Annotated in this window: 109 protein-coding genes and 1 pseudogene (2 of these 110 only partly in view); 61 read left to right on the plus strand and 49 right to left on the minus strand. The window is 67.1% G+C overall.

Annotation, left to right across the window (positions count from 1 at the left end; translation table 11 throughout):
* The 3 genes from AC5P67_RS09515 to AC5P67_RS09525 all read left to right on the plus strand — a co-directional run.
* Positions 1-187, plus strand: partial view of a GDSL-type esterase/lipase family protein gene (locus tag AC5P67_RS09515; RefSeq protein ID WP_495214621.1) — the 3' end only. The gene continues 1,001 nt to the left of window position 1, outside the view; only the last 187 of its 1,188 coding nucleotides appear in the window; the start codon falls outside the window, past its left edge; the stop codon is at positions 185-187.
* Positions 188-197: 10 nt separating this feature from the next.
* Positions 198-1,217, plus strand: a complete 1,020-nt coding sequence (locus AC5P67_RS09520) for a sugar kinase (protein WP_111118055.1) — start codon at positions 198-200, stop codon at positions 1,215-1,217.
* 62 nt (positions 1,218-1,279) lie between these two features.
* A complete protein-coding gene (locus tag AC5P67_RS09525) occupies positions 1,280-2,209 on the plus strand; it encodes a DUF6708 domain-containing protein (protein ID WP_111118056.1) in 930 nt (309 codons plus the stop codon).
* 58 nt (positions 2,210-2,267) lie between these two features.
* Here the strand turns inward: AC5P67_RS09525 and AC5P67_RS09530 are convergent, their stop codons facing one another.
* Entirely contained in the window at positions 2,268-3,719 is a 1,452-nt protein-coding gene (locus AC5P67_RS09530) for a S41 family peptidase (protein WP_111118057.1), read from the minus strand.
* A gap of 87 nt (positions 3,720-3,806) precedes the next feature.
* Entirely contained in the window at positions 3,807-5,381 is a 1,575-nt protein-coding gene (locus AC5P67_RS09535; RefSeq protein WP_111118058.1) for a S15 peptidase family protein, read from the minus strand.
* Between the two features lie 143 nt (positions 5,382-5,524).
* Here AC5P67_RS09535 and AC5P67_RS09540 point away from each other — a divergent pair, with 143 nt between their 5' ends.
* The 3 genes from AC5P67_RS09540 to AC5P67_RS09550 all read left to right on the plus strand — a co-directional run bounded on the left by AC5P67_RS09540 (position 5,525) and on the right by AC5P67_RS09550 (position 8,671).
* Positions 5,525-6,838 carry a hypothetical protein gene (locus AC5P67_RS09540; RefSeq protein WP_049395978.1) on the plus strand — a complete coding sequence of 438 codons (1,314 nt, stop codon included), beginning with the start codon at positions 5,525-5,527 and terminating at the stop codon, positions 6,836-6,838.
* Between the two features lie 292 nt (positions 6,839-7,130).
* Positions 7,131-7,871 carry a DNA/RNA non-specific endonuclease gene (locus tag AC5P67_RS09545; protein ID WP_212561272.1) on the plus strand — a complete coding sequence of 247 codons (741 nt, stop codon included), beginning with the start codon at positions 7,131-7,133 and terminating at the stop codon, positions 7,869-7,871.
* Between the two features lie 104 nt (positions 7,872-7,975).
* Positions 7,976-8,671, plus strand: coding sequence for an HAD family hydrolase (locus AC5P67_RS09550; protein ID WP_111118061.1), 696 nt, complete (start codon positions 7,976-7,978; stop codon positions 8,669-8,671).
* A gap of 6 nt (positions 8,672-8,677) precedes the next feature.
* Here AC5P67_RS09550 and AC5P67_RS09555 read toward each other — a convergent pair whose 3' ends face one another.
* The 4 genes from AC5P67_RS09555 to AC5P67_RS09570 are packed head-to-tail and all read right to left on the minus strand — an operon-like array spanning position 8,678 to position 10,725.
* Positions 8,678-8,908 carry a hypothetical protein gene (locus tag AC5P67_RS09555; protein WP_033834252.1) on the minus strand — a complete coding sequence of 77 codons (231 nt, stop codon included), beginning with the start codon at positions 8,906-8,908 and terminating at the stop codon, positions 8,678-8,680.
* Entirely contained in the window at positions 8,905-9,330 is a 426-nt protein-coding gene (locus tag AC5P67_RS09560) for a VOC family protein (protein ID WP_049395976.1), read from the minus strand. The genes AC5P67_RS09555 and AC5P67_RS09560 overlap by 4 nt, the downstream gene beginning before the upstream one ends.
* A 10-nt stretch (positions 9,331-9,340) precedes the next feature.
* A complete protein-coding gene (locus AC5P67_RS09565; RefSeq protein WP_329754352.1) occupies positions 9,341-9,802 on the minus strand; it encodes an AraC family transcriptional regulator in 462 nt (153 codons plus the stop codon).
* A complete protein-coding gene (locus AC5P67_RS09570) occupies positions 9,799-10,725 on the minus strand; it encodes a LysR substrate-binding domain-containing protein (protein ID WP_111118062.1) in 927 nt (308 codons plus the stop codon). Before AC5P67_RS09570 ends, AC5P67_RS09565 begins: the two co-directional genes overlap by 4 nt.
* 91 nt (positions 10,726-10,816) lie before the next feature.
* On the opposite strand from AC5P67_RS09570, the gene AC5P67_RS09575 reads away from it, so the two are divergent.
* From AC5P67_RS09575 to AC5P67_RS09590, 4 genes are all read left to right on the plus strand, one after another.
* Positions 10,817-11,857 carry a hypothetical protein gene (locus AC5P67_RS09575; protein WP_111118063.1) on the plus strand — a complete coding sequence of 347 codons (1,041 nt, stop codon included), beginning with the start codon at positions 10,817-10,819 and terminating at the stop codon, positions 11,855-11,857.
* Positions 11,854-12,735 carry a TolB family protein gene (locus AC5P67_RS09580; protein ID WP_111118064.1) on the plus strand — a complete coding sequence of 294 codons (882 nt, stop codon included), beginning with the start codon at positions 11,854-11,856 and terminating at the stop codon, positions 12,733-12,735. The genes AC5P67_RS09575 and AC5P67_RS09580 overlap by 4 nt, the downstream gene beginning before the upstream one ends.
* Before the next feature lie 67 nt (positions 12,736-12,802).
* On the plus strand, positions 12,803-13,339 hold the full coding sequence (locus AC5P67_RS09585; RefSeq protein ID WP_111118065.1) for a GFA family protein: 537 nt from the start codon (positions 12,803-12,805) through the stop codon (positions 13,337-13,339).
* Entirely contained in the window at positions 13,332-13,640 is a 309-nt protein-coding gene (locus tag AC5P67_RS09590) for a DUF6958 family protein (RefSeq protein ID WP_005413537.1), read from the plus strand. Before AC5P67_RS09585 ends, AC5P67_RS09590 begins: the two co-directional genes overlap by 8 nt.
* Here AC5P67_RS09590 and AC5P67_RS09595 read toward each other — a convergent pair whose 3' ends face one another.
* The gene (locus AC5P67_RS09595) at positions 13,641-14,996 is read right to left on the minus strand and encodes a sigma-54 dependent transcriptional regulator (protein WP_060380358.1); all 1,356 of its coding nucleotides are present in this window, start codon (positions 14,994-14,996) and stop codon (positions 13,641-13,643) included.
* Positions 14,997-15,392: 396 nt separating this feature from the next.
* On the opposite strand from AC5P67_RS09595, the gene AC5P67_RS09600 reads away from it, so the two are divergent.
* The 14 genes from AC5P67_RS09600 (at position 15,393) to AC5P67_RS09665 (ending at position 28,276) form a co-directional block, all read left to right on the plus strand.
* A complete protein-coding gene (locus AC5P67_RS09600) occupies positions 15,393-15,923 on the plus strand; it encodes a FapA family amyloid fibril periplasmic chaperone (RefSeq protein WP_065183551.1) in 531 nt (176 codons plus the stop codon).
* A complete protein-coding gene (locus AC5P67_RS09605; RefSeq protein ID WP_111118066.1) occupies positions 15,920-16,537 on the plus strand; it encodes a FapB/FapC family functional amyloid domain-containing protein in 618 nt (205 codons plus the stop codon). Before AC5P67_RS09600 ends, AC5P67_RS09605 begins: the two co-directional genes overlap by 4 nt.
* 43 nt (positions 16,538-16,580) lie before the next feature.
* Entirely contained in the window at positions 16,581-17,897 is a 1,317-nt protein-coding gene (locus AC5P67_RS09610) for a FapB/FapC family functional amyloid domain-containing protein (RefSeq protein ID WP_005409778.1), read from the plus strand.
* 99 nt (positions 17,898-17,996) lie between these two features.
* Positions 17,997-18,701: a C39 family peptidase gene (locus AC5P67_RS09615; protein ID WP_012480358.1), complete on the plus strand. Its 705-nt coding sequence runs from the start codon at positions 17,997-17,999 to the stop codon at positions 18,699-18,701.
* A 12-nt stretch (positions 18,702-18,713) separates the two neighbouring features.
* Positions 18,714-19,463, plus strand: coding sequence for a hypothetical protein (locus AC5P67_RS09620; protein WP_111118073.1), 750 nt, complete (start codon positions 18,714-18,716; stop codon positions 19,461-19,463).
* Between the two features lie 46 nt (positions 19,464-19,509).
* Positions 19,510-20,802 carry a transporter gene (locus AC5P67_RS09625; protein WP_065183549.1) on the plus strand — a complete coding sequence of 431 codons (1,293 nt, stop codon included), beginning with the start codon at positions 19,510-19,512 and terminating at the stop codon, positions 20,800-20,802.
* Positions 20,803-20,944: 142 nt separating this feature from the next.
* Positions 20,945-22,084 (plus strand): SPFH domain-containing protein, encoded by a 1,140-nt coding sequence (locus tag AC5P67_RS09630; protein WP_062607140.1) that lies wholly within the window; start codon positions 20,945-20,947, stop codon positions 22,082-22,084.
* Between the two features lie 20 nt (positions 22,085-22,104).
* Complete coding sequence (locus tag AC5P67_RS09635; protein ID WP_005409783.1) at positions 22,105-23,457, plus strand: membrane protein; 1,353 nt, start codon at positions 22,105-22,107, stop codon at positions 23,455-23,457.
* On the plus strand, positions 23,454-23,711 hold the full coding sequence (locus AC5P67_RS09640; RefSeq protein ID WP_005409784.1) for a hypothetical protein: 258 nt from the start codon (positions 23,454-23,456) through the stop codon (positions 23,709-23,711). Before AC5P67_RS09635 ends, AC5P67_RS09640 begins: the two co-directional genes overlap by 4 nt.
* A gap of 210 nt (positions 23,712-23,921) precedes the next feature.
* Positions 23,922-24,506 (plus strand): AprI/Inh family metalloprotease inhibitor, encoded by a 585-nt coding sequence (locus tag AC5P67_RS09645; protein WP_005409785.1) that lies wholly within the window; start codon positions 23,922-23,924, stop codon positions 24,504-24,506.
* A gap of 69 nt (positions 24,507-24,575) precedes the next feature.
* Positions 24,576-25,535, plus strand: a complete 960-nt coding sequence (locus AC5P67_RS09650; RefSeq protein WP_076740035.1) for a cation diffusion facilitator family transporter — start codon at positions 24,576-24,578, stop codon at positions 25,533-25,535.
* Between the two features lie 72 nt (positions 25,536-25,607).
* Complete coding sequence (locus AC5P67_RS09655) at positions 25,608-26,243, plus strand: DNA-3-methyladenine glycosylase (RefSeq protein ID WP_111118067.1); 636 nt, start codon at positions 25,608-25,610, stop codon at positions 26,241-26,243.
* Positions 26,243-26,437: a hypothetical protein gene (locus AC5P67_RS09660; protein ID WP_005413550.1), complete on the plus strand. Its 195-nt coding sequence runs from the start codon at positions 26,243-26,245 to the stop codon at positions 26,435-26,437. Before AC5P67_RS09655 ends, AC5P67_RS09660 begins: the two co-directional genes overlap by 1 nt.
* Positions 26,438-26,557: 120 nt before the next feature.
* Positions 26,558-28,276: a sensor domain-containing diguanylate cyclase gene (locus AC5P67_RS09665; protein WP_005413551.1), complete on the plus strand. Its 1,719-nt coding sequence runs from the start codon at positions 26,558-26,560 to the stop codon at positions 28,274-28,276.
* On the opposite strand, the gene xth is transcribed toward AC5P67_RS09665, so the two are convergent.
* Complete coding sequence (gene xth / locus AC5P67_RS09670) at positions 28,277-29,068, minus strand: exodeoxyribonuclease III (RefSeq protein ID WP_012480366.1); 792 nt, start codon at positions 29,066-29,068, stop codon at positions 28,277-28,279.
* 161 nt (positions 29,069-29,229) lie between these two features.
* Between xth and AC5P67_RS09675 the strand changes: the two genes are divergently transcribed.
* On the plus strand, positions 29,230-30,816 hold the full coding sequence (locus AC5P67_RS09675) for an alpha-amylase family glycosyl hydrolase (protein WP_329754347.1): 1,587 nt from the start codon (positions 29,230-29,232) through the stop codon (positions 30,814-30,816).
* On the opposite strand, the gene AC5P67_RS09680 is transcribed toward AC5P67_RS09675, so the two are convergent.
* Positions 30,786-31,772 (minus strand): TIGR03885 family FMN-dependent LLM class oxidoreductase, encoded by a 987-nt coding sequence (locus AC5P67_RS09680; RefSeq protein ID WP_138969967.1) that lies wholly within the window; start codon positions 31,770-31,772, stop codon positions 30,786-30,788. The genes AC5P67_RS09675 and AC5P67_RS09680 overlap by 31 nt on opposite strands.
* Positions 31,773-31,831: 59 nt before the next feature.
* Between AC5P67_RS09680 and AC5P67_RS09685 the strand changes: the two genes are divergently transcribed.
* The 3 genes from AC5P67_RS09685 to AC5P67_RS09695 all read left to right on the plus strand — a co-directional run bounded on the left by AC5P67_RS09685 (position 31,832) and on the right by AC5P67_RS09695 (position 33,781).
* A complete protein-coding gene (locus tag AC5P67_RS09685) occupies positions 31,832-32,215 on the plus strand; it encodes a sensory rhodopsin transducer (RefSeq protein WP_005409793.1) in 384 nt (127 codons plus the stop codon).
* Between the two features lie 100 nt (positions 32,216-32,315).
* Entirely contained in the window at positions 32,316-33,182 is an 867-nt protein-coding gene (locus AC5P67_RS09690; RefSeq protein WP_012480369.1) for a glucose 1-dehydrogenase, read from the plus strand.
* Between the two features lie 5 nt (positions 33,183-33,187).
* Positions 33,188-33,781, plus strand: coding sequence for a mechanosensitive ion channel domain-containing protein (locus tag AC5P67_RS09695; protein ID WP_049395964.1), 594 nt, complete (start codon positions 33,188-33,190; stop codon positions 33,779-33,781).
* Positions 33,782-33,897: 116 nt separating this feature from the next.
* Here the strand turns inward: AC5P67_RS09695 and AC5P67_RS09700 are convergent, their stop codons facing one another.
* Together AC5P67_RS09700 and AC5P67_RS09705 are read right to left on the minus strand one after the other, a co-directional pair.
* Positions 33,898-35,841 (minus strand): MacB family efflux pump subunit, encoded by a 1,944-nt coding sequence (locus AC5P67_RS09700; protein ID WP_099474041.1) that lies wholly within the window; start codon positions 35,839-35,841, stop codon positions 33,898-33,900.
* A 2-nt stretch (positions 35,842-35,843) separates the two neighbouring features.
* Positions 35,844-37,025 (minus strand): efflux RND transporter periplasmic adaptor subunit, encoded by a 1,182-nt coding sequence (locus tag AC5P67_RS09705; protein ID WP_043033373.1) that lies wholly within the window; start codon positions 37,023-37,025, stop codon positions 35,844-35,846.
* Between the two features lie 329 nt (positions 37,026-37,354).
* Here AC5P67_RS09705 and AC5P67_RS09710 point away from each other — a divergent pair, with 329 nt between their 5' ends.
* From AC5P67_RS09710 to AC5P67_RS09725, 4 genes are all read left to right on the plus strand, one after another.
* Positions 37,355-37,819 (plus strand): hypothetical protein, encoded by a 465-nt coding sequence (locus AC5P67_RS09710; RefSeq protein ID WP_049395962.1) that lies wholly within the window; start codon positions 37,355-37,357, stop codon positions 37,817-37,819.
* A gap of 47 nt (positions 37,820-37,866) precedes the next feature.
* Positions 37,867-38,583: a response regulator gene (locus tag AC5P67_RS09715; protein ID WP_032963270.1), complete on the plus strand. Its 717-nt coding sequence runs from the start codon at positions 37,867-37,869 to the stop codon at positions 38,581-38,583.
* A 4-nt stretch (positions 38,584-38,587) separates the two neighbouring features.
* The gene (locus tag AC5P67_RS09720) at positions 38,588-39,664 is read left to right on the plus strand and encodes an ATP-binding protein (protein ID WP_329754346.1); all 1,077 of its coding nucleotides are present in this window, start codon (positions 38,588-38,590) and stop codon (positions 39,662-39,664) included.
* A 155-nt stretch (positions 39,665-39,819) separates the two neighbouring features.
* Positions 39,820-40,746, plus strand: coding sequence for an ABC transporter six-transmembrane domain-containing protein (locus AC5P67_RS09725; RefSeq protein WP_329754345.1), 927 nt, complete (start codon positions 39,820-39,822; stop codon positions 40,744-40,746).
* 96 nt (positions 40,747-40,842) lie between these two features.
* Here AC5P67_RS09725 and AC5P67_RS09730 read toward each other — a convergent pair whose 3' ends face one another.
* Together AC5P67_RS09730 and AC5P67_RS09735 are read right to left on the minus strand one after the other, a co-directional pair.
* Positions 40,843-41,931, minus strand: coding sequence for a DNA glycosylase AlkZ-like family protein (locus AC5P67_RS09730; protein ID WP_012480375.1), 1,089 nt, complete (start codon positions 41,929-41,931; stop codon positions 40,843-40,845).
* Between the two features lie 104 nt (positions 41,932-42,035).
* A complete protein-coding gene (locus tag AC5P67_RS09735; RefSeq protein ID WP_183153457.1) occupies positions 42,036-42,620 on the minus strand; it encodes a TetR/AcrR family transcriptional regulator in 585 nt (194 codons plus the stop codon).
* Between the two features lie 259 nt (positions 42,621-42,879).
* Here AC5P67_RS09735 and AC5P67_RS09740 point away from each other — a divergent pair, with 259 nt between their 5' ends.
* The gene (locus tag AC5P67_RS09740) at positions 42,880-45,072 is read left to right on the plus strand and encodes a TonB-dependent receptor (RefSeq protein WP_495214628.1); all 2,193 of its coding nucleotides are present in this window, start codon (positions 42,880-42,882) and stop codon (positions 45,070-45,072) included.
* 157 nt (positions 45,073-45,229) lie between these two features.
* On the opposite strand, the gene AC5P67_RS09745 is transcribed toward AC5P67_RS09740, so the two are convergent.
* Complete coding sequence (locus tag AC5P67_RS09745; RefSeq protein WP_005409805.1) at positions 45,230-45,895, minus strand: TraX family protein; 666 nt, start codon at positions 45,893-45,895, stop codon at positions 45,230-45,232.
* A gap of 113 nt (positions 45,896-46,008) precedes the next feature.
* Between AC5P67_RS09745 and pip the strand changes: the two genes are divergently transcribed.
* The 7 genes from pip to AC5P67_RS09780 all read left to right on the plus strand — a co-directional run bounded on the left by pip (position 46,009) and on the right by AC5P67_RS09780 (position 53,786).
* Positions 46,009-46,956, plus strand: coding sequence for a prolyl aminopeptidase (pip, locus tag AC5P67_RS09750; protein WP_043033599.1), 948 nt, complete (start codon positions 46,009-46,011; stop codon positions 46,954-46,956).
* Between the two features lie 424 nt (positions 46,957-47,380).
* A complete protein-coding gene (locus AC5P67_RS09755; protein ID WP_005409807.1) occupies positions 47,381-47,680 on the plus strand; it encodes a hypothetical protein in 300 nt (99 codons plus the stop codon).
* A gap of 63 nt (positions 47,681-47,743) precedes the next feature.
* On the plus strand, positions 47,744-50,503 hold the full coding sequence (gene mgtA, locus AC5P67_RS09760; protein ID WP_099498295.1) for a magnesium-translocating P-type ATPase: 2,760 nt from the start codon (positions 47,744-47,746) through the stop codon (positions 50,501-50,503).
* Positions 50,504-50,534: 31 nt separating this feature from the next.
* Positions 50,535-51,272: an MgtC/SapB family protein gene (locus AC5P67_RS09765; protein ID WP_049448085.1), complete on the plus strand. Its 738-nt coding sequence runs from the start codon at positions 50,535-50,537 to the stop codon at positions 51,270-51,272.
* A 312-nt stretch (positions 51,273-51,584) separates the two neighbouring features.
* Entirely contained in the window at positions 51,585-52,640 is a 1,056-nt protein-coding gene (locus AC5P67_RS09770; RefSeq protein ID WP_012480381.1) for a sensor histidine kinase, read from the plus strand.
* Positions 52,633-53,274, plus strand: coding sequence for a response regulator transcription factor (locus tag AC5P67_RS09775; protein ID WP_012480382.1), 642 nt, complete (start codon positions 52,633-52,635; stop codon positions 53,272-53,274). Before AC5P67_RS09770 ends, AC5P67_RS09775 begins: the two co-directional genes overlap by 8 nt.
* The gene (locus AC5P67_RS09780) at positions 53,271-53,786 is read left to right on the plus strand and encodes a DUF1697 domain-containing protein (RefSeq protein ID WP_012480383.1); all 516 of its coding nucleotides are present in this window, start codon (positions 53,271-53,273) and stop codon (positions 53,784-53,786) included. Before AC5P67_RS09775 ends, AC5P67_RS09780 begins: the two co-directional genes overlap by 4 nt.
* On the opposite strand, the gene AC5P67_RS09785 is transcribed toward AC5P67_RS09780, so the two are convergent.
* From AC5P67_RS09785 to AC5P67_RS09800, 4 genes and pseudogenes are all read right to left on the minus strand, one after another.
* Positions 53,783-54,175 (minus strand): DUF3224 domain-containing protein, encoded by a 393-nt coding sequence (locus AC5P67_RS09785; protein WP_005409813.1) that lies wholly within the window; start codon positions 54,173-54,175, stop codon positions 53,783-53,785. The two genes, AC5P67_RS09780 and AC5P67_RS09785, sit on opposite strands and share 4 nt — an antisense overlap.
* A 33-nt stretch (positions 54,176-54,208) precedes the next feature.
* Entirely contained in the window at positions 54,209-54,643 is a 435-nt protein-coding gene (locus tag AC5P67_RS09790; protein ID WP_012480385.1) for an EamA family transporter, read from the minus strand.
* Between the two features lie 87 nt (positions 54,644-54,730).
* Positions 54,731-55,903, minus strand: coding sequence for a low temperature requirement protein A (locus tag AC5P67_RS09795; RefSeq protein ID WP_308310427.1), 1,173 nt, complete (start codon positions 55,901-55,903; stop codon positions 54,731-54,733).
* A 9-nt stretch (positions 55,904-55,912) separates the two neighbouring features.
* Positions 55,913-56,180, minus strand: a pseudogene (locus tag AC5P67_RS09800) (hypothetical protein).
* A 204-nt stretch (positions 56,181-56,384) separates the two neighbouring features.
* Between AC5P67_RS09800 and AC5P67_RS09805 the strand changes: the two are divergent.
* The 4 genes from AC5P67_RS09805 to blaL1 all read left to right on the plus strand — a co-directional run bounded on the left by AC5P67_RS09805 (position 56,385) and on the right by blaL1 (position 61,226).
* Positions 56,385-56,909, plus strand: coding sequence for an RNA polymerase sigma factor (locus tag AC5P67_RS09805; RefSeq protein WP_165710488.1), 525 nt, complete (start codon positions 56,385-56,387; stop codon positions 56,907-56,909).
* Positions 56,906-57,757 (plus strand): FecR family protein, encoded by an 852-nt coding sequence (locus tag AC5P67_RS09810; RefSeq protein WP_308310282.1) that lies wholly within the window; start codon positions 56,906-56,908, stop codon positions 57,755-57,757. The genes AC5P67_RS09805 and AC5P67_RS09810 overlap by 4 nt, the downstream gene beginning before the upstream one ends.
* 71 nt (positions 57,758-57,828) lie before the next feature.
* Positions 57,829-60,258 carry a TonB-dependent receptor gene (locus tag AC5P67_RS09815; protein WP_308310283.1) on the plus strand — a complete coding sequence of 810 codons (2,430 nt, stop codon included), beginning with the start codon at positions 57,829-57,831 and terminating at the stop codon, positions 60,256-60,258.
* Positions 60,259-60,353: 95 nt separating this feature from the next.
* Positions 60,354-61,226 carry a L1 family subclass B3 metallo-beta-lactamase gene (blaL1, locus tag AC5P67_RS09820; RefSeq protein WP_032966056.1) on the plus strand — a complete coding sequence of 291 codons (873 nt, stop codon included), beginning with the start codon at positions 60,354-60,356 and terminating at the stop codon, positions 61,224-61,226.
* A 122-nt stretch (positions 61,227-61,348) separates the two neighbouring features.
* On the opposite strand, the gene AC5P67_RS09825 is transcribed toward blaL1, so the two are convergent.
* The gene (locus AC5P67_RS09825; RefSeq protein ID WP_019659812.1) at positions 61,349-61,885 is read right to left on the minus strand and encodes a DUF411 domain-containing protein; all 537 of its coding nucleotides are present in this window, start codon (positions 61,883-61,885) and stop codon (positions 61,349-61,351) included.
* A 115-nt stretch (positions 61,886-62,000) separates the two neighbouring features.
* The gene (locus tag AC5P67_RS09830) at positions 62,001-62,435 is read right to left on the minus strand and encodes a hypothetical protein (RefSeq protein WP_223846414.1); all 435 of its coding nucleotides are present in this window, start codon (positions 62,433-62,435) and stop codon (positions 62,001-62,003) included.
* Between the two features lie 88 nt (positions 62,436-62,523).
* Between AC5P67_RS09830 and AC5P67_RS09835 the strand changes: the two genes are divergently transcribed.
* Complete coding sequence (locus AC5P67_RS09835; protein WP_224481820.1) at positions 62,524-63,540, plus strand: DUF4034 domain-containing protein; 1,017 nt, start codon at positions 62,524-62,526, stop codon at positions 63,538-63,540.
* A gap of 18 nt (positions 63,541-63,558) precedes the next feature.
* Here the strand turns inward: AC5P67_RS09835 and AC5P67_RS09840 are convergent, their stop codons facing one another.
* The gene (locus AC5P67_RS09840) at positions 63,559-65,841 is read right to left on the minus strand and encodes an FdhF/YdeP family oxidoreductase (RefSeq protein ID WP_201861989.1); all 2,283 of its coding nucleotides are present in this window, start codon (positions 65,839-65,841) and stop codon (positions 63,559-63,561) included.
* A gap of 244 nt (positions 65,842-66,085) precedes the next feature.
* Between AC5P67_RS09840 and fdhD the strand changes: the two genes are divergently transcribed.
* On the plus strand, positions 66,086-66,925 hold the full coding sequence (fdhD, locus tag AC5P67_RS09845; protein WP_111118284.1) for a formate dehydrogenase accessory sulfurtransferase FdhD: 840 nt from the start codon (positions 66,086-66,088) through the stop codon (positions 66,923-66,925).
* A 770-nt stretch (positions 66,926-67,695) separates the two neighbouring features.
* On the opposite strand, the gene AC5P67_RS09850 is transcribed toward fdhD, so the two are convergent.
* Positions 67,696-68,232 carry a carboxymuconolactone decarboxylase family protein gene (locus AC5P67_RS09850; protein WP_308310284.1) on the minus strand — a complete coding sequence of 179 codons (537 nt, stop codon included), beginning with the start codon at positions 68,230-68,232 and terminating at the stop codon, positions 67,696-67,698.
* 106 nt (positions 68,233-68,338) lie between these two features.
* On the opposite strand from AC5P67_RS09850, the gene AC5P67_RS09855 reads away from it, so the two are divergent.
* Positions 68,339-69,235 (plus strand): AraC family transcriptional regulator, encoded by an 897-nt coding sequence (locus tag AC5P67_RS09855; protein ID WP_308310285.1) that lies wholly within the window; start codon positions 68,339-68,341, stop codon positions 69,233-69,235.
* 675 nt (positions 69,236-69,910) lie between these two features.
* Here AC5P67_RS09855 and AC5P67_RS09860 read toward each other — a convergent pair.
* The 8 genes from AC5P67_RS09860 to AC5P67_RS09895 all read right to left on the minus strand — a co-directional run bounded on the left by AC5P67_RS09860 (position 69,911) and on the right by AC5P67_RS09895 (position 76,542).
* On the minus strand, positions 69,911-70,471 hold the full coding sequence (locus AC5P67_RS09860) for a TetR/AcrR family transcriptional regulator (RefSeq protein WP_099523638.1): 561 nt from the start codon (positions 70,469-70,471) through the stop codon (positions 69,911-69,913).
* A 4-nt stretch (positions 70,472-70,475) separates the two neighbouring features.
* Positions 70,476-72,008, minus strand: a complete 1,533-nt coding sequence (locus AC5P67_RS09865; protein ID WP_114618349.1) for an MFS transporter — start codon at positions 72,006-72,008, stop codon at positions 70,476-70,478.
* Between the two features lie 152 nt (positions 72,009-72,160).
* A complete protein-coding gene (locus AC5P67_RS09870; protein ID WP_088436280.1) occupies positions 72,161-72,907 on the minus strand; it encodes a hypothetical protein in 747 nt (248 codons plus the stop codon).
* Entirely contained in the window at positions 72,907-73,527 is a 621-nt protein-coding gene (locus tag AC5P67_RS09875) for a DUF3299 domain-containing protein (protein WP_088436279.1), read from the minus strand. The genes AC5P67_RS09870 and AC5P67_RS09875 overlap by 1 nt, the downstream gene beginning before the upstream one ends.
* Entirely contained in the window at positions 73,517-74,068 is a 552-nt protein-coding gene (locus AC5P67_RS09880) for a DUF3299 domain-containing protein (RefSeq protein WP_044570292.1), read from the minus strand. Before AC5P67_RS09880 ends, AC5P67_RS09875 begins: the two co-directional genes overlap by 11 nt.
* A gap of 2 nt (positions 74,069-74,070) precedes the next feature.
* Positions 74,071-75,324, minus strand: coding sequence for an ABC transporter permease (locus AC5P67_RS09885; protein ID WP_133050485.1), 1,254 nt, complete (start codon positions 75,322-75,324; stop codon positions 74,071-74,073).
* Positions 75,317-76,012 (minus strand): ATP-binding cassette domain-containing protein, encoded by a 696-nt coding sequence (locus tag AC5P67_RS09890; protein WP_099523630.1) that lies wholly within the window; start codon positions 76,010-76,012, stop codon positions 75,317-75,319. The genes AC5P67_RS09885 and AC5P67_RS09890 overlap by 8 nt, the downstream gene beginning before the upstream one ends.
* Complete coding sequence (locus AC5P67_RS09895) at positions 76,009-76,542, minus strand: ZrgA family zinc uptake protein (protein ID WP_099523628.1); 534 nt, start codon at positions 76,540-76,542, stop codon at positions 76,009-76,011. Before AC5P67_RS09895 ends, AC5P67_RS09890 begins: the two co-directional genes overlap by 4 nt.
* A gap of 32 nt (positions 76,543-76,574) precedes the next feature.
* Between AC5P67_RS09895 and AC5P67_RS09900 the strand changes: the two genes are divergently transcribed.
* Complete coding sequence (locus tag AC5P67_RS09900) at positions 76,575-77,048, plus strand: MerC domain-containing protein (RefSeq protein WP_049469593.1); 474 nt, start codon at positions 76,575-76,577, stop codon at positions 77,046-77,048.
* 279 nt (positions 77,049-77,327) lie between these two features.
* Here the strand turns inward: AC5P67_RS09900 and AC5P67_RS09905 are convergent, their stop codons facing one another.
* Positions 77,328-78,230 (minus strand): LysR family transcriptional regulator, encoded by a 903-nt coding sequence (locus AC5P67_RS09905; RefSeq protein ID WP_005413602.1) that lies wholly within the window; start codon positions 78,228-78,230, stop codon positions 77,328-77,330.
* Between the two features lie 118 nt (positions 78,231-78,348).
* Between AC5P67_RS09905 and dkgB the strand changes: the two genes are divergently transcribed.
* The 8 genes from dkgB to AC5P67_RS09945 all read left to right on the plus strand — a co-directional run bounded on the left by dkgB (position 78,349) and on the right by AC5P67_RS09945 (position 84,896).
* Positions 78,349-79,152, plus strand: a complete 804-nt coding sequence (dkgB, locus tag AC5P67_RS09910) for a 2,5-didehydrogluconate reductase DkgB (RefSeq protein ID WP_065183956.1) — start codon at positions 78,349-78,351, stop codon at positions 79,150-79,152.
* An 11-nt stretch (positions 79,153-79,163) separates the two neighbouring features.
* On the plus strand, positions 79,164-80,111 hold the full coding sequence (locus AC5P67_RS09915; RefSeq protein WP_495214636.1) for a TIGR03571 family LLM class oxidoreductase: 948 nt from the start codon (positions 79,164-79,166) through the stop codon (positions 80,109-80,111).
* Positions 80,112-80,130: 19 nt separating this feature from the next.
* A complete protein-coding gene (locus AC5P67_RS09920) occupies positions 80,131-81,069 on the plus strand; it encodes a cyclase family protein (RefSeq protein ID WP_005413604.1) in 939 nt (312 codons plus the stop codon).
* Entirely contained in the window at positions 81,066-81,389 is a 324-nt protein-coding gene (locus AC5P67_RS09925) for a MoaF-related domain-containing protein (protein WP_005409840.1), read from the plus strand. Before AC5P67_RS09920 ends, AC5P67_RS09925 begins: the two co-directional genes overlap by 4 nt.
* A 126-nt stretch (positions 81,390-81,515) precedes the next feature.
* Entirely contained in the window at positions 81,516-81,893 is a 378-nt protein-coding gene (gene copC / locus AC5P67_RS09930) for a copper homeostasis periplasmic binding protein CopC (protein ID WP_495214638.1), read from the plus strand.
* A 10-nt stretch (positions 81,894-81,903) separates the two neighbouring features.
* Positions 81,904-82,788, plus strand: coding sequence for a copper homeostasis membrane protein CopD (gene copD, locus AC5P67_RS09935; protein ID WP_495214640.1), 885 nt, complete (start codon positions 81,904-81,906; stop codon positions 82,786-82,788).
* Positions 82,789-82,833: 45 nt separating this feature from the next.
* Positions 82,834-83,532, plus strand: a complete 699-nt coding sequence (locus AC5P67_RS09940) for a heavy metal response regulator transcription factor (protein WP_012480412.1) — start codon at positions 82,834-82,836, stop codon at positions 83,530-83,532.
* Positions 83,529-84,896 (plus strand): heavy metal sensor histidine kinase, encoded by a 1,368-nt coding sequence (locus AC5P67_RS09945; protein WP_495214642.1) that lies wholly within the window; start codon positions 83,529-83,531, stop codon positions 84,894-84,896. Before AC5P67_RS09940 ends, AC5P67_RS09945 begins: the two co-directional genes overlap by 4 nt.
* Positions 84,897-85,031: 135 nt before the next feature.
* On the opposite strand, the gene AC5P67_RS09950 is transcribed toward AC5P67_RS09945, so the two are convergent.
* A complete protein-coding gene (locus AC5P67_RS09950; protein WP_495214644.1) occupies positions 85,032-85,973 on the minus strand; it encodes a LysR family transcriptional regulator in 942 nt (313 codons plus the stop codon).
* 106 nt (positions 85,974-86,079) lie between these two features.
* Between AC5P67_RS09950 and AC5P67_RS09955 the strand changes: the two genes are divergently transcribed.
* Positions 86,080-86,823, plus strand: coding sequence for an SDR family oxidoreductase (locus tag AC5P67_RS09955; protein ID WP_005409846.1), 744 nt, complete (start codon positions 86,080-86,082; stop codon positions 86,821-86,823).
* A gap of 100 nt (positions 86,824-86,923) precedes the next feature.
* Here the strand turns inward: AC5P67_RS09955 and AC5P67_RS09960 are convergent, their stop codons facing one another.
* The 3 genes from AC5P67_RS09960 to AC5P67_RS09970 are packed head-to-tail and all read right to left on the minus strand — an operon-like array spanning position 86,924 to position 92,414.
* A complete protein-coding gene (locus AC5P67_RS09960; protein WP_495214646.1) occupies positions 86,924-90,001 on the minus strand; it encodes an efflux RND transporter permease subunit in 3,078 nt (1,025 codons plus the stop codon).
* On the minus strand, positions 89,998-91,170 hold the full coding sequence (locus AC5P67_RS09965) for an efflux RND transporter periplasmic adaptor subunit (RefSeq protein ID WP_024956522.1): 1,173 nt from the start codon (positions 91,168-91,170) through the stop codon (positions 89,998-90,000). Before AC5P67_RS09965 ends, AC5P67_RS09960 begins: the two co-directional genes overlap by 4 nt.
* Entirely contained in the window at positions 91,167-92,414 is a 1,248-nt protein-coding gene (locus AC5P67_RS09970) for a TolC family protein (protein ID WP_114618346.1), read from the minus strand. The genes AC5P67_RS09965 and AC5P67_RS09970 overlap by 4 nt, the downstream gene beginning before the upstream one ends.
* Positions 92,415-92,476: 62 nt before the next feature.
* On the opposite strand from AC5P67_RS09970, the gene AC5P67_RS09975 reads away from it, so the two are divergent.
* Together AC5P67_RS09975 and AC5P67_RS09980 are read left to right on the plus strand one after the other, a co-directional pair.
* The gene (locus AC5P67_RS09975; protein ID WP_099484669.1) at positions 92,477-93,151 is read left to right on the plus strand and encodes a response regulator; all 675 of its coding nucleotides are present in this window, start codon (positions 92,477-92,479) and stop codon (positions 93,149-93,151) included.
* A complete protein-coding gene (locus tag AC5P67_RS09980) occupies positions 93,144-94,526 on the plus strand; it encodes a sensor histidine kinase (RefSeq protein WP_495214647.1) in 1,383 nt (460 codons plus the stop codon). Before AC5P67_RS09975 ends, AC5P67_RS09980 begins: the two co-directional genes overlap by 8 nt.
* 253 nt (positions 94,527-94,779) lie before the next feature.
* Here AC5P67_RS09980 and AC5P67_RS09985 read toward each other — a convergent pair whose 3' ends face one another.
* The 3 genes from AC5P67_RS09985 to AC5P67_RS09995 all read right to left on the minus strand — a co-directional run bounded on the left by AC5P67_RS09985 (position 94,780) and on the right by AC5P67_RS09995 (position 97,973).
* Positions 94,780-97,131: a GH92 family glycosyl hydrolase gene (locus tag AC5P67_RS09985; RefSeq protein WP_495214648.1), complete on the minus strand. Its 2,352-nt coding sequence runs from the start codon at positions 97,129-97,131 to the stop codon at positions 94,780-94,782.
* Between the two features lie 96 nt (positions 97,132-97,227).
* The gene (locus AC5P67_RS09990) at positions 97,228-97,551 is read right to left on the minus strand and encodes a thioredoxin family protein (RefSeq protein WP_032965894.1); all 324 of its coding nucleotides are present in this window, start codon (positions 97,549-97,551) and stop codon (positions 97,228-97,230) included.
* A 5-nt stretch (positions 97,552-97,556) separates the two neighbouring features.
* Positions 97,557-97,973 (minus strand): host attachment family protein, encoded by a 417-nt coding sequence (locus AC5P67_RS09995; protein ID WP_005409854.1) that lies wholly within the window; start codon positions 97,971-97,973, stop codon positions 97,557-97,559.
* Positions 97,974-98,453: 480 nt separating this feature from the next.
* On the opposite strand from AC5P67_RS09995, the gene proP reads away from it, so the two are divergent.
* Positions 98,454-99,941 (plus strand): glycine betaine/L-proline transporter ProP, encoded by a 1,488-nt coding sequence (gene proP / locus AC5P67_RS10000; RefSeq protein WP_005413620.1) that lies wholly within the window; start codon positions 98,454-98,456, stop codon positions 99,939-99,941.
* Positions 99,942-100,025: 84 nt separating this feature from the next.
* Here the strand turns inward: proP and AC5P67_RS10005 are convergent, their stop codons facing one another.
* From AC5P67_RS10005 to AC5P67_RS10055, 11 genes are all read right to left on the minus strand, one after another.
* Entirely contained in the window at positions 100,026-100,646 is a 621-nt protein-coding gene (locus tag AC5P67_RS10005; protein WP_495214649.1) for a hypothetical protein, read from the minus strand.
* 105 nt (positions 100,647-100,751) lie between these two features.
* Positions 100,752-101,378 carry an ATPase gene (locus AC5P67_RS10010; protein WP_033835046.1) on the minus strand — a complete coding sequence of 209 codons (627 nt, stop codon included), beginning with the start codon at positions 101,376-101,378 and terminating at the stop codon, positions 100,752-100,754.
* 3 nt (positions 101,379-101,381) lie between these two features.
* Positions 101,382-101,723, minus strand: coding sequence for a type II toxin-antitoxin system prevent-host-death family antitoxin (locus AC5P67_RS10015; protein ID WP_005413623.1), 342 nt, complete (start codon positions 101,721-101,723; stop codon positions 101,382-101,384).
* A gap of 70 nt (positions 101,724-101,793) precedes the next feature.
* The gene (locus AC5P67_RS10020; protein WP_062607203.1) at positions 101,794-103,389 is read right to left on the minus strand and encodes a sensor histidine kinase; all 1,596 of its coding nucleotides are present in this window, start codon (positions 103,387-103,389) and stop codon (positions 101,794-101,796) included.
* 9 nt (positions 103,390-103,398) lie between these two features.
* Positions 103,399-103,803 carry a response regulator gene (locus AC5P67_RS10025; RefSeq protein WP_012480424.1) on the minus strand — a complete coding sequence of 135 codons (405 nt, stop codon included), beginning with the start codon at positions 103,801-103,803 and terminating at the stop codon, positions 103,399-103,401.
* Positions 103,804-103,938: 135 nt separating this feature from the next.
* Complete coding sequence (locus AC5P67_RS10030; RefSeq protein WP_164173053.1) at positions 103,939-105,393, minus strand: surface lipoprotein assembly modifier; 1,455 nt, start codon at positions 105,391-105,393, stop codon at positions 103,939-103,941.
* Positions 105,394-105,483: 90 nt separating this feature from the next.
* Entirely contained in the window at positions 105,484-106,248 is a 765-nt protein-coding gene (locus AC5P67_RS10035; protein WP_005413626.1) for a Slam-dependent surface lipoprotein, read from the minus strand.
* A gap of 53 nt (positions 106,249-106,301) precedes the next feature.
* Complete coding sequence (locus tag AC5P67_RS10040) at positions 106,302-109,424, minus strand: TonB-dependent receptor (RefSeq protein ID WP_043033325.1); 3,123 nt, start codon at positions 109,422-109,424, stop codon at positions 106,302-106,304.
* A 182-nt stretch (positions 109,425-109,606) separates the two neighbouring features.
* Entirely contained in the window at positions 109,607-110,563 is a 957-nt protein-coding gene (locus AC5P67_RS10045) for a FecR family protein (protein ID WP_308309909.1), read from the minus strand.
* Between the two features lie 82 nt (positions 110,564-110,645).
* Complete coding sequence (locus AC5P67_RS10050; protein WP_049470790.1) at positions 110,646-111,149, minus strand: RNA polymerase sigma factor; 504 nt, start codon at positions 111,147-111,149, stop codon at positions 110,646-110,648.
* Between the two features lie 185 nt (positions 111,150-111,334).
* Positions 111,335-112,261, minus strand: coding sequence for a LysR family transcriptional regulator (locus tag AC5P67_RS10055; protein ID WP_024956507.1), 927 nt, complete (start codon positions 112,259-112,261; stop codon positions 111,335-111,337).
* Between the two features lie 151 nt (positions 112,262-112,412).
* On the opposite strand from AC5P67_RS10055, the gene AC5P67_RS10060 reads away from it, so the two are divergent.
* On the plus strand, positions 112,413-112,697 hold the 5' portion of the coding sequence (locus tag AC5P67_RS10060) for a pirin family protein (protein ID WP_005409867.1). It continues 582 nt past the right edge of the window; only the first 285 of its 867 coding nucleotides appear in the window; it begins with the start codon at positions 112,413-112,415; the stop codon falls past the right edge of the window.

The raw sequence follows: 112,697 nt of genomic DNA on the forward strand, positions 1-112,697 counted from the left end.
GGCACGCGGCGGCAACAGCGGCTTCGATGGCATCATCGATTTCGATGCCGCGCTGCGTGACCCGAAGGCAGCCGAATCGTTGCCCAACGAGATCACCCGCGACCATCTGCATCCCAACGACGAAGGCTACCGGCGCATGGCCGATGCCATCGATCTGCGCATGCTGGGCTGCACCACCCCCGAGTGAGAGAGAACCGATGAGCCGCGTCGTTTGTTTCGGTGAGTTGCTGCTGCGCCTGGGTGCACCCGGTCGTGAACTGCTGCTGCAGACGCCGCAGCTGCAGGTTCATGTGGGCGGTGCCGAGGCCAATGTGGCGGTCTCGCTGGCCAGCCTGGGCCACGATGTGCAGATGGTCAGCACGGTACCCGGTAACGCGCTGGGCCGGCATGCCGTGGCCGAGCTGCGGCGGCATGGCGTGGGCGTGGCCGCCGTGCGTGAAGTGGAGGGTGACCGCATGGGCCTGTACTTCCTGGCGACCGGTGCGGTGCAGCGCGCCAGTGAAGTGGTGTATGACCGGGCCGGTTCTGCATTCGCAAACAGCAATGCCAGTGACCATGCGTGGCCCGCCCTGCTGTCCGGCGCGCACCTGTTGCATGTCTCGGGCGTGAGTCCGGCGCTGGGCGCCAAAGTGGCCGAGTCGGTGCTGGGTGCCGTGCGTGCGGCTCGCGCGGCCGGAGTGCAGGTGTCCTTCGACGGCAATTATCGTCCCTCACTGTGGCGACGCTGGGATGGCGACGCAGCGGCGATCCTGCGCGAGGTCTTCGCCGAGGCCGACATTGTCTTTGCCGATCGTCGGGACATCGAACTGGTGCTGGGGCTGCACTTCGCGCAGGACGATGCGGTCGCCCGAACCGAGGCCGCTGCGGCCGCTGCCTTTGCCGCGTTCCCGCACCTGCGGTGGCTGTCCTGCACCCAGCGCGAGGTGATCAGCGCCGACCATCACGTGCTCGGTGCGCTGCTGCTGGGACGCGATGGAACCCGCGCGCAGGCTGCTCCGAGGCCGCTGCCCGGCATCGTTGATCGCATCGGCGGTGGCGATGCCTTTGCCGCCGGCATCCTGCACGGATTGCTGTCCGGTCTAGACGCAGAAAGCACCGTGCGCTTCGGACTGGCCGCAGGCGCGTTGAAGCACGCCATTCCCGGCGACTTCAGCCCTGCCCGCGAAGCTGAAGTCCGGGCACTGATGGAGAGCCACCCGTTCGACGTTCGTCGCTGATCCCACCCCCGGGAGAATCCCGCTAGAATCCAACGGGCGCTGGAATCGCGCAGGGATCGCCCATGGATTACACCGGATACACGCGCAAGTTTCCCAACAACCGCCCACTGAATGCGTTTGATCGCGAGCACCGCCTGCTGCAGAAGCAGCGGCTGGATGTCGTGCCGTTGGCGCAGCTGTGCGTGGTGAAGATGAATTCGAACGGCCTGGTTTCGGTGGATCGCTGGTTCGCCGCGCGTGGCTTTGCAGCCCTGCTGGGCGCGATCGGCATTGCCTTCGGGCTGGGCGGCATGCTGATGCTGCTCTGGTTGCTGATCGTGAACAGGCTACCCAACGAAAATGGCCTGTGGGAGGCGATATTCATCGGCATGGCGATGCTGGCCGCCTTCACTGCAGCGAGCATCTGGGTGGCTTGCCTAGAGCTGTTCCGCTGGACCTACTATCCGATCGCGCTCGATCGCAAGCACCGGCAGATACACGTGTTCCGGCTGGATGGCACCACCCTCAGCGTGCCCTGGGACCAGGTCTATTTCACGCTTGGCCGCGGAACCGGAACCTTCGGATGGTACAACTGGGATATCCGCGGACTGATCCTGGACGCGGATGGCGTCACAGTACGGGAGACGTTCGCGTTCTCCATCGCGACCTCTCGCATCGAGAACGCACATTCCCACTGGGAGTTCCTGCGGCGCTACATGGAAGAAGGACCGGCAGCCGTCGTGGACGCGGTGCACTGCTGCATGCCGCTGGACGCCAAGCGCGAGAGCTTCGCGTCCGGCAAGGAGCGCATCTTCGCCGAAGACGCGCAGCTCCCGGGTTTCATGTGGCTCACGATGCTGCCACTCAACTACCTGCACACGATCATGCGCTGGGTGGTGATGCAGACCAGCAGGATTCCGCGGTTTCCACCGGACATCGAGGCGCGCCTGACACCGGACGCCGGTGATCCCTGTGTCCGCGACGCTTCGATGAATCCACCGGACCTGCGCTGACCCAGCGTTGCGTCCGGCAACAGCACGTGGGAATCCCGCGTCATGGGCAGGCGCATCCTCACAGCGCCAGCAGCCACGCTTCCAGTGCGCGTGTGTCCCGCATGTCGCCGTCATAGCGACGATCCGGAACATGCGGTTCATTGGAACCGCGCACCCGGCCTCGGAATACCTTCATCGGTACGGAAATCCTGGCCAGGCCGCTCGGCAGCCGCTCCGGCCTGACATCCATGTAGAGGCTGTCGGCCGAAGTTCCGACGCCGACCTGCATTGCGCCCAGCCGTTTCCACAGATCCAGCGCATCGAGGCAGGCCGAGCCGCAGGAGGCATCGGCCACGACCACCACCCTGCCCTTGCGCAGCGGTGCGGCCGGGCCCGCGATTGATGCTGTATCTGCCCTGGCCTCGGATGGCTCGCGCCACACTGCCTCACCCCGGCCGCGTGCCCGTGCCATGCCCGTCGTCACCGATTCCAGCATGCGACGCAGCTCTGGCGACGCGTCGGGCGCCTGCACCAGCTTCTGCAGGAAGCCGCGTAACTGGGCGATGTTGGCCTCGGAGGTCCGCCACTCCACCCAGCTGGGATCGGACAGCGCGTCCACGGCGGCACGGCCCCAGATCAATCGCGCCAGTTCGATGCTCCATTGCGAAGCACCGCCACTGTTGCCACGCACATCCAGCACGACCAACCGTGCCTGCTGCAGTGCTTCGGCTTTTGGAGCAAGCTGCTCGAGCAGCGCGGTCAGTTCCTTGAAGTTCTGCTCCGTAGGGTCGGCATTGAAGCTGCTGGTGGTGATCCAGTAGCCGCCATCGGGCATGATGTGCCAGCCATTGGCCGGGCGGAAGCTGCGACGGGTATCGGCCAGGCGCGCCTTGCGCTGTGCCGCCTGCAGTGGCTGCCACTGCAGCGCGTAGGGCTTCTCGTGTCCATCCACCTGAAAAACGCAGCTGCGCAGCGTGGGCACGAACGGATTGCCCTGCTCCAGCAGCACTTCGCCGCCACCCTGGATGCGGCTGGCCTGCAGGTTCCAGCGCCCGCTGAAGCCACCCACCCGGCGCGCAGCCAGTGTCTGCGCATCGATGCCGTCACAGGACAGCAATCGTGCTCCAAGTGGCGGATGGCCTGGGCCACCGTCCATGGTCATGACCACCTGCGCATCACCGTCGAAACCGGTCAGGAACCCCGGCAACTGCGTTGGAAGATCGGGAGCGTCGGCAAGCGCGTTGAGGCTGACGTGGCCGTCATTGAAGGAGGCCGCGTAACCCTTCATCGCCCACCAGTAGCCTGCGAAGCTGTCGACGTTGCGCGCGCGCGAGCGGGCAAGCGCCGAGGCAGCCTCCAGCTGCGGAACGAAGCCGGGATTCCGCAGATCCACGGCGCCCGGATGGCTGCCGCGCATGGCGGCGTCGGCAGCGTCCAGATCCTTCAACAGCGTGTCCGACCAGTCGCTCGGCGCGCCTTGCGCGGTGGGCGCCGCAAGCATCGCACCGAGCAGCAGCCCTGCAATGATCATGGATTCATCCCTTTGCCGGAACAAACGCCAGTCTCGCAGTTTTCCAGCCTGGCGTACCGCGCCCGCCGCAACGGGCGCGGCCTTCCATCAATGCAGCGGCAGCTTCAGCATCGACGGCGCGTTCGCCGGTGAACTGAAGGTCACCGTGCCACCCAACTGGCTGATGCCTGCGTAGCGCAGGTCCACGGTGTCCATCACCAGGGTCAGGCGACTGCCGGCCGGCACGTCCCAGCTGCAGGCCTCCAGCCGCAGGTCGATGGTCTTCGCCTGCCCCGGCGTGACACCGCGCAGCGTGTAAGGCTTGTGGCTGATCAGCTGACCATTGCCCAGCACGTCCTCGGCATACAGGTAGGCATACAGCGTGGTGTTGGCGCGGCTGGGCGTGACGGTCAAGCGCACTTCCGGCGTGCCGTCCAGGCGCTGCGCACTCCACTGGATCGGCCCCTGCCACACACCTGCGGCGTTGCGGCCCACGAACGGCACATAGGCGCCCGGCGGCAGATTGATCATCTGCAGCGCGCCGGAGGCCATCGCCACGCCAGAATTGGCAGCGGTCAGCAGGCCGCTGCCGATACGGTAGTTCCAGCCGGTGCTGCTTCCACTTTCGGCCAGGCCTCCGGTGGGCAGCAGCAGCCCTTTGGGTGCGGTCAGCGCATAGCTGATGGCGCCGGCATTGGTCGCCTGCCAGTTCGCATACGTGCTCCAGCTGCCCTTCTGTGACTTCAGCTGCACCGCAGGCTGCCGGTCGATGCCATTGGCCACCCCCTTCAGGTAATGGTCGAACCAGTCGCCCACCGAATCGTAGACCTCGTTGGGAACACCCAGTGCGCCAAAGGCTTCGTTGAGCGCGTGATCGCCATGGCGCAACTGCAGCTGCTTGGGGCCCTTCAGGCGGTTGAAGAAATCGACCAGCTGGCCCGGCGGGAACAGGCTGTCGTTGAAGGCGTTGGCCAGGAACACCGCTGGCTGGTTGGCGTTGATCTCATCGATGCTGGCCGCAGGACTGCGTTGCGCCGCCACCGGTAGCAGCGAGTCCACCGCGCCCTGGTAGTTGCCGACCAGCACATTGCGATTGATGGTGGACAGCTCCGGTCCCGGGCGACCGGTGGCCAGGCCTGCGGCAACCAACAGCGCGATGCCCTGTGCGCTGGGGGTGTCGTTGCTGTACAGCGAGGCCTGCAGGTCGGCCCATCCACTCAGTGCAGCCACTGCCTTGATGCGCGGATCGCGTGCGGCCGCCAGCAGGCTGGTGCCGGCCCCATAGGAGATGCCCGATACGCCGATTCGTGACGGGTCGGTGCGGGTGTTGTCCAGCGCCCAGTCAATCAGTGCACTGACGTCCTCCACCGTGGCCGGCCCGGCGATGTCGATGCTGCCGCCGGATTCCCAGAAGCCACGCGAGCTGTAGCTGATCACCACATAGCCGCGCCGAGCCAGCGACTGCGCCACCCCCACGTACTCCACGCTGGGCACCGCCCAGCTGCTGGGCATCACCAGCAGCGGATAGCGCCCGCTGCCCGCGTCCTGCGGTTCGATGACGAAGGCCCCGAGAGGCGTTCCATCCCAGCCGGGAATGGTGCGGTGGGTGGTCTTGACCGTGGCGGCCCAGGCGGTCGGCGCCAGGCCGGTCAGCAGGATCAACAGCAGCAATACCTTGCGCATCGTCGTCTCTCCCCGTCGGTGGTGGTGCAACGGGTTGGACCGTACCAGTGCGAATGGTGGGTGGCACCTTGCGACGCAGCATGACGTTTGCTGCGTTGCCGGCCCGTGGGATCGATGCTATTAGAGCTCGGTCTCAAGGATGAATGGACGTCATGGGATCACGCTTCCTGCTGCTTGCTGTACTGGCGCTATGTGCGCAACCAACCGTGATGGCCAACGAACGGGAGCTCTCCGTCGCGGCGGCCCGGGAGGTCTTCCTGCACGCAGAACAACTCTGCAACGGAGACCAGGGCCGACTGTGGGGGCACTCCCTGTGCGGGCCGATGATGCTGGTTGATCCAGGGAGCCGTCAGGTCATCGCCTCGCACGCAGACGTACAGGGGGCGCTGAAGGCAAGCGGTAACGTGTTCGCAGGCCAGCTTCCGGCCGATGCGATCGTCGCCAATACCGCCGTGGACTGGTCCGGCACACGCTGGACGCAGCTGCTCTGGCCATTGCCGCAGGACGCGTCCCGGCGCAGTACCCTGCTGGCTCACGAAATGTTCCATCGCCTGCAACCGGCGTTGCCCATCATCGCGCCGACCGAGGGCGGAAACGAACACCTCGACACGCTTGAAGGACGCTACTGGCTGCAACTGGAATGGCGCGCACTGGCGGATGCGCTTGCGGCCACCGATGCAGTGGCGCAGCACACTGCGATGATGGATGCGCTTGCATTCCGCGCCGAACGCCACCACCAGTTCCCTGCGGCCGCGCAGGACGAAGCCGCGCTGGAATTGAACGAGGGCCTGGCTGAATACACCGGCGTGGTCGTCGGCAACCCGTCACCCGCGACACGCGTCCAGGCGGCGCTGCATGACCTCCGGGCGCACGTTGCTGATCGCAGCTTCGTCCGCTCTTTCGCCTACGCCACCGGCCCGGCCTATGGCCTGCTGCTGGACCAGGTTGCGCCCGGTTGGCATCGCAATCTTGGCCATCCCGCCCGCGATCTCGGTTCACTTCTGGCAGAGCGCATGCACAGCACTCCACTCACCGGCGAAGCTGCACTGTTGACCACGGCAGCACGCTATGACGGGCCTGCGCTGCGCGAAACGGAAGTGCAGCGCGAACAGCAGCGCCTTGCACAGCTTGAACGCAACCAGGCCCGCTTCGTGACCGGGCCGGTACTGCGGCTGGATCTTCGCAGCATGCGCATCCAGTTCGACCCCAGCAACATGCAGCCGCTACCTGGCATCGGCACGGTGTATCCCACGATGCAGCTGAGCGACGTATGGGGAACATTGACGGTCACCGATGGAGCGTTGCTGCAGAACGACTGGAAGGCCGTGTTCGTGCAGGCGCCTGCCTCGGGCAAACTGCCCCTGCAGGGTCACGGATGGGCGCTGAGCCTGGCCCCCGGATGGTCGCTGGTACCAGGAGCGCGCCGCGGCGACTACTTGTTGCGGGCACAGCCCTGAGCCTGGCGGCGACAGGCGCCGCCACGCCCTAGCACTCGCGCGTGTCACCCACGCGCCGCCTGATCTGACACATCACCAGTGCTTGCGCACTGTCACAGCTTCGCCTTTTCGTCATTGACCGAAAGACGACAGGTTGTGACGCTTACGACACCGCAAGGCCTCCACGGGCCTGTCATCGCGGCCACGTCCCACCGCAATCCGTAGCACCCGTCCCCGCAACGCCCTCCCATGACTTCGCCTCGGCCTGGTCGTGGCGGACGGCTGCGCCCTGAACTTCTGCTGGAGAACCGCAATGCGCCTTGCAAGCTTCTTCTTCGCGTTCGTCCTCAGTGCCTTCGCCGGCGCTGCCCAGGCCCAGGTCGTCACCCTCAACAAGGGCGGCTTCGTGCTCACCTACGACTGCAGCATCCACAGCGCCACCCGCTACGAATACACCCTGACCGCAGACACCGGTTCGGCCGCGCGCCCGTCCAGCTTCTACAAGGATCCGGACCTGCCGGCAGGCTGCCTCGGCCAGACCAGCACCGCATCCTACGCCAGCATCACGTCTGGCTATGACCGCGGCCATCTGGTGACGTCCAACCACATGGACTACAACGCGACCTACATCCGCCGCGCCAACTACATGACCAACATCGTTCCGCAGGTGTCCAGCTTCAACCAGGGCATCTGGGTGAAGGCCGAGAACGTGGCCGAGTGCTACCGCGACATCGCGCCGGTGGATGTCTATGGTGGCGTGGTCTACGGCGACGCCTCCAACGACTACTTCCTTTCCAGCCACGGCATCCCGACGCCGGAGTTCTTCTGGAAGACCATCATCACCCGTGACCCGAACACCGGCACCGCCAAGGCGATCAGCTGGATCATTCCCAACGAAGCCAATCTGGGCAGCCTCGACAGCTATCTGGTGACCATCGCCGATCTGGAGGAGCTGCTGGGTGCGAGCTACGTAGCGATCAACGCACCGGCCTCGCTGAAGAACATGCTGCCGGCCAGCACCTGGCCGCAGCCGGCGGGCTGTGATCTGGGCTGACCGGCCTGCCGGGAATGGGTGGCACCCGGTCCGGGTGCCACGCAAGAACGGCTGTGGGAAAATGGCGGGCAATTGCACCACCGCATTGCCCCCTGGAGCTGTAGATGTCCCGTTTCCCGTTTGATGCCGTGCTGTTCGACTGCGACGGCGTACTCGTCGATTCCGAGCCGCTGGTCGCCCGCGTTCTCTCGGAAATGCTGACCGCACGCGGCTGGCCGCTGACCCCGGCGCAGGCGGGTAAAGTCTTCCTCGGCCAGTCCGTGGCCCATCTGGCAGGGCTGATCGCAGAGCGCACCGGCAAGCCATTCACCGAGGAATGGCTGGAGGAGTTCCGCCAGCAGCGCAACCAGGCACTGGAACGTGACCTTGAAGCGATCCAGGGGGCACCCGAGGCCGTGCGTGCGATCGCTGCGGCCACCGGCGGGCGGATCGCCTGCGCTTCCGGTGCCGACCTGCACAAGGTGAAGCTGCAGCTGGGCAAGGTCGGCATCCTTGATGCCTTCGGTGCCCATGTGTTCAGTGGCCAGGACATGCCGCGCACCAAGCCGCACCCGGACGTGTACCTGGCTGCAGCTGCAGCGCTGGGCGTCGACCCGACGCGCTGTGCAGTGATCGAGGACACCGTCACCGGCGCCACTGCGGGCGTTGCCGCAGGCGCCACCGTGTTCGGCTTCAGTGAGGGTGGCCCGCACCACAGTACGCCCGAAGCCCTGCGCGCAGTCGGTGCAAAGGTGATTTTCCAGCGCATGGACCAGCTGCCGGGCCTGCTTGCCGCCTACGCGGTGGACGCCGTCGCCTGACTCTGCTCAGCCCGCAGTGCCCAGTGCGGCGCTGCGGCGCTTTCCGGCGTAGTGCAGCGCGAACAGGTACAGGCCGGTGAACAGTTGCAGGAACAGCGGCGGCAGCGGCGAATAGGTGATCCACGCTGCAGGTTCGCCCTGCCCCAGCCCGCGAACGGCGAAGTTGGCGATCACCGCCAGGGTGAACACGATCGAGGTCCAACGATGCACGGGCCGTGCCCAGCCACCGCGGCTCATTGCCGGCGCCTCGCTTCGGAACGGGCTTCGATCATCTTCCAGCCATTGCCTGATGGGTCACGGAAACCGGCGTCGATGGCGCCATAGCGCTCGATCGGCTCCTGGGTGAATTCCACGCCCTGTGCCAGCCATTGCGCGTAGCGCGCCTGGCAGTCATCCACAGCCAGTACCAGCGGCGGCATTGCGCCTTTGGCGACCAGCTGCTGCAGCAAAAGCGCGGTAGCGGCGTCGTGGGTGGGCGGGCCTGGCACGAACAGGCCCAGCTGGAAACCATCCTGGCCCGGACTGCGTACCGTCAGCCATCGGTAGCTGCCATTGCGTACGTCGGTATGCACTTCGAAGCCGAGCTTGCCGACGTAAAACGCCAGCGCCTCATCCTGGTCGCGCACATATAGGCCGACCGTGTTCACAGTGTTCGTCATGGGACCTCCCTCATGTAGGGTCCACGTTAGCAACCGCCTCGCGGCGGTGCTTCTCCAAAACTGCGATCTTCAGGTCCGGGCGCTGCGCGGCGCGTGCATGGCATTCCGGCACGCTGGCCGACGCCGCCTGGCCCGCACGCTCACGCTCACGCACATTGCCCGGGCTGTCACCGGTGATGTCACGGAAGATGCGGCCGAAGGTACCCAGACTGTTCCACCCGGTCTGCGCGGCGATTTCGGTGACCGGCAACTCGGTGTCACGCAACATCGCCACGGCCCGTTCGATGCGCCGGCTGAGGAGATAGCGGTGCGGTGGCAGCCCGAAGGCCTGCTTGAACGAGCGGGCGAAGTGCGCCGGCGACACCGCACTGACCTCGGCCAGGCGCGCGACCGGCCATTCCTCATGGCTGGAGCGGTCCATCCGGTCCTTTGCACGCAGCAGGCGCCGCAGCAGTTCGGGGCTCTGGTTCATGGCACCACCGCCTGGGCCAGGTAGTGGCGTGCCGCGTGCCGCGCCTCAGCGGCCTGCTCGACCAGCCAGTCACGCAATGCAATGACCTTGGCACTGCCATTTCGCGCCGTGGGTGCCACGAACCAGAAACTGCGACCGTCGCTGGCGACACCCGGATGCGCCTGCACCAGCCGCCCGCTGTCCAGCTCGGCCTGGAAAAGGATCGGCGAACCAATGGCGATGCCTTGCCCGGCGATCGCGGCGCCGACATCCAGATGCTCGACGGCAAAGGGCGCGACGAAACTCTCCGGTGCCGGCGGTGGAATGTGCCCGTGCGCGGCAAACCACAGGGCCCACCAGTCCGGCCGCCCGAGCAGGGGAATCTCCAGCGCGCTGCTGCCCAGCCCACGCGCCTCGTGCAGCAGCGCCGGCGCACACAACGGTGTGAACACGCTGGGAAACAAGGGAGTTGCCTGAAGACCCGGCCATTCGCCCTGGCCATTGCGGATGGCGGCATCGAAGTGACCGGCGGCCAGATCCTGCGGCGCTGCCGACAGGTCCAGTTCCAGCACGAACTGCCGGTGGCGGGCGCGGAACATGCCCAGCCGCGGCGTCAGCCAACTGGTGCCCAGCGTCGGCAGCACGGACAGGCGCAGTCGCGCCGCATCCCTGTCAGCGGCGCGCATGAAGCTGGCGCGCAGTGCATCGAATGCCCGGGTCGCCTCCTGGGCGACGCTGGCACCCGCCACCGTCAGTTCCACGTGCTGTGCGTGGCGCAGGAACAGGCAGATCCCGGTCTGGGCCTCCAGCCGCCGCACGTGGTAGCTCACCGATGCCGCACTGGTGTCGAGCTCTTCGGCGGCACGCGCGAAGCTGCCCAGCCGCGCCGCCGCCTCGAAGGCACGGATGGCGGCAAGCGATGGCAGCTGGCGTTGGGTGACCATAAGTGTGACTTAGCCTGAGCCCCGATATCTGCGTGGTCAATCCCCCTGGTACGCGCAACGATGGAGGCACCTTCGACAGGGGATCACGCACATGGATCGACGGCAGTTCCTGGCCAGCCTGGCCGCCGCGGCGGCATCTACGGCGCTGCCTCCCGGGTGGGCCCTGCCCAGCCACAGCGAAGACTGGCAATGGTTGCAGGGCAACTGGCAGGTCCGGCACCGACGCCTGAAGGAGCGCCTGGTCGGCGATACCCGCTGGGAGTCCTTCACCGGTTCCAGCGCGGTCTGGCTCACCCTGGGCGGACTCGGCACCATCGATGACAACGTCATGGCGCTGCCTTCGGGCGCCTACAGGGGCCTGGGCGTGCGCGCATTCGATCCGGTGTCTTCCACGTGGTCGATCTGGTGGATCGATGGCCGCAACCCTGCCCATATCGAAGCCCCTGTGCGCGGCGCTTTCAAGGGCGATGCCGGCAGCTTCCGCGGCACCGACCGGATCGACGGGCGCCCCATCGAGGTCTGGTTCCGTTGGCATGACATCCACGGCGAGGAGCCGTGGTGGGAACAGGCGTTCTCCGACGATGCCGGTGCGCACTGGGAAGTGAACTGGCGCAACTGGTTCCGCCGCACTGCTGCGGTCCCCTCTCCGCTTCCGAAGCTGCCGGATGCACCGGGCGATTTTGATTTCCTGGTGGGCCATTGGAACGTGCGCCATCGTCGCCTGCGCGCTCGGATGGCAGGCAGCGATGCATGGGACGCGTTCACCGGCACCCTGCACAACTGGCCGGTCCTGGGAGGATTCGGCAACGTGGGTGACAACCTGATGGACATGCCTGGAGCGCCGCTGCGCGGCATGGGCATCCGCGCCTGGAATGCGGCGGAGCGGCACTGGCTGAGCTGGTGGCTGGATGGCCGGGAGCCAACCCGGATCGGCGCGCCACTGCGCGGAGGTTTCCAGGCCGGTGTCGGCCGCTTCTTCGGCGAAGACCAGCACGACGGTCGAACAATCCAGACACGGGTGATCTGGTCACGCATCACCCCGCGTTCGGCGCGCTGGGAACAGGCGGCCTCGACCGATGGTGGACGCAGTTGGGAAACCAACTGGGTCAGCGATTTCGAGCGACAGGCATGAAGGCGCTGCTGGCCGTGATGCTGCTGGTTGCTGCGTCGTCTCCCGCGTCTCCATCCAGAGTGCTGCGGATCGTCGGACCCGCCGAGCGCTTCGCCCCGGGCGTTGCATCCACGCAATACGACGAGATTCGACTGACCTTGAGCCCGGACGGTAGAACCGCACTGTGGTTCAGCCGCAACCGGCCCGGCGGTCCAGGCGGGTATGACATCTGGATCTCCCGCAACGATGGTCAGCGCTGGCGGCCAGCGATGCCGGTGCCGTTCAACTCGCCGGGGCGCGACTTCGATCCCGCTTTTTCCGCCGATGGCCGCGTGGTGTATTTCTGTTCGGATCGCGCAGGCGGCCAGGGCGGCGACGATCTGTACCGGGTCAGCATGGGGAGCGACGGTCGATTCGGGGAGCCGGTCAATCTTGGCCCGGCAGTGAACAGCGCGGCCGATGAATTCGCGCCGATGCTCTCGCCCGACGCAGCCACGCTGCTGTTCTCCAGCGATCGCGCAGGCGGTGCGGGTGGCCATGACCTCTACGTCGCAGCGATGGTCCGTGGCATTGCGCAGCCGGCACGGCCGCTGCCGGGAGACCTCAATACCGCAGCGCAGGAGTTCGATGCCACCTTCCTGGGCGACGGCCGGACGCTGGTGTTTGCCCGCGCTCTGGACTTCGGCAGTGCACCGGTACGCCAGTTCATCGCCTACGAGCGTGGAGGCCGTTATGACGCGGGCCTTGCATTGCCCTCCCCCTTGAACGAGGCCTCCGGCGACAGCTACGGCGCGATGCTGGATGGCTCGCAACCCGACACCTTGACCTATTCGGCGCGGCGCGCGGACGGTGCAGGGTTGGACCTGTATCGAATCCGCTTTCGGATGATGCGCCCTTGAAGGCAGATGTTGTCGATTTTCGGCGCCCCGGTTCGTCGAGAGGATGAAACCCCAGGAGAAAACGCAGATGGCCTCACACCAGTCCCTTGCCTGCGCCTGCGGCCAGGTGCGCCTGACCGCCACGGGCCAACCCATTGCCACCGTCGAATGCTGCTGCGACAGCTGTCGCAAGGCCGGCGCCATGCTGCAGTCGATGCCCCGAGCACCGGACGTCCTGGGCCCGCACGGCCAGACGCTCTTCGTAATGCACCGCAAGGATCGCGTCAGCATCGATGCCGGACATGCCATGCTGCGCGCGTTGCGGTTGTCCAGCACGGGCGGCAGCCGCCGCGTCGTGGCGGGATGCTGCAACACACCACTCTTCCTGGAGTTCAGCGGCGGCCATTGGCTGAGCCTGTATGGCCTGTTGTGGCCGGCGTCGGCAAGACCCGCCGTGGAGATGCGGACGATGGTCAGTGATCTTCCTGACCCGTCTGTCCTTCCGGACGATGTGCCGAACCTGAAGACCCACTCGCTGCGGTTCTACGCCCGCCTGATGAAGGCGTGGATCGCCATGGGCTTCCGCAGCCCGCGCATCGAAGTCGCGGGAGATACCCATGTCTGAGCCCGAGCGGATCGAGATCGAGAGCATCACCACGCCCGGGCACATCCAGCGCGTGGATCGCGCCAAGTATCTCGCCATGCGCCATGCCTTGCTGCGGGCCCTGCCTGCGCAACCGCCCGGCCTGACCGTTGCGCAGGCAAAACAGGCACTGCTGCCACATCTGCCCGCCACCCTGTTCCCGGCAGGTGCCACCGCCGGCTGGTGGTTGAAGGCCGTGCAGCTGGACCTGGAAGCCAAGGGCGTGATCGAGCGCGTCGCGGGCAAGCCGTTGCGCCTGTTCAAGCACCTCGCGGCCGGCTGATCAGCGCTGCGCAGGCAGCTCCAGCCGGTGCTTGCGGCACAGGCGATACACCGTCACCCGCGATATCTGCATCTGCCGCGCACACTCGGAGACGTTGTAGCCGGTCTGGCGCAGGGTCTGCAGCAGCACATCGCGCTCGGCCTGCCCCCGTGCATCGTGCAGCATCGCCGCCGGCAGGACCGCCGCCGATGCGCCCAGCTCCAGGTCACGCTCACTGATCAGCTCGCCTTCGGCCATGATCGCTGCACGCTGCACACGGTTCAGCAGTTCGCGTACGTTGCCGGGCCAGTCGAAGCGCCGCATGGCCTGTACTGCGGCCGGTGCAAAGCCGCGTGCACGCACGCCGTGGCGCAACCGGAAGCAGCGCAGGAAGTGCTCGGCCAGCAGCTGCACGTCGGCACCGCGCTCGCGCAGCGGCGGCATCAGCAGGCGCAGCACATTCAGGCGGTAGTAGAGATCGCTGCGGAACCGCCCCTGCGCCACCGCGTGTTCCAGTTCGACGTGGGTCGCGGCAAGCACACGCACGTCTGCGCGCAGCGGCTGGCTGCTGCCCACGCGCTCGAAGGTTCCTTCCTGCAACACACGCAGAAGACTGGTCTGTGCCTCTGCCGGCAGATCGCCCACCTCATCAAGAAACACCGTTCCGCCGTGGGCCGATTCGAACACGCCGATCTGCCGCTTGTCGGCACCGGTGAACGAGCCACGTTCGTGGCCGAACAGCTCCGACTGCACCAGGTTGGCCGGAATCGCACCGCAGTTCACTGCAATGAAAGGCTTGCCGGCACGCCCCGACAGCGCATGCAGCGCGTGTGCGGCCAGTTCCTTGCCTGTACCGGTTTCACCTGTGACCAGCACCGGCAGCTCCACCGGCGCAAACTTGTGCAGCACCGTGCGCACCGCATGCAACGCGGCGCTTTCGCCAATCAGCGCGTGCGGTCCGTGCCCACCGCAGGTTGCGTCGACAGGCGGATCATCCGCGTCGAACTGCTGGCGCATTGCGCAGACCAGGTCCTGCAGGCCGAACGGCAGCGTGAAGCGCGCGCAGCATCGCTGCAGCAACGGCAGCCAAGCAGGCGATGTGGGTCCGGCACCCGGTGGCAGTACCGCCAACCAGGGCAGATGCTGGTGCTGCTCGATCCACGGCGCCAGCAGCTGCAGCGCGACCGCATCGAGATGGCGCAGATCGAGCACGGCGAGCAAACGATCGCGCCCACGCAGGCCAATCGCCATGGCGGGATCGGGATGGATGCTGCGCACATACCAGCCCGCTGCCGCCAGCGCACTGCGCTCGTTCGCCAACGGCTCGCCAAACCAGAGCACGCAACGCGACGTAGAAGCCTCCGGGACCGCTGCCATGCTTCCCCCAGCATCCGGACACCGTCGGCGGACTGTCAGGCAATCACCGGCGTGCCGCCCCCCGCCGGGACCTCTACGGCCACCGGGATGGCCTTTGTTGGGCGGATCCTAGCGCTTCCCTAAACGGCGGCGCAATGAGCAGTGCGTCAAGAAATTCGAGGCTGAAGCTGCACCGTTGCAGACGGCGACGCCACCTGTAACACCGATGCGACAGTCGCCCGCCGCCCTTGCCCTGCGGTGCCTGGGGCTTCGAAATCCCAACAATTCCGCGACGTGCCTGTAACAGCATGGCAGCAGCCCGGTCAGGTGCTGCACGATCACGGCGTTGGCGGGTGGACACTTCGAAGTTGGCACGGTTGATGCGTGGTTCCGCCGCACCCATCGCGGGAGATCGGCATGGACGGCACCACCCTGATTCGCGGCCTGGCCGCAGCACTGGCAACAGCCCTGCTGTCGGTTGGCGCCGACGCGTCCGCATCGGGCGCCCGCCAGGGCGTGAAGGCACAACCGGGCGAAATCGTCCTGTTGCGGGACGTCTCCGCGCGGCCGGCCTATCGCATGGCACCACCGGGCATGGCGCTGATAGCCGACCCGAAGCCACAGCGCGAGATCGCCGCCGCATTGGGGGTCGGCGGCACGACGACCGGCATGGACGAGTTGAGCGATGAGGACTATGCCGGCATGGGCGCCGGCCAGGCCGCGTCCATCGCGGCGCCGGGCGGAACCACCGTTGAACGGGTCACCCAGCAGGCCTTGGGCGGCACGCTGGGCCGCAGTGGCGACGGCATGGTCGGCAGCAGCCTGGGGGGCGCCATGAGTGGGCCGCTCGGTGCGGTCGGCGGCAGCACCCGCGGTATCGCCGATACCGTGCGCGGCGCACTGGCCCAGTTCCCGCTGCAGGGCACGGCCCCGGCAGGTGGAAAATGAAGCCCCTGCACGGCGTGCTTCTGCTGCTCGCTGCCGCGCCCTCGGCGACCCGGGCCGATGACTACAGCGGCATGCTCGCCTATCTCGACGTGGCCCGGATCGACGGCCGCGCGCTGACCGGGGCGAATGGCGCCATCGCCGTGAACCAGGCCGCCGGCGACCTCAACGTGCAGGCCAACCTGCGGGGTATCGCCAAGGGCGATCGCGCCGACGTGGCGATCAATGCGCGGCAACTGCAGCAGGGCAACCGCGTGCTGTCCGGGCCGCTGCAGGCCACTGCATACATTGGCGGTGATGCACTGGCCGGTGCCAGTGGCATCGCATCCATCAACCAGGCCAGCGGCATCGCCAACACGACGCTCAACGTCGTCAGCGCGACGCTGGCCCGACAGGGCATACGCGAAACCGACGATACGGCCTTGGCCGCCGAGGGTTCCGCGTTGGCAGGGGGGCGGGACGACACCGGTCGCGGCGTCGCGACGGGCACCCGCAGCGCCGGTGTAGCCAGCACCGCGCTGCGGGGATTCGACGGGGTCCTGCAACTCAATCAGATCGCGGGCAACGGCAACGATACGGCCAACGTACTGGGCCTGGTCGTGCAGGACCGCCCGTGACAACCACCCAACCGATGCACCACCTGATGAGAGAGAGGGCACCATGAAAGCGACCGTCAAACAGACCATGCTCGCCATGGCGATTGCCACTGCCTCGACCGCCGCTGCGGCCAATGGCTGGGACAACCAGAACGCCAACGCGAACATCAACCACAACCACACCGTCAGCGAAACCCGCAACGATACGCACAACCACACCGACAACGACGTGCGCAACCGCACCGTCAACGTCAATGTGCAGAAGCACAGCAACATCCAGGCCGACGAACGCAAGGAGAAGAACAACCACGGCGTCGACGTGAACCTGGAGAAGGACCTGCGGCTGAGCACCGACATCAATTTCTCCGGCGATCCGAACATCACCGGCGACATCGACCTCGACTCGGCGGCCATTGCCGTGATCGACAACCGCCAGTCGATCAGCAACAACGCCACCAGCAACAGCCTGGTCACCAACAGTGCGTCCATCGGTGACAGCGTGGGTGCCGGCGCATCGGGCAATCTCGGCTTCAATGTGGTCTCCGGCGACAACAATGCCCAGGACAATGCCGCGTCGTTGTCCGCTGCCGATGCGTCCTTCAGCTTCGGCATGGCTGACGCCGAGGTGTTCGTCAACCAGGCCGGCTTCGGCAACGCCACCATGAACTCCGGCGTCACCAACGCCGCAGGTCTTGGCGGCAACGCTTTCGGCGGCGCGTCCGGCAACATCGGCGTGAACATCGCCTCGGGCAACAACAACGAGCAGAAGAACGCGCTCGCGGCCTCGGTCGCGACCACCGCGGTGGCCCAGTCGAGCATCAGCTCCAACCAGGTCTCCACTGGCAACACGGTCAGCAACGCCGGCTTCGTGCAGTCCTACACCGATACCGTGCAGGTCGGCATGCATGGCGGCGTCAGCGGCCTGACCCTGGCCTATGGCGCGGGCACCTACCGCGGTACCGGCAACGCCTACCAGATGGCCAACTACTACCTGGATACGTGGAGTGGCGAGCTGCCACACCCTGGTGGCAACAGCACCGGCCACATCGACCTGGACAACCAGATCCAGAACGCCACGATGAACCCCAACCGGCCGGGGGTGGGCGGCCTGGGCTTCGATACGCGTGAGAGTGGCACCAGCCAGTTCGTCGAACTGGGCGTGGCCGACCTGTATGCCAGCCTCAGCGGCACGGTCAGCACCACGCGCTGGGTGAACGTCAACGCCACCAACACCTCGGCATTGTCCGGCAGCGCCTTCTCCGGCGCCTCCGGCAACATCGGCGTGAACGTGGCTGCAGGCACCGGCAACCTGCAGGCCAACAGCCTGGCCCTGGCAGTCGCCCAGCCCAGCACCGGCGGCGGTGGTGGCAGCGGCGAGTAAGCGCAACACCCCGGCCGTCCGCCAATGGCCGGGTTCCCGGGAGCCCCTGTCCCTCCTCCCCCTTGGGGCAGGGGCTCCCCCCTGCTGCCGGAGACCGTGATGATCCGTTGCCGTCTTTCGATGTGCCTGCTGGCCTGCCTGTTGCTGCTGGCCACTGTTCCTGCGTGGGCGGGCGACGTGCGCTTCAGTGGCGTACTGCCCAATGGAGCGCTGCTGCAGCAGAAGGTGGAGAGCATGCAGGAGCGGCGCTACCGCAACGTGGTACGCCAGCACACCGACTACAGCTGCGGGGCTGCGGCGCTGGCGACCATCCTTCGCCACGCCTACCACCTGCAGACCGACGAGGCGACGGTGATTGAAGGGATGATGGGGGTTTCCGATCCAGCGCTGGTGGCCGAACGCGGCTTCTCCCTGCTCGACATCAAGCGCTACGTGGAATCGCTGGGCATGCGTGGCCGGGGCTACCGCATCGATGAAACACGACTGCGCACCCTTCGCGTGCCGGGACTGGTGCTGATGGACGTGCGCGGTTTCCGCCATTTCGTGGTGCTCAAGCAGGTGCGCAACGGCATCGTGGAAGTGGCTGACCCGATCCTCGGCAACCGCAGCCTGGCGCTGCCAGAGTTCCTGGCCGCCTGGCCATCGCGCGCGGTCTTCGTGGTGATCGGCAGCGACTTCGATCGCAACACCGCTCTTCTGCAACCCAGCGAACGGCCCAGTGCCCGCGCGCTCTTCGCGCGGCAAGGGCCGATCACCGATGCCGAACTGGTCGACTTCGGCTTCAGCCACGCCGACCTGTTCTGAGGAGGTATGACCATGTTCCGCCAACACGTATGGATGGTTCTGCTGCTGATGGCCCCTGCCCTGCCCCTGCAGGCCGCCGACGGCAGGACCGGGCGTGGCCTCACGGAAATCCCCGATCCGGAGCTGAGCCTGATGCGGGGGCGCTACACCGTGGGCGGCAACAACGTCGCCTGGTTCGGGGTCACCATGGTGTCGCAGTGGCAGGCCAGCAACGGCACGACCCTGCAGGGCGGCCTGACCCTGGGCATGGACTTCCGTGGCGGTGGCGCGCCGAAACTCAGCTTCCAGCCCAGCGTGCATGTCACGGCAGCCGATGCGCCGCTGCCCGATACCCACGGACGCAGCATCGACAGCAGCGGCCTGGCCAACGCCAGCGGCCTGGTGCAAAGCGTGCAGGTGGCCGGCGATGGCAATCTCGCGCGCAACGTCACCACGCTGACGGTTCGCGAGGGTGACGTGCCGGCGGCTCTTTCTGATGGCGCAGGCAATGTCAGTGCGCAGCAGGGCGGCGCCAGCGCGACGGCGGTGCTGGAAGGCAACCAGGCACGCCTGCTGCTGCAGGTGGATGGCCAGGGGCTGGTGCAGCAGTGGATCCGCAATGGCAGCGTCGGCCAGGGCATCGCCCTCGCCGGTGACGGCCAGATCGCCAGCAACCAGTTGCAGCTGGAGCTGGTGCGCAACGCCGTGGGCGGCAACCTGCCATTGAGCCAGAACGTGGCCCAGGCGATTGCGTTGAACCGCGGCATGGGGCCGGGCCAGTAGCAAGGCCTGGCATTGGGGGAAACGCTCCACAACGCAGGACACGATCATGCACACCCTGATGAGGATCACCCCGTTGGCGCTGGCGGCGCTGGCGGGCACCGCCCTTGCCGCACCGACGACGCCGGATGATGGCGCCGACGTGCAGGCCCTGGCCAACCAGCTGGAACAGCTGAAGGCCAACTACGCACAGGAAGTGCGGCGGTTGCGCGAGCTGGACATGCAGGTGCAGGCCATGCAGGCGCGCCTGGGCGGGCGGGTTGGCCCAGCCTCGACCCCACCGGCCGCGCCATTGGCGCAGGCAGCGGCCGCCGCGGTTCCACCGAGCAGCGAGGGTTACGCCAGTACCGCCGCAGAAGCACAACAGGCCAGGCAGGAGTCGCGGCGCAGCGTGGACGATGTGAAGCAGCAGCAATCGGCCCTGTTCTCGCGCCGCTTCACCATCGAGAACAGCCTCACCTACGCACGCTACGACCGCAAGCAGCTCACCCTCAACGGCTTCCTCGCGTTGGACGCGATCTTCCTCGGCAATATCGCCATCGAGAACGTGGAGTCCGACTCACTGACCTACAACGTGGCTGCCCGCTGGGGCGTCAGCCCGAACCTGACGCTCAACCTGGATGTGCCCTACCTGGCGCGGCGCACCGTGTACCAGAAAGGCGGCGCCGGCGGTGCAGCAGCCGCCATCGCGCAGGAGCAGACCAACGGCAACGGCCTGGGCGACATTGGCCTGAGCGCGAACTACCGGCTGTTCGGCGAACGCGGCTGGCGCCCGGAGACCGTGCTCACGGCCGGCGTCACCGCCCCCACCGGGCGCGCACCCTACGGCCTGGACTGGAAGGTGATCGAGCGCGATGACGATGACTACATCCGCTTCGCCGTGCCGCGCGAGCAGCCCACCGGCAACGGCGTATGGCAGGCCAACCTCGGCCTGTCGATGGTAAAGACCGCCGACCCGGCCATCCTGTTCGCCAATATCGGCTATGTGCACTCCATCCCGCGCGGATTCAACGACATCGACAGCAATCCGGACACGGTCAATCCGGGCGACGTGAAGCTGGGTGGCTCGGTGTACTTCGGCGCAGGCGTGGCCTTTGCGTTCAACGAGCGGACCAGCCTGAGCCTGTCCTTCAGTGACCGCATCAGCGCCCGCGCCTCCACCCGCTTCGAGGGCGGCAAGTGGATGAAGGTGATCGGCAGTGATGCCAATGCGGCGTCCCTGAACCTGGGCGTGACTTATGCGTTGAACCAGCACACCACGCTGGTGACGCTGCTGGGCATCGGGCTGACCCCGGATGCGCCGGACTTCACGTTGGCGTTCAAGATTCCGTACATGTTGTAGCAACAGCGCCAGGCACGGCGCTGCGCCGTGCATCGGCATGGCCCGGATTCATCTTCCGGCACCACAGCGGTCCCTGCCCGCTGCTATATTCAGTCCAGCTCGGCAGGCATGGTGCCTGCCCTCGAATCACAGGGAGTTGGACATGGGTCTGGTACAGGCGGTGAAGGGTGCGGTTGGCGGTGTGCTGGCCGACCAGTGGAAGGACTTCTACACCGTGCCGGCGGGCCTGCCGTCCACGGCCGCCCTGTTCGCGGCGGTGCCGCAGGGCACCAATGCCGGCCGCGGCTCCAACACCAGCGGCTCGTCCAACATCATCACCAACGGCTCGAAGATCATCGTGCCGGAAGGCTACGGCCTGCTGCTGTTCCAGGACGGCGCGATCACCGCATTCGTCGCCGAACCGGGTGGCTACGAATGGCGTTCGGACGACCTGAACTCGCAGTCGATCTTCGCCGGCGACGGCCTGGTCAGCACCTTCATCAAGCAGAGCTGGGAACGCTTCAAGTTCGGCGGCCAGCCGGGCGCGCAGCAGGCGGCCTACTTCGTCTCGCTGAAGGAACTGCCGGACAACCGCTTCGGCACCCAGTCGGAAATCTACTGGGACGACGGTTTCCTCAATACCCAGGTCGGTGCGATCACCCGCGGCTCGTACACGCTGAAGATCGTCGACCCGATCCTGTTCGTGAAGAACTTCGTACCGGCCAGCTACCTGCGGCCGGGCCAGGTGTTCGACTTCACCGATCTGGACAACGCCGCTGCCAGCCAGCTGTTCAATGAAGTGGTCGGTTCGCTGGCCCCGGCCTTCAGCCTGTATACCAACGATCCGGGCAAGGGCAACCGCATCACCAAGCTGCAGCAGGACTCGCTGGGCTTCGCGCAGAGCCTGTCGGCCGCCGTCGAGCAGGGTTACCAGTGGAAGTCCGACCGCGGCCTGGCCATCGTCAAGACCGCCATCGTCTCGATCGAGTACGACGCCAACACCCGCGAACTGCTGAAGACCGTGCAGCGCGCCGATGCGCTGTCCGGTTCGCGCGGCAATTCCAACCTGCAGGCCAGCGTCGCCCAGGGCATCCAGTCGGCCGGCGAGAACGGCGGTGCGGCGGGCCTGGTCGGTGTCGGCATGGCCTCGGGCATGTTCGGTGTCGGCGGCATGCAGCAGCCGGTCACCCCGGCTGCCGACGATCCGGTCGCCAAGCTGAAGAAGGCCAAGGAAATGCTGGACCTGGGCTTGATCACCCAGAGCGATTACGACGCGCTCAAGGCCAAGGCACTGGGCCTGTAACAGCAGGACGCACAACCGACATGTCCGATCCCCGAAACGGCCCACCGCCGCTGCCCGGATCCGCGCCCGCGACGCCGCCGCCCTTGCCGGCGGCGTCGTTGGATGGGCCCGGTTCGCCGCAGGACGTCCCTCCCCTGCCCGGCAGCTTCCCGCTGGACACCTCGAAGCTGCCGCAGGCGATCCGCGATGAAGTGGAAGCGCCCGATCCCGTGGCCATCGATACCTCGGCCAGCGAGCTGAAGGACGGCCTCAACCGCTGCCCGAAGTGCGGCGCCACCGACATCCGGCCCAAGGCCGGCACCGACATCCTCGTCTGCCTGTACTGCCGTCACGAATGGCATGGCGCGCGGGTCGAGGAGGAATTCGGGCTGGGCGAAGCCATCGACCAGCTGCGCGGCACCGTCATCGCGTCCGGCGCACGCGACATCGATGCCGACACCTCGGCGTTGATGACGTTCAAGTGCACCGGCTGCGGCGCCGAAGTCACGGTCAATACCGAAAGCACGATGACGGCGCGCTGCCACTGGTGTCGCCACGTATTCGGCGTCAATGAACAGATCAGCAATGGCGCGGTACCTGATGCAGTGCTGCCCTTCCATATCAAGAAGGACGACGCGGTCGCGCGCATCCGCCAGTTCGTCGACAAGCGCCGGATGTTCGCGCTGAAAGCGTTCAAGGACCAGTTCACCCCGGAAAACGTGGTGGGCGTGTTCCTCCCCTACATGATCGTCGACAGCAATGTCAGCGCGGCCGTGGCCGGCAAGGGCGAGATCAAGACGCGCGAGTACACGGTGGGCAGCGAGAAGAACAAGCGCACCCTCTACGACGCCGATGTCTACCAGGTCGAACGCCAGGTCGATTTCACCGTTGATGACCTGCCGCTGGAATCCTCGGCCGAGCGCGGCAATCTGGACACCCGCGCCAACACCAACAACATCATCAACACCATCCTGCCGTTCGACACCAAGAACGCGGTGAAGTGGAACGCGTCCTATCTGGCCGGCTTCACTTCGGAGAAGCGCAACCTGGATGTGGAAAAGCTGCGGCCGCGGCTGGAAGACCAGCTACTGTCGATTGCCCGCGCGCAGGTGGAAGGTTCGGTGAAGCGCTACAACCGTGGCGTGCGCTGGGAGCAGGAACAGCTGGAGGTGCATGGCACCCGCTGGGTGTCGATGTACCTGCCGGTGTGGTTGTACTCCTACCACCAGCCCGGAAAGAACGGCGGCATGCTGCACTACATCGCGGTGAACGGCCGTACCGGCGAAACCATGGGCAGCGTGCCCGTGCAGCAATGGAAGATGCTGCTGGCGGCACTGGCCACCGGCACCGTCATTGAAGCCCTCGCAATTGCCTTCCTGGTAGCATCGACATGAGCGACGACAGTGGCCTCTGGCTGTTGGCGGCAGGTCCAGCCGGCGCAACCGCGCTGTACTGGGCGCTGTACCGCTATTACCGCAACACCGACAAATCGCATTCCTTCGAGCACGAGACCGAAATCGAGGCACAGCCCGTGACCGGTTCAGACCAGCAGGTGGGCCGGGTCACCGGCACCGAAGAGAAGCGCATCCGCGGTGACAACGTGTACGAGTACCGGAAACGGGTGGTGAGGGTGAAACCCGACCCGTAGCGCCAGGCCATGCCTGGCTGCGGGAAGTGCCCGGCCGCTGGCCGGCATTCCTTCGGACTCTGGGCGTCAAAGGGGAGCCGGCCAGCGGCCGGCACTACCCTTCGGCGGACAGCACCTGTTCCTGGCTGGCTTGCCTCAGGGCGCGCCCTCACACCGTCTCCCACCCCACCGGCTCGATACTCGCGCGGCTCCCCTTCCGAGGATCCTGCGATGGCTGCCCTGCTTGCCCGTAGCTGCCTGCCGGCGCTGTACTTCCTGGCCCTGCCCGCCCTTGCCCAGGACGCCTCGTTCGGCTTCGGCGAACAGACCACCCACACCGACCAGACCACGCAATCCAGCAGCACCCAGACCCAGAGCAGTGGCGCGGTGACCACCCAGACCATCACCAGCGGCAGCTCGCAGTCCGAGTCACGCAGCGAAAGCAAAGAGATCGACGTGGGCTTCGGTTTCCACGACGACAACGACGACTGGGGCCACGACCGCCACCGTGGCGGCCGCGATGTGCGCGACAGCGATCTGTTCGGCAGCTGGACGCTGGGCCAGGAGAACGGCAACACCTGCTCCATCGAGCTGAAGAACATCGAGTGGTTCGGCGGCTACAGTGCCTACGTGCCCGCCGGCTGCCCGGATGGCTTCTTCTCGGCCAACCGTTGGGTACTGTCGGGCAATCAGCTGCTGCTCACCGACACCAGCAACACCGTGTTCGGGCGCTTCCGCGCGTCAGGCGGTGGGCGCTGGACGGGCTACCGTGAATCGGATGGGGCGCGTTTGTACCTCAATCCCAAGGGGCGCTGATCGCACCGTGCACACAGTAGGCACGCGCTGATCAGGAAGATCAGGAATCCGCCTCACCCCGCCGCCGAAATGTCCGCTCCCACCGGTTCCCGTCTGGTCATCTACGCCGCCCTCGCGGGCAACCTGGCCATCGCCATCGCCAAGTTCATCGCTGCCGGCATCTCCGGCAGCTCGGCCATGCTCAGTGAGGGCGTGCATTCGCTGGTCGACACATTGAATGAACTCCTGCTCTTGTACGGCCTGCGCCGCGCCGGCAAGGCGCCAGACCCCGTGCATCCGTTCGGCTACGGCCGCGAGCTGTACTTCTGGAGCTTCATCGTCGCCCTGCTGGTGTTCGCCGCCGGCGCCGGTGTTTCGGCCTACGAGGGCATCCAGCACATCCGCCGGCCGGAGCCGGCCACCAACCACGCGTTGAGCTACAGCGTGCTGGGCATCTCCATCCTGTTCGAGGGGGCTTCATGGTGGATCGCGCTACGGGAGTTCCGGCGTACCAAGGGCAAACTGGGCTACTTCGAAGCCTTCCGTCGCAGCAAGGACCCGTCCACCTTCACCGTGCTGCTGGAGGATAGCGCGGCCCTGCTGGGCCTGGGTTTCGCGCTGATCGGGCTCGCGGCTGCCCAGGTCCTGGACATGCCGGTGCTTGATGGTGTGGCGTCGCTGTGCATCGCTGGCGTGCTTGCCGCCACCGCCTTTCTTCTCGCACGCGAAACCAAGGGACTGCTGGTGGGTGAGCCGGCCCACCCGGCCGTGGCCGAGCGGATCATGGCCGTGGCGGAAACCGATCCGGACCTGCGCCGCGCAAATGGCGTGACCACCATGCAGATGGGCCCCGAACAGGTCGTGGCCATGCTCAGCGCCGAGTTCGAGGATGACCGGAAGACACCGCAGATCGAGGCGTGCATCACCCGCATCGAATCAGCCGTGAAGCGCGAGTATCCGGAACTGGTGGCACTGTTCATCAAGCCGCAGACACCCGAGGTCTATGCCTCCCGCCGCGCGGCACTGGCCGTTCCGCCTGCGCAGGAATGACACTGCGTCTGCGCCCGTTTCACCTGTCTGGTGCCACAGTGCCATCACCGTTTTCCCGAGCCTGCCTCTACCGTGCCGGATTGGTTGCCCGCCGCTCTTCAGATCCTCCCCCGCAGCTTCTATCGGCGCCCGCCCGTCGAGGTTGCGCCCGAGCTGCTCAACAAACTCCTCGTCCGTGACGATGGCCGGGCCGGTCGCATCGTTGAAGTCGAAGCCTACGCGGGCAGTGTCGATCCGGCCGCACACTCCTATCGCGGGCAGACCCCGCGCACGGCCAGCATGTTCGGCGAGGCCGGCCACCTGTATGTCTACTTCACTTACGGCATGCACTGGGGCAGCAACGTTGTCTGCGGCGAAGTGGGTGAAGGCGTGGCGGTGCTGCTGCGGGCCATCGAGCCGCTGGTGGGCCTGGAGCGCATGCGCGAACTGCGCCCCGCCGCGCGCCGGGATCACGATCTGGCCAGCGGCCCCGGCAAGCTCTCGCAGGCCTTCGGGCTGGACCGCAGTTTCGACGGCGCTGATCTGGTGACCGGCAACCACGGCATTGTCATCGCCAGCGATGGCGTGCCGCCGCCGGAGGATCCAGTGGTCGGGCCCCGCATCGGCATCACCCGCGCTGTTGATTTCCCCTGGCGTTGGCACATCCGTGATCATCGTCACGTATCGATCCAGCCACGTCGCGCTTCCGCCCCAGCGAGGAAACGATAATGACCCCGCTCGACAAGCCACTGCGCCGCGAACTGCACATCGACGGCCAACCCTACACTCTCACCGTGGCCCCTGAGGGACTCAAGCTGGTTGAGAAGGGGCGGCGCAAGGGCATCACACTGCGCTGGCAGGACCTGGTATCCGGAGACGCTGCACTGGCCACCGCCTTGCAGGCATCGCTCCAACAGCACTGAGCCGGCGCGCCCACCTCACATCGGCATCACCCCGCCGTGGCGATACATAACGGCGCGCGCACTAGCGTAGCGCCAGCCAGCCGCCGCAACCGCCCTCGCCACCCAGCCCTGAAAAGCGCCATGGACGAAGCCGAACGACTGCTCGAAATCGAACGACTGCACCTGTTGGATACGCCACCGGAGCCGGTGTTCGATGCCATCGTCGCCGCGGCCCGCGCCGCGACCGGCCTGACCATGGGCCTGATCACCGTGGTGGCCGAAGACCGCCAATGGTTCAAGGCCAACATCGGCCTGGAGGGCGTCAGCGAGACCGCCCGCGAGATCTCCTTCTGCACCCATGCCATACGCCAGGACGAGCTGTTCGAGATTCCCGATGCGCGCCAGGACCCACGCTTTTCCACCAATCCACTGGTCACCGGTGGGCCGCGCATCCGCCACTACGCCGGCATTCCCTTGGGGTCGACGCACGGCGCACGCATCGGCACGCTGTGCCTGCTCGACCCGATGCCCGGTGTGCTGTCACCCTCCCAGCGTGAACTGATGGTGCATCTGGCTCGGGTCACTACCCAGGTGCTGGAACAGCGCAGCACCCTCATGGCGCAGGTTGGCCAGGCCAAGGCGCTGCATCGCGAGCTGAAGCGCAGTGAGGACTTCCTGGAGCGTACCAACCGTGCCGCACGGGTCGGCGGCTGGGAGATGGACCTGCTGACCAACGAGGTGCGCTGGACACGGGAAACCAAGCAGTTGCATGGCGTACGCAGCAACTTCACGCCCACGTTGGAGACCGCACTCTCGTTCTATCGCGAGGACAGCCGCAATATCATCCAGGCGGCGGTACAGCGCTGCATCGACGAGGGGACATCCTGGGAAGTACAGCTGCCGATGACCACGGCCGACGGGCGCGCGATCTGGACCCGGGTGGTCGGCAGCCGGCAACAGGTCGACGGCCATCCGCGCCTGGTCGGGGCAATCCAGGACATCACGGACGAACGAGCCGCGCTGGACGCGCTGGAAGCGAGCGAAACCCGCTACCGTCGGCTGTTCCACTACAGCCTGGGCCTGATCTGCACCCACACGCTGGACGGCACATTGACCTCGGTGAATCCGGCGGCGGTGCAGTCACTGGGCTTCGAGGAAAGCCAGATGATCGGGCGCAGCCTGTGTGACTTGATGCCGCCGGAAAAACGCGAAGGCTTCAGGGCCTACCTCGCCCGGATCCAGGCAAACCACACCGACGCTGGCGTGATCGAGCTGATTGCCGCCGATGGTACGCGCCACTACTGGGCGTACCACAACGTGCTCGACAACGAAGCCAGCCCGCCCTACGTGCTGGGGCATGCACAGGACGTCACCGCGCTGAGGATGCAGGAGCAGCAGCTGCGCGACATGTCCTTCAAGGATCCGCTCACGCAGTGCTACAACCGGCGTTACCTGCACCGGCTGGATGAACTGATTGACGAGCGCTGGGCCTGCGTGATGTTCGATCTGGACCATTTCAAGCACATCAACGACACCCAGGGCCACCGCCGTGGCGATGCCGTGCTGGTCGAGTTCGCCACCTTCCTGCGCTCGCCGCTGGGCAAGGACGAGACCGTGGTACGGCTGGGTGGCGACGAGTTCATGGTAGTGCTGGTCGCGCCAGCGAATGGCCGCCTAAGCGAACTCGAGCACTGGTACCAGGACCACGCCGCGCTTTCGCCCAGCGCGTTCTCGATGGGCGCGGCCATCAACACGGCCGGTGAGCCCGTGGCCGACACCATCCAGAAGGCGGACAGCCGCCTGTACCGAACCCGCGCGCGCGTGCGTCGGGAGCGACGCGAAGACCCTGCCGCGCGTTGATCACGCACGCACCGTCACCCAAGCCGGTGCGTGGTCGCTGGCCTTTTCCTGCAGCCGCACCCAACGGTCGACGCCCGCATCCTTCAGTCGTTCCGCCAGTACGGGATTCAACAGCAGATGATCGATGCGCAGCCCACGGTCGCGCTCGGCATGCTGGCGGAAATAGTCCCAGAAGGTATAGATCGTGGCGTCGCCGTGCACCTTCCGCAGCGCATCGGTCCAGCCCTGCGCGAGCAGCCGCTCGAAGGCATCGCGAACCTCGGGCTGGAACAGCGCATCGCGCCGCCAGGCCTTGGGATCATAGACATCGGCGTCTGTGGGAATCACGTTGAAATCACCCAGCAGCAGCGCCGGGTGCGGCAGCTCGACCAGGCTGCGTGCATGCCGGATCAGGCGTTCCATCCAGCGCAGCTTGTAGTCGAACTTGGGTCCGGGCTGCGGGTTGCCGTTGGGCAGGTAGAGGGCACCCACGATGACGCCGTGCACCGCCGCCTCCAGGTAGCGACTCTGCGTATCCTTGGGTTCGCCCGGCAATCGGCGGCGGCTCTCGACCGGCATGGTGCCCCGGGCCAGCAGCGCCACGCCGTTCCAGCGCGCCTCACCCTGCCAGAGTGCACCGTAGCCGGCCTGTTCCAATGCCGCAGCGGGAAACGCGGCGTCGGTCGCCTTCAGCTCCTGCAGGGCAACCACGTCCGGCGATTCCCTGTGCAGCCAGTCCAGCAGCTGCGGCAGGCGCGTGCCGATGCCGTTGACGTTGAACGTCGCAATACGAAGCGTTTTGCGGCGGGGCATGGATAAAGGCTCCTCGGCGCAGCGGGACGAGCATTCACTCTGCGCGCCCGGGCATGCACGGGCCGTGGATGCCACGTCATGATGCGGTGCCATTCGGTTCACGAACCGCTGCCACGGCGCACAGCAGGCTGGTCACCCGTGAACAGTGCCGGAGAAGCCCCATGGCGGTGCGTCCGCTGCGCGCGATCTACCAGGTCGACCCGTATCTGTTCCGCGACAGCCAAGGCCGCGGCTGGGGCACCCTGGATGGCGTCACCGAAAAGCTGGACTACCTGCAGTGGCTCGGCATCAGCCATGTGTGGCTGTTGCCGTTCTACTGCAACGCCGGCCGTGATGGCGGCTACGATGTCACCGATCACTACCGCATCGATCCACGCCTGGGCGACGAGACCGCCTTCCATCGCCTGGTCGATGCGGCCGACGCGCGCGGCATCGGCATCATCGTCGAACTGGTGATGCAGCACACCGCCAGCGCGCACCCGTGGTTCGTCGCCGCACAGCAGGGCGACCCGGCCTGGCGCCGCTGGTACCTGTGGAGCGACCACATGCCTGACGACGGCCTGCAGCCGATGTTCCCGCCGATCGAGGCCGCTGTCTGGACATGGGATGCCACGGCCGGCGCGTTCAACCGGCACATGTTCTACCGGCACGAGCCAGACCTCGACCTGGCCCATGCGCCGGTACGCGAGGAACTGCTGCGGTTAATGACGTTCTGGCTGCAGCGCGGCGTGGCCGGCTTCCGCGTGGACGCCGTTCCGTACATGGTCGAGCGCGCCCGCCACGCCGACCCGCGCGACGGTGGGCTGTGGCTGCTGGAGGCGATGCGCGCCACGGCAGACGCGCAGCAACCAGGGCTGCCACTGATCGGCGAAGCGGATGTCCGCGCGTCCCACTACGGTGACTTCCTGTGCCACGGGCGGCGGCTTTCGCACCTGCTGGATTTCCACCTCAACAATCATTTCTTCCTCGCACTGGCACGTGGCGATGCCAGCGAAGTGGCGCGGGTCATGGCCGAGTACGGCCCGCACGCGCCGCCGGACACACGCATTGCCTGGCTGCGCAACAATGATGAACTGGACCTTGAGCAGTTGGAGCCGGATGAGCGCGAAGCGGTGATGGAACGCTTCGCCCCTGAGCGTGGCATGCGCATCTATGGCCGTGGCATCCGCCGCCGGCTGGCACCGATGCTGGAGGGCGACATCGCATGGCAGGCCATGGCCTGGGCGGCGCTGCTCTCGCTGGGCCAGGTGCCGGTGATCCGCTATGGCGAAGAGATCGGCCTCGGTGATTGCCTGGAACTGCCCGAGCGCAATGCCGTGCGCATGCCGATGCACTGGCATAACGGCCCAGGGGCTGGGTTCACCGACGAACCGCGGCATGCCTGGCGCGCGCCACCGGCAGACGGCCCCTACGGTTACCGCACGGTGAACGTCGAGGCGCAACGCGCGACGCCAGGTTCACTGCTGCTGCGGGTGCGCGAGCTGCTGCAGCAGCGCAATGCACATCCCGTGCTGCAGCAGGGTCCTCACACGCTCGACCCGCCCTCACCTGCGCTGCTGATGCTCCGCTACGGTGAGGCACCCCATCAGGCACTGGCACTGATCAACTTCGGCGACGAGCCGGTCGAGGTGGACGTACCCCTGCGCGGTCCGCTGAACACGCTGGTGGGCCACGGCGCCAAGCTGCAGGGTCGCCGCTGTTACCTGGAGGGCCACGGCTATACGTGGCTGGCTGCCGAAGGTGCCTGAGTGCGCAGCGCGGGCAGCACGTGTTCGGCGAAGTCATCGATGAAGCGTTCCTGCTCGCGGTTCACGTTGTGCAGGTAGATGCGATCGAACCCCATTCCCTGCAGCTCCTGCAGCCAGGCCCGATGCTGGCCCAGGTCTGCCGAGACATGCACGTGCTGGCGCACCATCTCGGCGCTGACCGATCGGGCCTGTGCTTCGAACTGTTCGGGCTGGTCCAGGCCTTCGGCCAGTTCCGGCGACAGCACGTTGGCACTCCACTGCTCCATCGCACCTTCCAGCGCCGCCTGTTCGGCGCGCGCGTAGGAGAGCTTGGCCTGCAGGTACATCGGCTTGCCCCTGCCACCGCCTGCCTCGAACGCTGCCACCACACGCTGTAACTGCGCCAGCGGTTGGCTGATGGTGATCAGACCATCGGCCCAGCCCCCCATCCAACGTGCAGTCTCCTCCGTGACCGCTGCACCCAGCAGCGGCAGGGGAAGCGCCGGGCGACTGTAGAGTCGTGCCTGGCGCACCTGGAAGCCACCGTCGTGGTCGACCTGCTCGCCACCCCACAGCCGCCGCATGACCTCGGCCGCATCGCGCAGTGCCTTCTGCCGCTCGCGCTTGGCTGGCCACGCCTGGCCGGTGATGCGCTCGTTCAGGGCCTCGCCGGTACCCAGCGCCAGCCAGATCCGGCCCGGCGCCAGCTGCTCCAGCGTCGCCGCTGCCTGTGCCACCAATGCCGGGTGCTGGCGCAGCATCGGGCAGGTCACCATGCCCAGGGTCAACGCGCTCTGCACCGCCAGCGCACCGGCCCACACCCAGCTGTGGCCGGACTGCCCTTGCGCAGTCGTCCATGGATGGAAATGGTCCGAGCACATCACGGCCTCGAATCCCGCCTGTTCGGCGCGCAGCGCCAGGCCCAGCAAGGTGGCGGGCGGGAACTGCTCATGCGATGCGTGGTAGCCGATGGTCATCACGGATTCCGTGCGGGGACTGGACACGATGGCAACACCCCTCCAGCTAAAACCGCGTCATGGAAACGAACGCTTCCTGCATCGGGCATCGACGCTGGGCTATCGCCGAGGGCTACATTCCAGCCTGGAGCAACGGCCCGTCACCGGAGATGCAGAGTCACGAAACCTGCTGCGTACTCAATGCCGGCGACGAGCCCGCGCATGTCACGCTCACCCTCTACTTCGAAGACCGTGATCCGGTGGGCCCCTACCGGGTCACCGTGCCGGCGCGACGCACCTGTCACCTGCGCTTCAACGACCTGCAGGATCCGGCGCCGGTGCCGCGCGGCACCGGCTTTGCCACCCTCGTTGAATCCGACCAGCCGATCATCGTGCAGCACACGCGGCTGGATTCACGGCAACCGGCCAACAGCATCATGACCACGATCGCCCATCCGTTGTGAAGTCCTCCGCGCAGGCGTCCACGCTGCAACGACACCGCGCCCTCCGGCCGTTTACCCGTATAGGGGGAGACTGGCGCCGGTTTCCTTACGGAGAGTGACGATGGCCCTGCCCGACTACCCACGCCCGCCCTTCCCCGCCCAACAGCAATCCTTCCCCGGCAAGACCGCGCAGATGCAACCGCGTCCGGACCACGGCGAAGACAGCTACCGCGGCCATGGCTTGCTGCAGGGCAAGAAGGCACTGATCACCGGCGGTGACAGCGGCATCGGCGCAGCCGTGGCCATCGCCTTTGCGCGCGAAGGCGCCGACGTTGCCATCGCGTTCCTCGATGGTGAGCAGGACGATGCCCGCCATGTGCAGCAGCAGATCGAACAGGCCGGGCGCAAAGCCGTACTGGTGCCGTGTGACATCAGCGACCCGGCACAGGCGCGCTCGCTGGTCGACCGCGTGGCCAGCGAGCTGGACGGTCTCGACATCCTGGTCAACAACGCGGCCTACCAGCGCTACTACGAGCACTTCGACGACATCACCCTGGATGACTGGAAGCGGACGTTCGATACCAATGTCCATGCCGTGTTCAATCTGACCCGGTTGTGCGTCCCGCACCTGCGCGGTGGCGGCGCGATCATCAACACCGCATCGGTCAATTCCAAGCGACCGACCCCGAACATCCTTCCGTACTCCGCAACCAAGGGCGCGGTGGCCAACCTGACGCTGGGGCTGGCGGGCCTGCTGGCCGAGCACCAGATCCGCGTCAATGCGGTGCTGCCCGGCCCGATCTGGACGCCGTTCATTCCGGCAGGCATGGCCGCCGAGGAGGTCGAGCAGTTCGGCTCGCAGACGCCGTTCGGCCGCCCCGGCCAGCCAGCCGAACTGGCATCGGCCTATGTGATGCTGGCTTCGGACAGCGCCAGTTATACCTCTGGTGCACTGCTGACCATTTCTGGCGGCGCGGCGACGCTGTAGCCTCCATGACCGGATTGCCTGCCTGGATCGAGGACTGGCTGACCGTGGTTGTGCCGGTGGCCGAGGTGCTGGCCATCCTCGGCGTCGCGTGGGTGATGGTGCGTGCGCTGGCGTGGCTGCTGGTGCAGGCCCGGCAGCGCGGCAGGCTGGCTCCAGAGCTTCATGTCGGCCTGCGTCGCGGCGGTGCCTTGCTGCTGTATCTGGCGGCCGCGCTGCTGATACTGGAGCGGTTGGGCGTTTCGCGCTCGGTGCTGTGGACCGCGCTGACCGGGTTCATGGCCGTCGGCGCGGTGGCGTTCTTTGCCGCGTGGAGCGTGTTGTCCAACCTGTTCTGTTCGTTCCTGATCGTCGCCACGCGCCCATTCCGCATCAATGACACCATCGAAGTGCTGGAAAGCGTGGACAAACCGGGCCTGTGTGGTCAGGTGGTGGACATCAACCTGATCTACACCACGCTGAGTGATCGTGGCGAAGGCGCGCGCGGTTGCCTGCTGCGCGTGCCCAACTCGTTGTTCTTCCAGCGCATTACCCGCCACTGGGGTGACAGCGGCTATGCGCAGCTGCCAGGAAGCGTGCCGATCAAAGGCAAGGCGCGCTGAGTCGCTGTAGCGCCGAGCCCATGCTCGGCTCGCTGCGCGGGGCGCAGGGCGCATCGCGGTCTGAATGGAGAGCAGCCGAGCGCGGGCCCGGCTCTACGATGCCACCGCGGACGACGCTACTCCGCCGCCAATGCCTGGATCGGGTCCAGCTGCGCGGCATTGCGGGCCGGGAAGTAGCCGAAACCGAGCCCGATTGCCGACGAACATGCCAGCGCGGCGAGCACCGGCCCAGGCGTGAACTGGAACGGCACGCCCAGTGACAGCAGACTGGACAAGGCGCCCACGCCCAACGCGGACAACACGCCCAGCACCCCACCGAACAGGCAGATCAATACGGCCTCGATCAGGAACTGACGCAGGATGTCGCCCTGCCGGGCCCCCACTGCCAGCCGCACACCGATCTCGCGCACGCGCTCCTTCACCGACACCAGCATGATGTTCATCACGCCCACGCCACCGACCACCAGCGCCACCGCCGCAATCGCCGAGACCAGCGCCGCCATGGTCTGGCTGGACTTCATCACCGCCTTGCGGATCTGGTCCGAGTTGTAGATGAAGAAATCGCGGCGCCCATGCAGCCGCTGCAGTTCCGCACCCAGCGAGGCTTCAGCTGCACGGGTTGGTACGTCATCGCGCACGCGTACGGTGATGCTCTCCAGCCGCTGGCTGCCAAGCAGGCGCGAGGCCGCCGAGGTGTAAGGCACGTAGACCGTGGGCGTCGCGCCGCCTGCGAATGCACTGGCACCCACCACCCCGATCACGTCCACCGGCATGCCGCCCAGCAGCACCGTGCCGCCGATCGGATTGCCGTTGAACAGTGCTTTGGCCGCCTTCTGGTCGAGCACGGCCACCGCGCGATGCGCCTCCACCTCGGCATCGGTGAAGAACCGGCCCGCCTTCAGGCGCAGCCCGCGCACACGGGGTAGATCAGCGCCCACGCCAAGCACCTGTGTGTTGGCGCGCCGGTTGCCCTGCAGAGCGGCCACCGAGCTGCTCAGGTTGGGGCTTACGCTGTCTACGTAACTCAATGCGGCCAGGTGATCGGCATCGTCCACGACCAGCGTTTCGATCTCGGCCGAGCGCGGGTCGCCGAAATCCGCACCCGGGAAGATCTCCAGCGTACTGGCACCCAGTTCGTTGATCTGTGACTCGACCTGCGCCTGTGCGCCCTTGCCCAACGCGACCACGGTCACCACCGCAGCCACGCCGATGATGATGCCCAGCATGGTCAGCAAGGTGCGCAGGCGATGGGCCAGCATCGAACGTACCGCCATCCGTGCCGCTTCCCTGGTCGCATCCAGGCGCGCGCGGCGCTCGGCGCCCGGTTCCGTGCTGCGCTCGGGCGCGACGGCCTTGCGTGCAACCGCAGGATCACCCGTACCACGGTCGGATACGACCCGGCCGTCCGCGATCTCGATCACGCGTGAAGCGTGCGCGGCAATCGCCGCATCATGGGTCACCAGGATCACGGTATGGCCCTGCGCATGCAGGCGCTTGAGTTCGACCATCACCTGACTGCCGCTGGCATGATCCAGCGCGCCGGTCGGCTCGTCGGCCAGCACGATGGCGCCGCCGTTCATCAGCGAACGCGCAATGGAAACGCGCTGCTGCTGGCCGCCGGACAGCTGGCTGGGCCGGTTCGTGGTGCGCTCGCCCAGGCCAAGCGTTTCCAGCAGCAGGCGGGCACGCGTGGTGCGCGCATCGGCCTCCACCCCGGCATAGACGGCGGGCAAGGCCACGTTCTCGGTGGCGCTCAGGTTCTCCATCAGGTTGTAGCGCTGGAAGATGAAGCCGAAATGATCGCGACGCAGGTGCGCCAGTTCATCGGGCGACATCTGCTCGGTTGCGGCGCCGTGCACGCGGTAGCTGCCTTCGGTTGGCCGGTCCAGGCAGCCCAGGATGTTCATCAGCGTGGATTTTCCCGAACCGGACGGGCCGATGATGGCGATGAACTCGCCCGCCGCGATGCGCAGCGACACGTCCTTCAACACCACCACCTCGCCGGCGGCCGAGCGGTAGGCGCGCGATACGCCATGCAGTTCCAGCAGCGCGTCGGCCATGCTCACATCCCCAGCAGGCTGGTGGGCTCGGCTTCCGCGCCACTGGGCGCCTGCCCGACCACCACGTTCTCGCCTGCCTTGAGGCCGGACAGGATCTGCACCGCAGTAGCTGTGCGCAGGCCGGTCGTCACCGCGCGCTCGCGGGCACGGCCCTTGGCGTCGATCACCTGTACAGTCGCGCGGTTGCCCGCCTTGTCATCGCTCTCGGACACTGCTGTCAACGGCACCTGCAGCGCGTTGGCGGCGCGCGCCAGCTGGATCGTCACCTTCACCGTCATCGACGGCTTCAGTTTCAGGCCTGGATTGGGTACGTCAAACAGCCCGGCGTAGTACACCGCCTTCGGCGTCTGCGCCGATCCACCCGTGTTGCCGGTGGCCACATCGGCAATCGACGATGGCGCAGGTTCAAGCTGCTGCAGATGCGATTCGTAGCGGCGTCCGCCCGGCCCCAGCGTAGAGAACCACAGGGGTTGGCCAGGCGCGATCAGCTCCACGTCGGCCTCCGCGATCTCGGTGCGAACCGTCATCGTGTCCATCTGTGCCAGCATTACGATGGTCGGCGTGGTCTGCATCGAGTTCAGCGTCTGCCCGGCCTTGGTGACGATGGCCACGATGTAGCCATCGGAAGGTGAGACGATGCGGGTGTAGCCCAGGTTGATCCGCGCCGTTTCCACCTGGGTCAGCGCCTGCTCGATCTGGGCCTGCAGCGCTGCGACGTCAGAGCGCGCCGCTTCGCGCGCCACCCGCGCGGACTCGAAACCTTCCTGCGAGACCAGCCGAGACGCCACCAGCTGCGACTGGCGCTCATGCACGCGGATGGCCTGGGCGTAGCGCGCCAGGCTGGCGGCATGCTGGGCACGCAGCGCATTGGCAGCCGCTTCGGCGCTGCGCAGGGCGATGCGCTGCGGCTGCGAATCCACTTCGGCAATCAGATCACCAGCGTGCACACGCTGGCCCAACACCACATGCAGGCGCTTGACCTGGCCCGATACCTGCGCACCCACCGCCACCAGTTCCTTGGGGTTGACCCGGCCAACGGCCTGCACGGTCCTTTCCAGGTCCGCCACCCTTGCCGGGGCCGTGATCAGCGCGGCATCATCACTTTCGGCGAACAGCCACCAGCCGGTGCCGCCTGCAAGAAGCGCAACGATTGCGGCAATGATCCAGGTCCTGCGGTTGTTCATCGGAAGGCTCGCATGCACGCAGCCACCGGATGTGACCGCAGAAGCCGCAGTCTGGGAGGTGGTGGTGGATGTTTCTTGGAGCCACTGTGGAGATTGCATGGAGGCCGCACATCCGTTCAGGCACGGCGTCCGCTCCTGAACGGCACGGATCGCGTCCATGAAATCTCGACACAATCTCGACCAAGTCTCCATCAACGGCCCCTAGCCTTGTCGGCCTCGCCGACTGCGTTCCCGCCGTGTCCCTCCCGTTTCCTGACCTGCCTCCCATCGATGTTCGCCGCGCCTACCTCGCCTGGTGCGCGCCTTCGCCGTGGCTGCTTGCACTGGTAATGGCGTCGACCAGCGCCTGGATGCTTGCCAGCGCGAACCCGGCGCCGCCCCTGCTCGCGGGCGCCGGTGCCGCCGCGCTTGTGTGCTTCCGCAGCGAAGGCCCCGCCCATTCGGCGCGCACGGGCACCCTGGCGTCGCTCGTGCTGATCGGCTTCGCGGCCTGGTCCGCCTCCAGCGCTGGCCTGAGTCTCATGCCTGCAGGGATAGCAGCGGTCCTGGTGGCGACGTTGCTTGCCCTGCGCCTGTGGGCCCTGGTCCGCATGGCCCGCCGCTTGCAGGACCGGGTGGACGCAACGGGCATGCAATCACGGTGGAGCAAGCTGCCTGCGGCCGTATCGGCCCTGCTCGCACAGCACCTGCGCGGGACCGCAACGCTGGCGCCCGCCCTGCAGCACACGCTGGTGCTGGCCACCCTCGCCTGGGCCGCCCACGAAGAAGCACAGACCCTGGAACGGCCACGATGACACCGCCGCCGGCACTCCCCATCTCGCACTGGAAACTGCAGCGTTCAATGAAGACCGATGCACGCACGCACCAGGCGCCCCTGGTGCTGATTGCCGAGGATGAAGGCGAAATTGCTGACATTCTCGGCGCCTACCTGGCCCGCTCCGGGTTGCGCAGCGCCCGCGCCGCCGATGGCGAAGCCGCCCTCGCCAGCCACCGCCAGCTGCGCCCCGACCTGGTCCTGCTCGACGTGCAGATGCCGAAGTTGGATGGCTGGCAGGTCCTGAGTGAGCTGCGCCGGCGCGGCAACACCCCGGTGATCATGCTCACCGCACTGGACCAGGACGTGGACAAGCTCACTGGCCTGCGCGTCGGCGCCGACGACTATGTGGCCAAGCCGTTCAATCCGGCCGAGATCGTCGCCCGCATCCAGGCGGTGCTGCGCCGTAGCGCGAAGCCCATGGCAGAAGAACCCAACGGGCTGATCCGGCAGGGGCCATTCGAGATCGACCTGCGCAGCCATGAGGTCACCGTGCGCACCGATGACCACGTGCATGCTTTGAATTTCACACTCACCGAGTTCCGTCTGCTGGTGCACATGGCGCGCGCACCGCGCATGGTGCACAGCCGGCTGGATCTTCTCCAGACCTGCCTGCCGGAAGGCGATGCGCAGGAGCGCACCGTGGACAGCCACGTCAGCAAGCTGCGCCGCAAGCTCGAGGACGTCGGCATCATCGGCATTCCCGCCACCATCCGCGGTGTCGGCTACCGCTTCCTGGACTGAACCGATGAACCGCAAAGGCAAGAGCATCGGGCGCCAGATCACGCTATCCATCACGGTCGCATCGCTGTGCTCGACCGTACTGTCGATCAGCGGTTTCTACCTGTTCTATTACCTCATGGAGGTGTTCTATCCACGCTGGTATGACGAGCCGGAAACCATCATGCCGTCAGGGCTGGAGTGGCTGTGGATCGGCCTGACCGCCACCGTGGTGGTGGCACTGGCCACGTTGATCGCCTCGCGCCTGACCCGGCGCATCATCACCCCGCTGAACTCGGTGGCCGAAAGCCTGCGTCGCGTCGCCAGCGGTGATCTTGAGGCGCGTGCGCGCGGCGGCGACACCTCGATGGCCGAGGCCGCCACACTGGTCAGCGACTTCAACTCCATGGCCGAGCGGCTCAGCCGGATGTCCGAGAACCGCGTGTTCTGGAATGCAGCGATCGCACACGAACTGCGCACGCCGATGACCATCCTGCGCGGCCGCCTGCAGGGCATCGCCGAAGGCGTGTTCGAGCCCGGGCCGGAGCAGTTCAACAGCATGCTCACCCAGCTGGAGGGCCTGACCCGCATCATCGAAGACCTGCGCGTGGTGAGCCTTGCCGAAAGCGGTCACCTGGATCTGCGCCTGCAGCGCAGCGATGTCAGCGTGCAGGTGGCGGCGGTGGTCGAAGCGATGTCCGAGGCGCTGACCGAGAGTGGATTCTCGGTGACATTGGATGCACGGCCGTCGCTTGCCGACTGCGATCCGGCACGCATCCGCCAGGCGGTGCTGGCGCTGCTGGAGAATGCACGACGCCATGCCATCCCCTGCCCCCTCCGGGTTCGCGTCACGCTGGCCGAAGGCCATTGCACCGTGACCGTTGAGGATGGTGGCCCCGGTGTGCCGGACGACCTGCGCGACAGCATTTTCGAAGCCTTCCAGCGCACCGATGTGTCGCGCTCACGGCAGAGCGGTGGCTCCGGGCTTGGCCTGGCGGTGGTGCGCGCGATTGCCGTGGCCCATCACGGAACGGCGCGATGCAGGGCGACCGAACGCGGTGGTAGCGCGTTCGAGATCCGCTGGCCGGTGCACGCGCATCGTTGAGGGCCATCGCTGCCCTGGAAAGCCCGAAATGCCGGAACTGCCTGGGTAGAGTCGACTGTCAGGCGACTTGCGCGCGCAAGCGCGGGTTCTTCCAGCAGTTCGCAAAGAGCAGTCGACCAACAGTCGACTCTACCCCCGACCCACCCAGGCATTCCATGAAACACCCCCACGATCCAGCGGCCGCCGCCGGCAGCATCGGCCAGCAGAATGCGGCCGCCACCCTGAAGGCCATCCTGCGCACCTACCCCTGGCAGCTCACCGGCACGTTCTCGCTGGTGGCACTGGAAAACGCGCTGCTGCTGGCCTATCCGCTGTTCGCCGGCTTCGCCGTGGATGCCATCATCCGCGGCAACATCGGCCATGCCATCTCCTACGCCGGCGTGGTGCTGCTGTTCTGGTTGGTCGGTGCCGCCCGCCGTGCGGTCGATACCCGGACGTTTACCCGCATCTATGCCGATCTGGCAGTGAGCGTGGTGCAGGCGCAGCGCCGCCTGGGCCAGGCGACCTCCACTTCGGCGGCCCGCGTCGTTCTGGCCCGCGAGTTCGTCGACTTCTTCGAAAAGCACGTGCCGATCATCGCCACCGCACTGGTATCCATGTTTGGCGCTGCGGTCATGCTGCTCGCAATTGAACCGCTGGTCGGGGGTGCCGCCCTCCTCGCGCTGTTCGGTGCTCTCCTGCTGCTGCCGTCGTTCGCGCGTCGCAACGAGCAGTTGCATGGGCGCCTCAACAACCGCCTGGAACAGGAAATCCGACTGGTGGACCGGGTCAGTCCCTCGGTTTTGCGCCGTCACTACACCACGCTGTCACGCCTGCGCATCCTGCTCTCCGATCGCGAAGCCGGCGCCGTGCTGGCCGTCGGCGCGACGGCAGCGGCCCTGTTCGCACTGACCATCGGCCGCCTTGCCACCACCGATGGCGTTACCCCCGGTCACGTCTATGCGGTGATGACCTATCTGTGGACTTTCGCCGGCAGCCTGGACGATGCACCGTCGATGGTGGATCAGCTCGCGCGGCTGAAGGACATCGGCCGGCGAGTCAGCCCCGGCATGGACGATGCGGACCACAAGGACGCCGCTTGACCGGTAGATGCCCACCTTGGTGGGCACCGATGGAAGCCAGCGCCAACCAAGGTTGGCGACTACCGGGCGCGATGGCTACCCATGCGCCGCTCGGCGCTACAGGAACTCCGCCATGCGCTGCAGCTCGTCGTCCAGCGCGCCACGAAATACCTTGTCGCGGGCCAGCGACTTGCCGGCATAGCCCACGTTCGACACCAACTCACCTTCGCGCATGCTCAGGTTGGCCCAGCCCACCACCTGGTCGTGCCACAACACCGGCAGTGCGTAGTAGCCATACTGGCGCTTCGGTGCAGGCGTGTACGCCTCGAACTTGTACACCCAATCCCACAGCAACTCGAAACGGCGGCGGTCCCACACCACCGGATCGAACGGCGCCAGCAGGCGCACCTGTTCGTCCGGCGCATGGCGGCGCGAGCGCGGATTTTCGTCCGCCGGCCAGTACCAGGTGGTGCCCTCCAACGTGCAGCTGGCCAGCTGCTGCTTGGCCAGTGCCAATGCCTTGCGGGTCTGCTCGGCCAGGTGCGGAGCGCCATGGCCCAGCAGGCGCACCAGATAGGTCAGGCCGGCCGAAGGCAGCGGTGCGTACTTGCGCACCACCAGATCGATCAGGGCGGCAGCACGTTCGATCTGCGCCTGTTCGCTGGAATCGGGCTCGGCATGATCGGCCACCGCGTAGATGCGCGTACCGCTGTCGCGCCGTTGCACGCGCAGCAGGCCGCGGTAGTGCATGCCGTCCAGCAGATGGGTACTGGCATTGCTGGTGCCGCCCCAGTAGTTGGTCACCCGCCCATGCGCGAACGCCTGGTCGACCTCGCGTGGGTGCACGCTGCCACGCTCGCGCACAAAGGCCAGCACATCGGCCGCACGGCGATGGGTCTCGGCATCCCACTCGCGCTTGGAAACCCGTGGGTGCATCAGCGCCAGATGCTCGCGCGGCAGGAAGCCGTAGTTCACCAGGCAATCCTCTTCCACCGGCAGACGCGTGTAGCGGCGCTCAAGATCGCCCGCGCGGTAGTCCTTCACCCGGTGGCGCAGGGTCAGGTCCTGCGCGCGAGCGGGTGCCCGGATCGGGTCGGCCTGCACGAAGCCCAGCCGCCGGATCGCGGTCAGCAGCGTGGTCGGCTTGAACAGGGTGCGCGCCACCGCGTAGCGGCGAAGATCATCGAGAGTGGGCGTGGCAGGCATAGCCGCATTGTATTCTCGACACTACGCGATCCGTCCAGTAGAGCCAGGCCATGCCTGGCTGGCGTCATGGTGAACGGCCACGATCATCCACTCATGGCGTGGATCTACCGAAGCCGCGATACCTCCAGCGAACCGATCACCAACGCCCGCATGCCCTGCTTGAACTCGGTGATCACCTGCCCCTCCTCGTCGTCCGCAATCGCGTAGATCGTGTCGGCGCCGGCGATGCAGTAGAACGCGATCGTGGCCAGCAGCCAGCGCGCCTTGTCCACCGGCAGGCCGAACACCTCGGCCACGTGCGCCTGGTGCGATGCGATCTTTTCCCGCATCGGCGCGGTCGCCACCGTGCGCCGCAGCAGGTAGGGCGGTAGCCCGGGATGCGCCTTCACCACTTCGCACAGTGACTGCACGAACCCCATCAGGTAGGCCTCCAGCCCACCCGGTGCGTCGACCGACGCGCGAGGAATCTGCCAGCGCTGGAACACCGCCTCCGCCACCAGGCGCTTCAACGCCTCCAAGTTGGCTACGCGCTTGTACAGCGCTGCCTGGGTCACCGCCAGTTCGGCGGCCACGTTGGCCATGGTCAGGTTGGGCAGGCCCAGACGGATGCCGATGTCGGCCAGGCGCTCCGGGGTGATGGTGGGCGGGCGGCCACGGCTCGGCGCCGTTGGATCGGGGTGCGTGCTCATACGGTGCCTGCTCTTACGGTGCGCGTCCATACCCTGCTGAGGGTGCCAGTAAAGGGACCCTCTTGTCCGCTTCGATTGATTTAGTTTAACTTACTCAACTAATTCGGAAGGCGTCCAGCACGCTGCCCGTGATCGAGCCCATGGCTCACCTCCCGCCAGGTCCCCACCCAGCCAACAACCCTGCGCTGCGCCCTCTCCCCGTGCTTGCCGTCGGCAGCGCGCCAGGCGCGCTCGCGCCTGCGATTCACAGGACTCTGGCATGACCGTTTACAACTTCACTTCTGCACAGCATCGTGCTGCCGCATTCTCAGGCCTGATGCATCCGCCGGGCATGCACCTGCGTTATCGGGTGTCCGCCTTGGCGTTAGGGCTGCTGGCCTCGTTTGCCGCCCTGGCCGACACTGCACCGTCCACCCTGCCCTCGGTGCAGGTGCAGGAACAGCGCCGGGTCACTGCGGACTATGCGGGCGGGCAAGTGGCCGCCGGCAGCCGCGTCGGCCTGCTCGGCGACAAGGACTTCATGGACACGCCGTTCAGTACGGTCAGCTACACCGAGTCCTTCATCCGTGATCGCCAGGCCAAGGACCTGACCGACGTCATCGCCGCCACCGACCCTACGGTGTTCAGCAACGGCGTCACCGGTGCGTGGAGCGAGAACTACGCGATCCGAGGCTTTGCCTCCAACACCAGCGACACCACGTTCAATGGCCTCAGCGGCATGGCGCCCTACTACCGCACCTCGCCGGAAATGTTCGAGCGCATCGAGGTGCTGAAGGGACCGTCTGCGCTGCTCAACGGCATGCCGCCGGGCGGCTCGGTCGGTGGCAGCGTCAACCTGGTGCCCAAGCGTGCGGGTGAGCTGCCATTGCTGCGGGTCAGTGCCAACTTCGCCTCCGACGCGCAGTTCGGCACCCATGTGGATATGGGTCGCCGCCTCGGTGCCGACAAGCAGTTCGGCATCCGCTTCAACTTTGCCTACCGTGATGGTGACGGCGCCGTCGGCAAGCAGCGCAAGAAGGTACAGCTCGGTTCGCTGGCACTGGACTGGCGCGGCGAACGTGCGCGGCTGTCGGCCGATCTGTACAGCGCCGACGATCGCGTGGACGGCCCGGCACGTGGCGTCGGCCTGGCACCGGGCGTGGCCATTCCGCGGCCGCCGCGTGGCGATACGCTGATCAACCCGGACTGGGCCTACGTGGACAGCCAGGACAAGGGCGCAATGCTGCGCGGCGAACTGGATATCAACGATAGCCTGATGGCCTATCTGGCCTACGGCACCAGCAAGACCGACTACCGCTACAACGGTTCGATCAGCGCGCAGATCCTCAATCCGGCTGGCGACTTCACCACGGTGATCGGCCAGCTCGCCTTCGACATCAAGAAGCAGTCCGGAGATGCCGGCCTGCGCGGTTCCTTCCACACCGGCAGCGTCGGCCACCAGTGGGCCGCCAACGTGACCCACTACCAGCACACCCAGAACGACTACGGCCGGCGCAGCGTACCCGGCTGGGACTGGACCACCAATCTGTACAACCCGGTGTGGGGACCGGCCGCGCCGTTCATGGCACCGCACATCTCGCATACCGGGCTGACGCTGGACAGCCTCGGCTTCGCCAACACCCTGTCCTTCTCCGATGACCGCGTGCAGTTGACGCTGGGTGTGCGTCGCCAGCAGGTGGTCAGCGAGACCTTCAGCGTCGCTACCAGTGCGCGCACCTCGCGCTACGACAAGAGCGCGACCACCCCTGCGGCTGCATTGCTGGTGAAGGCCACCGACACGCTCTCCCTCTACACCAACTACGTCGAAGGCCTCAGCCAGGGTGCTACCGCGCCGATGACCGCAGCCAACGCCGGCGATGTGTTCGCACCGTTCCGCACCAAGCAGAAGGAGCTGGGCCTGAAGCTGGACCTGGGCAGCTTCGCGCACACCTTCAGCGTGTACGAGATCAAGCGACCGAGCAGCTACACCGATCCGATCACGAACATCTTCTCGCTTGGTAGCGAACAACGTAACCGCGGGGTGGAATGGGGCTTCTTCGGCGCACCGATGGACGGCGTGCGCCTGCTCGGTGGCGTGGCCTATGTGCAGCCGAAGCTGACCCGCACGGCCGGCGGCGTGAATGAAGGACGCATAGCCACCGCCGTGGCGCAGCGGCAGGCCAAGCTGGGCATGGAATGGGATGTGCCGACCTTGCAGGGCCTCACCTTGACCGGCAATGCCACGGCGATGTCGAAGCAGTACATCAGTGCCGACAATAGTCTGTCGGTGCCGGGGCGTACGTTGTTCGATGTCGGGGCGCGCTACAGCACCACCGTGGCGGGTCGACCGCTTGCGCTGCGCGCCAGCGTGAACAACGTGACCAACAAGGCGTACTGGGGCATGCCGTTGCTTTCAAGCCTGGCGCTGGGTGCACCGAGGACGGTGTTGCTCTCTGCGACGATGGACTTCTGAGCCGGGCGACAAACTGTCAACGGGATCCACGCATGGCGTGGATCTGCCGGAAACTGTAGAGCCAGGCCATGCCTGGCTGGGTTCCATGGTGATCCGCCAAACGCATCCACGCCTGGCGTGGATCTACCGACACAAGGCACGACCACGCACGCACTGATCACGAAAGCACGCGCGCCACCACCGCCAGCACCGCCAGATGCCCCACGTAGTACCCATAGAACACCCAGCGCCAGCGCGGCAGTCGCCACGGCACCCGCGTCGCCAGCACGACCACCGGAACAGCCAGCAGTGCCCAGCCGTTGTGGTTGACCCCGCACACCGCTGCAAGCCCAACCAGCAACAGCCACCACGCCCGATGCCGGAACGCGATCCAGGCCAGCAGCACAGCGCCAACACCGGCCCACTGGTAGTCCACGAACATCGGCAGCACGCCGGCAGCCAGCAACAGCAGCACAGGCCGATTGTTCGCAAACGCATGCACGGCCACCACTGCCAAGGTGAAGGTGAGCAGGATGTTGAGCGGCAGCCAGGAACCGAACGCCAGTGCGTGCAATGGCTGCGCAATCAGCCCCCATAGCGCCAGCCGGCGGATCGATTTGCGCAGGTCGGCGCCCGGCTGGGCCAGGTTGCAGGCCATCACCAGCGCGAACAGCGGGAAGGCGATACGCCCCAGTTCGCTGACCACCGGCACGTAGCCCCCGAAGACCACCTTGGCCACGTGGTCGCCGGTCATGGCCAGCAGCGCGATCCACTTCAGCAGCTCGCGCGCGCCGCTGCCGAGGGTGAGGTTGAACGTGGACGTCCCGGTCGTGGTCGCTTGCATCGCGGAAGCTTATGCGCATCGGCCAGCGCATTTCCAGCGCCGCGCAGGAGGCCACCGCTGCAAGCCGCAGGTGGCGGCGCTATGCTGGCCACCCTGCTTGTGAGATGCCCGCCATGCGCACCCTGTACCCCGCCATCGAACCCTACCGCGAGTTCACCCTGAAGGTGAGCGATCTGCACACGCTACATGTAGAAGAGTGCGGCACGCCCGAGGGCATTCCGGTGGTGTACCTGCACGGCGGCCCGGGCGCCGGTATCTCGCCGACCCATCGCCGCTTCTTCGACCCGACGCGCTACCGCATCGTGTTGATCGACCAGCGCGGCAGCGGCCGTTCCACGCCGTTCGGCGAGCTGCGCGACAACACTACGCAGGACCTGGTGGCCGATATCGAGAAGGTGCGTGAGCATCTGGGCATCGAACGCTGGCTGGTCTATGGCGGCTCCTGGGGTTCGACCCTGTCACTGGCCTACGCGCAGGCGCATCCCGAGCGCGCCACCGGCCTGATCGTGCGTGGCGTGTTCCTCGGCCGCGAAATGGAGAACCGCTGGTTCGCCGAGGCCGATGGGGGTGCGCGCTGGATCTTCCCGGAGCGCTGGGACCGCTATCAGGCCTATATTCCGCACGCCGAACGTGGCGACATGATTGCGGCCTACTGGACGCGCATGGATGGCCCGGATGAGGCAACCCGCGTCGAAGCCGCGCAGGCCTGGCTGGGCTGGGAAGACAACGCCGCCACCCTGCAGCACGACGTGGATGCGCAATCCACCGATGATCCGCTGGATACGCTGGCCAAGGCCCGCATCGAAGCGCACTACTTCCGCAACGGCATCTTCCTGGAACCGGACCAGCTGCTGCGCAACATTGATCGCATCCGCCACCTGCCCGGCGTGATCGTGCAGGGACGCTACGACATCATCTGTCCGCCGCGCAGCGCGTGGGACCTGGCCAAGGCGTGGCCGGAAGCGCGCCTGGAGATGGTGACCTCCGGCCACAGCGCCAACGAGCCGGCCACGGTCGATGCGCTCGTGCGCGCGACAGATGCCTTTGCCGACCGCTTCTGAACAGGTGGGTAGTGCCGGCCGCTGGCCGGCATCCCACCGTGCGAGGTAGTAGCGTCGACTGTGAGTCGACTGCAGTTGGCGACACTGCTTCGAGGCCCGCGCTGCGCGCGATAGTCGATTCACAGTCGACTCTACGGGGCCGGGTATCAGGTGCCAGTCACACCACCCGGCAATACCAAGGTATAGCCCAGCTAACCCACGAGCCTCTAGGCCAGCCCCATTCAGGGGCGGACAATAGCGCCATTGGCCAGGGCAATCCTGGCCGGCACCCTCCCCTCCTGGAGACGCAGATGGACCCCGACCCTGCCGGGCGCACCGCGCCCCCGATGCCCGCAATCCGCCTGTTCCTGGCGCCTGCCCGCCGGTCCCTGCCTGCCTGAGTGACGGGGGACCGCCAGGCGCCGCTTGCCTGGAGATCGCCCCCATGTCCTACAAGATCCTCTACATCACCCTGCGCCGCCTGATCGGCGAGCGCGATGTTGCCGGCCTGCGCAGCCAACTGTTGCAACACGGCCCCGTGATGTTCGCCCGTTCGCTGTCGCTCGGTTCGCCGCGCGTGGTGGCCGATGCGCTGTCGCTGCTGCCGATCAGCGAGCGCATCACCGTGCTGCGTCATCTGCCCTACCCCCTGCGCGATGCCATGAAGCCGCTGTGCATCGGCGGCAGCCAGCGCCTGCACATGCAGCCGTGGTCGCCGGCGGTGCTGGCGATGCGCCACGCCTGACCTGTTCCAACCGTTCCGTTCGTGTTCCGGCCGCGGCCGGCTCTGACATTCGAGGAGAGTCCCATGAGCCTGCTCAACGCCTGGTTCAATGCCTTCCTGCGCAGCCGTCGCGCAGGCAACCTGTTCCGCCGCCGTGCGATGCCCGAAGCTGGATTCGGCCCGGGCAGCGCCGAAGCTGCGCCGTTCGCGCTTACCACCGGCCTGGTCACCCTCGCCCAGCAGGAGGAAGCCGAGCTGCTGGCCACGCTGGAATCGCACGCCGACGGCCTCAGCCCGCATGAGGCCGAGGAACGGCTGGCCACGCTTGGCCCCAACGAGGTGGATCACGAAAAGCCGCTGCCGTGGTGGCGGCACCTGTGGCAGTGCTACCGCAATCCGTTCAATCTGCTGCTGACCGTGCTGGCGGCGGTGTCCTGGCTGACCGAGGACATCAAGGCCACCGTGGTGATCGGTGCGATGGTGCTGCTGTCCACGCTGATCCGCTTCGTGCAGGAGGGGCGTTCGAACCGTGCCGCCGAACGACTGAAGGCACTGGTCGGTAATACCGCACGCGTGCTGCGCCGCAATCCGGGTACCGAAGCCGCCGATGTGGCTGACCAGTACTTCGGTGCGCACCTGCACAGCCGCCGTCCGGCGCGCCTGCTGGACCTGCCGATCCGTGAGCTGGTGCCCGGCGACCACATCGTGCTGTCGGCAGGCGACATGATTCCGGCCGATTGCCGCGTGCTGACCGCCAAGGACCTGTTCGTCGCCCAGGCCGCGATGACCGGCGAATCGCTGCCGGTAGAGAAGTTCGCGCACCCGGGCGACGGCCTGGCCGGCCTGCTGGAACAGCACAACCTGCTGTTCATGGGCACCAATGTGGTGTCCGGAACGGCCACCGCCGTGGTGCTGGCCACCGGCAACCGCACCTACTTCGGCACGTTGGCCCAGCGCAGCGCCGCCACCGACCGTGCGCCGACCGCATTCCAGGCCGGCGTCAACAGTGTCAGCTGGCTGCTGATCCGCTTCGCGCTGGTGATGGTGCCGTTCGTGCTGCTGATCAACGGCTGGACCAAGGGTGACTGGACCGAGGCGTTTCTGTTCGCGCTGTCGGTGGCGGTGGGCCTGACGCCGGAGATGCTGCCGATGATCGTCACCTCCACCCTGGCCAAGGGTGCGGTGCTGCTGTCGCGGCGCAAGGTGATCGTCAAGCGCCTGGATGCGATCCAGAACTTCGGCGCCATGGAAGTGCTGTGCACCGACAAGACCGGCACCCTCACCCAGGATAGGATCGCACTGGAGCGTCACACCGATGTGTTCGGCCACGATTCGGAAGACGTGCTGAAGTTCGCTTACCTCAACAGCCACTTCCAGACCGGGCTGATCAACCTCCTGGATCGCGCGGTGCTGGAGCACGTGGAGCTGCAGAGTTCGCTGCGGCTGTCGCAGGACTACCACAAGGTGGATGAGATCCCGTTCGATTTCGAGCGCCGCCGCATGTCGGTGGTGGTGTCCGAGCGCGAGGACCACCATGAGCTGATCTGCAAGGGCGCGGTGGAAGAGATGCTGGCGGTGTGCAGCACCGTTCGCGAGAACGGCCAGGACATGCCACTGGACGAGCACCGCCTGGCCCGCGTGCGGCAGACCACCGAGGAACTGAACGAGCAGGGCCTGCGCGTGGTGGCGGTGGCGATGAAGGAGACCGCGGCCAGTCAGAGCGCCTACTCGCAAGCGGACGAGTGCGGGCTGACCCTGGTCGGCTACGTGGCCTTCCTGGACCCGCCGAAGGAGTCCGCTGCGCAGGCGCTGCAGGCGCTGACCGCACACGGTGTCGAGGTCAAGGTCTTCACTGGCGACAACGAACTGGTGACCGCCCGTGTCTGCGCACAGGTGGGGCTGGACGCGGACACCATCCTGACCGGCCCGCAGATCGAGCGCATGGACGACGGCGCGCTGTCGCGGGCGCTGCACCACCATCGCGTGTTTGCCCGGCTGACGCCGCTGCACAAGGAGCGGCTGGTACGCGAGCTGCGCGCGCAGGGCAAGGTGGTCGGCTTCCTCGGCGACGGCATCAACGATGCACCGGCGCTGCGCGCAGCCGACATCGGCATCAGCGTGGACAGCGCGGTGGACATCGCCAAGGAGGCGGCCGACATCATCCTGCTGGAAAAGAACCTGATGGTGCTGGAAGAAGGCGTCATCCAGGGCCGGCGCACGTTCAACAACATGCTGAAATACATCCGCATGACCGCCAGTTCCAACTTCGGCAATGTGTTCTCGGTGCTGGTGGCCTCGGCCTTCCTGCCGTTCCTGCCGATGCTGCCGCTGCAGCTGCTGGTGCAGAATCTGCTGTACGACATCTCGCAGATCGCCATCCCGTTCGACAACGTGGACGAGGAGCTGGTGCGCAAGCCACTGAAGTGGAACCCGGCGGACATCGGCCGCTTCATGGTGTTCTTCGGGCCGATCAGCTCGATCTTCGACCTGACCTGTTTCGCGCTGATGTGGTACGTGTTCGATGCGCGCACGCCGGCCGACCAGGGCCTGTTCCAGTCCGGCTGGTTCGTGGTCGGCCTGCTCACCCAGACCCTGATCGTGCACATGATCCGTACGCCGAAGCTGCCGTTCCTGCAGAGCATCGCCGCGCCTCCACTGCTGCTGATGACCGGCCTGATCATGGCCATTGGCGTGGCCCTGCCGATGAGCCCGCTGGCCGGCTACTTCAAGCTGCAGGCGCTGCCGGCCGGCTACTGGCCGTTCCTGGTGGCGATCCTGTTCGGCTATGCGGTGCTGACCACTGCGCTGAAGCGGTTCTACATCCGTCGTTACGGCTGGCAGTAAGCGCCCGCCGCCTTGTCCAGGGAGAATCACAATGGACATCAATCCGAACCTGCCGGCGTTCAACGCCGGCGCAACCCTGAGTTCGCTGATCAGCCTGTCGGTGGCGTTCGTGCTGGGCACGGCCATCGGCCTGGAACGGCAGCTGCGCCAACGCACCGCCGGCCTGCGTACCAATACGCTGGTGGCGGTGGGCGCGGCGGTGTTCGTCGACCTGGCCGTGCGCTTCCATGACCTGTATGGCGGACCACCCTCGCCGCTGCATGTGGTGGCCTATGTGATCTCCGGCGTCGGCTTCCTCGGCGCCGGCGCGATCATGAAGGACGGTGCGCAGGTGTCCGGCCTGAACACCGCCGCCACCCTGTGGGGATCGGCGGCGGTGGGCGCCTGTGCCGGCATCAAGCTGCTGCCCGAGGCGGTGTTGGCTGCGGTGTTTGTGCTGGCCGCCAACACCCTGTTGCGGCCGGTGGTGAACCGCATCCAGCGGCAGCCGCTGCCGGAAGCGTTCAGCGAGGCGACCTATGCGATCAACGTGGTCTGCCAGCGCGAGCAGCAGGCCGAGGTGCTGGACCAGCTGTTGCTGCTGCTTGAGCAGGCGCAGTACCCGGTACGCGCGGTGGACCAGCGCCCGTTCGGCGAGCGCGACGTGGAGATCGAAGCGGTGCTGTATGCCACCACGGTGGATGCCGGCGAACTGGATGCGGTACTGGCGACGCTGGCGACCACGCCCGGCGTGCTGCAGGGGTTCTGGAACGCCAGCCTGGAGGAGTAGTGCCGGCCGCTGGCCGGCAACCCCATGATCCCCGGACGCACCGTGCATCGCTTTGGTGGGTGCCGACCGTTGGTCGGCACAGAACCTTCAGAGACCGTGTCCATCCCTGCGGTAGTCCGGCCGCTGGCCGGCAACCTCATGAGCTCCGGCAACACCGTGCAGTTGCCGGCCAGCGGCCGGCACTACCAGGCATCGTTCTGGCTTGTGCCGACCAACGGTCGGCACCCACAGCACAAGAGCCTGCCGACCAAGATCGGCATCTGCCGATGGCGGCTTTGCTATCCTTTCACCCCACGTCAGGGAGCCGTCCCGATGCCATCGCTGTCGCCCCGTCGCCCGCTGGTGCTGCTGGCCCTGATCGTCGTGATGGCGGCGATCTTCCTGATCGACACCGTCACCGATTACGCCGTCGCTGCGGCCTGCTTCTACGCAGCGGTCATCCTCGCGGCGTCGCGCGTGCTGAGCGCGCGCGGGCTCATCACCCTGGCCATCGCCTGCATCGCCCTGACAGGACTGAGCTTCTTCCTGACCCGCTTCGGCACCTACCGCATCGGCCTGGTCAATTCGGTCATCGGCATGCTGGTGATCGGCATCACCACCTATCTCGCCCTGAACATGGAAGCGGCCAAGGCCGCCGTGCAGGAAGCGCAGGGCCGCCTGCTCAGGGTGGCACGCGCCTCCACCGTAGGCGAGCTCACCACCTCCATCGCCCATGAAGTCAACCAGCCACTGGCCGCCATCGCCAGCAGCGCCGAAGCCTGCCAGCGCTGGCTGGCACAGGACCCTCCGAACGTGGACAAGGCCCGGCAGACCGTGGCCCGCATCCTGGCCGACGCGCACCGCGCCGGTGACGTGATCGCCCGCATCCGCGGCCTGACCCAGGGCGCGGCACCGGAACGACGCGCCTTCGACCTGAATCAGGCGGTGGAGGAAATGCTGGCGCTGTCGCGCAGCGAGCTGGACCAGCACGGCGTGGCGGTGGCGCTGCTGCTGGACGCCGACCTGCCGCCGGTACACGCCGACCGCGTGCAGGTGCAGCAGGTGATCGGCAACCTGATCCTCAATGCGGTGGACGCGATGGAGCCAGTCCCTGCTGCGGACCGGCGACTGTCGCTGCTGACCCGGCGTGACGGTCAGCGGGTCAGTCTCAGCGTGCGCGACCGTGGTGTCGGCCTGCCCGCCGATCATCCCGAGCGAGTATTCGATGCATTCTGGACCACCAAATCACATGGGCTCGGCCTGGGCCTCAGCCTGAGCCGTTCGATGATCGAAGCCAATGACGGCCAGATCCGCGCCGAACGACCAGCAGGCGGCGGTGCCTGCTTCGTGTTCGACCTGCCCATTGCCTCGGACGTTCAACATGCGTAAGCCCGCTGCCCCAGCCATCGATCCAGCGCCCATCGTCTACGTGGTCGACGACGACCCGTCGGTGCGCGCCGCACTGGAAGACCTGCTGGCCTCGATGGGCCTGCAGGTGCGGGCCTTCACCTCCACCCAGGCCTTCCTCGAACACGACCTGGAAGACGCGCCAGCGTGCCTGGTGCTGGACGTGCGCATGCCCGGCCAGAGTGGGCTGGAGTTCCATCGCACGATGGGCAGCCTCGGCCTGCAGCTGCCGGTGGTATTCATCACCGGCCACGGCGACATCGCGATGGGCGTCAACGCGATCAAGGACGGTGCCATCGAGTTCCTGACCAAGCCCTTCCGTGACCAGGAGCTGCTCGATGCCATCCACAAGGGCATCGAGATCGACCGCCAGCGCCGCCGCGACGGCGAGGCACTCGGCGCGCTGCAACTGCGCTGGGACACCCTCAACGCCGGCGAGCGCGAGGTGGTCGATGGCGTGGTACGCGGCCGGCTCAACAAGCAGATCGCCGGCGACCTCGGGGTGAGCGAGATCACGGTGAAGGTGCGCCGCGCGCAGGTGATGCGCAAGATGGGCGCGCGCACCCTGGTTGACCTGGTACGCATGTATGACCGCCTGCAGGCGGGGACGCCATGAACGTCCACGTCGCCTTGCTGCGCGCGGTCAACGTCGGCGGCACCGGCAAGCTGCCGATGCGCGAACTGGTGGCGATGTGTGAGGACGCAGGCTTCGCCGATGTCCGCACGTACATCGCCAGCGGCAACGTGGTGTTGCGCAGCTCGCTCGACGAAACAGGCGTGCGCCAGGCCCTCGGCCAGCGGCTCCAGGCCTATGCCGGCAAGCCGGTGGGCGTGCTGGTGCGCTCGGCCAACGAGATTGCCGGCGTGGTGGCACGCAATCCGTTTGCGCAGGCGGCCGGCAACCGTGTGGTCGCCCTGTTCCTCGACGGCAGCCTGCCCGCCGACCCGCTGGACGGCGTGACCGGCCGGCGCGACGAACAGCTCGCACTCGGCACGCGCGAGATCTTCATCCACTACGGCGCCGGCATGGCCGACTCGCGCCTGCGCATTCCCGGCGCGGCACAGGGCACGGCGCGCAACCTCAACACCGTCGCCCGGCTCGCGACGATGGCAGCGGAACTCCGCTAGGGTTCTTCCGGAAGGCTGTAGAGCAACCGGTAGTCATGGCGGCCCTCGCTGATGGTGATCTCCAGCGTGCCGGCCAGGCCGAGCAGCCCGTCGCTGCCGGAATCGGGTACCACCACCACGCTCAGCTGCGGCGTGCCACGGGTCATCAAGCCGTTGTGCTGCAGGGTGAACCCACCGTGGCGCCCGGCCAGCGTGGCCGTCACCCGCTCCATCGCCACGTAGCCGGCCGAGCCCTGCACCGGGCTGCGGAAGGCCAGCATCTGGCCGACACTGCTGCCCTGCAGGTCACCATGGAAGACCTTGTCGATCGACATCACCCCGATCGGGCCGTCGTTGCCACTGATCGGCAGCAGGTTCACTTCAAAGGTACCGCGCGCTTCGCCCTGCATCCTGCTCTCCCTCGTCGATGGGTTTGAACGCTGCTACTTCTTCGTCGCCAGTACGATCACCCCGGCCAGCACCAGGCCGATGCCGCTCCATTCCCGCAGGGTCGGACGTTCACCCAGCAACAGATAGGCGAGCACGATCACCAGCCCCACGCTGAATTTGTCGACCACTGCCACCTTGGCCAGCTCACCACTCTGCAGCGCGCGGAAGTAGAACAGCCACGACGCACCCGTGGCCAGCGCCGACAGCACCAGGAACAGCTGCGTGCGCCCGGGCAGCAGCAACGGATTGGACCACTTGCCGGTGACCACCACCAGCGGCAGGATCACCGCCGCCACCACCAGGGTGCGGATGGCCATGGCCAGATCCGAGTCGACGCCCTTGACGCCCACCTTGGCGAACAGCGCGGTCAGCGCGGCGAAACAGGCTGACAGGCCGGCCCAGACCAGCCACTGCGGAACGTTCTGCATGCTGCGCCACTCCCGGTTCCCAGAGCACCCACTGCCCACGCTACTCCCATTGCCCGCCCGCGCAAGCACGGCAGCGACGCGTGCGGATCACGCCCGCTTCAGGCGACGCTTCAACCGCGTATCCATCAACCCCACGGCCAGCAGCACCGGACTGGTCAACCAGCCAGCGGCCAGCAGATGGGTGTGCGGCAAGACCACGCCCAACACGACCAGCGCCACGGCACCGATCAGATGCGAATACGGGGCGCGCCCGTACACAATGCGCTTGTACAAGGCGCTGCCCAGCAGATAGATCAACGGCCCCGCTACCAGCACCGTGGCGTAGACCGGGGTCACCGCTGCGCCAGGATGGTCCATGACCAGATCATTGCCGACCGCGGTGGCGATGATGCCGGCGATCAGCAGCGCATGCACGTAGTGGAAGTTGGCCCCCATCCGCCCGGGGTCCTCGGAATGGGTGATCGCCGCGGTGGCATCGCGGCTGGAGATGCCGAAATACAACCACCACATGGCGATGGTGCCGGCAAAGGTGGCCAGCACCGCAGACACCACCGCAGCACTCCACTGCTCGACCTCGCTGAGCACGCCACCGGTAGCCAGCAGCGTCTCGCCGAGTGCGACGATGACGAACAGCTGGCAACGCTCGGCCAGGTGCCCGCCTTCGATGGTCCACTCGCGGGTGTGCGACCGGCCCAGGCCCGGAAACGCGAAACCGAACATCGGCGAGATGTATTCGCAGGCCACCGCCACCGCCCACAACGCCAGGCGCAGATTGCCCTCGGCGGCGGCGCCCGCCAGCCAGAAGCAGGCCGACACGCTCACCCACGCCAGCATGCGTCGGAAATTGGGCGCCAACGGATGGCTGCGACCGACCTCCAGCAGCACGAACGCCGTGCGCCCGACCTGCATGGTGGCGTACGCCCCCGCGAAGACCCAGGCGCGTTCAGCGAAGGCCTCGGGAATGGACGAGGACATCAGCAGCGCCAGCAACATGGTGACGAACAGCAGGCTGCGGATGCGTGGCGCCTCGGGATCGAACCAGTTGCTGACCCAGCAGGCGTACTGCCAGCCCAACCAGACCGCGAACCACAGCACCAGCGTCTGCATCACCCCGACCAGGTCCAGGTGATGCAGCAGATGGTGGCTGAGCTGGGTAACCGCAAAGACGTAGACCAGATCAAAGAACAGCTCTTCGTAGGTCACGCGGGCGTGGTGCCCATCGCGCTGGCGCAGGGCAGGCAGTCTCAGTCGTGTGCTCATGGCCGTCCTTCAGCGCGCTAGGCGCCAGTACAGCAGTCCAGCCAGCAGGGCCGGCACCGCGAACACCAGCAGCAGGATCGGCAGTTCTTCACGCACGGCGTAACCGGCCTTGCTCACACCCACCCACATGTTGGCCAGCGTCACCGCCAGCCAGGTGGCGATGAACGCGAGCAGGGCCGTGGGCAGCTGTGACTGGCCTACGCTCCACAGCCGCCCGAAGAGCAGGAATACCCCCCAACAACAACACCCCACCCACCATCACCAGAAGCACGTGCATGGTCCATCTCCTTGAGCCTGCTGGCAGGCTAGCCGCGGCCGATTCTGCGCTCCAGACGATGATCGTGGTTTCACTTTCCAGTTCCGACGAACAATCCCCGACCCGCGCCCCACATAGCAAACGCGAACGGTTCCCATTAGTATTGTGTCATCGCGCAGGGATGCCCTCCCCCGCGCGCGCCCCTTGCCCTTGCTTCCGGTCCGGATGTCCCAGCTGCCCTCCCTACCCCCTCCCGCGCTGCCGCTGGTCTCCTCGCTGGTGCGCCATTACGAGGAACTGGTGGAGTATCTGCGCCGCCGTTTCCGCTCGCCGGGGTTGGCCCGTGAGGTGGTGCACGATGTCTGCGTGCGTCTGCTGGAACGCCCGGCCGCCTACGATGCACGGCAGCCCATCGCGCTGCTGCGGCGGATCGCGCACGATACGGCGGTGGATCGCTGCCGCGCCGAGGATCTGCGCCGGCACTGGGTGGAGGCGCGTGCCGAGCTGCCCGATGACGCCTGCCCGCGCCCCGGGCCTGAGCAGCAGGCGCAGGGACAGCAGGCACTGCAACGACTGGGCGCCACCATCGAACGCATGCCCTGCCGCCGCCAGCAGGTCTTCATCCTGCACAAGATCCACGAACTGCCACAGGCTGAGGTTGCCCGCCGCATGGGTATCGGCCAGAAGGCGGTGGAGCGCCACCTGCGCCTGGCCATGGCCGATTGCCGACGGTCGGCTGGCCTGCGATGAGCCCACAACCGCCGCCGTCCACACCGCAACCGCCGGTCCAACCCGCAACCACCGACCAGGTGCTGGACCAGCATCGCGATGCCCTGAAGGAACGCTTCCCCATGCCCAGCGCGGATGCGCTGCAGCGTCGTCGCGGTGGGCGTGCGTCGAAGATCGTCCTGCCGCTGCTGCTGATCACGGCCACGGGCGTGTTCATTGCCGACCCGGCATGGCAGGTGCACGACTATCGGAGCGCGGTGGGCGAACGCCGCGGCATCCGCCTGCCCGATGGCAGCCATCTGCTGCTCGACGCCGGTACCCATCTGCAGGTTCGCAGGCACATCCGCTCGCGGCAGGTGGTGCTGGTGCAGGGCCAGGCCCGTTTCCAGGTGCAGCACTCGACCTGGCGCCCGTTCGAGGTCGAGGCCGGGGCGGTGCATGTGCGCAACTATGGCACGGTGTTCGACGTTGACCGGCAGGGTAGCCTCAGCGAGGTAACCCTGTGGCGCGGCGAGGTGGGCGTGCGTGTGGATGGCGGGGGCGCAGAGCAGCGCCTGAAGCCGGGGCAGCGTGTGCTGGCCCAGCCAGGATCGTTGTCTCCGCCGGAAGCGGTGGACCCGGATCGAGCCGACTGGACCCGTGGGCGGTTGCAGTTCGACCGCATGCCGTTGGCCGAGGTGCTGCGCATCCTGCAGCGCTATCACGACCGTCCCATCGTGCTGGACGACCCGGTACTGGGGCCGCTGCAGGTGTCAGGCGTCTTCGATGCCGACCGCGCCGAAACCGTACTCGCGCTGCTGCCCGAGATCCTGCCGGTACAGGTGCACACCGCTTCCGATGGCAGCCTGCATCTGCGCGCCCGCGATTGAATGCCACACCGAGGGTGGGTTGCGCGTCGTCCCATCCGGCAAGTGCTTGAACCCTTCCGAAGGACCCCCGCATGACCCGCCCTGCTCCGCCTGCCGCCCTGCGCCGGCTGGCCCCTACCCTGCTCGCTGCCTGCCTGTGTGCGGCCCTGCCCGCCACGGCGCAGACCTCTGCATCCGCGCCCGTCGAGCTGCACCTGCCGGCCGGCCCGTTGCAGGCCTCGCTCACTGCGCTGGCGCGGCAGAGTGGCATCCAGCTGCTGTTCGCCGCCGACAGCGTGAGCGGCCGCAGCGCCGCGGCTGTTGATGGCCGCTACACCCCGCGTGAGGCCCTGCAGCGGCTGCTGGCAGGCCAAGGCCTGGCGATGCAGGAACGTTCGCCAGGGGTGTTCGTGGTGAGTGCCGCGCCAGCGCCGGCGAAGCCGCGCATCCCGGCCCGGGCCGCATCATCGGCGCCGTCATCCGCCTCGACGACGTCGCTGGCCCGCGTCACGGTCTCGGCCTCGACCGCGCGCGTGCCGCAGGGCGAGACCGCCATGCCCAATACCATCACGGTGCTGACCCGCGAGGACATCGCCCAGCAGCTGGCATTGGGCTCGGATGTGTCGCGGGTGCTGTCGTCGCAGATCCCGGCGTTTGCCCCGGCGCGCGAGAAGATGTCCAACTACGGCGAAACCATGCGCGGCCGCGGCATCCTGTACATGGTCGACGGCGTGCCGCAGTCCACGCCGCTGCGCGATGGCTCGCGTGATTCGCACACCATCGACCCGGCGATGATCGAACGCATCGAGGTCATCCACGGTGCCAACGCGCTGCAGGGCATCGGCGGTACCGGCGGCATCGTCAACATCATCACCCGCAGTGCGCCCAGTGAGCCGGGTGCGTTCCTGCTCGACACCAATGTCAGCTACAGCGCTGCCCTGCCCAGCCGCCACGACGACAATGGCCAGCGCGGCTCGGCCCTGGTGGGCGTGCGCGGCGAGCAGTTCGACCTGGTCGCCGGCCTGGCCTATGAGAAGCAGGGCCTGTACCACGACGGCGAGGGCCGATCGATCGGCACCAACGCGCAGGGCGAGCTGATGGACTCGACCTCATCGAACGTATTCGCCAAGCTGGGCTGGAACATTGCCGACGGCCACCGCCTGCAGGTCATGGCCAACCGCTATGAACTGCGCGGGCTGGACAACTACCTGGCCATCAACGGTGACTACCGGACCGGTCGCCCGACCATTTCGGTTCCCGGCGATACGCCGCTCGATCCGCCGATGAACCGCTCGCGTTCGCTGACGGTGGACTACAGCGCCGCCGACCAGCTCGGCGGCCGTTTCCAGGCGCAGGCCTTCGCGGTCGATTTCGAAGGCCGCTACGGTGCCAGCCAATGGGATCCTTGGGGCAACACCGGCGCCAATGCCGCCTGGGACCAGACCCAGAACGAATCGGACAAGCGCGGCTTCAAGCTGACCCAGAGCTGGAGCCGCATCGCCGACACCTCGCTGGACGTGACCCTGGGCCTGGACGGCCTGCGCGACCGCACCCACCAGGTGCTGCTGGCCAGTGGCATGAACTGGGTGCCGCAGACCACCTACCAGAGCCTGTCACCGCTGCTGCAGCTGCACTGGTGGCCGACCGATCACCTGATGCTGTCCGGCGGCCTGCGTTACGAAAAGGGCGAGCTGGAAGTGGGTGACTACACCACCCTGCCCCGCTACGGCGCACGCAAGGTGGCCGGCGGCAAGCCGACCATGAGCGAGACCCTGCCCAACTTCGGCGCGGTCTGGTACATCAACGATCGCCTCAACGCCTACGCCTCGTACTCGGAAGGCTACACCGTGGCCGACGTCGGCCGCGTGCTGCGCGCGATCAACCGCGACGGCCAGCGCGTGGACAGCCTCATCGACCTGTCACCGGTGGTGTCGGACAACCGCGAGATCGGACTGGAGTACGACGATGGCCGCTTCAGCGGTGACATTGCCTACTACACCTCCGAATCCAGGCTCGGCTCGGTACTGATCTACGATCCGGGCATCGATGCCTATGCGGTACAGCGCCAGGCCACCCGCGTGGAAGGCTTTGAAAGCAACCTGCGCCTGCGGCTGGGCGACAGCCGCCTCGGCCTTGGCTACGCACGCGCCAACGGCCGCTACGACGCCGACGTTGACGGTCGCCTCGACAGCGACCTGGCCGGCGTCAACGTCGCACCGAACCGGCTGACCGCGTTCTGGGAACAGAGCTGGACGCCGCAGCTGAGCACCCGACTGCAGGCCAGCCATGCCTTCGACCGCGACTTCGACCTGCATGGCGCGCGGGTGGCCGAGTTCAAGGGTTACACCACCGTGGATCTGGTCGCGCGCTATACGCTGGACAAGCACGCCTTCACGCTGGGCGTGCAGAACCTGGCGGACAGGCAGTACATCAGCTACTACTCGCAGACCACGCCGTCGAACCCGAGCTATTTCTCCGGCCGCGGCCGGGTGCTGACGCTGGGATGGCAGTACCGGTACTGATCCGTGGCGTCCTTATGGGAGCCATGAAAACTATGCGAGACGCGATGAAGGAGGCCCATGCTAGTTTCTGGGCCTCCTTCAAGCGGACGTGAATCATGCGTTTTACCCTGCTCGCCTTCGCCCTGGCCGTCGCGCTTCCGGCCGCCCACGCCAGCGCCGCCGAGGCACCGCTGCCACAACTGCGGGCCTATACCGTGGATGCGTCCTGGCTGCAGCCGATGGCGCCGCTGCAGGTTGCCGACCACACCTGGCAGATCGGCACCGAGGACCTGACCGCGCTGCTGGTGCAGACCGCCGAGGGCGCAGTACTGCTGGATGGCGGCATGCCACAGATGGCCGGTCACCTGCTGGACAACATGAAACTGCGCGGCGTGGCCCCGCAGGACCTGCGATTGATCCTGCTCAGCCATGCGCATGCCGACCACGCCGGCCCGGTCGCCGAGCTCAAGCGTCGCACCGGCGCGCATGTGGCGGCCAATGCAGAAACGGCGGTGCTGCTGGCGCGCGGCGGCAGCAACGACCTGCACTTTGGCGACGGCATCACCTATCCGCCGGCCAGCGCCGACCGCATCATCATGGATGGCGAAGTGGTCACGGTGGGCGGCATCGCATTCACCGCGCACTTCATGCCGGGGCACACCCCGGGCAGCACCGCCTGGACCTGGACCGACACCCGCGATGGGAAGCCGGTGCGCATCGCCTACGCCGACAGCCTGAGTGCACCGGGTTACCAGCTGAAGGGCAATCCCCGTTATCCGCGCCTGATCGAGGACTACAAGCGCAGCTTCGCAACGGTACGGGCGCTGCCCTGCGATCTGCTGCTCACCCCGCATCCGGGCGCCAGCAACTGGAACTATGCCGCCGGCAGCAAGGCCAGCGCCGAGGCACTGACCTGCAATGCCTACGCGGATGCGGCCGAGAAGAAGTTCGACGCGCAGTTGGCCAGGGAAACGGCCGGGACCCGCTGATTCCGTAGCGTCGAGCTTGCTCGACGGAGCCGCAGAGCAGTCGAGCACGGCTCGACTCTGCAAAGAGCAAGTCGGCCGCGAGGAAAGGTGCCGGTCAGACCGACCGGCACCACCACTGGCTGTCAGCCACCTTGCCCGTGCTGGGCAAACGGCTCGGTGCTGCCGTCGGTGCGCACCAGCTCGACGGTGTACGGCTGCACGTAGCCGTCCGGCATTTCCATGCCCGGCGAACCGGCCGGCATGCCGGGCAGCACCAGCCCGCGCGCGGCCGGGCGTTCGGCCAGCAGGCGCTTGATGTCCTCGGCCGGGATGTGACCCTCGACCACGTAACCGCCGATCTCGGCGGTATGGCAGGACGCCTTGCCGACCGGCACGCCCAGGCGGACCTTGATCGGGTTCATGTCATCGGTGTCGCGCACATCGACCTGGAAGCCGGCGGCCTTCAGGTGGTCGACCCAGATGCCGCAGCAACCGCAGCTGGCGGTCTTGTGCACGATGGCGACCGGCAAGGCTGGATCGATCTTGGCCGGGCTGGCTTGGGCCGGTGCCGGTGCCTCGCTGGCGACGGGTGCCGCGGAGGATTCTTCAGCGGCACGAGCGCAGGCGGTCGTGGCCAGCACGGTGCCCAGCAGCAGGCCGAGGGAGAGAGTACGGTTCATTGAGTGATTCCTTTGCAGAGGCGGGCAACGTAGCCCGCCGCCCGCGCATCGAAGGCGCGGGCAGAGTCGAGAAAAAGTCGAGCAGCTACGGCAGGCGCGTGAGGCCTGCAGAAAATCACGCGATGGGGGGCCGCAACGGGTCGAGTCTCGGCGGCGGTGCGCGTTGCTGGGTATTGGCCGGAACAGGCGCCTCGCGCCAGGGCGAGGCCGGTGTTCCGTTCAATGTCGCCAGCATGCCAAGACAGGCCGGCGGGCATTCGCACTCACCGCTCTGGCAGGCCGCCGGGGCCGCATCATCGCAGCAGCCGGCCGCAGCCATCGCGGCTGAGTGCGGTGCAGCGCAATGCTCCTGGCTGGACGGGCCGCTGTACGGAGACGCAGCGAGCGCCAGCGCCGATGCATTCAGCACCAGGGCGACAAGCAACATCCATCGCAGCAGCAGGCCAGGCAGGTTCACCGGCCGATGATAGCCGATGCAGGCGCCCTGAACGTGGGGTGGCAACGACCCTGACAGCTTGACAACCACGCGGCCGACTTGCGCGATGCCCATTGCTATGGCGTGATGGCAATCGTGGCACCCTGCATTGCCACGCCCCTGCCCCTGTCCCCGACACGGAGTTTCCCTCATGAATGGATTCATGCGAACACTGCTTGTGGTGCTGCTGTTGTCGTGCGCGACCATCACCCACGCCGAAGAACCAAGCGAAGATGAAGCAAGCGAACGCGCTGAAGTCTCCCGGCAGGCACAGCAACTGCTGGAGAAGCAGGATTTCGCCAGACTGGAGCAACTCGCCAGTCGTTACCGGGATACGGATCGCTACTTCAGCAGTGGTGTCTGGAAGCTTTCGGCGTACTACGTAGGCATCGGCTATGCCTTCAGCATGAGCAACCGTGACCCGGCCTACTGGCAGGGTCGCGAGAAGCTCGTGCAGGCGTGGATCTCGCGCTACCCCAGGTCGCCGTCGGCGCGCCTGGCCATGGCTGAGATGCTCAGCCGCCAAGGCTGGAGCATCCGCGGCCCCGGCTATGCAAATACGGTGAAGGAAGAGGACTGGGCACCGTTCAAGGCGCTGCAGCAGCAGGCCGTTGACTACCTGCTGAAATACAAGGACATCGCCAGCACGGACCCGTACTGGTACGAGTCGATGGAACACCGGGCGATCGAACAGAGTTGGGATGCAGACCGCTTCTTCGCATTGCATGACGAAGGCATCGCGCGCTATCCGGGCTACTTCCCGCTCTACTTTGCTGCCGTGCGCTATTTCGCTCCGAAGTGGGGAGGCGATCCGGCTGGCCTGGAAGCCTATGCACGCAGGGTCATGGCTGCGGCCCCACCGCAGGACCAATACATGCTGTACGCCCGTATCTACTGGGTCGCCTCGCAGCGAGAGTACGAGGACCGTTTGTTCACCGCGTCGAAAGTGAACTGGCCGACCATGAAACGCGGCTTCGAAGACGTGCTGTCACGTTATCCCTCGCCATGGAACCTGCAATCATTCGCGTACTTCGCCTGCCAGGCCAATGATCCCGTCAAGGCCCGTGAACTGCTGGCGCAGATCCAGGAACCGATCGTTGGCGCTTGGCGGGATACGGCCAACTATTTCCGTTGTTCCTTTGCTCTGGATGAACCCAACCCACATGCCGAAGGCCCATAGGACTGGATTCATCCACTGCTAGGCGACCGCCGCCATCGCCCGCATCCGCACCGGGATCGACTTGGCCGCCGGCGTGCCGCTGAGGCGGTCGTAGTAGTCCAGCGGCAACAACGGGTTCAGTTCGGGGTAGTAGCCGGCCAGCGCGCCGCGCGGCATCGGGTAGTCCAGTACGGTCAGGCCCTCGATGCGCCGCTGCACGCCATCACCGCTGATCGTCTCCAGGCTGACCCGCGCCTCCTTGTCCAGCCCGCGCGCCAGCCGGTCCTCGATGTTCATGAACAGCACCATGCGATCGTTGTACACGCCGCGGTAGCGGTCGTTGTAGCTGTAGATGGTGGTGTTGTACTGATCGTGCGAGCGCACCGTGGCCAACCGCAGCATGTCCGGGTCATGTACGGGGTCGTCCACGTCCAGGCCGGGCATTACCAGGATGTTGGCCTTGCCATTCGGCGTGGGCCACACCCGGCGGCGCGGCGGAATGTCCAGATGGAAACCGTGTGGCTGCCGGATGCGCTCGTTGAAGCCGGTGTAGATCTCCGGATACACCGCAGCAATCAGCTCGCGGATGGGTGCGTAGTCGTGCATGCAGCCGGCCCAGTCAACCCTGCTGTCGGGCAGTGTGGCCAGCGCCATGCGGCAGACGATTTCGACCTCGGGCAACACATCGGCGCTGACCGGTTCGAGCACGCCGCGCGAGGCGGTCACATTGGACATCGCGTCTTCGATGGTGACGAACTGCTCGCCGGCCGGCGTGACGATGCGCTCCGAGCGCGCCACCACCGGCAGGATCAGCGCATCGCGGCCATGAACCAGGTGCCCACGGTTGAGCTTGGTGGCGATCCCCACGGTCAGGTCCAGCCCACGCATTGCCTCGTACGCGCGCGGCGTATCGGGCACGGCATGAATGAAGTTGCCACCCAGGCCGATGAACACCCTGGCGCTGCCGTCCAGCATCGCCTCGATGGATTCGACCACATGGTGGCCATGCTCACGCGGCGGGTCGAAGCCGAACACCTGCTGCACGCGGTCGAGATAGGCCGGCTTGGGCTTCTCGTCGATGCCGACGGTGCGGTCGCCCTGCACATTGGAATGGCCCCGGATCGGCCCGATGCCAGCACCGGGCTTGCCGAAGTTGCCACGCAGCAACAGCAGGTTGGCGACCTGCTGCAGCAGGCGCGAGCCGTACTGGTGCTGGGTCAGCCCCATGCCGTAGCAGATCACGGTGGCATTGGAGCGGATGTAGATCTCCGCACAGCGACGGATCTGCGCCTGCGAAATGCCGGAAACCTGCACGATCTGGTCCCAGTCCTGCGCCATCACGTCTTCGCGCAGCGGCTCCAGGCCCACCGTGTGTTCGGCGAGGAAGGCATGGTCGAGCACACGCTCACCCTGCGCCTCGCGCTCGAACATCACCTTCATCATGCCCTTGATCAGGGCCAGGTCGCCGCCGATGCGGATGTGCACGAACTCGCTGGTGATCTCGGTCGAACCGAACGTGGCCATCTGCACCATGTCCTGCGGCTCGGCGAAGCGGATCAGCGCGCGCTCGGGCATCGGGTTGACCGCCACGATCGGAATGCCGCGTTTGCGCGCCTCGACCAGGTTGCTCATCATCCGCGGTGAATTGGTGCCGGTGTTCTGGCCGATCACGAAGATCGCCTCGGCGTGCTCGAAATCCTGCAGCACGATGGTGCCCTTGCCCACCCCGATGGCCGGCGGCAGGCCGCGGCTGGTCGGCTCGTGGCACATGTTCGAGCAGTCCGGAAAATTATTGGTGCCGAACTCGCGCACGAAGATCGAATACAGGAACGCCGCTTCGTTGGGCGTGCGTCCGGAGGTATAGAACTCGGCCTGGTGCGGGCTGTCCAGCGCCTGCAGGTGGCGGCCGATCAGTGCGAAGGCATCGTCCCAGCTGCACGGCACGTAGTGATCGGTGGCCGCGTCGTAGCGCATCGGCTCGGTCAACCGGCCCTGCATCTCCAGCCAGTAGTCGGTCTGCGCCATCAGCTCGGTAACGGTATGCCGGGCGAACAGCTCACGACCGGCACGGAACTGGGTGGCTTCCCAGGCCAGTGCCTTCGCGCCGTTCTCGCAGAACTCCAGCTTCTTGCGTTCGTCGGCATCGGGGAACGCGCAGCTGGGGCACTTGAAGCCACCGGGCTGGTTCATCGCCAGCAACGCCTTCGACCCCTTGCCGATCACACTCTGCTGCAGCAACACCTTGGCGGTGGCTCCGGCGGCACCCCAACCACCGGCGGGCTGGTTGTAGGGCTTGTAACGCGGCGGCTTCTGCTCGGACATGTTCGGGAACCTGACGGGAGGAACGCGGCAACAATGGGCACAACGCGGTCCGGCGGCGCTTTCGGACGCACAGCCAGCCCCACAGTCAAACACGGCCTGCACGGCTTCGCCAGTGGGTGCGCGCTGTTTTCAGCGCAGCCTGCCATGACAACGGTTACACCTGCGTCAGCGCATGGCCACTGCGCTATTCTCGATGGCGTGGGTGGTCCACCACCTGCGTATCTCCCTTGTCCGGACGCGCTGCATGCCTGATTCGACCCCACCGCACACCCCGCCTGCCGGCACGGCCCAGCGCCCGTTGCAGCGCTGGCGCAGCGAGGGGCGACAGCCCCTGGTCGACGTGGTGGCCGAGGAAGTGCCGGTGGCGCTGCGTTACAACGACGCCGCCTTCGCGGTGATGATGGCCACGCCCTGCGACCTGGAGGACTTTGCGCTTGGGTTCTCGCTCAGCGAGGGACTGATTGCTACGCCCTCGCAGCTGCTGTCGATCGACATCCGCCCACAGCTGGAAGGCATCGAACTGCAGATGACCGTGGCCGAGGAGGCACCCGGTGCCGGCCTGGACCCCGCCAATGGGCGCCTGCTGCCCGGCCGTGGTGGCTGCGGCCTGTGCGGCACGCGCCAGCTGGAGGAAGTGCTGCGACCGCTGCCGCAGATCCGCGAACGCCGCAGCTATTCCGCCACCGCCCTGCAGCGGGCGGTGGCGACCTTGGCGCAGCACCAGCCGATGAATGCGGCAAGCGGTTCGATCCACGCCGCGGCCTGGGCCGACGCCCGTGGGCGCATCGGTTGGGTACGCGAGGACGTGGGTCGCCACAATGCACTGGACAAGCTGATCGGCGCCCTGCATCACAACGAGCACGCCATCGACGGTGGGTTGCTGGTGATTTCCAGCCGCGCCAGCTACGAAATGGTGAGCAAGGCAGCGCGTGCGGGAGCCAGCGTGCTGGCGGCGGTTTCGGCGCCGACCGCGCTGGCGATCGACCTGGCCCGCAGCGCCGGCCTGTGCCTGGTCGGGTTCGCGCGGGAAAGCGGGTTCAATGTGTATACCCATCCCGAACGGCTGCAGGCAGACGACATTTAGCGTCGACTGGGTAGTCGTCGACTGGGTAGAGTCGACTGTCAGTCGACTGCTCTTCGTTCAGCCCCCCCGAAAACCCCGCGATGCGCGCGATAGTCGACTGACAGTCGACTCTACCCGGTCGGCTCCATCCAGACCGGCCCGGGCGACCACTGCCACCCGGGCCAGGCCAGATCTCAGCGCAACGCCACGTTCGGGAAGTCCACCGGCACGTCAAACGCTGCGTTGTAGAGTCGACTGTCAATCGACTGCTCTTCGTTCAGCCTCCCCGAAAACCCCGCGCTGCGCGCGATAGTCGACTGACAGTCGACTCTACCCCGTCGGCTCCATTCAGACCGGCCCGGGCGACCACTGCCATCCGGGCCAGGCCAGATCTCAGCGCAGCGCCACCTTCGGGAAGTCCACCGGCACGTCGAACGCTGCGTTGTAGAGTCGACTGTCAGTCGACTGCTCTTCGTTCAGACCCCCGAAGACCCCGCGCTGCGCGCGATAGTCGACTGACAGTCGACTCTACCCGGTCGGCTCCATTCAGACCTGCCCGCGCGGCCCGCTGCCACCCGGGCCAGGCCAGATCTCAGCGCAGCGCGACCTTCGGGAAGTCCACCGGCACGTCAAACGCTACGTTGTAGAGTCGACTGTCAGTCGACTGCTCTTCGTTCAGACCCCCCGAAAACCCCGCGCTGCGCGCGATAGTCGACTGACAGTCGACTCTACCCGGTCGGCTCCATTCAGACCGGCCCGGGCGATCACTGCCACCCGGGCCAGGCCAGATCTCAGCGCAGCGCGACCTTCGGGAAGTCCACCGGCACGTCGAACGCCACGTTGACGTAGTTGGTGAACAGGTTGAGCGCCACATGCGCGAGGATCTCAACGATCTGCTCATCATCGAAGCCAGCCGCACGCAACGCCTGCACATCGCCATCGGCAATCTGCGCTCGTTGCTCGACCACCTTCAGCGCGAAGTCCAGTGCAGCGGCGGTAGCCGGGTCGTTGGACTGGCCGATCTGCGCGGCGGCCATCTGCTCGCCGCTGGCGCCGGCCTTGCGGCCCAGCACGGTGTGCGCGGCCAGGCAGTACTCGCAGGCATTGCGGTTGGCGATGGCCACGGCGATCTGCTCGCCCAGCAGCGGCGACAGGCGACCGCCGCCCAGCGCGCCGAACGCACCCCACATGCTCTGCAGGGCGGCCGGCGAGTTGGCCACGGCACGGAACATGGCCGGGGTGGTGCCGAAGGCGGCGTGGACCTGGCCCAGCAGGGCCTGACGGTCGGCGGTGGTATTGGCGGCATCGATCAGGGGGACACGGGACATGGTGGATCTCCTTGGGAAAGCGCCCGGAATTGGACGACCCGCTCATCCTAGGTAGACTCCCCGGACGAATCAGGCGCAATAAACCACACATGTTGTCCATTCATCCATGAACGTGTCCGCCGACGCTTCCGCACCCGACCGCCTCTCCTCCCTGCTGGAACGCTTCCGGGTGCAGGCCGCGCTGTTCCACAGCGGTCCGCTGTGCGGGCGCCACGTCTTCGAGCCGCAGCCTGGTCGTGCCTTCCTGCACATCCTGCGCCAGGGTGAGATGGAGGTCCGTCATCCCGGGGGCGATATCGCGCTGCCCCGGTTGAAGATCGACACACCCAGCCTGCTGCTGTATCCGCAGCCGCTGCACCATGTGTTCTTCAACGCACCGCTGGATGGCCCGGATTTCACCTGCGCCACGCTGGACTTCGATGGCGGCGCGCGCAATCCGATCGTGCAGTCGCTGCCACCGGTGATGGTGGTGCCGCTGGCGGCGATCGGCGAACTGGATGACACCCTGCACCTGCTGTTCGCCGAGGCCGATCGCCAGCGCTGCGGTTCACGGCTGCTGACCAACCGCCTGTTCGAGGTGGCGCTGATCCAGATCCTGCGCTGGGTGGTGGACCACCCGGATGCGGCGGGCGTCAGCCATGGGCTGATGCGCGGGCTGTCCGATGCGCGGCTGGCCCGTACGCTGGTGGCGATGCACCAGGCGCCGCAGGACGAATGGACGCTGCCGCGCATGGCTGCGACTGCCGGCATGTCGCGCAGCGCGTTCGCGGCCGTGTTCAAGGAGGTGATGCAGGCGACGCCGGCCGCTTATCTGCTGGACTGGCGGCTGAGCCTGGCCTGCGCGCAGCTGCGGGCAGGCGTGGCGGTCAAGCAAGTGGCGATCGAGCTGGGGTTTGCCGATACCGCCTCCCTGTCGAAGGCGTTCCGCAAGCGGCTGGGAGCATCGCCGAGGGCGTGGCTGGCCGCGAGCGCCGCGCAGGCTGGGCAGACGCGCGAGGAGTAGAGTCGACTGTCAGTCGACTAGCGCGCGAAGCGCGGGTTTTCGCTGTCTGATTGAAGAGCAGTCGACTGACAGTCGACTCTACCGAAGCAGCATTTTCGTGGCCTGACCGAAGGGCAGCCGACCAGCGGTCGGCTCTACCACGGGCGATGTCTGCGCGCCGGCTGGCCGCTCAACTGGACGTTCCGTCATTCTCGCTGTCGAAGGCGTTCCGCAAGCGGCTGGGAGCCAGGCTGGGCAGACGCGCGAGGGGTAGAGTCGACTGTCAGTCGACTATCGCGCGAAGCGCGGGATTTTCGTTGTCTGATTGAAGAGCAGTCGACTGACAGTCGACTCTACCGAAGCGCATTTTCGTGGCCTGACCGAAGGGCAGCCGACCAGCGGGCGGCTCTACCACGGGCGATGTCTGCGCGCCGGCTGGCCGCTCAACTGGGCGTTCCGTCATTCTCGCTGTCGAAGGCGTTCCGCAAGCGGCTGGGGGCCAGGCTGGGCAGACGCGCGAGGGGTAGAGTCGACTGTCAGTCGACCAGCGCGCGAAGCGCGGGGTTTTCGTTGTCTGACCGAAGGGCAGTCGACTGACAGTCGACTCTACCGAAGCGCATTTTCGTGGCCTGACCGAAGGGCAGCCGACCAGCGGTCGGCTCTACCACGGGTGATGTCTGCGCGCCGGCGGGCCGCTCAACTGGAGGTTCCGTCAGACTTCGCCAACAACCCGGCGATGCGCTCGGCAACACGGGCGCGCACGCCTTCGTCCAGCTGGCCTTCGTACATCGCCTCGTAGATCCACAGGCCATCGGCGGCCAGTCGCGCCACGAAATTGTCGAGCGCGGCGCTGTCTTCCGCTGCACCCGCCTCCGGCGGCAGCGGCGCCCAACGCCGCACCGCCGGTCCCCACGGACGCTCATCGGCGTCCGGGTCCGCCGATTCGAGCATGAACATCAGTTCGGCACGGGTGGCACTCTGCGCCGAGACACGCACGAAGGTCTGGTAGCGCTCCAGTGCCGTCGCTTCATCCGCGCGCTTGCCCAGCAGCGTTTCCATCGACGTTTCCCAGGCCTGCACCAGGTGCTCGTCGATGCCGCGCAGCAGCGCCTCGCGCGACGGGAAGTGGTACAGCAGGCCGCCGCGGGTCAGCTTGGCCTCGGCCGCCACCGACTCGAAGGTCACCGCTCGCACGCCATCACGATTGATCACGTTGACGGCGGCGTCGAGGATGCGGTCGCGCTTGCTGGTTCTCATCGCTTCATTTTACGCGATCGGCCGCACCCTCGCGGCTGCCAACGCGGCCGCGCAGCAGGCGCGCCAGGATCGTCGCGCCCAGCGCCAACACCGCCGTGATCACCAGCAGCACGATCTGGTAGCCACGGTCATACGCCGCCGCAGTCAATGCGAACCACTCGCCCTGCCCGCTCTCGCGCGCGACATGCAGCGCCTGGGTGAAACCCTCGCGGGCAAGCGCGGGCATGTCTGCCGAGACCGGCAGGAACGCGCTGTACATCGCTGCGCTCAGGCTGCCCAGCATCGCCACCGCCAGCAGGCCACCGAACTCATAGGACACTTCTTCCACCGACGAGGCCATGCCTGCGCGGTGTGCCGGCACATTGTTGAGGATGGCGGTGGATGCCACCGAGATGGCCGAACCCATGCCGAAGCCGGTGATGGCCATGCCAGCCACCACCCAACCAAGGCCGTGCGGGAAGCCGAACGCCACCACGCCGACGCCCAGCGCACCTGCGGCCAGGCCGCCACAGATCAGCGGGCGCAGGCCCACCCTGTGCAGGGTGCTGCCGCCCAGCAGCGCGCTGGGCAGGCTGCCCAGCGCCGCCACCGAGACCAGCAGGCCCGCCTGCAGCGGCGTGAAGCCTGCCACCAGCTGGAAGCGCTGGGTGGTGACCAGCTGCAGGCCGGCCATCGCGAACAGGGTGAACACCGCCGACAGCGTGCCGGCCAGGAACGCAGGGTTGCGGAAGATCGCGAAGTCCAGCAGCGGGTACGGCAGCTGCTGCTGGCGGCGCGCGAACGCCGCACCGCTGATGACGGCCAACAGCAGTGCGCCTGCGCCCAGCGCATACGACGGCGGCGTTGCGATCAGCGACTTGATCGCCAGCACCAGGCCGGACAGTGCAGCCAATGCCAGAACTGAGGACACCAGGTCCCACGGCCGCGAGGTGTCGCGCTGGCCTTCCGGCGCCAGCAGCAGCGTGGCCACGAATGCGACCACCACCACCGGCACGTTGATCAGGAACACCGAGCCCCACCAGAAGTGCTGCAGCAGCCAGCCGCCAATGATCGGGCCGAGCGCCGCACCGACGATGGCCACCGAACCCCAGATCGCGATGGCGATGTTGCGTTCGCGCTCTTCGTGGAAGCTCAGGCCGATCAGCGCCAGCGTGGCCGGCATCATCGCGGCCGCGCCGATCGCCAGGAACGCGCGTGCGGCAATCAGCTGCGCTGCGGTGTCGGCGAACGCCGCTGCCAGCGAGGCGACGCCGAACACCACCAGGCCGATCAGGAACATGCGGCGATGGCCGATGCGGTCGCCCAGCGTGCCCGCACCCAGCAGCAGGCCGGCCATCACCAGCGGATAGGCGTTGATGATCCACAGCGCCTGGCCGGCACTGGCCGAGAGTTCCTCGGTCAGCGTCGGCAGCGCGGTGTAGAGCACGGAGTTGTCGAGCGTGACCAGCAGCAGGCCGGCGGCGACGGTGAACAACAGTGCCCAGCGACGGGCACGCGACAGGGCCGGAGCACCGGCCAAGGGCTGGGACAAAGCCATGGGAGAACCTGATGGGGGTGGAGTACGATCATAACTATACAGGATGTCCTGTATAGTTATGACCTTGAGAGCCAGCCGATTCAGCTTTTGTAGAGGCGAGCCTGCTCGTCGGAACCGCCAGCCAGGCGTGGCCTGGCTCTACTGGTAGACGCTCACCGGCAGTCTTCCGGCAGCGCGGCGATGGCCGATACCACCGCCGCCTGCATCCCCTGCCCTACGGCGGCGTCCAGCTCGCCACCAATGTCACCATGCTGGCGCCGCAGTTCGTCCTCGCACAGCCCGCGCACGCGCGCACGGGCATTCGCGCGCAGGCTGCTGCACCGCCAGTCGGTGCCACCCAGCGGCAGCACCGAATACACCACGCTGTTGCAGGCATTGCCGGCACGCTGCTGCAGTGGCAGTCCACCGAAATCCCGCGGCACGCTGCTGCGCTGCGGGTCGAAGTAGCTGTCCGGGAACGTGCGCGCGTACTGTTCGATGTCCACCGCCATGCTGCGCCCACCGGCCTGCGGCATCTGCAGCGGCTGGCCGCACTGCGTCGCGTCGGCGCGGTGCTGGATGTACTGGTAGATCGGCCGGTCCAGCGATGGATCCTGCTGGGTCACCGCACTCACCGCCGCCAGCACCGGCAGCGACGCACGATTGGCCATGCGCGCCAGCAGGCCCGCCTGCGCGGGCTGGCAGCGGTCGCGCAATGTTGCCGCGAGCAGGAACAATACGTCGTTGCGGAACGCGTGATCGTCACCCAGGCGCTGTTCGATGCGCTGGCTGGCATCGGACGCCGGTGCTGGAAACGCAACCGCCGGCGGCGCGGTGGGTGCGCGCTGCCGCTGCCACCACACCAGCAGCACCACCCCGCCCAGCAGCACCCCGGCAGCCATGATCCATCGCCTGCGCATCAGTTGCGGATTACCGTCAGCGTGGCTGCCGCGGCATCGTAGGACGCGCTGGCGATGTCCGCGTCGAAGCGCTTCACCTGCAGGCGGCCGGCAAGGCGGTACGGATCCCACAGATCGCCCAGTGCGATCGGTGTCGCCAGGGTCACATGGATGATCTGGTTGGGCGGCGGTGGTGGCACATGGATGCAGGCGCCGTAGAACGGCACGAACAGCAGTTCATCCACCAATCCTGCATCGTTGGTACCGAGCGGTACCACGTAGCCATCCAGATCCACCGCGCGACCATCAACAGCATCGACCACGCGCGAAGAGCCGAACTGCTTGGCGCGATCCGGGCTGGAATGGTCGATTTCCTGCCCCGGTGGCGTGCCGGAGCCGGTGTCGTCAATCAGGCCACCCACACCCTCCATCCCATTGCGTGACAGGCCGATCTGCGGCGGCGGTCGCTGGTAGGTCACTTCGTCGGGCCGCAACGCGTCCCAACGGGCGATGGGGGCTTCGCCCGTGGCGGAGGGCGCCGGTTTGTCCTCCGGCGTGACCCCCACCGCATCGCCGCCAGGCGCCGTGCAGCCCGCCAACCACAGGCATCCCAACGCCAGCAACAGGTGACTACGGTTCATACGGCCTCAGCTGCGCGTCACGCATGGTGTAGGCCGAACCGGCCAGATCGTCGTCCAAGCGTTCGGCATGCAAGGTGCCGGCCAGGAAGAACGGCGAATACATGTCAGGCATGTCGATCGGGCGCGGCAGCACCACGTGCACGATCTGGTTCGGCGGCGGTGGTGGCACATGGATGCAGGCGCCGTAGTACGGCACGAACAGGAATTCGGTCAGCCGCCCGTCCTGCGCGTTGGCCAGTGGTACCACGTAGCCCGGCAGGCGCACCGGCCGCTGCAGCACCGTGTCCACGGTGCGGAAGGTGCCGAACTGCGGCATGCGCCGGTTGCCGTTGTGTTCGACTTCCGGGCCCTCGCCGCGTTCCAGCGCGGCCAGCTCGTCCTTGGGCATCATCTGCAGCCAGTCCAGCTCCTGCTCTGCCGCATCCGCAGCGTCAGCGCGGTCGACAACCGGCGCGGGTGGCAGGGCCTGCACACCGGTATCCACCGGCCGCTCGCAGGCAACCAGGGCCAGTACCATCGGCAGCGACAGCATCCAGCGCATGCTCAGCCTCCCGGTGAAAGGCCATCGGCCAAGGTGCGCCGGTAAGCGAGCAACGCCGGGACCAGCCCAGCCACCGCACTGATCGCCAGCACGCCTGCCACCCAGGCCAGCTCGCGGCCGTCCGGCCAGACATGGGTGATCGACAGACCGAAGGTGGCCAGGGCCCAGCCGCGCCCGGCAACGCTGGCGGCCACCAGAAGCACCAGCGCCAGCACGCAGGCCGCCGCGCTGGTCGCCACCGCCTCCACCACCAGCAGGCCGGCGATGTAACCCGGCCGTGCCCCGGTGGCACGCAGGATCGCCATCTCGCGCCGCCGCTCCTGCAGGGTCGAGACCAGCAGCGCCACCAGCGAGACCATGCCGAGTGCCACCACCATCGCGCTGATCAGCTGCAGTGCGCGCTCGGCGGTGCCCAGCGACTGCCACAGCTGCTGCAGGGTCACGCCGGGCAGGATCGCCAGCATCGCCTCATCCGGATACTCGTTGATCCTGCGCTGTACCGAGAACGTGGCGATGCGCGAGTTGAGGCCGAGCATGAAGGCGGTGATGCTGGTCGGTGTCAGGTCCAGGTGGCGCGCCTGCTCGGCGCTGACGCTCTGGCTGCGCAGCTGCACGCCCGATCGCCAGTCAACATGGATCGCCTCGATGGCCGGCAGCGAGACCAGCAGCGACGAATCCACCGGCGTGCCGGTGCGCTGCAGGATGCCGGCAATACGGAACGGCTTGTCGGCATGCGTGGCCAGGGTGACCGCGCCGGTGCCGTGTGCCAGCACGATCTCATCGCCGAGGCCGACCTTCTGCGCGCGTGCCACTTCTGCGCCGATCACCGCGTCATACAGATCATCGAAGGGCCGCCCCTGTGCAAAGGCCAGCTCGTGACCGGAACCATAGCGATAGTGTTCAAAGTAGCCGCCAGTGGTACCCACTACACGGTAGCCGCGCCAGGAATCGCCCAGCGACAGTGGCACCGACCACTTCACCTGCGGCAAGGCGGACAGCTCCTGGTAGGACTGCCAGGACACGTTGTTGGTCGGGTCGCCGATATGGAACACCGAGTACAGCAGCAGGTTCACCGGTCCCGAGCGCGCACCGACGATCAGGTCGGTGCCCGATACGGTGCTGGCGAACCCCTCGTGCGCCTGCGTGCGCACACGCTCGACGCCCAGCAGCAGCACCACGCTGAGGGTGATGACCAGCACGGTCAGGCCGACACTCAACGCGCGGCTGCGCAGGCTGGCCCAGGCTAGCTCAAGCATGGCCGGCACCTGCCTGGTTGATCTCGGACAGTGAAATGGCGCGGTCGAACAACGGCTGCAGGCTGTCGTCATGGCTGACCACCAGCACCGTGGCGCCGGCCGCCTGGCACTGCGCGGACATCAACTGCAGGAACGCGGTTGCCGCTTCACGGTCAAGCGCCGAGGTGGGCTCATCGGCCAGCAGCAATGCCGGACGACCGATCAGGGCGCGTGCTGCCGCCACGCGTTGTTGCTGGCCAACACTGAGCGTACCCGCCGGCCGCTGCATAAGCTCAGGGTTGAGCTGCAGGGCCTGCAGCAGGCGGGCGATCTCGGCATCCAGCGGGCCGCTGATGCGCGCGCTGCGCAGGCGCGAGAAGCGCAGGCCCAGCGCGATGTTGTCGCGCACGCTGAGAAACGGCAGCAGGTTGAACTGCTGGAAGATCACGCCCAGGTGGTCGGCGCGGAAGCGGTCCCGCGCGGCACCGCGCATCGCCTGCAGCGCGTGCCCGGCCACCTCGACACGGCCCTTGCCGGGCAGCAGCACTCCCGCCAGCAGGCCCAGCAGGGTACTTTTGCCGCCACCGCTGATTCCGCGCAGCAACACGCTGCTGCCCTGCTCGACCCATAATCGCGGGATGTCCAGCACCCGCTGCATGCCGTAGCCGAACTGCACGTCTTCCAGCGAGATCACCGGTGCCGCGCTCACGGTGCCAGCACCACGCGCAGGCTGTCGGGCGTCAGCACGCTGCGATTCTGGCCGTTGGCGGTTGCGCTGTTGACGATGACTTCGTGCAGACCCGGGAACAGTACGGGCAGGCGCACGACGATGGCGCGCAGCGCGGCAGGTTTGGCACAGTGGTACTGCAGCGTTGCGCTGAAACCTGCGTGACGGTGCTGTCCCGGCGGCGGCGCGGCGGCCGTCGCGTCGAATCCCTCGGCCTTGGCATCGTTGCCTGAAAGGCGGCAGCCTGCGGCGGTGGGCAAGGTGACCCAGCTGCCGCCCTTCAGCACTGTCGTAGCCCGTGCCAGCGCGGCCTGCTCGGCTGCATTGGCCGGCGGTCGCTCGTAATCGAGGATGCCGATGCCGGGGGCCTGCAGGGCGAACTCCAGCGTCTGCCGGTCAAGCGCAACATCGACGGTCGCCTGGCCGTGCACGTGCGGTGCGTGCTGGCGGATGTCATGGGCCTGCGCGGCACTGGCAGCCAGCAGCAGGAAAAGAGCAGCAGAACGCTTCATGGGGGAGGCTCCAATTGTTACTATGTAACATTATGGACCACATCCCCACGACGCCCGCAAGGGCCCTGGCCCAGCCGCCAACTTCGGCACGCTGGCACCCCCGCTTCGATCTTGCCGGGGCCTGGCTGTCCCTGGCCTGCGCCGCCCACTGCATCGCCCTGCCCCTGCTGCTGGCCTTCGTGCCGGCTGCGATGATGGCGCTGCGCTCGTTCCAGCATCCCGGCCATGGCGCGATGACATTGCTGTTGATGATGTCGCGCTGGGAATGGCTGTTCGCGCTGCTGGCCTCGTCGCTGGCCTTGGCGAGTACCTCGGCCGGGGTGCACCGGCACGGGCGCTGGCGGCCGGTGCGGCTGGCCTGCGCCGGCACCATCCTGCTGCTGTCGGCCTCGCTGTACCTGCCGCTGAAGGAATCGCTGCTCTGGCATGGCGTGGCGACAGCCAGTGGTGGCGTGCTGCTGGCATGCGCGCACATCGGCAACCGGCGCGCGCTGCGCACCCGCTGACACCGGCCGCTGGCCGGCAGCCCCGGGGACCCGGCAGCCGGCCAGCGCCCGGCTCTACCCATCCGTACGTGGGCCACGCATCAGGTGATACGCATTTGGTAGTGCCGGCCGCTGGCCGGCAGCCCCAAGGACCCGGCAGCCGGCCAGCGGCCGGCTCTACCCATCCATGCATGGGCCACGCAACAGGTGATACACAGTTGGTAGTACCGGCCGCTGGCCGGCAGCTGCTGTGATCCGGCAGGAGGGGAAAAGCCGGCCAGCGGCCGGCTCTACCGATCTCTATTCGTCAAACGGACGCTGGCCGAGCGTCTGCGTCACGTGGTCCACGAAACAGGTGATGCGGGCGGCCAGCGCGGTGTTGCGGTAGTACACCGCGTTGATCGGCTGCCGCACTTCCTGCGTCTGCCTGGCGAACAGCTGCACCAGGCGGCCATCACGCCGGTCCTGGCGGGTGAGGAAATCAGACAGGCAGGCGATGCCCAGCCCGGCCACCGCCATCTGCCGCAGTGTCTCGCCACTGGATGAAGCGATGGCCGGCTCGATCACGAAAGGCCCGCCATCGGCATCCTGCAGCGGCCATTCGTTCAACGAACTGGGCTGGGTGAAGCCCAGCAGGTCGTGCTCACGCAGCTGCTCCACGCGCGTGGGCGTTCCCTGGCGGCGCAGGTATTCGGGGCTGGCCACCACCCGGATGCGGCTGTGGCCGATCGGCCGCGCATGCAGGGTCGAGTCGCGCAGCACGCCAATGCGGAACGCCACGTCGGTGCGCTTCTCGATCAGGTCGGTGATGCCTTCATTGGAATTCAGCTCCAGCTCCACCTGCGGGTAGCGCTCACGGAACCCCTCAAGCAGCGGCACGATCACGTGCAGCATGAACGGCGTGGCGGCGTCCACGCGCAGGCGCCCGACCGGCTGCAGCCGCCGCGCGGCCATCTGTTCCTCGGCCTCGTCCACCGTGGCCAGGATCGTACGCGCGTACTCCAGGAACGCCGCGCCTTCCTCGGTCAGTTCCAGCCGCCGCGTGGTCCGTCGCAGCAGCGTGGTCTGCAGCTTGTCCTCCAGCCGCGCCAGGGTGCGGCTGGTGGCGGAGATGGTCAGTTCCAGCGCCTCGGCCGCCGCCGTGATCGAACCACTGTCGACCACGGCCACGAAGGCTTTCAGCTCATCCAGGGTGGTTTTCATTTTTTACCTCGGCGCAAAAGCGTTTCCCGTATACACGGCTTAATCAACAAATGTAAAGCGCCCACACTTCGCCCTGTCCCGAGCCCACCGGCTCTCAACGAAGTCCCTGGAGTCCATCATGAGCGTTCCTTCCTTTGGCGTCGGCACCTTCCGCCTGACCGGCCAGACCGTCATCGACTCGGTGCGCAACGCCCTCGACGTTGGCTACCGTGCAGTCGATACCGCGCAGATCTATGGCAACGAAGCCGAAGTCGGCCAGGCCATCGCCGAATCCGGCGTCCCGCGCGACCAGCTGTTCCTGACCACCAAGATCTGGGTGGACAACTACGCCGCCGACAAGCTGATCCCGAGCCTGCGCGACAGCCTGGCCAAGCTGCGCACCGACTACGTCGACCTGCTGCTGATCCACTGGCCGGCGCCGGGCAATGGCGTTGAACTGCGCGAGTACATGACCGCGCTGGCCGAAGCCAAGACGCTGGGCCTGACCCGCCAGATCGGTGTGTCCAACTTCAACATCGAGCTGACCCGGCAGGCCATCGAGGTGGTCGGTGCCGGCGAGATCGCCACCAACCAGATCGAACTGAGCCCGTACCTGCAGAACCCGGCACTGACCGCCTTCCTGCAGGACCAGGGCATCACCGTGACCTCCTACATGACCCTGGCCTACGGCAAGGTACTGAAGGATCCGGTGCTGGCCGCCATCGCCGACAAGCACCAGGCCACCGTGGCCCAGGTCGCGCTGGCGTGGGCACTGCAACTGGGTTACTCGGTCATCCCGTCCTCGACCAAGCGCGAGAACCTGGCCAGCAACCTGCTCGCCCAGGACCTGCACCTGGATGCCGATGACATGGCCGCGATCGCTGCGCTTGACCGCAACGGCCGCGAAGTCGATCCGCCGGGCCTGGCCCCGGCCTGGGACTGAGGAGCCTGGTCATGGGCAGTGCGTTGGCGCGGCTGCAGGCCGGTGGTTTCAGCATCGGCATCGAAGCACCGCTGGACAATGACTGGACGCCGCTGGGCGAACAGGCACGACGCGCCGCACGACGCCTGCCCGGTGAACCGGACCTGCAGCGCCATGCGGAACTGGCACGGTTGGCCGACCGCCTCGGCTTCCGTGCGCTGTGGATACGCGACGTGCCGGTGTACGACCCGGCCTTCGGCGATGCGGCGCAGGTGTTCGAGGTATTCAGTTACCTCGGCTACCTGGCCGGCATCACCAATGACATCCTGCTGGGCACCGGTGCGGTGGTGCTGCCGATCCGTGAGCCGTTGCTGACCCTGAAGTCGGCGCGCAGCGTGCAGCGGCTCAGCGGCGACCGCCTGTTGCTGGGCGTAGCCAGTGGCGACCGCCCGGTGGAATACCCGCTGTTCGGCCGCGACTTCGACAGCCGTGGCAGCCGTTTCCGCGAGCAGATCGCATTGCTGCGCGAAGGCGCCGCCGCGCACCTGCCGCAGGGCCTGGACGTGCTGCCCGCCGATGGCCCGGCCCTGCCGTTGTTCGTGGCCGGCCTGGCCCAACAGCAACCAGCATGGATCGGCCAGCACATGGACGGTTGCCTGGCCTACCCGGGCACGCCGCAGGACCATGCGCAACGTGTGGCGGCGTGGCGCGCCGTGGCCGGCAACAAGCCGTATGCCAGCTTCATCCACCTGGACCTGGTGGCCGATGCCGATGCCCCCCTGCAGCGCTGGCGCTTCGGCCTGCGCGGCGGCCGCAACGCCCTGCTGGCCGAGCTGCACGCCATGCAGGCGGCCGGTGTCGACCACATCGGCCTGCAGTTCCGCCGCAACGAACGGCCGCTGGCCGAAACCTTCCACGAAATCGCCGAGTACGTGCTGCCGCACTTCCCGGCCCATGCCGGCGCCACCGCGACGGCCTGACAGTTACCGGAGCTTTGCCATGAAGATGAAGACCCTGGCCGCGCTTGCGCTGGCCACCCTGCCGCTGTCCTTCCAGGCCACCGCCGAGGAGTGGTATCCCTCTGCCTACGGCGCCAACGACGAGATCGGCGCGGCCAACCTGCTCACCGCTGACGTGGTCAAGCACGCGGTATCGCTGGTCAGGACCGGCAAGACCTATCCGCTGGCGGTGCCGGTGGACAAGAACCTGCCCGCGTTCCGCCACCGCAGCTTCCGCCTGTACAACGTGCAGGTCGGCCAGCAGGCCGGCAAGTCGCTGGGCCCCAACAAGTTCACCTTCAACGATGAATTGGTGAACGCCTGGACCGGCGTTGGCACCCAGCTCAACGGCATCGGCCATATCGGCATCGACAACGTCTACTACAACGGCAACAAGGCCGCCGACTTCGTCACCGTGGACGGTGTGCGCAAGCTCGGCGTCGAGAAGGTACCGCCGATGGTCACCCGCGGCGTCGTGCTGGACATGACCGCGTACTACGGCAAGGCGATCGTGCCCGGCGGCACCGAGTTCACCGTGGCAGACATCCAGGCCGTGCTGAAGAAGCAGGGCCTGAGCCTGCGCAAGGGCGACGTGGTGCTGTTCAACACCGGTTGGCTGGAACTGATCGGCAAGGACAACACGCAGTTCCTCGAAGTGGAGCCGGGTATCGGCATGGAGGCCGCGAAGTGGCTGGCCGACCAGGGCATCGTCGCCTTCGGTGGCGACACCTGGGCCTCGGAGGTCTACCCGAACCCGAACGGTGCCGAGGAGTTCCCGATCAACCAGTACATGCTGGCCAAGCGCGGCATCTACAACCTGGAGCTGATCGACAGCCGTGCGCTGGTGCGCGACAAGGCCTGGGAATTCCTGTTCGTGCTCGGCCAGCCGCTTTACGTCGGCTCGACCCAGGTCAACATCAACCCGGTGGCGATCCGATGAACACGGCCCCCGCCTTGCCGTTGTTCGCCGGCCGCCGCTTCCGCGTCAGCTATGACGGCCTGGCCGCCGACAATGTCTACAGCGCCGATGGCCGCCACGTGCAGTACGCCATCGTTTCCGGCGCCTATGCCGGTGCGCAGGGCGAAGCCGCCTGCGAGTGGCAGCAGATCGGCGAAGGGGTCTATGCCATTTCGTGGCAGGAAGCCGATGGCGCAACGGTCGTGCATGTCGATGACTTCGTCGGCGGGCGTTCGCTGGCCTGGTTCACCGCCACCGATGGCAGTTTCCATCGCATGCAGGGGCCGTTGGCAGCACTGTGATGCCGGCCAGCGGCCGGCACCACCTGTGCGTGGACGGAACATTACAGATCGGTAATGTTCGGGTCAGGGCGGCGAAAGGCGCGGCCCTCCACTCTGCGGGCCACTTCTTCCAAAGGTGTCCCGCGCATGACCCGTTCACTTCGCCGCTCCGCCTCCCTGGCGCTTCTCCTGTCCGGCCTCGCGGTTGCGCCGCTGGCCCTGGCCCATCCGAGCCTGGTGCGTTCGACGCCGGCCGCCGACGCCACAATGGCCCCGGCGACCGAGATCACGCTGCAGTTCAGTGAGAAGGTGATGCCGCGTGCCACCCGCATCGAACTGAGCATGGACCATGGCCGCATGAAGATGGCCATGCCCACCACCGCGCAGGACCTCTCCGAAGATGGGCACACGCTGCGTGCGCGCTTCGCCAAGCCGCTGCCCGCCGGCAGCTACGCACTGCAATGGCGCGCGGTCGGCCAGGACAGCCACCCGATCACCGGCAACTACCGCTTCACCGTGAAGTAAGGCCGCCGCCGTGGCCGAGCTCTCGCCGTATGCGCTGCGGCTGGCGCTGTACCTGGTGCTGATGCTGCTGTTCGGGCGGCTGCTGTTCGTCCGTCCGCGGCTACCGCGCGGCGTCTCGCTGGCGCTCGCCCTGGTCGCGTTGGCCGTGGTGGTCACCGATGTCATCACCCGCTTGTCCGGTGTGCTCGGCATCGCGCCGGCCGACATCGACCCTGCAACGGCGCACTGGTTCCTCACCGGCACGCCGGTAGGTGAAGCCGGCCTGCTGCGCACCGTGGCGGTGCTGGCGATGCTGCCCTTGCTGGCAGCCGCCACGCCGCTGGGTGGACCGCGGCGCGTGGCGCTGCTCGCGTTGTCCGGAATGGCCCTCGCCAGCCTGTCCTGGAACGGCCATGCCGCCGCCGGCGATGGGTTCGGTGGCACGATGCGGCTGGTGTCCGGCATGGTGCACCTTCTGGCCGCCGGCGCCTGGGTCGGCGCGATCGCCGCCTTCCTGCAGTTGGCGCTGCGTCCGCAGGGCCTGCGCCTGCGCGAACGCACCCGGGAGCTGTGGCAGGCCGCCCACGGCTTCGCCCTGCCCGGCACGATCATCGTCGCCACCCTGGCGATGACCGGCGCCTATACCTATGTCGATCTTGGCGGTTCCGTGCAGACCCTCATCGGCACTGCGCATGGACGCTGGCTGCTGCTCAAGCTGGCACTGGTGGGTGGCATGCTGGGCCTGGCCGCGCTGCATCGCTGGCGGCTGGTGCCGGCGCTGGCGGTCTCCATCCGTGGCGGCTGGCAACCCAGGCCGCTGCGCTCGCTCCGCCAAAGCCTGGCCTGCGAATCGCTGCTGGCACTGCTGGTGCTGGCCTGCGTCGCGGTGCTTGGCACGCTGGACCCACTGGCATGACCAATCCGTTCCGGTACGGGCCCAAGCTGCGATGATGGGCGCATCATGAAACTGCTGATCGTCGAAGACGAACCCAAGACCGGCAACTACCTGCGCCAGGGGCTGATCGAGGCCGGCTACGTGGTCGATCTCGCCTGCAACGGCGTCGACGGGCTGCACCTGGCCGGCAGCGGCGAGTACCAGCTGGTCATCCTGGACGTGATGCTGCCCGGCCTGGATGGCTGGAACGTGCTGTCGCGGCTGCGCGAGGCCGGCTGGCAGGTGCCGGTACTGTTCCTGACCGCGCGCAGCAGCATCGCCGACCGCGTGCAGGGCCTTGAGCTGGGCGCCGACGACTACCTGGCCAAGCCATTCGCCTTCGCCGAGCTGCTGGCGCGGGTACGCACCCTGCTGCGTCGCGGCCAGGCGCAGCCGCAGGCCGAGCGCATCGTCATCGCCGACCTGGTGGTGGACACCCTGCGCCGCCGGGTTGAACGCGGCGGCCAGCGCATCACCCTCAGCCAGAAGGAATACACCCTGCTGGAGCTGCTGGCGCGCCGACGTGGCGAAGTGCTGCCGCGCTCGTTGATCGCTTCGCAGGTGTGGGACATGAATTTCGACAGCGACACCAACGTGATCGACGTGGCGATCCGCCGCCTGCGCGCGAAGATCGACGATGACTTCGATGCCAAGCTGATCGTCACCGTGCGCGGCATGGGCTATGTGCTGGAGGCGCCGGACGACGGTGCAGTGCACAGCGGATGAGCCTGCGCCGTTCCATCGCGGCGCGGCTGACGCTGCTGTTCGCCATCGTGGCCACGCTGGTGCTGGCCGCGTTAGGCGTGGCGATCTATGTCAGTGCCCGCCACGACCTGGTCGCCCAGGACTTCGTCGAACTGGAAAACAAGGTCGCGTTGATCCGTGACCTCGCCGATAACGGACCTGCGTCCACACGCGCGAAGCGCTTGGCAGAGGCGCTGGGCCATCATCCGGACATCGCCTTCCACGTTGTTGATGGGCGTGGCGCGGTGCTGTTCTCGACCGCACCGGCGCTGCTGCGCGAGCATGCACGCGGCCAGCCGATCGACGCCGCGCCACGGCGGCACGACTGGATCCTCGCCGATGGCCGCTGCATGCATGCCCTGCACCTGCGCCAGACCCTGGCCGACGGCAGCCCGCTGGTCACCCTGCTGGCCATCGATGACGACCGCCATGCCGATTTCCTGCAGCGCTTTCGCCACCTGCTGGCGATCGCGATCATCGGCGCCGCGGTGGCCAGCAGCCTGCTCGGCGGTTATGTGGTGCGGCGTACGCTACGGCCGCTGCGCACGCTGGCCGATGAGGCCAGGCAGATCACCGCCGGTCGCCTGCAGCGCCGCCTGAGCGCGCGCAGTGCACCGGCCGAACTGGAGCAGTTGGCGCAGACCCTCAACGGCATGCTGGCACGCCTGCAGCAGGACTTCGCGCGGCTGACCGAGTTCTCCGGTGATCTCGCCCACGAGTTGCGCACCCCGATCACCAACATGCTGACCGAGGTGCAGGTGGTGATGGCGCACCCGCGCAGCAACGAGGCCTACCGCGAGACGCTTGCGTCGTGTGCCGAGGAACTGCAGCAGCTGGCGCAGACCGTGGGCGACCTGCTGTACCTGGCGCAGGCCGAGGCGCCGGGCGCGCTGCCCTCACGCGAGCTGGTGGCGCTGGATGGGGTGGTGGATTCGCTGCTCGAGTTCTACGACCTGCTGGCCGAGGACCGGCAGTTGACCCTGCGCCGCGACGGTGTGGCGAGCGTGGAAGGCAACCGCCTGATGCTGCACCGCGCGATCGCCAACCTGCTGTCCAACGCGTTGAAGCACGCAGCCGTGGGCAGCGAAGTACGGGTGCGGCTGATCGAGGCCGATGGCGTGTGCAGGGTCAGCGTGCACAACCTTGGCACGCCGATTGCCGCCGAAGCGCTGCCGCGCCTGTTCGATCGCTTCTACCGCGGCGAGCGCGGCCGCCACGAAGGTGCCGGACTGGGGCTGGCGATTACCCGCGCGATTGCACAGGCCCATGGCGGTAGTGTGAGTGTTGTGTCGGATGACACCGGCACCGTGTTCGAGCTGGTGCTGCCGGGCGCCGCCGCCCGGTAGTGCCGACCGCTGGCCGGTACCCCGGTACATCAAGCGCATTGCAGTTGCCGGCCAGCGGCCGGCACTACCCTGCACAGCCAGCCCATGGCAGCGTCTCAGGAACGTTGCTTCGGTGCTGCCGGCCAGCGGCCGGCACTACCCAGCACGCGCGCCCTTGGACGGTAGTGCCGGCCGCTGGCCGGCAACCCCGGTCTGCTCGAACACCCCGGCCACCCAGTCGATGAACACCCGCAAGCGTGGCGACGGCGTGCGGTTGCGCGGGTAGACCAGGCTCAACGGGCTTGGCGTCGGCGGCGTCTCAGGCAACAGCTCGACCAGCTGCCCGCGCGCGATATACGGGTCCATCCGGTAGCGCGGCGCCTGGATGATGCCGAGGCCCGCCAGCGCGGCCCCAAGGAATGCATCCGCGCCGGAAACACGCACCCGCGCCGGCAGCGGCACGTAGCGCACCTGTCCCGCCTGTTGGAACTCCAGGGGGATCAGCTGGCCAGTGGCGCTGGAGCGGTAGCCGATCATCTGATGGCCTTGCTCCAGCGATTCAATGGTATCGGGCAGGCCGTGCGCCTGCACATAACCCGGAGCGGCCACCGTGACCTCGCGCAGCATCGTCAACCGGCGCGCCGCCAGATCGCTGTCGGCCAGCGTCCCCACCCGCAACGCCGCATCCACGCCTTCGCGCAGCAGGTCGACATAGCGGTCGCCTTCACTGACGTCCAGCTCGATCTCCGGGTAGCGCTGCAGGAACTCCGGCAGGTGCGGAAACAGCAGGTGCCGGCCCAGCGTGCCATGTACTTCAATGCGCAGCGGCCCGCGTGGCGGGGCATCACGGAACGCAGCCTCGGCATCGTCCATGTCGGCGATCAGGCGCAGGCAACGGCCATAGAAGGCCTCGCCTTCCAGCGTCGGCACCACCAGCCGCGTGGTCCGGTGCAGCAGGCGCACCCCCAGCCGCTGTTCCAGCGCCTTGATCGCGTCGGTCACCGTGGCCCGTGGCAGGCCCAGGTCCTCGGAGGCCCGGGTGAAGCTGCGGCGCTCGACGATACGGACGAAGGTGCGCATGGCCGTGAAACGATCCATTGTTCGGCTGTCCGGATGATGTTGACGGATTATGCAGGACTATCCGAAAGGACAATCTCGCGAAGATAGCCCTGCGCCACTCCGGCGCTCCCCAGTGGAAGCCACCATGACCCTCTCCCCCGCCCGCTCTGTCGCCCTGGTCACCGGCGGATCCCGTGGCATCGGCGCCGCCATCTCCCGCCGCCTGGCCGCCGATGGCCACGCGCTCGCGATCAACTATGCGGGCCGCCGCGACGACGCCGAAGCATTGGCCGCCGAACTCAACGCGGCCGGCGCGCAGGCCATCGCGCTGCAGGCCGATGTGGCCGACCCGCAGGCGGTGCGCCAGCTGTTCGACGCTATCGAGGCGCGCTTCGGCGGTATCGACGTAGTGGTGAACAGTGCTGGCGTGCTGCAGTTGGCGCCGCTGGCCGACAGCGACGATGCCCTGTTCGAGCGGGTGATCGGGATCAACCTGAAAGGCGCCTTCAACGTGCTGCGCGAGAGCGCGCGACGGGTGCGCGACGGTGGCCGGCTGATCACCCTGTCCACCAGCGTGGTCGGCATCAGACTGGAGAACTACAGCGTGTATGCCGCCAGCAAGGCGGCGGTGGAGACGATGGGCGCGATCCTCAGCAAGGAGCTGCGCGGGCGCAACATCACCGTAAACGCGGTGGCTCCCGGTCCGACCGCTACCGACCTGTTCCTGGACGGAAAGTCGCCGGAACTGATCGAGCGGCTGGCGAAGATGAACCCGCTGGAGCGGCTGGGTACGCCGGAGGATATCGCCGGTGCGGTGGCGTTCCTGGCCGGTGCCGATGGCGGGTGGATCAACGGTCAGGTCCTGCGCGCCAATGGCGGGATGGTGTAGTTCGCGGCCATTGCGCACCGGTATTCGCCCACCTTGGTGGGCGCCTCGCCGCGTGCCAACCAAGGTTGGCCTCTACCGGGCAGAGAACCGGATATCGCCGTCAGCCCGTGCGTGCCTCGCGGCGGAGATGCACCCAGTAGTACAGCGTGGGCAGTACCAGCAGGGTCAGCAGCATCGCCGACAGCAGGCCACCGATCACCACCACCGCCAGCGGCTTCTGGGTCTCGGCGCCAATGGCATGCGAGGTCGCCATCGGCAGCAGGCCGAACATCGCCAGCAATGCGGTCATCAGCACCGTGCGCAGGCGTTGCAGCGAGCCCTGCACCACCGACTGCAGCAGGTCCATGCCCTGCTCGCGCAGCTGCGCGAAGCGACTGAGCATCACCACCCCGTTCAAGACCGCCTGCCCGAACAATGCAATGAAGCCGATCGCCGCCGACACCGACAGCGGGATGCCGGTCAACCACAGGGCGAGAATGCCGCCGATCATCGCCAGTGGCACGTTGGCCAGGATCAGCGCCGCACTGCTGATGTCCTTGAAGGCATCGAACAGCAGCACGAAGATGATCAGCACCGACAGCGGGATCACCCAGCCCAGCCGCTTCATCGCACGCTGCTGGTTCTCGAACTCCCCGGACCATTCCAGCCGGTAGCCTTCCGGCAACTGCACGCTGGCGTCCACGCGCTTGCGCATGTCGGCCACCACGCTGCCCATGTCACGCCCGGCGATGAAGATGCTCACCGCCTTGACCCGCTGTGCGTTCTCGCGCGAGATGTTGATCGCACCGCTGGCCATGCGGAAGTCGGCCACGTCGGACAGTGTCACCGTGTGCCCATCGCCGATGCCGACCGGCACCGTGCGCAGCCGTTGCAGGTCGCGGTCGGCGTCGTCCAGGCGCAACGTGATCGGGAACCTGCGGTCACCTTCCCACAGTTCGCCGACCTGGCGCCCGCCCAGTGCGGTCTCGATCACCTCGTCGATATCGCGCACGTTCAAGCCATAGCGCGCAGCACGGTCGCGGTCGATTTCGATCTGCAGCTGCGGCAGTGAGCCGTCACGGTCGATGAAGGCACTCTCTACGCCCTCTACGCCACGTACCTGTCCCAGGATCGCCTGCGCCTGCTGGTTCAGCACGTCCAGATCCGAGCCACTGACCTTGATCACCACCTGGCCCTTGATCTGCGAGATGCTCTCCAGGATGTTGTCGCGCACCGGCTGCGAGATCGAGAACTCCGGCCCTGGAATACGCTGCTCCAGCGTGCGCTGCAGATCACTGACCAGCTGCCGCTTGTCCACGCCCTTCGGCCATTCCTTCTCGGGCTTCAACGCCACCAGCGCCTCGATCTGGTTGGCGCCCTTGGCATCGGAGCCGTCTTCCGGGCGCCCCAGCTTGGCCACCACCGTCGATACCTGCGGGAAGGTGCCGACCAGCTCACGGATGCGCCGCGACTGCTGCTGCGCCTCGGCCAGGCTGGTGCTGGGGTCAAGCGTGGCGGTCAGCCAGATCGAGCCCTCGTCCAGCTCCGGCAGGAACTCCGAACCCAGCCGGGTGCCCAGCGCGAGCGTGCCGGCCAGCAGCGCGACCGCGGTCAGTACCACCGCACGCGGGCGGGCCAGAGCGCGCTCCAGGATCGGCCGGTACCAGCCGGTCAGGCGGTCCATCAGCGGATTGCCGTCGCGCATGCGGTCGCGCCGCAGCCACCAGTAGCAGAACAACGGCACCACGGTCAGCGCCAGGATCAACGCACCGATCAGGGCCGAGGTCACCGAGTACGCCATCGGCGCGAACATGCGGCCTTCCTGGCGCTGCAGGGTGAAGATCGGGATGTGTGCGGCGATGATGATCAACATCGAGAAAAACGTCGGCCGCCCCACTTCCGATGCGGCTGAAAGAATGGTCGAGAACCGTGTCTTCCGGTCGGCCGCAGGGGGCAGCTTCGACAATCGCGAGACGATGTGCTCGGTCACGATCACCGCGCCGTCGATGATGATGCCGAAGTCCATCGCACCCAACGACAGCAGGTTGGCCGGCACGCCCCACAGGTGCAGGCCGAGGAAGGTCGACAGCAGCGCAAGCGGCATCATCGCCGCCACGATCAGTGCGGCGCGGGCGTTGTACAGGAACAGCCACAGCACCAGGAACACCAGCACCGCGCCTTCCAGCAGGTTGCTGAAGACGGTTTTCAGCGTGGTCGAGACCAGCCACGAGCGGTCGTAGAACGGCTCGATGCTGACCCCGTGCGGCAGCTGGTTGGCTTCGATCTCGGCGATGCGCGCATGCAGGGCGCCGAGCACGTCGGACGGATTCTCGCCCTTGCGCATCAGCACCATGCCGAACACCGCATCGTCATTGTCGTCCTGGCCGACCAGGCCCTGCCGTGGCAGGCCGGTATCGGCGATGCTGGCTAGGTCGCGCACCAGGATCGGCGTGCCACCACGCTGCTCCACGACCACATTGCCGATGTCGGCCGGCGAACGCATCAGGCCTACGCCGCGGATCAGGAACTGCTGCTGGCCGCGCTCCACGTAGCCGCCGCCGGCATTCGAGCTGCCCTTCTCCAGGGCCTCGGCGAACTCACGCAGGCTGATGCCGCGGTCACGCAGCTTGTCCAGGTCCGGCTTGACCTGGAACGTGCGCGCGAAGCCGCCGAAGCTGATCACATCGGCCACGCCCGGCACGGTGCGCAGGCTGCGCTCCATCGTCCATTCCTGCACGGTGCGCAGCTGGGTCGGCGTCATGTGCGGGCCCTTGAGCACGTAGCGGTAGATCTCGCCTACCGCTGAGCTCATCGCCTCCAGTTCCGGGGTCACCCCTTCCGGCAGCTCCACGCCCTGCAGGCGCTCCAGCACCTGCTGGCGCGCGAAGTAGTCATCGGCCTTGTCGTCGAAGGTCAGGATGATCATCGACAGGCCGAACTGCGTATGCGAGAACACCCGCACCGAATGCGGAATGCCGGACAGCGCCACTTCCAGCGGCATCGTCACTTCGCGCTCCACCTCTTCGGCCGCGCGCCCGGGGTGCAGCGATACCACTGTCACCTGTGTATCGGACACATCCGGAAAGGCCTCGACTGGCAGCACGCGGAACGCGGCAATGCCAGCGCCGATGAACAACAGCAGCGCCAGCATCACCATCAAGGGCTGGCGCAGGCAATAGGCAATCAGGCGATCGATCATGGCGCGGCGTGCCCCGTGCCGGCGCTGGCGGCGGCTGGCGCGCTGTCGACCAGCTGCTGCAACAGCAGGCCGCCCTCGACCACCACCCTGCTGCCAACCGCCAGGTCGTCACGCACCCACAGCCGGCCATCGCCCAGTTCCTCGGCATGCACGGCATGGCGCACGTAGCGCCCCTTGTCCTCCTCCACGAACACCACCTGCTTGCCGTCGATCAGCAGCACGGCCGCATCGGGCAGCGAGACACCGCCGTCGGCCGGCAACGCCACCTGGGCGCGCACGTACTGCCCCGCCTTGAAGCCGCGTGCGCGGTTGTCCAGCTCGGCGCGCGCCTGCACCACGCGGCGTTCGCTGTCGACGAAGTCATCCACGTGCTGCAGGGTCGCCTGCAGCAGTTGGCCATCGGCACCGGGTACGCTCACCTGCATGCCCGCCTTCATGCGTCCGGCCAGGCTCTCGGGAACATCCAGCAGCAACCACAGGCGGTCCGGATCGCCAATCACCGCCAATGGCTGTTCGCTGTCCGGGCTGACCGCCATGCCCGGGCTCATCCGCCGCTCCACCAGCACGCCATCAATGGGCGCGCGCAGCGGCAGGCGCTGGTCGACGCGCTGGCCGTTGCCATATGCCTTGGCGAAGGCGGTTGCACGCGCATGATCGGCCTGGCTGCCGGCGAAGTTGGCCTCGGCCTCGTCCAGTTCGCGGCCCGACGCCACACCCGCCGCATGCAGCTCGCGGGTGCGCTCCAGCTCCTTGCGCGCCTGCTGCAGCTCGGCGCGGCCACGCACGCCCTCCGCCTGGGCCTGGCCGAACTCGGGCGAGGTGATCCAGGCAATCAATTGGCCGGCCTTCACTTTCTGGCCCGGCTGCGCCTCGATGCGCGCCACCTGCCCCGGCAACGGCGTGCGCAGTGCACTGGAACGGGTCTCGTCCCAGACCACCCGGCCCGGCAGCTGCAGGCTGGCGCTGGCGCCGGCGGTCACCGCCTCGCTGCGCAGCACGTCCAGCTGGCGGCTGCCGGCAGGAAACTGGATCTGGCCGGCACTGATCTGCGGCGCATCCTCGGTGTAGGACGCCGGCTCACGGCCGCAGCCGACCAGCAGGGCCAGCGCCAGCAAGGCCGGCAGCACGCCGTGTCGCGCCCGCGGGCGATGGGCGACGGGGGACTTCATCGGGACTCTCCTTCAGCAACGGATGTGGCCGCTTCCCAGCGCGCCAGGGCAATGGCATGGTCGGCGCGCGCATCGATCAGCGCGGCCTCGAAGTCGCGCCAACTGCGGCGCGCATCCAGCAGATCGGTCAGGCTGGCGGCGCCGCGCCGGTACGCCAGTTCGATGCCCTGCACCGCCTTGCGTGCGGCGTCGGACTGCAGTCCCTCATAGTCGCGGCGGCGCTGTGCGGCGGACTGCGCGCTGGCCTGCAGCTGGTCCAGCTCGGCGCGTGCTTCGCGCTGCAGTACCTGCAGCTCCAGCGCGGCGCTGTCACGGTCGGCCTCGGCACGCTGGATCGCGCCGCGTGCACGTGACGGGCCGCCGAGCGGAATGGTCAATGACACACCCCAGGTGACGCCGCTGATGTCGGTCGGCTCGCGCTCGGCCTCCACACCCAGCTGGATGTCGCGATGGCGCTCACTGCGCGCCAGTGCCACACCGGTGTCGGCCGCGGCCAGGCGCGAACGTGCCGCGCGCAGATCGGCACGCTGCTGCGGGTCGAACGCACGCGTATCCACCCTGCCCGCGGGGTCTGGCCACGGATCATCGGCGCTGAGGTCATGGCTGTCGTCGCGGCCGAGCAGCAGCCCCAGCGCATGCCGTGCATCGCGCAGATCCAGGGCCGCCTCGCGCGCCGCGTCGGCTACGGCGAGATCGTCCACCGCCAGCCGCGCGCGATCCACCGGTGCCATCGCCCCTGTCGCGACCTGCTTGTCCGCCGCCGCCATCTGCTCGGCCGAACTCTGGCGGTTGGCCTCGGCAATCTGCGCCCGCTCCTGCGCGCCCTTCAAGCCGAAATAGGCTTCATGCAGCGCCACGTGCTGGCGGCGCCGCGCATCGAGCATCTCCAGCCCGGCCACTTCCAGCAGCGCGTCGGCCTGGCGGATGCGCAGTGCGCGCTTGCCGCCGCGCTCCCAGGTCCAGCCCAGGCCCACGGTGCTGTCCACCCGCTTGTCCTGCCAGCGTCCGGGGCCGATGCCGTGCTTGGGGCTGATCTTGCTGGTGCCGATCGACAGCTCGGTGGTCGGGCGTAATGCCGCCGTCTGCGCATCGCCCTGCACAGCGCGCAGCTCCAGTGCCGCCGCGCGGAGGTCCGGGTTGTGTGCTTCCATTGCGCGCTGCGCATCCTGCAGGGACAGTGCCGATGCGGCCGGCGCGCACAGGAGGGCGGCCAACACGGCCGCAAGACGAGGGGAGAAATTCATGCGGGTCACGGTAAGGTGACGCACTTGCGCCAAACTTGCCCCAACCTTGCACGAAGCTTGCAATGCGAATCCTGCTGATCGAAGACGACGCCGCTCTGGCCGATGGACTGATCCGCGCCCTGCAGGGTGCCGGCCATCTGTGCGACCACCTTTCGCGCGGGCTGCATGCACCGGCGGCACTGGCCAGCGCGCCATATGACGTGATGGTGCTCGATCTTTCATTGCCCGACGTCGATGGCCTCGACCTGCTCTCGCGCCTGCGCAACGACGGCGTCACCCTGCCGGTGCTGATCCTGACCGCACGCGATGGCGTGGAGGACCGCATCCTCGGCCTTGACCGGGGTGGCGATGATTACCTGGCCAAGCCATTCGCACTGGGTGAGCTGGAAGCCCGCCTGCGTGCATTGTCACGCCGCCGAAGCGATGCGCCGGCGCAGAAGCGATTGGGCCGGTTGTGCTTCGACAGCATCCGCAATGAAGTGCAGGTGGACGGCCAGCGCATCGAGCTGACTGCGCGTGAGCTGTCGCTGGTCGATGCACTGATGCAGCATCCCGGCCGCACCGTTACCAAGCAGCGCCTGTTCGACGCGCTGTACAGCTGGGACCACGACGCCAACCTGTCGGTGATCGAGGTCCACGTCAGCCGCCTGCGCCGCAAGCTGGAACAGGCGCGCGCCGGCGTCGGCATCCGCATGCTGCGTGGGCTTGGATACCGGCTGGAGGCCGTGGGTGACTGAGCGCGTGCACAGCCTGCGTGGCCTGCTGCTCAGGCGCCTTTGGCTACCGCTGCTGGTACTGCTGCTGTGCAGCGCAGTGGGTTCATTTGCGCTGGCCCGGTTCTATGCCGGCCAGGTCTACGACCGCTGGCTGCTGGATTCGGCGATGTCGTTGTCCGAGCTGGTGACGGTGCAGGATGGTCGCGCTTCGATCGAGATCACCCCAGCCGTCTCGCGCATGTTCAGCTGGGACACCGCCGACGAAGTGCATGGCGAGGTAGTCGATGCCGAGTGCGGGCGTTTGTATGGCGACCTGCCCGAAGCCCTGCCCCGCCCCGCAATCGCAGCGGGAAATGATGACGACGCCATCTACTACGATGCACGGGTGCGTGGTCAACCGGTGCGCATGGTCGAAGTGGTGGTCAGCGCCGGACCGGGCCATGACATCCGGCTGCGCGTGGCTGAGACGCTTCGCAAACGCCACCGGCTGGAGCGCAAGCTGCTGCTGACCAGCGTTCCCTTCCAGGCCGCGATCCTGGCATTGGCGGCGTGGCTGGCGTGGTCCGGTACAGGCGCTGCCGCTCGCCATGCCAACCTGGTTGCGCGGAAGCTGGCCAGCCCGCGGCCGGATCCGTTGGCACCGTTGGACCCTGCGCAGGAGGCACCGCGCGAACTGTGGCCGGCGGTGGAGGCCTACAACGCGCTGCTGCAGCGTCTGGACGCGATGCAGGATGCGCAGCGGCGCTTTGTCAGCAATGCCGCGCACCAGCTGCGCACGCCCTTGGCGGCGATGCAGGTGGAACTGGAGAGTTCATTGCGCCAGCACGACCCGCAGGCCCAGCAGCTGGCGCTGTCCGGCACGCTGGCCGGGCTGGCCCGCTTGCAGCATCTGGTCAACCAGCTGCTGATGCTCAGCCGCTCGGAAGATCCGCATGGCAGTGCACTGCCACTGCAACCGGTGGACCTGGCTGCGTTGGCACGCGGGGTGGTGGAGCGCTACGCCGACCGTGCGTTGGCGGCGGGCGTTGACCTGGGCTACGAGGGGCCAGACGACGGCGTGCAGGTACAGGGCGATCCGCAGCTGCTGCGCGAAGCATTGGGCAACCTGCTGGACAACGCGCTGCGCTACGGTGCCGTGCCCGGTGTGATCACCCTCGGCGTTCGGCAGGAGGCCGAAGGCGTGCAGGCATGGGTTGACGATGACGGCGCCGGCATTGCCGAAGCCGAACGCACGCGCGTCACGGAACGCTTCTACCGGGCCAGCAGCGAAGGCGATGGCTGCGGGCTGGGGTTGGCGATTGTGGCGGAGATCGCGCAGCGACATGGTGCGATGTTGAAGATCGAAACGGCGCCGCTCGGTGGCGCGCGGGTGGGGGTGCGGTTCCGTTCGCGTTGACGTCCTGCGTGCCAACCAAGGTTGGCACCTACCAAAAGCACCCCGACCCACGGATTCCGGTAGACGCCCACCTTGGTGGGCGCCGTTGATGTCCTGCGTGCCAACCAAGGTTGGCACCTACCAAAAGCGCCGCGACCCACGGATTCCGGTAGACGGCCACCTTGGTGGGCACCGTTGACCTCCCGCGTGCCAACCAAGGTTGGCACCTACCAGGTGCGGGGCAATGACGGCGGCAATGCGGCGCCGCCCCGCATCACCGGCTCATCGAGTACGGTGCCTGCGCGCCCTGCGCCGGCCAGTCCTTGTTCGGCTCGGCCTGCATGCTGAAGCGCAGCTCGCCACCGGCCAGGATCTCGTCGTGGCGCAGGAAGGTGCGCTGCAGCGGCTTGCCGTTGAGGCTCACGTTGCCCACATAGGTGTGCTTGTCATCCAGGCCATCGGCCACGATGGTGAACGTCTTGCCGTTGGGCAGGCGCATCGCGGTCTTCGGCAGGAACGGGCGGCCGAGGATGTACTCGCCCGAGCCCGGTGCCACCGGGTAGAAGCCCAGCGCGGTGAACACATACCACGCCGACATCTGGCCGACGTCATCGTTGCCGGCCAGGCCATCCGGACGGTCGGCGTACTGGGTGTCCATGATCTGCTTCAGGCGCGCCTGGGTGCGCCACGGCTGGCCAGCGTACGAGTACAGGTAGGCCACATGGTGGCTGGGTTCGTTGCCATGTGCATACCAGCCGATCAGCCCGGTGATGTCTTCCATGTGCTCGAAGATGGACGGATCCACCTTGGCGTTGAACACCTCGTCCAGGCGCGCGAGCAGCTTGTCGCTGCCACCGTGCGCTGCCGCCAGGCCGGCCACGTCCTGCGGCACATACCAGGAATACTGCCAGGCGTTGCCCTCGGTGTAGTCGGTACCGTAGCCACTGGCGCTGGGGTCGAATGGGGTGCGGAAACTGCCGTCGCGCTTGCGTGCGCGCATGAAGCCGGTGTCCTTGTCGAACGCATTGCGCCAGTTGGCCGCGCGCTTGTCGAAGGTCGCCGCGATATCGCCCTTGCCCATCGCCTGCGCCATGCGTGCGATGGTCCAGTCATCGAAGGCGTATTCCAGCGTCTTGCTGGCCGCTTCACCTTCCTCGTCGATCGGTACGTAGCCCAGCTCGCGGTACTGTGCGATACCGTCATAGGGGCCGTAATTGGCGGTCTCGACCATCGCCTTCAATGCCTTGTCGGCGTCGAAGCCACGAATGCCCTTCACGTAGGCGTCGGCGATCACCGGCACGGCGTGATAGCCGATCATGCACCAGTCTTCCAGGCCATGGAACGACCACACCGGCAGCATGCCGTAGGGGCTGTGCTCATGGTGGGCCAGCATCGAATTGACGAAGTCGCTGTTGCGCTTCTCCGGCTGCACCAGGGTCAGCAACGGGTGCAACGCACGGTAGGTATCCCACAGCGAGAACGTCGAATAGTTCGTGAAACCATCGGCCTTGTGCACGGCATTGTCCGAACCGCGATACTGGCCATCGGCATCCATGAACAGCGTCGGCCCCAACAGTGTGTGGTACAGCGCGGTATAGGCGCTGCGGCGAGCGTGCTCGGGTGCATCGATATCGAGCACCGACAGCGCCTGCGTCCATTCCTGTTTCGCCTGCGCACGCACGCGGTCGAAATCGAAGTCGGCCACTTCCGCGTCGAGGTTGGCAATGGCGCCGGCCTCGCTGACCGGCGAGATGGCAACCTTGACCACCAGCGGTGCGTCCAGCTTGCCGAATGCGAAGGTACCGACCAGCTGACGGCCCTCGATCTGTGCGCGCTGGGACGGATCCTTCTCGCCCGGCGGCGGGAAGCCCTTGTAGACGATGTTCTGCTCGGTGTTGTGCAGCTCATGCCCGGCCAGCGCGCGCGAGAAGCGCATCGCGAAATACAGCTGGCGGCCCGGCGCCCAGCCGCGCGTCTCGCGGAAGCCGGTCACCGTGCCGTCGGCACGCACCCGCACCCGCGACCACAACACCTTGCCCGGGTAGTCGTACATGCTGGTGCGCATGTCCAGCAGCACCTTGGCGTCGGTGCCCTTGGGGAACGCATAGCGATGCACGCCCACGCGGGTACTGGTGGTCAGCTCGGCACGCACCTTGTAATCGTCCAACGTGACCGCGTAGTAGCCCGGCTCCGCTTTCTCGTCATCATGGCGGAAGCGGGAGGCATAGCCGCTGCGCGGCTTCTCGGGATCGCCACGCTCCAGGCCGGGACTGCCGGTGAACGGCATCAGCAGGATGTCGCCCAGATCGGAATGGCCAGTGCCGGAAAAATGGGTGTGCGAGAAGCCGACGATGCTGCTGTCGTCGTAGCGGTAGCCGGCCGCCCAACCGTAGGCCTTCTCGCGCGGCTGGATACGCGTATCCGGGCTGAGCTGGACCATGCCGAACGGTACCGTCGCACCCGGATAGGTGTGACCTTCCCCACCGGTGCCGATGAACGGGTCCACCGATGCATAGGCCTTGTCGGCGGCGGTTCTGGCAGGCGCGGCCGAAGCCAGGCCGGAAGCGAGCATCGCCGTGGCGGCGACAGCGATCAGGAGACGACGGTCCAGCGTGGGCATCGGCATTTGGATCGATTCAGGTGATAGCCGGATGCTAGCACCGGGCCTGTCACGCCGCATGCTGCAGTGCGACTGCCCCGCGTGCCGCGCCCGGTTCACTCCTCAATCGGGAAGCGCGCCCTGCAACGACATGAGGTCCGCGCTGTCCAGCGGCCTCACTACCCGCGCGACCTCTTCTCCATCGTGCAGCAGCACCACCGTCGGCCACAGCTTCACTTTGAACGCTCGGCCCAGGGGCCTGCCCTTGCCATCCTCGATCTTCCAGTGCGGCAGATCGTTCGCTTCGACAAAGACCTGCAACGCGGGCTGCGCGGCCTGGCAGTGGCCACACCAGGGCGCGCCAAACTCGAGAAGCAGCCAGCCGACCTGCGCCTCCACATCCAAGCGGTCGGGCTCCGCCGACAGGTGATCGCGCATGAATGGCATCCGCGCTACGCCGCCAGCGCCTTCTGGATATCCGCCAACGGCGCGTTGGTCAGGTCCTTGGCGATGTCGCCCAGCAGGCGGGCCTGGGTTTCCTTGTGCAGCAGCGGACGGATGCGTCCCAGCGTGGTCGGATCAGCGATCAACACCAGGTGTGCATAGCGGTTCTTCAACGCATCCTCATTGAGCTGTTCCGCCACCTGCTTGGCGAACGTCGCCTCGTTGAGCTGGGATACCGACATGTCCTTCGGCACTGCACCCGCAGGCCCCTGCCCGGATACACCCTGCTCGCTGATGTCCTGCAGGCGCAGTTCGCCTTCCTGCTTCAAGGCCAGCTGGTGATCGCTGCCGACATTGGTGAATACACGGGCCGAACCGCCATCGGCGACAACCACAAGCGTACCTTCGGGAATGCGACGGGTCATGCGATGCTCCTTCTCTGTTGCGTTCGCCCACAACGTAGAGGGCGGCATGTGAGCAGCACGACCAGATTCCGTTCAACGCACGTCATCATTGCTTTGCAGATGAACAGGCATGATGGAACACAGCGTGCAGACAACTGCGCTTCGCTGCACGCTCACGCGCGTGCCGTTATGATGAACGGATGATCGACACGACCCACTACGTGACGGGCGCACCTGTTACGTGGAAAGCACTGCCGACCGGCGCTCCGCTTGCCACGCATGTTCCTGCTCCGCCCATCCATCGCCTCGCGCTGGATCCTGGCGGATGACGCCCGCAGGCACTTCGCCTGCATCCCCCGCATCGCTGTGATTCCCGGCCGCTGACCGCGCGGCCGTCGTGGTCCCGTTGCCGTGCTTCCGCCGACACGGCGGTGCCTCGCCGTGCGCGTGCATCCACGCATGCGGCCGTTTTCTCCATTTCAAACCTCCCAGGGAGCCCCCATGCAGGACACCCCCGATGCACATGCCCATTTCGGCTGGTTCAAACGCCGCCGCCATCTGAAGGTCGATGAGATCACCGTCGTCGACACGCCCATGCTCAAGCGCGCCGTCGGCGCGGCCGCACTCGGCAATGCCATGGAGTGGTTCGACTTCGGTGTCTACGGCTATCTGGCCGTCACCATCGGCCAGGTGTTCTTCCCGTCCAGCAACCCCACCGCACAGGTGATCGCCGCCTTCGCCACCTTTACCGTGGCGTTCCTGGTGCGTCCGCTCGGCGGCCTTGTGTTCGGCCCGCTCGGCGACCGTTATGGGCGCCAGAAAGTGCTGGCGTTCACCATGATCCTGATGGCGCTGGGCACGTTTGCGATCGGCCTGATTCCGTCCTACGAGCGCATCGGCATCTGGGCGCCGGTGCTGTTGCTGCTGGCGCGCGTGGTGCAGGGCTTCTCCACCGGTGGCGAGTACGGCGGTGCGGCCACCTTCATCGCCGAGTATTCCACCGACCGCAACCGTGGGTTGATGGGCAGCTGGCTGGAGTTCGGCACGCTGGGCGGCTACATCGCAGGCGCCGGTACCGTCACTGCGCTGCACATGCTGCTGAGCAGCGAGCAGATGCTGGACTGGGGCTGGCGCATTCCATTCCTGGTGGCCGGCCCGTTGGGCCTGCTCGGCCTGTACATGCGCATGAAGCTGGAGGAAACCCCGGCGTTCCGCGCGTTCGCCGAAGAAGCCGAGAAGCGCGAGCACGACCGGCCGGGGCTGGGCGCACTGTTCCAGGTGCATGGTCGCCAACTGCTCGTGTGCATGGGCCTGGTGCTGGTGTTCAACGTCACCGACTACATGCTGCTGACCTACATGCCCAGCTACCTCAGCGTCACCATGGGCTATGCCGAGAGCAAGGGCCTGCTGCTGATCATCATCGTGATGCTGGTGATGATGCCGTTGAACATCGTCGGCGGGTTGTTCAGTGACAGGCTGGGCCGCCGACCGATGATCATTGGTGCCTGCATCGCGCTGCTGGTGCTGGCGATTCCGTGCCTGCTGCTGGTCGGCAGCGGCAACGACGGGCTGATCTTCCTTGGCCTGATGCTGCTGGGCCTGGCACTGGTGTGCTTCACCAGTTCGATGCCGTCCACGCTGCCGGCGCTGTTCTATACGCCGGTGCGCTACAGCGCGCTGTCGATCGCATTCAACGTGTCGGTGTCGCTGTTCGGTGGCACCACGCCACTGGTGACCGCGTGGCTGGTGGAACGTACCGGCGACCCGCTGGTGCCGGCCTATTACCTGATGGGCGCGGCGGTGATCGGGCTGGTGACCATGCTGTTCGTAAAGGAGACCGCCGGCCTGCCGCTGCGTGGCTCACCGCCGGCAGTGGGCAGCGACAGGGAAGCCGCTGCGTTGTTGAAGAGCGATGTGCCGGTAACGGTGGACCCGAGTCTGCCACCACTGCCGGAGGCTGCGGAGCCTGAGCAGGTGAAGCCGGCCTGAGGCTGGCCGCAGAACGCGGTCCCCGCTTGGCGTGGACCTACGGGGCCAGCGGCGCCGGGCGAATACGCCCGGCACTCCCTGGCGCTATTTCTTGATGTGAGTCAGCCTCCCCGGCGTCCAACGCAGCGTCCATGTGTAGTTTCCGTCCGGCGGACAGACGTGGCGGTTCGGGCTCTTCCATTCGCAGACCGTCGCCCCGGCACTGACAATGAAATCGACAACGATGCGATCACCCTGGATGCGGATGGCACGGATGGCGCCTGGGATCTGTTCAGCCGCGTCGTCAGCATAGCCATACCTGCGGATGGCGGCATAGTCCTCTGCTTCCACCGGCGACAGGCTGTTCGGGTTCTCCTGGCCGCGCGAATCGTTTGCCGTCAGCGCCGTCATCACCGCAACAACGTTGCTTTGGGCGAAGCTGCCGCCGGAATAGTCGGACGTGTAGAAATACACGACCTCGGCACGGCCATCGCCATCGAGATCGGCAACAGCGGTCCAAACCGGGCGGAAGTCGGATTCAATGTCGCCGCCGGGAATCAGCCGCAGGTTGGCTTCGGCGGCGTGGAAGGCCTGCACCAGGCTGGGCGGCGATGGTCGCTTGGCGGCAGGCGACGCGGCCATCGTCGGCATGCAGGACAGCGCCAGTGCCAGCGCGGCAAGCACCAGGCAGATAGAACTGGAGCGGAACGTCGCAGGTCCGTGCATGTCATCCTCCTTGAGTGTGCGGTCAGTCTAACCGCAGCTCCGGTGGCAGTCGTGCACGGCGCGGTTTCGCGCGATGTGTGAAAGGTATCCACGTATGGCGTGGATCTAATCCGAGGTGTTCAATTCCATCGCACGCATCACGATGGGCTTGGCCCAATCCGGCGTATGCAGCAGCTCGGCCACCGAGACCGGGTACTGCAGCTGGCCATGCGCCATCGCCAGCACCGGCAGCGGCTCGACGCAGCCGTCGGCGTCGGCGGGAGCGCTGTTGTCGTAGACATGCAGCTCGGCCAGGTGTGGCAGCAGGTCCAGCAGGTTCTCGCGCGCCGAATCGAAGCGGGCGTGGATCTTCTCCACCGGAATATCGTGGCCACCGGCCGCTACCCGCGCAGCGACGCGGGCGATGTGCAGCTCGACGCTGGACAGGCCGCAGAACCATACCGCCACATGATGCTGCTCACAGGCCTCGCGCAGCAGGCCTGGAATGGTGTTGCCGCCCAGCGTGGTCTCGAAGGCGAAGTCCGTGCCATCAGCCATGGCCTGGCGCAGGCGGCGGGTGCCTTCCTGCCAGGCCTCCGCATTGGCATCGGGCAGCGGCCAGCCGGCCTCCACCAGGCGCCGGGTGAACGAATCGGGGTTGAACCAGCCCAGCCCTTCGGCTTCCAGCCAGGTACCCAGCAGCGAACTCTTGCCGGCGCCATTGACGCCGGCAAGCACCAGGATCCGCCCCATCGGTCAGAGCGGGCGGCCGAGGGTGACCTTGCGACCGCGGCGGATCGGCTGGCCCAGCACCTTGCCCAGCCCCTCCCCGCGCTGCAGGCTGGCCAGGGTCTGGTCAAACTCACCGCGCAGGCGCAGCAGTTCTTCGCTGCGCTCACCGGCATCGCCGCCAGCGGCCTTGGCCAGCAGTTCCTGGTAGGTGCGGATGTCCACGATCACCGCTTCGGGGTGGTTGTGGTTGGTGATGACCAGCGCCTGCTTCTCGCGCACGGTGCGCATCAGGCTCGGCCAGCCACGGGTCTTCACCGACGACGCGGGGGCCTTTTCGAGGCCAGGCAGATCCAGCGGCAGGGTCATGGCACGGCTCCAGACGGGGACAGTTGAGGCCATTATGCCCAATTTGGCCCAATTGGGGATAAATGGACTTTTACCTGCCGGAACCGCCCGCCGCCGCGCCGGGAGCATCGGTCTGCAGCAGGCTGTCTCGCTCGCGCAGCGGAAAGCGGATCCAGGCGTCCAGGCCCTGCGGGCCAAAGCGCAGCTCGCCGCTGCCGGCGAGTTCGTAGGGCACGCGCTGCTCGATCAGCGCCCGGCCAAGGCCACGCTGCCGGGGCTGCTCCCAGTCCTCCACTTCGGCATGGCGCTCACACCAGTGCAGACCCAGCCATGGCTGGCCGGCCTGAACCTGCAGATCCCAGGTCACCTCGATCCGGCCATCCTCATGGGTCAGTGCGCCATGCCGCAGGGCATTGCTCGCCAGCTCGTGGATCGCCAGGGACAGTACTTCGGCCGCCTTCGGCGGCAGCAGCACATCCTCGCCCTGCAGGCGGTAGGCCGCCGCTGCCGGCGTCTGCGCCGCGATCTCCTCATCGAGCATGCCACGCAGGCAGACCCCGGCATTGGCGCCGCGGGTCAGCAGGCTCTGCGTGCGCGCCAGCGACATCAGTCGCCCGCACAACCGTTCAGCGTATTCATCCACGCTGCTGACCGACTCGCGGGTCCGCCAGGCAATGGCATGGATGGTGGACATGATGTTGCGCACCCGGTGCTGCAGTTCGGCCAGCAATACAGACTGGCGCTCGGTGGCACGCTTGAGATCGTCGATGTCCACGGCGATAGCAAATACGCCGCTGACCTCACCGTCGCCATCGCGCAGGGGCGCGGCCGCGACCCGGGTCCAGCGCGCGCGCCCATCGTCATGCAGATACTGGAACTCCAGCCCCGGCACCACGGTCTCGCCGCGCATCGCACGGGCGATGGCGAAATCCTCCGGCCCGATGGCGCTGCCGTCCGCATGCCAGCCACGCCAGCGATGCAGGTTCACCTCATCCGTGGAGGGCACCTTGCCGCTGGGCAGGTAGGCACGCATCTGGTCGTTGGACAGCTGCAGGCGCCCTTCGGTGTCGACAATGCAGACGCCCACCGGCAGCACCTTGAAGGCCAATGCCAGGCGCCGGTCCGCCTCCCGCCGCTTCTGCTCTTCGCGCTCGCGTGCCGATTGGGCCACATGCGCCGCTGTGGTCTCGAACATGGTCACGAGCACGCCGTTGATGCGCCCTTCCTCGCCACGGATCGGGCTGTACGTAATGGTGAACCAGACATCCTCCAACCGCCCGCGGCGTGCCAGGGGATAGAGTTTGTCCTCGTAGGTGATGGTTTCGCCCTGCCAGACGCGCTGGTAGATGGGCCCATTGATATGCCAGACCTCGGGCCAGCACTCGCGGGTCGGCTGGCCGAGCCCGCCGGGATGCTTGTCGGCCAGAATCTCGGCATAGCCATCGTTGTAGAGCTGCACCAGCTGCTCACCCCACAGCACGATCATCGGGAAACCATGGGCCAGCATCAGGTCGACGGTGGCGCGCAGGTGGGGCGGCCACTGCTCGCAGGCACCCAACGGCGTGGATGACCAGTCGTGGCGGGTGATGCGCGCGGCCATGCCATCGTGGCGCACATGCAGCTGCGGTGCAGGTGGCATCTGGCCACGCAGCTTGGCGGCGTGGATGTCTTCAGGACGGCGCGACATGCCGCGCAATCAGGCAATGCCCGCAGAGACCTGCGGCGCCGCCACCAGCGCGGCCAGCTGCTGCACCAGCGCTTCGATGTGATAAGGCTTGGTACAGCGCGGCGCGCTGGCAAAGCGGCTGGGCAGGTTGTCGTCGTAACCGGAGGTCAGCAGGAAAGGGATACCCGCCTCGGCCAGCCGATCGGCCAGCGGATAGACCTGCTCACCGCCCAGGTTGATATCCAGCAATGCCACATCGATGGGATGGATATCGACCAGCCGCCCCAGCGCCTGCAGGTCACCGGCAGGCCCCACCACCTGTGCGCCTTTCAGCTCCAGATAGTCGACCAGAAACATCGCGATGGCGAATTCATCCTCCGCCACCAGTACACGCAGCCCTTTCAGGCCCTCTGGTTTGTTGCCCGCTTCCAGCACGACCGGCGCTCCTCGATACACGCGGCCCAGCTCTGCCGCAACACCCGAAGGATGCGCGAAACGGGCTACAAGAGCGCGTGATGATGAGTGAAGATCGCGGCCACGGCGCGTTCACCGTGCAGCGCAGCGGCGCGTTCAGAAGGCCCGTTCCCATTTCAGGCTGAGCAGGCTGCGGTCGTGGCTGTACAGCCAGCCGACGTTGCTGTCGATGCGCGCGTAGCGCAGGCTCAGGCTGGGCACCAGCCCGGCCACCGCCAGGCGCTCGCTGCGCACGACAGCAATCAGGTTCTGTTCGCTGTCCTCACGCCGCGCCTCCAGCAGCGGGCTCCACGCATCGTAGTCGCGCTCGCGCAACGACACGAACACGGTGGCGGTGGTGCCCGTCCACTGGCGCGCCGCCCCCAGGCGCAGTCCACGCTGGCGGTAGCCGTTGGCCGGATTGGCGGCGCGGCTGTCACTCAGGTCCAGCCCGGCAAAGAGGGTCCAGCGCGGGTTGAGCGCACGGAACCAGGTGGCATACACTGCGGCCAGCTCACCGTCGTAATTGCTGGCCAGGCCGCGCTGGCGATAGCGCTGGCGCTTCCAGTCGGCCTCCAGCCTGAGCAGGCTGCGCGCGTCCAGTGCATATTGCCATTCGCCATGCAGCCCGCTGCCGCCCTGCAGAGCCCGGTTGCCCAGGCCCTGGTAGTCATAGCTCGGCGCGATCTGCAGGGTATGCCGTGCGCTGCGCCAGCTATAGCCCGCCTGCACGCTCGCATTGAGCTCGTTGTAGGCGCTGTGCCCGCGCCATGCCTGGCCGAACGCGAGCCCTCGCACATAGACGCCGTGATGCCCGGCCAGTGCCCAGCGACGCTCCAGGTTGCCGTCGTAGTCCAGGCCCATGGCGCGCTGGGCATCGGGAAGATTGCGCTGGATGATGCAGGTGTCGCCCACTCCGAACAAGCAGGTGCGGCTGGCCGAGCTGCGGTTGATGTTGTCGCTCCATGCCGGGCCGGCTGCCAGCGCTCCTTTCCAGCGCTTGCGCGCCTTCAGCGCAGCCAGATAGGCGTCCACCCGCCCGCGCACACCGGCGGTGGCGGGGTCGTCAGCATTGATGCCACCGGCGATGGCCGTGAACAACGCCTCCGCATCGCGGTCGCGCTGGTCCTCGGCATAGACACGTGCAAGCTCAAGGCGGGCCGGCAGGAAATCCGGCTGCGCCGCCAGCAGTGCTTCGTACTCGTTGGCCGCGCGGTGGTGATTGCCGGCCACCCGCGCCAGGCCGCCCTGCGCGTAGTGGCGCAGCAACGGGTCGTGGCCGGGCAGTTCGATGTATTCGTCCAGGAAGCGCTGCGCTGCACCCCATTGCTGATGCTGCAACGACAGGTACAGCGCCTGGCCCAGATCGTCGACCGTGCGCTCCACGCGCAGGGTCTGGCCGTCGATGGTGATGGTCGGTCGCGCCGACTCGGCCTGCTGCAGGCGCTGCTGGTCCTGCTGCTGGTGGCGCAGTTCGCTGCCCTGCTCCAGCACACGACGAAGATCATCCTGCTGGGCGCACACATCGGCAGCCGCCAGCAACAGGATCACAAGGAAGATGGGATGGCGCATGGTCGATCCGTGGTGATGCATGCAGCGGGCCGAAGCAGGGACTGGCGGATCGCGGCTTGTCCCTGCCCTGCCCCGTCAGGGGCGTGGCAATCAGTTCTTGCTGCCGCCGAAGGCGGTGTCGTACTGGCTGTTGCCGGCGAAGGTGGCGATGCCGGCCAGGGTGGCGGCGTTGGCGCCGAAGAACTGGCCCTGGGTGGTGCCGTTGACGCTGCCATTGACGTTGGCCGAACCGGCGAACGATGCATCGGCACTGTTGATGTTGGCAACGATGGCCAGGGTCAGGCCATTGCCGGACAGCGCACCGTCCAGGGTGCCGGCGCCGAAGTCGGCGTCGAAGGTGCCGCTCAGCAGGTTGCTGCCGTTGAACTTGTTCAGGCCGGCCACGGCGTACGACGCCACGCCGGCGGGCAGCGTGGTGCCGGCGCGGTCACCAACGAAGTAGACCTGGCGGTTGTTGAAGCCACCGGCAGCGCCATCCTTGGACCATTCGCCGAACCAGACATCGCCACTGCCGACCTTGACGAAGTTGAAGTGGCCCATGCCGGCGTGGCTGCCCGGTGCGCCGGTGATCGGCATGGCCAGGGTACGTACCGTCACGCCATTGACGGTGGTGGGTGCCGAGTAGGCGCTCAGGCCCTGGAAGTCCACCGGCTTGGCCTGGGACACGGTACCGACACCGATGCCGGCCTTGCCAGCGCGGTGCGGGCCGCCATTGACCTGCGATTCACCAACCGCCACGTACAGCTCGGCATCGGTCCTGGCACTGGCGGCACCGACGATATCGGCAGCATGCGCGGCACCGACCAGAGCCAGCGAGGCGGCAACGGCGAGCACCGAACGGGAGATCATTTTCATGGTATTGCTCCTTGGTTGAGGGAACTACGGGTACAACGCTTGAAGGTGGGAGATCAGAAGCGCGCGGTGACGCCGAGCTTCAGGGTGCGACCCGGGGCTGGCAGCGTGGACCGCGTGGCTGGATCGGCGTAGTAGCGGTTGCCGAGGTTGCTGCCGACCAGTTCGACGCTGGCATGCTCGTTGAAGCGCCAGCGCGCATAGGCATCGACGGTGGTGATGTTTCCCCAGGTGAACGGCACGTTCTGCCAGAGCAGGCCGCTGCCGCCGCTCAGCAGGCGATCACGGTAGGCCTGCAGGTCAGGGTTCTCGTGCCGCTGGTAGTGCACGATGCGGCTGCCCAGCTCCAGGCGCTCATCGAACAGGCGCGTGCCCAGCGACCCGTTGATCGACAGCCTGGGAATGGCCTGGGTCAGCAGGTAGCCACCGACGAAACCATCCTGCACGCAGTTCGGAACCAGGCCGCGGTTCGCGTCCAGGAGCACCGCCGTGCTCTCGTCACACACCTCGTTTTCCAGCGTGCGGGTGATGCCCAGATCGGTGAAGAAGCGCCGGTTGTCGAAGCGGGCCTGCAGTTCGATACCACGGATGGTCTGCTTGTCGATGTTGTCGAACAGGAAGTTGCCATCGCGTTCGATCACGTCACGGGTCTTGTGCACGTAGTACGCCAGCTTGACGTCGGCATCGGCGGTGTTGCCGAACAGGGCCGACAGGTTGTGCACGTAGCCCACCTCGTAGTTGTAGGCGTGCTCGGGCTTGAGCGCATGCAGCGGATTGAGGCTGCCGGAGAAGGCGATGGTGCTTTCGAACATGCTCGGGAAGCGCACCGCTTCGCTGTAACGCACGTAGGCACGGGCGGCCGGGGACAGGTGTGCAGTGGCCGAGAAGGTCGGCAGCCAGGCATGGTCGCGGCGGCGGCTGTTGCGTCCATCGACCGGCTGCGACTGTACGCTGTTGCCGATGTTGCAGACCTGGTCGCTGCCGGCGAACACCGGCTGCACGCCGGGAATGGCCGCCACTTCGCCATTGAGGCAGGGATTGCCGGCGCGGGTGTAGTTGCCATCGGCATCGGGCAGCCAGGGCCGCGTGTACCGGACCGGACGCGGCGTCTCGTACGGTGCCAGCAACGCACGGATGCTGTCGTCGATGAACCAGCCCATGCCGCGCTTTTCCCATACGGCGCGGCGTGCTTCCAACGCGTCGATGCGGGCCTGCAGATTGGCGGGACGGGGCGGCAATTCGTTCACGGTGTACTGCGCTTCCTTGCCACCTACGCCCTTGGTCAGCAGCTCGGGGTGCGCCTCGAGGAAATCATCGAAGGCCCAGTAGCGGCTGTAGCGCACGCCTGCATTGAGGGTGAGGAATTCGACCGGCCGCCACTCCAGGGTCAGGTAGCCTTCACCCTCCTGGCGGCGCCCGGCACGCGGGAACATGCGCCAGCCATCGGTGGTGCCGAAGTACGGATCGCGGGACCCCAGCTTCTCGTACTGCCAGTTGCCGCCCACGGTCAGGTCCAGGGTCGAATGCAGCGCGAAGCGGTTGCTCAGGATCAGGCCGGTGCGGTCATTGCGCGCGTTGGCCAGCGCGGTATTGCGCAGGATCGGGCTGGCGTCCGGATTCCATGCCGGATTACCCACTGCGAAGTTCGGGAAGCCGCCAGCGCTGTAGGTATCGCTTTCCGTTTCCGTGCGCCACAGGTTGGCGTACAGGTCCAGCCAACGACTGCCGGCGGGCTGGAAACGGTATTCCAGGTTCCACGCATCCGAATCGACCCGGCTGAGCGGCCACTGGATGCGGCCGTAGTCGGGGGCCGACAGGATGCGAGACGGCATGATCTCGCCGTAGTGCGACAGCGTGCGCCGCCAGGTCGCCTTCAACTGCTGGTCATCGTTGATCTGCCAGCTGCCTTTGACCAGCCAGGAATCCTGTTCGCTGGAGGTATTGGGCACTTCATCGCCGGGCTTGAAGTAGCGCGCCAGCGTGGTGATGTAGTCGATGCCCTGGTACTCGAACTGCTCGCGCTGGTCCTGTTCGTAGTAGGCGCTGCCCTGGGTCCCGGAGAAGTAGTTGCCGCGCTTGCGCCAGGCGTAGGCGGCCATCAGGTCGACGTTGTCGCCACGCACGCCCAGCGCCAGGCGCCAGGCCTGGTCCTCGCCATCGAAGGGATTGTTGCCACTGCGCGACTTCACCGGCACCACCAGGGTGCGGTCGTCGTAGGGTGAGTTCGGCGAGCCCTGCGGGAAACCCAGCACGGTGCGGTAGTCCTCGCCGGTGTGCAGCCGCGGCAGGCGCGGTGCCACCGCATTGCTGCTGCCTTCGATCTTCAGCTCCCCGCCGAAGCGCTCGCCGGCAGCGACGATGTCATCGACGTCGATGGTCTTGATCACCAGCGCGCCACCGATCCCGCTGTGCACATCGCGCACCAGCCCTGGCCCCTTGATGACCTGGATGCCACCAATCAGGTTGGGATCGATGTAGTTGCGGTTGCTGACGCCGTTGTAGCCACGCCAGACCGTGAGCGCCTGTTCGCCGCCGTCGATGCTGACCGGCACCCGCCCGGGCCCCTGGATGCCACGGATGTTGACGTCCAGCGCGCCACTGTTGCGCGCATCGCCACTGAACACGCCGACCAGATCCTTGACCACGTCGGCCGGATTGGAGCCTCGGTAACGCTCCACCCGGTCGCGCCCCGAATACGCCGTGGTCATGTCCAGCGCGAACACATCGTCGTAGCCACGCCGATCGCGGGCCTCACCCCCTTCCGACTGAAGGCGACCGGCCACGTCCAGTGTTTCGGTCACCCGCACCCCTTCCCCTTCACCCGCCTCCGCTGCGGCCCGCAGGCTCCAGGTACCGTCCATGCCGCGCTGTGCACGCACGCCGCTGCCGCGCAACAGCTGCTGCAGCGCCTGCATCTGGCTGTACTCACCCTTCACTGCGCTGGAGCGGCGGCCGTCCACCAGGTCGCTGCGGAACACCACCTGCACATCGGCCTGGCGGCCAAAAGCGCGTACGGCATCAGCCAGCGGCTGCTCCGGAATGGTGTACTGGCGCACCGGCGCGACGATCGCCGGCTGCGCCTGCACGGCCGGCACCCAGGCCAGCGGCAGCAATGCGGTGGAAACAGCCAGGGCCAGAGCGGTGGCGCGACGATGACAGGCGGATGCCGTGGACGGCATGGACGGGAACTCCTCAAGCGTGGCGGGACCACGGGCACATCCGGTGCCGGTGGCGTGTCTGGCTTGAGGAGAAACGGTGTTTCGCTCTGGCTATACCTCTATAGACACCGGGGCACTGCAGTTGCCCACGGTTCTTTCATGTTTTTTTCATCTGGCGGGCCGTGCGCTGCGCCGCAGGCACCTCACCACAGCACCAGCGCGCCGCCGGGCAAGCGCCGCACGCGCAGTCCTGCCTGCGCGGCCACCGCATCGATGGCCGTCTCCGGTTGCTGCAGGTGGAACAGGCCACTGACCCGTACGCTTGCGCCCTGCCCGCCCAGTACCCAGACCGGAGCACGGCGGTAGCGCGCCAGATCGGCGATGGCCTGCGCGGCTGGCTGATCGTCGATCACCACCTCGCCCCGACGCCACGGCGCCACGGCATCCGGATCGGCCTGCCGCAGCGGCTGCAGCCAGCGACCGTCACGGAACACCCGTGCCTGCCCGGCATGCAGGCGCTGTACGCTGCCATCGCCAGGGCGCACATCCACTACGCCCTCACTGACCTGGGTCACGACCGTGGTGTCCTGCATCGACACGCTGAAGGCGGTGCCGATGTCACGCACCTGGCCGCCCGCCGCCTCGACCTGGAACGGGCGCGCCTCGTGTGCTACCTGGAACCAGGCCTGCCCGCGCAGCAGGCGCAGGTGCCGCCGCTGGCCATCGAACTCAACCGCCAGTGCGGTACCGGCGTCGAGTACGGCGGTGCTGCCGTCCTCCAGTTGCACCACGCGCGGTGCATCGCTGCTGCGCAGGTCACTGCGTGCCAGCAGCAGCGCGTGCGGCGCAGCGGCAACCATCAGCACCACCGCAGCTGCGCTGGCCAGCAGCCACGGCAGGCGGCGCTGAGGCGCGATCGGGCGCAACCCTTGGCGATCAGCCGTCAACCCGGGCAGCGCGGCCAGCACGTCGGGCCCGGCGGCATCCAACCCTTGCCAGAAGGCCTGCTGCTGGCGCCAGGCCAGCGCATGGCGAGGGTCGGCCTGCAGCCAGCGCTGCAGGGTTCGTTGCTGGCGTTCCGGCAGCGGGCCTGCACTGCACTGGATCACCCAGCGCAACGCCTGCCTGGCCTGACGCGGCGAGGGTTCGGACGTGGTCATGGTTGTGGCCTGCCGCACCACGAACGGGTGCGCCTTCCTGTTGTGACAACGGCGGGCGCGATCTGCCCACGGCAATCGCCGCTCATCGATGCATTCCCTGCTGGTGCTGCTGGATCAACAGCGCCGCGCGAAGCACGTGCTTGCCGACCAGGCTCTTGGAAATACCCAGCCGGGTGGCGATTTCGCGCTCGCTCAGGCCCAGGTAGCGGTTGAGCACGAAGCACTCGCGCACCTGGGCCGGCAGCGCGAGGATGGTCCGGGTGATCTCGCGCAGTTGTGCCTGGTCCAGCGCCTGCGCCTCGCCGTCGTGGCCCGCCTCGGCCATGTCGAGGGCGTACTCGGCCATCGCCCGCCGCTCGCGGGCGTCGGACTGGCTGCGGTTGAGCGCGTGATGGTAGGCCATCCGGTACAGATAGCCGCGCGGCTCCAGGATGGGCGGATCGCCGGGCACGCTGCTGGCCTTCAGGTACAGGTTCTGCAGGGTGTCCTCGGTACTGGCCGGGTCGAGATAGCGCGCGATGAAGCGAGACAACGCACGGCGCTCGCGGATCAGCAGCTCGACCAGCGCCAGGGCATTGGGAGACATAGGTGCCAAGGCCGGACCGGGGAATGATGGGCGTGATGGCGACGGTCCGGACGTGGATTGTGGGCTGCACGGCCGCAGGCGGCAAGCGAAGGCCCGTCGCGCGGCACCAGGATCATCCACGCACGGCGTGGATCTACCAGGCGGTGGCGGATCCAGTAGATCCACGCCATGCGTGGATGGAAGAGCTAGGGTTCCTCCAGCGCCTCGAAGCGTTCGGCGAGGTAATCGATCAGTGCACGCACCGCCGGCAACAGGCCGCGTCGCGACGGGAACACCGCGTGCACGATGCCGTGCTTGGGCACCCACTCCGGCAGCACCGGCACCAGCGCGCCACTGGCCAGTTCGTCACTGATCATCATCCGCGGCAGCATCAGCAACCCCACCCCGGCCACCGCAGCGGTGCGCAACGCAATCATGTCATCGCTGACCAGCCGCGGGCGATGATGCACGCTGGCCAGCACGTCGCCCGGCCCGGTGTATTCCCATACATGCTGCTGGCTGGGCGATGCCAGATCGACGGTCGGCATCATCGCCAGGTCGGCCGGCACCTGCGGCGTGCCCAGCCGCTGCAGCAGCGCCGGACTGGCACTGGTACACCAGACCCGACGCGCCAGCACGCGTACCACCAGGTCGCTGTCCTCCAGTGGCGGCGGCCGCACCCGGATCGCCACGTCCACACCCTCGCCCACCACGTCGACACGCCGGTTGGTGGCGTCAAGCTGCACCGTCACCTGCGGGTGCTGGGCCAGGAAGTCGGCCAGCATCGGGCCGATGCGCGCGTGCAGGATCGCGATCGGGCACGCCAGGCGGATCGTGCCGCGCGGCTCGGCGCGCGACATCGCAATCGCTTCTTCGGCCGCTTCGGCTTCGACCAGCATCGCCTTGCAGTGGCGGTAGTAGTCCTGGCCGACCTCGGTGACCGAGAAACGCCGGGTCGAGCGCTGGATCAGGCGCACGCCCAACCGTTCCTCCAGCAGCGCGATGCGCCGGCTCAGTTTCGACTTCGGCATGGCCAGTGCCCGGCCGGCCTGCGAGAAGCCGCCGTGCTCGACCACCATGGCGAAGTAGAACAGGTCGTTGAGGTCGCAACGGCGGATATCAGCGATGAACACGGGGCGATCTCCTGTGGCGCAAGGCGCGCACCCATTGTTCACCAGATAGGACTATGACGGCAAATATTGGCGTCTACCGGCCCAATTGTCGCGGCGATATCGTCTCCTGCAACGAAGAACAGCGGCCGGCAGCCCCGGCCAGGAGATCGCCATGAAGCGTGTCACCGGTACCTACAGCGCCCCGCGCCCGCACTGGGTGGGCGACGGATTCCCCGCCCGCTCGATGTTTTCCTACAACACCCACGGCCAGCACCTGAGCCCGTTCCTGCTGCTGGACTACGCCGGCCCTTATACCTTCGCCCCCAGCGATACCCCGCGCGGGGTCGGCCAGCATCCGCATCGCGGTTTCGAGACCGTCACCATCGTCTATGAGGGCGAGGTCGCCCACCGCGATTCAACCGGCGCCGGCGGCACCATCGGCCCGGGTGACGTGCAG

The sequence above is a fragment of the Stenotrophomonas sp. YJH_SMC_21 genome, from assembly GCF_059369555.1.

Coding starts and splice junctions, on each gene's coding strand:
- AC5P67_RS09520 (WP_111118055.1), top strand. CDS start 198: ATGAGCCGCGTCGTTTGTTTCGGTGAGTTGCTGCTGCGCCTGGGTGCA.
- AC5P67_RS09525 (WP_111118056.1), top strand. CDS start 1,280: ATGGATTACACCGGATACACGCGCAAGTTTCCCAACAACCGCCCACTG.
- AC5P67_RS09530 (WP_111118057.1), bottom strand. CDS start 3,719: ATGATCATTGCAGGGCTGCTGCTCGGTGCGATGCTTGCGGCGCCCACC.
- AC5P67_RS09535 (WP_111118058.1), bottom strand. CDS start 5,381: ATGCGCAAGGTATTGCTGCTGTTGATCCTGCTGACCGGCCTGGCGCCG.
- AC5P67_RS09540 (WP_049395978.1), top strand. CDS start 5,525: ATGGACGTCATGGGATCACGCTTCCTGCTGCTTGCTGTACTGGCGCTA.
- AC5P67_RS09545 (WP_212561272.1), top strand. CDS start 7,131: ATGCGCCTTGCAAGCTTCTTCTTCGCGTTCGTCCTCAGTGCCTTCGCC.
- AC5P67_RS09550 (WP_111118061.1), top strand. CDS start 7,976: ATGTCCCGTTTCCCGTTTGATGCCGTGCTGTTCGACTGCGACGGCGTA.
- AC5P67_RS09555 (WP_033834252.1), bottom strand. CDS start 8,908: ATGAGCCGCGGTGGCTGGGCACGGCCCGTGCATCGTTGGACCTCGATC.
- AC5P67_RS09560 (WP_049395976.1), bottom strand. CDS start 9,330: ATGACGAACACTGTGAACACGGTCGGCCTATATGTGCGCGACCAGGAT.
- AC5P67_RS09565 (WP_329754352.1), bottom strand. CDS start 9,802: ATGAACCAGAGCCCCGAACTGCTGCGGCGCCTGCTGCGTGCAAAGGAC.
- AC5P67_RS09570 (WP_111118062.1), bottom strand. CDS start 10,725: ATGGTCACCCAACGCCAGCTGCCATCGCTTGCCGCCATCCGTGCCTTC.
- AC5P67_RS09575 (WP_111118063.1), top strand. CDS start 10,817: ATGGATCGACGGCAGTTCCTGGCCAGCCTGGCCGCCGCGGCGGCATCT.
- AC5P67_RS09580 (WP_111118064.1), top strand. CDS start 11,854: ATGAAGGCGCTGCTGGCCGTGATGCTGCTGGTTGCTGCGTCGTCTCCC.
- AC5P67_RS09585 (WP_111118065.1), top strand. CDS start 12,803: ATGGCCTCACACCAGTCCCTTGCCTGCGCCTGCGGCCAGGTGCGCCTG.
- AC5P67_RS09590 (WP_005413537.1), top strand. CDS start 13,332: ATGTCTGAGCCCGAGCGGATCGAGATCGAGAGCATCACCACGCCCGGG.
- AC5P67_RS09595 (WP_060380358.1), bottom strand. CDS start 14,996: ATGGCAGCGGTCCCGGAGGCTTCTACGTCGCGTTGCGTGCTCTGGTTT.
- AC5P67_RS09600 (WP_065183551.1), top strand. CDS start 15,393: ATGGACGGCACCACCCTGATTCGCGGCCTGGCCGCAGCACTGGCAACA.
- AC5P67_RS09605 (WP_111118066.1), top strand. CDS start 15,920: ATGAAGCCCCTGCACGGCGTGCTTCTGCTGCTCGCTGCCGCGCCCTCG.
- AC5P67_RS09610 (WP_005409778.1), top strand. CDS start 16,581: ATGAAAGCGACCGTCAAACAGACCATGCTCGCCATGGCGATTGCCACT.
- AC5P67_RS09615 (WP_012480358.1), top strand. CDS start 17,997: ATGATCCGTTGCCGTCTTTCGATGTGCCTGCTGGCCTGCCTGTTGCTG.
- AC5P67_RS09620 (WP_111118073.1), top strand. CDS start 18,714: ATGTTCCGCCAACACGTATGGATGGTTCTGCTGCTGATGGCCCCTGCC.
- AC5P67_RS09625 (WP_065183549.1), top strand. CDS start 19,510: ATGCACACCCTGATGAGGATCACCCCGTTGGCGCTGGCGGCGCTGGCG.
- AC5P67_RS09630 (WP_062607140.1), top strand. CDS start 20,945: ATGGGTCTGGTACAGGCGGTGAAGGGTGCGGTTGGCGGTGTGCTGGCC.
- AC5P67_RS09635 (WP_005409783.1), top strand. CDS start 22,105: ATGTCCGATCCCCGAAACGGCCCACCGCCGCTGCCCGGATCCGCGCCC.
- AC5P67_RS09640 (WP_005409784.1), top strand. CDS start 23,454: ATGAGCGACGACAGTGGCCTCTGGCTGTTGGCGGCAGGTCCAGCCGGC.
- AC5P67_RS09645 (WP_005409785.1), top strand. CDS start 23,922: ATGGCTGCCCTGCTTGCCCGTAGCTGCCTGCCGGCGCTGTACTTCCTG.
- AC5P67_RS09650 (WP_076740035.1), top strand. CDS start 24,576: ATGTCCGCTCCCACCGGTTCCCGTCTGGTCATCTACGCCGCCCTCGCG.
- AC5P67_RS09660 (WP_005413550.1), top strand. CDS start 26,243: ATGACCCCGCTCGACAAGCCACTGCGCCGCGAACTGCACATCGACGGC.
- AC5P67_RS09665 (WP_005413551.1), top strand. CDS start 26,558: ATGGACGAAGCCGAACGACTGCTCGAAATCGAACGACTGCACCTGTTG.
- xth (WP_012480366.1), bottom strand. CDS start 29,068: ATGCCCCGCCGCAAAACGCTTCGTATTGCGACGTTCAACGTCAACGGC.
- AC5P67_RS09675 (WP_329754347.1), top strand. CDS start 29,230: ATGGCGGTGCGTCCGCTGCGCGCGATCTACCAGGTCGACCCGTATCTG.
- AC5P67_RS09680 (WP_138969967.1), bottom strand. CDS start 31,772: ATGACCATCGGCTACCACGCATCGCATGAGCAGTTCCCGCCCGCCACC.
- AC5P67_RS09685 (WP_005409793.1), top strand. CDS start 31,832: ATGGAAACGAACGCTTCCTGCATCGGGCATCGACGCTGGGCTATCGCC.
- AC5P67_RS09690 (WP_012480369.1), top strand. CDS start 32,316: ATGGCCCTGCCCGACTACCCACGCCCGCCCTTCCCCGCCCAACAGCAA.
- AC5P67_RS09695 (WP_049395964.1), top strand. CDS start 33,188: ATGACCGGATTGCCTGCCTGGATCGAGGACTGGCTGACCGTGGTTGTG.
- AC5P67_RS09700 (WP_099474041.1), bottom strand. CDS start 35,841: ATGGCCGACGCGCTGCTGGAACTGCATGGCGTATCGCGCGCCTACCGC.
- AC5P67_RS09705 (WP_043033373.1), bottom strand. CDS start 37,025: ATGAACAACCGCAGGACCTGGATCATTGCCGCAATCGTTGCGCTTCTT.
- AC5P67_RS09710 (WP_049395962.1), top strand. CDS start 37,355: ATGGCGTCGACCAGCGCCTGGATGCTTGCCAGCGCGAACCCGGCGCCG.
- AC5P67_RS09715 (WP_032963270.1), top strand. CDS start 37,867: ATGAAGACCGATGCACGCACGCACCAGGCGCCCCTGGTGCTGATTGCC.
- AC5P67_RS09720 (WP_329754346.1), top strand. CDS start 38,588: ATGAACCGCAAAGGCAAGAGCATCGGGCGCCAGATCACGCTATCCATC.
- AC5P67_RS09725 (WP_329754345.1), top strand. CDS start 39,820: ATGAAACACCCCCACGATCCAGCGGCCGCCGCCGGCAGCATCGGCCAG.
- AC5P67_RS09730 (WP_012480375.1), bottom strand. CDS start 41,931: ATGCCTGCCACGCCCACTCTCGATGATCTTCGCCGCTACGCGGTGGCG.
- AC5P67_RS09735 (WP_183153457.1), bottom strand. CDS start 42,620: ATGAGCACGCACCCCGATCCAACGGCGCCGAGCCGTGGCCGCCCGCCC.
- AC5P67_RS09740 (WP_495214628.1), top strand. CDS start 42,880: ATGACCGTTTACAACTTCACTTCTGCACAGCATCGTGCTGCCGCATTC.
- AC5P67_RS09745 (WP_005409805.1), bottom strand. CDS start 45,895: ATGCAAGCGACCACGACCGGGACGTCCACGTTCAACCTCACCCTCGGC.
- pip (WP_043033599.1), top strand. CDS start 46,009: ATGCGCACCCTGTACCCCGCCATCGAACCCTACCGCGAGTTCACCCTG.
- AC5P67_RS09755 (WP_005409807.1), top strand. CDS start 47,381: ATGTCCTACAAGATCCTCTACATCACCCTGCGCCGCCTGATCGGCGAG.
- mgtA (WP_099498295.1), top strand. CDS start 47,744: ATGAGCCTGCTCAACGCCTGGTTCAATGCCTTCCTGCGCAGCCGTCGC.
- AC5P67_RS09765 (WP_049448085.1), top strand. CDS start 50,535: ATGGACATCAATCCGAACCTGCCGGCGTTCAACGCCGGCGCAACCCTG.
- AC5P67_RS09770 (WP_012480381.1), top strand. CDS start 51,585: ATGCCATCGCTGTCGCCCCGTCGCCCGCTGGTGCTGCTGGCCCTGATC.
- AC5P67_RS09775 (WP_012480382.1), top strand. CDS start 52,633: ATGCGTAAGCCCGCTGCCCCAGCCATCGATCCAGCGCCCATCGTCTAC.
- AC5P67_RS09780 (WP_012480383.1), top strand. CDS start 53,271: ATGAACGTCCACGTCGCCTTGCTGCGCGCGGTCAACGTCGGCGGCACC.
- AC5P67_RS09785 (WP_005409813.1), bottom strand. CDS start 54,175: ATGCAGGGCGAAGCGCGCGGTACCTTTGAAGTGAACCTGCTGCCGATC.
- AC5P67_RS09790 (WP_012480385.1), bottom strand. CDS start 54,643: ATGCAGAACGTTCCGCAGTGGCTGGTCTGGGCCGGCCTGTCAGCCTGT.
- AC5P67_RS09795 (WP_308310427.1), bottom strand. CDS start 55,903: ATGAGCACACGACTGAGACTGCCTGCCCTGCGCCAGCGCGATGGGCAC.
- AC5P67_RS09805 (WP_165710488.1), top strand. CDS start 56,385: ATGTCCCAGCTGCCCTCCCTACCCCCTCCCGCGCTGCCGCTGGTCTCC.
- AC5P67_RS09810 (WP_308310282.1), top strand. CDS start 56,906: ATGAGCCCACAACCGCCGCCGTCCACACCGCAACCGCCGGTCCAACCC.
- AC5P67_RS09815 (WP_308310283.1), top strand. CDS start 57,829: ATGACCCGCCCTGCTCCGCCTGCCGCCCTGCGCCGGCTGGCCCCTACC.
- blaL1 (WP_032966056.1), top strand. CDS start 60,354: ATGCGTTTTACCCTGCTCGCCTTCGCCCTGGCCGTCGCGCTTCCGGCC.
- AC5P67_RS09825 (WP_019659812.1), bottom strand. CDS start 61,885: ATGAACCGTACTCTCTCCCTCGGCCTGCTGCTGGGCACCGTGCTGGCC.
- AC5P67_RS09830 (WP_223846414.1), bottom strand. CDS start 62,435: ATGGGCATCGCGCAAGTCGGCCGCGTGGTTGTCAAGCTGTCAGGGTCG.
- AC5P67_RS09835 (WP_224481820.1), top strand. CDS start 62,524: ATGCGAACACTGCTTGTGGTGCTGCTGTTGTCGTGCGCGACCATCACC.
- AC5P67_RS09840 (WP_201861989.1), bottom strand. CDS start 65,841: ATGTCCGAGCAGAAGCCGCCGCGTTACAAGCCCTACAACCAGCCCGCC.
- fdhD (WP_111118284.1), top strand. CDS start 66,086: ATGCCTGATTCGACCCCACCGCACACCCCGCCTGCCGGCACGGCCCAG.
- AC5P67_RS09850 (WP_308310284.1), bottom strand. CDS start 68,232: ATGTCCCGTGTCCCCCTGATCGATGCCGCCAATACCACCGCCGACCGT.
- AC5P67_RS09855 (WP_308310285.1), top strand. CDS start 68,339: ATGAACGTGTCCGCCGACGCTTCCGCACCCGACCGCCTCTCCTCCCTG.
- AC5P67_RS09860 (WP_099523638.1), bottom strand. CDS start 70,471: ATGAGAACCAGCAAGCGCGACCGCATCCTCGACGCCGCCGTCAACGTG.
- AC5P67_RS09865 (WP_114618349.1), bottom strand. CDS start 72,008: ATGGCTTTGTCCCAGCCCTTGGCCGGTGCTCCGGCCCTGTCGCGTGCC.
- AC5P67_RS09870 (WP_088436280.1), bottom strand. CDS start 72,907: ATGCGCAGGCGATGGATCATGGCTGCCGGGGTGCTGCTGGGCGGGGTG.
- AC5P67_RS09875 (WP_088436279.1), bottom strand. CDS start 73,527: ATGAACCGTAGTCACCTGTTGCTGGCGTTGGGATGCCTGTGGTTGGCG.
- AC5P67_RS09880 (WP_044570292.1), bottom strand. CDS start 74,068: ATGCGCTGGATGCTGTCGCTGCCGATGGTACTGGCCCTGGTTGCCTGC.
- AC5P67_RS09885 (WP_133050485.1), bottom strand. CDS start 75,324: ATGCTTGAGCTAGCCTGGGCCAGCCTGCGCAGCCGCGCGTTGAGTGTC.
- AC5P67_RS09895 (WP_099523628.1), bottom strand. CDS start 76,542: ATGAAGCGTTCTGCTGCTCTTTTCCTGCTGCTGGCTGCCAGTGCCGCG.
- AC5P67_RS09900 (WP_049469593.1), top strand. CDS start 76,575: ATGGACCACATCCCCACGACGCCCGCAAGGGCCCTGGCCCAGCCGCCA.
- AC5P67_RS09905 (WP_005413602.1), bottom strand. CDS start 78,230: ATGAAAACCACCCTGGATGAGCTGAAAGCCTTCGTGGCCGTGGTCGAC.
- dkgB (WP_065183956.1), top strand. CDS start 78,349: ATGAGCGTTCCTTCCTTTGGCGTCGGCACCTTCCGCCTGACCGGCCAG.
- AC5P67_RS09915 (WP_495214636.1), top strand. CDS start 79,164: ATGGGCAGTGCGTTGGCGCGGCTGCAGGCCGGTGGTTTCAGCATCGGC.
- AC5P67_RS09920 (WP_005413604.1), top strand. CDS start 80,131: ATGAAGATGAAGACCCTGGCCGCGCTTGCGCTGGCCACCCTGCCGCTG.
- AC5P67_RS09925 (WP_005409840.1), top strand. CDS start 81,066: ATGAACACGGCCCCCGCCTTGCCGTTGTTCGCCGGCCGCCGCTTCCGC.
- copC (WP_495214638.1), top strand. CDS start 81,516: ATGACCCGTTCACTTCGCCGCTCCGCCTCCCTGGCGCTTCTCCTGTCC.
- AC5P67_RS09940 (WP_012480412.1), top strand. CDS start 82,834: ATGAAACTGCTGATCGTCGAAGACGAACCCAAGACCGGCAACTACCTG.
- AC5P67_RS09945 (WP_495214642.1), top strand. CDS start 83,529: ATGAGCCTGCGCCGTTCCATCGCGGCGCGGCTGACGCTGCTGTTCGCC.
- AC5P67_RS09950 (WP_495214644.1), bottom strand. CDS start 85,973: ATGGATCGTTTCACGGCCATGCGCACCTTCGTCCGTATCGTCGAGCGC.
- AC5P67_RS09955 (WP_005409846.1), top strand. CDS start 86,080: ATGACCCTCTCCCCCGCCCGCTCTGTCGCCCTGGTCACCGGCGGATCC.
- AC5P67_RS09960 (WP_495214646.1), bottom strand. CDS start 90,001: ATGATCGATCGCCTGATTGCCTATTGCCTGCGCCAGCCCTTGATGGTG.
- AC5P67_RS09965 (WP_024956522.1), bottom strand. CDS start 91,170: ATGAAGTCCCCCGTCGCCCATCGCCCGCGGGCGCGACACGGCGTGCTG.
- AC5P67_RS09970 (WP_114618346.1), bottom strand. CDS start 92,414: ATGAATTTCTCCCCTCGTCTTGCGGCCGTGTTGGCCGCCCTCCTGTGC.
- AC5P67_RS09975 (WP_099484669.1), top strand. CDS start 92,477: ATGCGAATCCTGCTGATCGAAGACGACGCCGCTCTGGCCGATGGACTG.
- AC5P67_RS09985 (WP_495214648.1), bottom strand. CDS start 97,131: ATGCCGATGCCCACGCTGGACCGTCGTCTCCTGATCGCTGTCGCCGCC.
- AC5P67_RS09990 (WP_032965894.1), bottom strand. CDS start 97,551: ATGCCATTCATGCGCGATCACCTGTCGGCGGAGCCCGACCGCTTGGAT.
- AC5P67_RS09995 (WP_005409854.1), bottom strand. CDS start 97,973: ATGACCCGTCGCATTCCCGAAGGTACGCTTGTGGTTGTCGCCGATGGC.
- proP (WP_005413620.1), top strand. CDS start 98,454: ATGCAGGACACCCCCGATGCACATGCCCATTTCGGCTGGTTCAAACGC.
- AC5P67_RS10005 (WP_495214649.1), bottom strand. CDS start 100,646: ATGCACGGACCTGCGACGTTCCGCTCCAGTTCTATCTGCCTGGTGCTT.
- AC5P67_RS10010 (WP_033835046.1), bottom strand. CDS start 101,378: ATGGGGCGGATCCTGGTGCTTGCCGGCGTCAATGGCGCCGGCAAGAGT.
- AC5P67_RS10015 (WP_005413623.1), bottom strand. CDS start 101,723: ATGACCCTGCCGCTGGATCTGCCTGGCCTCGAAAAGGCCCCCGCGTCG.
- AC5P67_RS10020 (WP_062607203.1), bottom strand. CDS start 103,389: ATGTCGCGCCGTCCTGAAGACATCCACGCCGCCAAGCTGCGTGGCCAG.
- AC5P67_RS10030 (WP_164173053.1), bottom strand. CDS start 105,393: ATGCGCCATCCCATCTTCCTTGTGATCCTGTTGCTGGCGGCTGCCGAT.
- AC5P67_RS10035 (WP_005413626.1), bottom strand. CDS start 106,248: ATGAAAATGATCTCCCGTTCGGTGCTCGCCGTTGCCGCCTCGCTGGCT.
- AC5P67_RS10040 (WP_043033325.1), bottom strand. CDS start 109,424: ATGCCGTCCACGGCATCCGCCTGTCATCGTCGCGCCACCGCTCTGGCC.
- AC5P67_RS10045 (WP_308309909.1), bottom strand. CDS start 110,563: ATGACCACGTCCGAACCCTCGCCGCGTCAGGCCAGGCAGGCGTTGCGC.
- AC5P67_RS10050 (WP_049470790.1), bottom strand. CDS start 111,149: ATGTCTCCCAATGCCCTGGCGCTGGTCGAGCTGCTGATCCGCGAGCGC.